Below are 112,133 nucleotides of genomic sequence, written 5' to 3' on the forward strand. Positions count from 1 at the left end.
CCAGTGATGGCACATCGTTACCCGAATTGAAGGCGATGGAGTAGAGGGTATCCCCTTTTTTCACCGTGTAGCTGTTGCCCTGAATAGCAGGTTGGGCCGCCCCATGACGAGCCGGTATGGTGGAGACAAGGCGATCATTGCCCAATCCCTGTACCGGAGCAGCAGTCTTGCTGGAAGAGCAAGCGAGCAGCAGCCATGACAACACGACGATACTGCTTCCTTGCCAGACACGCGAACGCATAGTGGATCCTTAACGACTAAACCAGAAATAGGCCGCAACGGCCAAACCAATACAGAGCCAACCCAGCACATCCACATAGTGCATCAGCTTGCGCTCCATTTTCTCACCGCCCCAGCGCATCAGGCCTGCCACCAGGAAGAAGCGCATGCCACGGCCGATCAACGAGGTCACAATGAAGGGCAACAGTGCCATATGCAGCAAGCCCGCCGTGACGGTAAACACCTTGTAGGGGATTGGCGTGAAGCTGGCAATAAAAATCACCCAGATGCCCCACTGCTCGAACCACTGCTGTGCCAGGGCAATCTTGCCTTCATACCCCACAGAGACCACCAACGGCTGCACCAGCGGCTCCCACAGGGCATAGCCGAGCGCATAGCCGAACACTGCCCCCAATACGGAGAAGATCGTCGCCAGGGTAGCGTAGTGCCACGCCTTGTGCGGCTTGGCCAGCGCCATGGGTGCCAGCATGACGTCAACCGGAATAGGCCAGAACACCGACTCGATGAAAGCAGTGATCGCCAGATAATAAGGGGCATACCTGTGACGAGCCCACTGCATCACCAGTACATACAGACGAGAAAACAGCTTCACTCAACATCTCCATCAATTAGGGGAACAAAGCGCACAGGCTCCAGGATCCGGCTGGTCAGCTGGGAACCAGCCCGTTCGATCAGTTGCAAGGTCTGATGACTATCACCCACCGGCAGTACCAGACGGCCACCATCGGCCAGTTGATCGGTGAGAGCAGTAGGCACTTCACTGGCCGCGGCCGTCACCAGGATTGCATCGAACGGCCCTTTATTGGGCCACCCCAGCCAGCCGTTGCCGTGCTTGGCCGAGACGTTGTGCAGATCAAGCTGGCGCAGTCGGCGCCGAGCCTGGAACTGCAGCGACTTGATCCGCTCCACCGTATAGACGTGCTCCACCAGATGTGCCAGCACGGCGGTCTGGTAACCGGAACCAGTACCAATCTCCAGCACGTGGGCCGGATCATTCTGGATCAGCAGCTCGGTCATCCGCGCCACCATGTAAGGCTGGGAGATGGTCTGACCATTGCCGATGGGCAACGCCGTGTTATCCCATGCCTTGTGGGCCATGGCTTCATCCACAAACAGCTGGCGCGGCACTTTCGCAATCGCCGCGAGTACGCGGAAATCACGAATGTCCTGTGCGATCAGCTGGTTCAACAGGCGCTGTACTATCACACCTTCATCCCTGCAGGTCTAACCAAGCCCCCAGACCCGCCAGACTGCTGTATGCAGTCATATCGATGGTCAGGGGGGTGATCGAGACATAGCCCTGCTCGATGGCGGCGAAATCCGTGCCTTCTCCCGCATCTTGCTGGTTGCCGGGGGGACCAATCCAGTAGATCGGCTGACCACGGGGATCCTCAGTACAGATCACCGACTCCGCCCGATGTCGATTGCCAAGGCGTGTCACCTTGATCCCCTTTACCTGATCAAGGGGCAGGTCGGGCACGTTCACATTGAGGATCTGATCGGCAGGCAGCGGATGCACCATCACCCCCCTCACCAGTTGGGCTGCATAATGGGCCGCCGTGGCGAAGTGGGTCCGTCCTACCAGTGAGATAGCAAGGGAGGGGAAACCGAGATGGCGTCCTTCGGTCGCCGCCGCGACCGTGCCTGAGTAGATGACATCATCTCCCAGGTTGGCGCCATGATTGATGCCTGCAACGACCATGTCCGGCTCGGGGCGCACCAGTTCGTTGACCGCCAGATGCACACAGTCGGTCGGGGTGCCCTTCACCGCATAGTAACCGTTTTCGCTGATACGGGAGACCCGCAGCGGTACTTCCAGCGTCAGGGAGTGACTCGCGCCGCTGCGATTGCGATCCGGCGCCACCACAGTAACCTCGCCACACGCCCTCAGTGCATCGCTGAGCGCGCGAATACCCTCGGCATGCACACCATCGTCATTACTGACCAGAATTCGCATCGGACTGATTCCTGAAACCATGATCGGCCTCTTCGGCCTGCATTAATTCGCGTACCACGCTGGTCGCAAAGGCGCCGGCCGGCAGGAAGAAGGACAAGGTCAACACCTCGCCGTCCAGCTGCCAGCTCATCTGCTCCGGCTTGAGCAGCAGCGGGCGGCGATCCTGATCCAGTCCGGCTTTTTCCAGCCCGTCACACCACTCGGCATAAGGAGCCAGCACCGCCTGCTCAAACTCGGCGGCTGCCCCCTGGCTTGCCAGACGGCCGCGTCCCCACTGGGGGGCGGTCAGCTGCACGTCACCGGAAGCCAGCCGAGCAGCCAGCTCAGGGGTCAGCACCTCTTCACTGAAGATGGAGTGGCTGCCTTTGAGCATCACGCAGTCGCCGGCCAGCAGCTGATGGGCCAACCCCTGCTCGATACGGGCACTGACGATGGCATTGAACAGCATGCTGCGGGCGGCGGAGAGATAGAGGGAGCGCTTGTTGCGATCCTTGATCCGCTTGCCGGCAAACATCGTCTTGGCCGCTTCCAGGTTGTTGCCCCCCCGGCCGAAACGCTGCTCGCCATAGTAATTGGGCACCCCTTGAGTGGCGATGGCTTGCAGGCGGGCCTCCAGCCCGTCGGCCTGCGCCAGACCGGTGAGGCGCAGGGTGAAATGGTTGCCCTTGAGGTAGCCGATCCGCAATTTGCGGTTGTGGCGCCTGGCTTGCAGGATCTGGATGCTGTCGCTCTCGACCACCGACAAGTCCGGCTCGGCTTTGCCCGGCAAGTGGATGCCGAACCACTGCTCGGTCACAGCGTGGCGATCTTTGAGGCCAGCCCACGTCACCGCATTGCGGTTAACCCCGGCTGCATCGGCCAGCAGGCCCGCAACCCAGGCAGTGTTCTCGCCGGTTTTGCGAACCCGGACGAAGATGTGCTCACCTTCACCACAAGGCTCGAAGCCCAGATCTTCAACCACCACAAAATCGCGGGCCTCGGCCTTGAGAATGCCCTTGGCGGCAGGCACACCATGCAAATAACTGAGCTGTTCCAACATTATTGTTTCACCAGTAGGACGACGGCTTCGGTGGCGATCCCTTCCTTGCGCCCCGTAAAGCCGAGTTGTTCTGTGGTAGTCGCCTTGACATTCACCCGGTTCAAATCACATTGCAGGTCGGCGGCCAGCACGGCGCACATGGCGTCGATATGGGGCGCCATCTTGGGGGCCTGGGCTATGATGGTCACATCCAGATTGCCGATGGCATAACCCGCGGTTTTTACCCGGGCAAAAACGTCCCGCAGCAGGATCCGACTGTCGATCCCCTTGAATTGCGCAGCGGTATCTGGAAAGTGGCGGCCTATGTCACCGGCGCCGATGGCGCCCAGCAAGGCATCGCTCACAGCGTGCAGCACCACGTCACCGTCGGAGTGAGCAAGCAGTCCTTGCTCGTACGGCACAGCAACCCCGCCCAGCATGCAAGGCCCCACGCCACCAAACTTGTGTACATCAAAACCATGACCAATTCGCATCATGCTTGGCGTCCTCTCAACATACAGGGACCTACCTCGTCAATTTTGTGCACGTCAAAACCACGTCCAATCCGGATCATGCCTGCTCCTTTAAGTCACTTTCATCGCCAGTGGACACATCCGTCGCAAAAACGGCTTATGTCTGCTGGCTTAAAAACAGCCCAGCCAGAGAGAGATCCTCAGGCCGGGTTACCTTGATATTGTCAGCGCGCCCTTCCACCATACGCACCGTGAAACCGGCACGCTCCATGGCAGAGGCCTCGTCGGTGATGGTGGCCCCCAGAGCCAGTCCCTCCTCCAGCGCTCGCTTCAGGGTGCGAGCGGGGAACATCTGCGGCGTCAGCGCATGCCAGAGCTGCTCGCGATCGACGGTACCAATGATGTTGCCTGCAGCATCAGAGCGCTTCATGGTATCGCGCACCCGGCTGCCGAGAATGGCGCCCCCACACTGGATGGCGGCGGCGATCAGGGCATCGAGATCGCCATGGGTCAGACAGGGACGGGCTGCATCGTGAACCAGCACCCACTCACCCCCGGCCACATGTAACGCATTGAGAACGGAAAAGGCGCGCTCGGCGCCCCCCTCTACCCGCAGGATACGCGAGTCGGCCGCCACGGGCAGGGTTTCGAACCAGCGATCATGAGGCGCCAGCGCCACTATCACCTGCGCTATCGCCGGGTGAGAGAGCAGCCGCTCCAGGGTATGTTCGAGAATGGTCTTGCCCGCCAGGTGCAGGTACTGCTTGGGACAATCGGCCCCCATCCGGCTGCCGATGCCAGCGGCCGGGACGATAGCGATCAAGCCAGTGACTTTCGCATCAGTCATCGTAGGGCTCATCGTCCGGCGCCGTCTCCTGATCTTTATCCTTGGGGATAATCCGGTAGAAGGTCTCGCCCTGCTTGATGTAGCCAAGATCGTTGCGCGACAACTCCTCGATGGCCTCAAGGCCCGAGGTTAAATCATCAATCTCGCGATAAATCAGGTTATTACGATCCTTGAGTACCAGATTATCCTGCTGCTGCCGGGAGATGGCATCAGACAATTCGTGATAATCGGACAGGCCATTCTTCCCCAGCCAGAGGTCGTATTGAAGCCCTCCCAACAGGAAGAGCAGGATAAGAGTGAGTAGCCGCATGCACTGAGTCTCCTTCAAGCGGCCTAGTTTCCCATATTCGCAGGCAAGACAAAAGGAAGCCTGTGCCCCGTATGGGTTGGGCCGGAATAAAAAATGCAGAAACCGCAAGCGGCTGAGCCAGATACGAAAAAGCCCCGCCAGATTGGCGGGGCTTTGAGCAGATTAAGGGCAGGCTGGAATTAAGCCTGGCCTTTCACTTCTTTCAGACCGTTGAAAGGAGCTTTGGCACCCAGAGCTTCTTCGATACGGATCAGCTGGTTGTACTTGGCAACACGGTCAGAACGGCTCATGGAACCGGTCTTGATCTGGCCAGCAGCGGTACCCACAGCCAGGTCGGCGATGGTCGCGTCTTCGGTCTCACCGGAACGGTGGGAGATGACGGCAGTGTAACCAGCGTCTTTGGCCATCTTGATGGCAGCCAGAGTTTCGGTCAGGGAACCGATCTGGTTGAACTTGATCAGGATGGAGTTGGCGATGCCGTTGTCGATGCCGCGCTTCAGGATCTTGGTGTTGGTTACGAACAGGTCGTCACCCACGATCTGGATCTTTTTGCCCAGCTCTTTGGTCTGGTAAGCGAAACCGTCCCAGTCAGATTCGTCCAGGCCATCTTCGATGGAGACGATCGGGAACTTGGTGGTCAGGTCAGCCAGGTAGTCAGAGAACTCGTTGGAGGTGAAGATACGACCTTCGCCTTTCAGGTTGTACTCTTTCTTCTCGGCGTCGTAGAACTCGGAAGCAGCGCAGTCCATGGCCAGGGTGATGTCTTTACCCAGTACATAGCCAGCAGCAGCAACGGCTTCTGCGATCACTTCCAGCGCTTCGGCGTTGGATTTCAGGTTGGGAGCGAAACCACCTTCGTCACCAACAGCAGTGTTGTAGCCCTTGGACTTCAGCACTTTGGCCAGGTTATGGAACACTTCAGCACCCATGCGAACGGCTTCTTTCAGGGTCTTGGCGCCAACCGGCTGGATCATGAACTCCTGGATGTCGACGTTGTTGTCGGCGTGCTCACCACCATTGATGATGTTCATCATCGGCAGCGGCATGGAGTAAACACCCGCAGTGCCGTTCAGCTCGGCGATGTGAGCATACAGCGGCATGCCTTTGGCAGCAGCAGCGGCCTTGGCGTTGGCCAGGGAAACAGCAAGGATGGCGTTAGCGCCAAACTTGGATTTGTTCTCGGTGCCGTCGAGGTCGATCATGATCTGGTCGATAGCAGCCTGGTCCTTGGCATCTTTACCCAGCAGAGCTTGAGCGATCGGGCCGTTTACGGCTTCGAGGGCTTTCAGCACGCCTTTACCCAGGAAACGGCTCTTGTCGCCGTCACGCAGTTCCAGCGCTTCGCGGGAACCGGTAGACGCGCCAGACGGAGCAGCTGCCATACCAACAAAACCACCTTCCAGGTGAACTTCGGCCTCAACGGTCGGGTTACCACGGGAGTCGATGATTTCACGACCGATCACTTTAACGATCTTGGACATGTGTATTTCCTCAGGTTTCGTAAAAAAACAACAAAAATATGCCAAAAAAAGCGGCTGTGGCACAGAGCCTCAACCGCATTTATTTTCAATTACTTCAGATTACGCTTCTGATACTCGCCTGCCGCCTTCACAAAACCGGCAAACAGGGCGTGGCCATCACGGGGAGTTGAGGTGAACTCCGGGTGGAACTGCGCCGCCACAAACCAGGGGTGATCCGGGATCTCGATAATTTCCACCAGTTTCTTGTCGGCGGACAGACCGGTCACTTTCAGACCTGCCGCTTCAATCTGCGGCAGCAGCTTGTTGTTCACTTCGTAACGGTGACGGTGGCGCTCGTAAATGGTCGTGCTGCCGTACATCTGACGCACCTTGGAATCCTCGACCAGGTGGCAGAGCTGGGAGCCCAGACGCATGGTGCCACCCAGATCGGACTTCTCGGTACGGGTCTCGACGTTGCCTTCGTCATCCACCCACTCAGTGATGAGACCGACAACCGGATAGGCGCAATCTTTCTTGAATTCAGAGGAGTGAGCACCTGTCATGCCCGCGACGTTGCGCGCGAATTCGATCATAGCAACCTGCATGCCGAGGCAGATACCTAGATAAGGGATCTTGTTCTCACGAGCATACTGGGCAGCCAGGATCTTGCCTTCCACACCACGCTCACCGAAACCACCCGGTACCAGGATCGCATCCAGGCCTTCCAGCAGCTCGAAGCCACGGGTCTCGATGTCTTGAGAGTCGATGTACTTGATGGTGACGGAGAGACGAGTCTTCAGGCCACCGTGCTTGAGCGCCTCGTTGACGGACTTGTAGGCATCCGGCAGAGAAACATACTTGCCGACCATGCCGATGGTCACTTCCGCAGTCGAGTTGGCCTCTTCGAAGACAACCTGTTCCCACTCGGACAAGTCGGCCTCCTTGCACTCCAGACCGAAACGCTCGGTGAAGTAGGAGTCCAGATTCTGGGACTTGAGCAGTGCCGGGATCTTGTAGATGGAGTCGACGTCTTTCATGGAGATGACGGCGCGCTCTGGCACGTTGCAGAACAGACCGATCTTGGCACGCTCGTTGGCCGGAATGGTGCGATCGGAACGGCAGATCAGCACATCCGGCTGAATACCGATGGAGAGCAACTCTTTCACGGAGTGCTGGGTCGGCTTGGTCTTCAGTTCACCGGCAGCAGCCAGGTAAGGAACCAGGGTCAGGTGCATGAACATGGCGCTGTTGCGGCCCACTTCAGCCGCAAGCTGACGAATGGCTTCGAGGAACGGCAGGGACTCGATGTCACCCACGGTACCGCCCACTTCGACGATGGCAACCTGATGGCCTTCGGCACCGGCAATCACCCGCTCCTTGATGGCGTTGGTGATGTGCGGGATGACCTGAATAGTGGCGCCCAGATAGTCGCCACGGCGCTCTTTACGCAGCACGTCGGCGTAGATGCGGCCAGTGGTAAAGTTGTTGCGGCGAGTCATCTTGGTGCGGATGAAACGCTCGTAGTGGCCCAGATCCAGATCAGTCTCGGCCCCGTCCTCGGTTACGAACACTTCACCGTGCTGGGTCGGGCTCATTGTGCCCGGATCCACGTTGATATAGGGGTCCAGTTTCATGATGGTCACATCCAGACCACGGGCTTCCAGAATGGCTGCCAGAGAAGCTGCGGCAATGCCTTTGCCGAGGGATGAAACAACGCCACCAGTTACAAAAATATATTTTGTCGTCATGCTGAACCTGAAAGAAGTTTAGGGAATTTTAAGGGGTGCTTCGGGGATGAAGCAGGACGGGGAAACAGTATACCAAAACCCCCACTCCCAAACAATGAACAAAAATCTATCAGGCTCACAGCGCCATCGTCTTGCGCCAAATCAACTTTGTTCGGTTTCCTTGGCCTTGTCCCAGGCGGAGTCCAGCTTTTCGAGCGAACAATCGGTCATTTTCAAGCCTTCCGCAGCGATAAATTGCTCAACCTGCCGAAAGCGACGCTCGAACTTGGCGTTGGCGCCCCGCAGCACCTGCTCCGGATCCTTGCCCAAGTGACGCACCAGATTGACGGTGGCAAACAGGAGATCGCCAAGCTCATCGCTCACCCGCCCCTCGTCCACGTCGGCCATCAGCGCCTCTTCCATCACTTCGTCTATCTCTTCGTGGATCTTGTCCACCACAGGCCCCAGGGTTTTCCAGTCAAAGCCAACGGTGGCGCAGCGCTTCTGGATCTTGGCGGCGCGAGTCAGGGCCGGCAGCGAGAGCGGTATGTCATCCAGCACGCTCTCTTTATCGAGTGCCGCCCGCTCTTTGGCTTTTTCCGCCTCCCAGTTCACCTTGACCGCCTGCTCATCGCCAAGATCCGCATTGGAAAACACATGGGGATGACGGCGAATGAGCTTCTCACTCACCGCATCGACGATATCGGCGAAATCGAACAGCCCCTGCTCCTTGCCAAGCTGGGCATAGAAGACCACCTGAAACAGCAGATCGCCGAGTTCCCCCTTCAACCCCTGCCAATCCTGCGTTGCGATGGCATCGGCTACCTCATAGGCCTCTTCCAGGGTGTGGGGCACTATGCTCTGGAAGCTCTGCTTGAGATCCCAGGGGCAACCCCCTTGCGGGTCACGCAGACGAGACATGATATCGAGCAGTTGGGGCAGATCGTAACGTTGGGACATGGGATGTTAGCTTTCCATTCGTGGTTGCAGGGGGCGTGATCAGGAGGAAAACAGTGACCGACCTTGAGGTCGGTCACTGCTGCGGGCGGGTCACCATCAGAGGCGCTTGGCGCTGATCACGTCATTGAGCTGGCTCAACTTGGCCAAGGCCCGGTTGAAGGCGTTGATGTTGTAGATCTCCAGCTCCATGTCGATCTCGGCAGTCTGCTCGCGCACGTTGGAGCGCGAACGCACCCCCATCACGTTGATCTTCTCGTTGGCCAGCACTGTGGTGATGTCCCGCAGCAGACCCGAGCGATCATTGGAGAGGATACGGATGGTAAGACCATAGCCACCTGAGTAGTTCTCTCCCCACACCGCATCGATCAACCGCTCCGGGTTGCGGCGGGAGAGCTCCTTGAGCTGCTCGCAATCATCCCGGTGGATGGACACCCCCCGCCCCATGGTGATGAACCCCTGTATGGTGTCGCCCGGAATGGGCTGGCAGCAACGGGCTATGTGGGTCATCAGATTGCCGACCCCTTCCACCACTATGTGATCCTTGGGCTTGGGCCTGAACGGGGTATTGGCCTTCTGCTCCAGTTTTTCCAGCACCCGGCGATCTTCTTCCTCCGCCGTCGGCTTGTTGTAACGAGTGTCCAGGTAGTTGAGCAGTTGGTTGATGCGAATGTCACCGCTGCCAATGCCGGCCAACAGGTCTTCCAGCTCTTCGGCGTGGAAACGCTCCAGCACCACCTTGTCGACCTTGGAGAGGGTCAGGTTGTGTCTGTCCAGCTCTTTTTCCAGCAGTTCCTTGCCGGCGGCTATGTTCTTGTCCTTGTCCAGTTTCCTGAACCAGGTGGCCACCTTGGCCCGTGCCCGGCTGGAGCGCAGGAAGCCGGAGTTGGGGTTCATCCAGTCGCGGCTCGGGTTCGGCTCCTTCTGGGTGATCACCTCCACCTGATCGCCTGTCTGCAGCGCGTAGGTGAACGGCACTATGCGGCCGTCAATCTTGGCACCGATGCAGCGGTGGCCGATCATGCTGTGGACGTGATAGGCAAAATCGAGCGGGGTGGCGCCCGCCGGCAGGTCGATGACATCCCCTTTCGGGGTGAACACATAGACCCTGTCCTCGAATACCTGACTGCGCAGATCTTCGAGCAGGGATCCGCTCTCGGAGAGATCCTCCTGCCAGGCGAGCAGCTTGCGCAGCCACTCGATCTTGTCTTCAAAGTTGTTGGCTTTGTTGGCAGCCTGAGCCCCTTCCTTGTAACGCCAATGCGCGGCAACGCCGAGCTCGGCATCCTGATGCATCTGGTCGGTACGGATCTGGATCTCCACCGTCTTGCCCTCTGGCCCCACCACGACAGTGTGGATGGACTGGTAACCATTGGGTTTGGGGTTGGCGACATAGTCGTCAAACTCGCGGGGAATATGGTGGAAATGGGTATGAACGATACCGAGTGCCGCATAGCAATCCTGCAGCCGCTTGGTCACCACCCGCACGGCACGCACGTCAAACAGCTCATTGAACTCGAGGTGCTTCTTCTGCATCTTGCGCCAGATGCTGTAGATGTGTTTCGGGCGGCCATAGACTTCTGCCTCCACACCGGCCTCTTTGAGCCCGTCGCGCAGGGACTGCACAAACTCGCGGATGTAGCGCTCACGGTCGAGCCGCTTCTCGTCGAGCTGCTTGGCGATCTGCTTGTAAGTGTCCGGGTGCAGGTAACGGAAGGCGAGATCTTCCAGCTCCCATTTGAGCTGACCAATGCCAAGCCGGTTGGCAAGCGGGGCATAGATGTTGGTGATCTCCTGGGCCATCAGCACCCGGGTCTCTTCATCTGCCTTCTTCGCTTCCCGCAGACAGGCGATCCGCTCCGCCAGCTTGATGACAACGGCGCGCACATCCTCGACCATGGCAAGCAACATGCGGCGCACATTGTCGACCTGCTCCGGTGAGGTTTCGCTGCGGTGCAGAGTCTGCAGGGAGCGGATGGCCTCCATCTCCAGCACCCCTTCCACCAGCTTGGCGATCTTGGGGCCGAAGTCTTCGTCCATCCGCTCCTGGCTGATGAGGCCGGCTTCGACGAAGGGGTAGATGATGGCGGCCTTGAGAGTGCCGAGATCCATGCTGAGCATCAGCAGAATGCCCGCCATCTCGACACCACGCACCAGCAGACGGTTGGTGATCGCCTCGTCACCGAGCGTCAGACAGTACTGATAGACGGTTCGCAGTTGATCCTTGTCACTGTCACTCAGGTTGAGCGAGCTGACCCACTCTTCCAGGGTGAAGTTGTCTTTCAAATGAATATCGCGAACCGCAACCATGGTATCAATCCTTTAAATTATTGGGCCGAAAGCTGCCGCTTCCTCCCCCTCACCTTATGAGACTGCCTCAAATGGAGATATCTGGAGAACTTTTCAAGGCATATTGTCAATAAAGACAATAGAGTTCTCCAACAGGCCCTGCCGATTTACGAGGGTCTAGATTACCTCAATCATTACTGCTCAAACAGCGCAATGGCGTCCAGATGGCCGCAGCGACGGAACATCCGGACATCCTCTGCTTAGCCCCGCTCAAACAGCGCCATTGACTCGAGATGCCCCGTGTGCGGGAACATGTCGAGCATCCCCAGGCGCACCAGTCGGTAGCCCCCTTTCACCAGCACCTGACTGTCACGGGCCAGGGTGACCGGGTTACAGGAAACGTAGACCACTCGCTTGGGTGAAAGTTTCACGACGTGACCCATCACCTCCAGCGCACCGGGGCGGGCCGGATCCAGCAGCACCAGATCGAATCCTTCCCGCGCCCAGGACATGCCGACTATGTCACCGCTCAAGTCCGCCTTGTAGAAACGGGCGTTGTCGATGCCGTTGCGACGGGCGTTCTCCTCGGCGCGGGCCACCATGGCCAGATCCCCTTCCACTCCCACCACTTCACGGGCCTGACGGGCCAGTGGCAGAGTGAAGTTGCCGATGCCGCAGAACAGATCCAGTACCTTGTCATCCTTGCTCGCCCCAAGCCACGCGAGCGCCTGGGCCACCATGCTCTGGTTGATGGGGCCATTGACCTGAATGAAGTCACCGGGAGCGAATGCAAGAGACAGGCCATCCAGTGAGTAGGATGGCTGGAATACTTGGTGCAGTGGCTCGATGCGTTCATCAGCGGCCTGCAGATAGAGGTCTATCCCCTGCGACTTCGCAAACGCCACCAGCAGGGCGCGATCCGCCTCGTTGGGACGACCGGTGTGACGCAGCAGCATCATGATCCCCTGCTCTGCCTGGATAAGCTCCGCATGGCCCAGTTCACGCTGGCTCTTGAGGCGATTGAGGCACTCGCGCAGCGGTGCTATGAGGGCAGAGAGCGGCTCGGCCAGCACGGGGCAACCCTCAATCTCCACCAGATCGTTGGACTGACGGCGACGAAAACCGACCCGGGTACAGCGGCCATTCTTGTCAAACTTGATGGCCAGCCGGCAGACCCGGCGGTAGGCGCGAGACTCCCCTGTCAGCACGGGCTCCAGCACTGGCGCCTTGATCTGCCCCAGTCGTTCGAACAGGCTGACCAGCCCGGCCTCTTTGGCAGCCTGCTGATCCGCTTCACCGAGGTGCTGGGCATTGCAGCCGCCGCACTCGCGGTAGTGGTTGCAGAAGGGGGCGATGCGATTGGCCGCCGGGGTCACTACCTGTTGCAAGGCGGCGTGAGCATACTGCTTCTTGTCGTCGAGGATGCGGGCCTTGACCTGCTCGCCGGGCAGAGCCCCTTCGATGAAGATCGCCTTGCCCTGATGACGGCCGATACCGACGCAGTGGTGATCCAGACTGTCTACCGTAAATTCAATACGTTGGGGCTGGGTGGATTTCTTTTGGGGCTTGAAAAACTGGGCCATAAAACTTGGTGCCTATAGGTGGCTATGTCATGATTGTGGAATCTGCAGCAGGCTATTGTCCCACAAGAATAATAGTATGACCAAATCCGGCCTGCGGGCCCGCCCACTGTCGTTGACCCTATTGCCAACCCGGATGATCGGGGGACTATCCGCATGACCAAGTACGGCCTTCGAGCCCGTGTACTGGCCTTTACCATATTGCCGACCCTGATCATTGGCGGCCTGATGGCAGGTTATTTTACTTTCCACCGCTACCAGCAGCTGGAAAACAACCTGATCGATCAGGGCATCAACATCATAGAGCCCCTGGCCATCGCCAGTGAGTACGGCATGACCCAGCACAGTCGCGAGTCGCTCAAGCGGCTGATTGGCCTGACCCACCGCAAAAACTCGCCGCTCATCAAGTCCATCGCCGTCTTCACCCAGGACAACCAGCTGTTCGTGACGTCCAACTATCACAGGGACTTCACCCGACTGCGGCTGCCCGATGGCAGCCAGATCCCTGAGCTGACCAGCGTCACCCTGTACGGTGACGACATCATATTGCGCACCCCGATCCAGGCCGAAACCAGCATGGATGGCTTCCCGCTGCCCAGCGATGTGGAGCCGCCGATGATCGGCTACATCTCCATGCAGATGACCACGGACAGGGCCATGATACTGCAGTATCGCGACACCTTCTTCGCGGTGATCATGGTGCTCATCGGCATCGCCTTCAGTACCCTGTTTGGCTTCAGGCTGGTCAAAAGCGTGACCCAGCCCATCACCGATATGGTACAGGCGGTGCACAAGATCAGGGAGGGGCGGCTCGACACCCGGGTCAGCGGTCAGCTCACCGGCGAGCTGGACATGCTGAAAAACGGCATCAACGCCATGGCCAAGGCGCTCTCGGAATATCACGAGGAGATGCAGCAGAATATCGATCAGGCCACCTCGGATCTGCGGGAAACACTTGAACAGATAGAGATCCAGAACGTCGAACTCGACATGGCCAAGAAGCGGGCGCAGGAGGCTGCGCGGGTCAAATCCGAGTTCCTGGCCAACATGTCCCACGAGCTGCGCACCCCGCTCAATGGCGTCATCGGCTTCACCCGCCAGCTGCTCAAGACGGCGCTGACTCCGAGCCAGACCGACTATATGCAGACCATAGAGAAGTCGGCCCGCAACCTGCTAGGCATCATCAACGACATCCTCGACTTCTCCAAGCTGGAGGCAGGCAAGCTTCAGCTGGAGCATATCCCGTTCAGCCTGCGCGACACCCTCAACGAGACCATGCATCTGCTCGGCCCCAGTGCTCACGACAAGCAGCTCGAACTCTCCCTGCAGGTAGATGCCGAGGTGCCGGACTATCTCACTGGCGATCCCATGCGCCTGCAGCAGGTGCTGACCAACCTCGCCGGCAACGCCATCAAGTTCACCGAGCGTGGCAACGTGGATGTCCACATAGAGCAGACCGGCGGCAGCAACGGCAACAAGGTGCGGCTCAACGTGCTGATCCGCGATACCGGTATCGGCATCTCGGAAGAGCAGCAGCGCCAGTTGTTCCAGGCCTTCAATCAGGCCGACTCCTCCATCTCGCGCCGTTATGGCGGCACGGGCCTGGGTCTGGTCATCACCCAGAAGCTGGTACAGCAGATGGGAGGCCAGATCCGTTTTGAATCCGAGCTGGGCAAGGGGTCCATCTTCTCCTTCAGCCTGGATATGGACGTATCTCCCCTGCCCCAGACCGAGAAGCTGCCGCTGGATCGCATTCAGGGCAAGCGGGTCTGGCTGCTGGAGCCGGATCCCTTCAGCCACTCTTCCCTGTGTGCCCTGCTGGCCGAATGGCAGCTGGATGTGCAATCTCTCGCCATCGACACCATCTGGCCCGAGATGAGCAATCAGGACATGGTGATCATCGGCAGCAGCACACTGCATACACCGCAACAGGTGATCGCCCGCCTCGATGCGCTGGACGGCCAGCAGAACACCATAGTGTTGCTCAGCAGCCACGAGCCATCGCTCTATGAGGCCATGCTGGCCCACGGTGCCCAGCACTGTCTCTCCAAGCCCACCAACCACCGCAAGCTGCTGCACGCCCTGCTCTCCCCCGAGGCGACCAAGAGCGCGCCGCTGCCCACCCCCTCCCCACGCAGCGTGCAGGCGATCAAGGTGCTGGCGGTGGACGACAATGCGGCCAATCTCAAGCTGATCGCCGCCATGCTCAAGGAGATGGTGAGCCAGGTGGTGGTATGCAAGAACGGCAAGGAGGCGGTCAGACTGGCCCAGAGTCAACCGTTCGACATCATTTTCATGGATATACAGATGCCGATCATGGATGGCATCAGTGCTACCCAGGCGATCCGCAGCCAGTCCCTCAACACTGAGACGCCCATAGTGGCGGTCACTGCCCACGCCATTCCCGGCGAGCGGGAACGCCTGATCCGCCAGGGGATGGATGACTATCTGGCCAAGCCCATCGACGAGAGCATGCTGGCCCAACTGATCACCGACTTTGCCCACCGTCGCCACCAGAACCACGGAGATCAGCAGATCGACTGGTCCCTGGCGGTGCGTCAGGCCGCCGGCAAGCTGGATCTCGCCAAAGAGATGCTGACCATGCTGATGGCCAGTTTCGACGAGGTGGACCCGGTTCTGGAGGCAGCGTTCGCCGGTCAGGTGGAGGATACCGAGGTGCTGGCACAGCTGCATCGCCTCAATGGCGGCTGTGCCTATTCCGGGGTGCCCGGCCTGCAACGATTGCTCTCCCAGCTGGAGCAACAGCTGCGCGACGGGGTACCGGTCAGCGAGCTGGAGCCCGAGTTGCTGGAGTTGCAGGATGCGATGGAACAGGTGCGTCGGGAGGCGCCCCTTTACCTCGCCTGAATGCCGAGGATGCAGCGTGGCGCCGGTTGGCAGCCGCTATCAGCCTCCGTTAATGAACAGAGTTGGCCCTGCTTTTTCTGACGCGGGGCGCGCCAGATGATAAAGTTGCGCCGTTTCTACAGGAGTCAACATGACCAACAACGATATTCTGCGCCGTCTGCGCTACGCCCTCACCATCAGCAACGACCAGATGGTCGAGATGTTTGCCAAAGGCAATCTGACGGTCACTCACGCCCAGTTGCACAGCTGGCTGATGAAAGAGGCGGCTGAAGGGGAAGAGCAGGAAGCGGGCTATGTCGCCTGTCCCGATGCAGCCCTTAGCCAGTTCCTCGACGGCTTCATCATAGCGCGCCGAGGTGTGCGGGAAGATGCCCCGGCCCAGGTGATCCCAAACCGGATCAACAACAACATGATACTGCGCAAGCTGCGCATCGGCCTGAACTACAAAGAAGAGGATATGCTCGGTACCCTCAAGCTCGCCGACTTCAACCTCTCCAAGTCCGAACTGAGTGCCCTGTTCCGCTCCAAGGATCACAAGCACTATCAGGATTGCGGGGATCAGATCCTGCGCAACTTCCTCATCGGCCTCACCGCCAAGTACCGCGCCTGAGTCATGGGCCAGCGTATCTGCTCACTGTCAGCCCGTGTCCCGCTGGCCAGTGGGCTGCGCTGGCCGTCGCGCCTTACCGATCCGGGCTCGAACAGGGCCATATGGGTGCGGTTATGGTCACTCTGCCTCATACTGCTGCTGAGCGCCTGCCAGCCTGCCCCCTATCAGCTCTCTTCCCGTTACCCCAGTGCCAGCCAGAATGAACGCATCGCTTTCCTGATCCTGCACTACACGGACGAGGACGACGCCCACTCACTGCGCCTGCTGACCGAACCGGCCCATCAGGTGAGCGCTCACTACCTGATCCCCCGCGACACCGACCAGACACCGCTGCCCGTCTACCAACTGGTGCCCGACAGCCAGCGCGCCTGGCATGCGGGCCGCAGTCGCTGGCACCAGTATGCGGGGCTCAACGCCAGCTCTCTTGGCATCGAAATCGTCAACCTGGGCTATCCGCCGGAAGATGCGCTGCTACCCGCCCACCAGCGGCGCTGGCAGCCCTACACCCAGGCACAGATCGCCGCCATCGGCGCCCTTACCCAGAAGCTGGTGCAACGCTACCGGATTCCGCCAACCCAGGTGCTGGCGCACAGCGATGTCGCCCCCGAACGCAAGCAGGATCCCGGCCCCCACTTCCCCTGGCGCGAGCTCGCCCTGCACTACGGGGTCGGCGCCTGGCCTGATGAAGCCAGGGTCACAGCACTGCGCCAGCAGCCAGCAGCCGCCTGGAATGCCCTCACCTGGCAACAGCAACTCGCCCGTTACGGTTATGGGATCGCCCCCAGCGGTACCTGGGATGAGCAGAGCCGCGCCGCCCTGCGCGCCTTCCAGCTCCATTTCCGCCCGGCCCTGGTCAGCGGCGAGCCCGACGAGCAGAGCCAGGCCATCCTCACCGCCCTGCTGGAACGTTACTTCCCCGAGCCTGGCTGAGCCTGTCTCCTGACAACGAAAGAGGGATGCCATGGCATCCCTCTTTCTCACTCCCTTTTCACTGCCTAGATCAGGCTGGCACCAGCAACACCTCTATCCCCGTCTGACGCAACCCCGCCAGCGTCTCGGCCGCAATGGCATCATCGGTGATCAGGGTGTGGATGCGCTGGGTATCGATGATCTTGTGCAGGCTCAACCGACCAAACTTGCTGGAATCGGTCACCACTATGATCCGCTCGGCTACCTTGCACATACAGCGGTTGAGACGTGCCTCATCTTCATGATGGGTACTGACGCCACGCTCCAGATCGATGCCATCGACCCCGAGAAACAGCAGGTCAAAGTGGTAGTTCTGCAAGGATTGATCCGCCTGGGCACCATAGAAGGAGAGGGACTTGCGACGCAGGTGCCCCCCCGTCATCAGCAGCTCTACCCCTTCCGCCTCCAGCAGTGCATCCGCCACGTTCATGCCGTTGGTCATCACCACTATCTCCTGGTGCTCGCGCAGGTGACGCGCCACCTCCAGCGTGGTGGTTCCCGAGTCAAGAATGAGACGACTTCCCGCCTGTACCAGACTCGCCGCCATGGCGCCAATACGCTGCTTGACCGGTGTGTTGAGCACGCTCTTGTCGGCGATAGTGCGCTCGGGCACTGCCTGATTCGGCTCACACAAGAGGGCCCCACCATAGGCGCGTACCGCTATCCCCTGTTTCTCCAGAAACGCCAGATCATTACGGATCGTGACGGTGGATACCTGATAGTGACTGGCCAGCTCGTTGACCTGAACACTGCCATTGCTGCGCAGTTGCTGAATGATGCGTTCCCGCCGCTCGCTGGTGCCAAGCACACTTTTTTCGGTTGTTTGCATAATCTCTCTGCCGGAGTGCTGTGGTGAAATCAGGACTTTCACTTCGTTACGTTTAGCTATTAACGCCCAGCCTTTATGCCAAATCAAGCTTTCATTGGTTTAAAAGTCCTCATTTAGACTCTTCCGAAACATCAAAAACATTTCGATTCATTTCTTTTTGTGATCTTGCTCAAGGTGTGAGCACGCTTTTGTTTCGTTTAAGGGGCTGCACGCCTAGGGTAAAGAAAGACATCGAAAGATTCATTCTGTATTCAGCCATGAGGGAGAGGGAAATGAAATCAATGCTGGCACTGATCGCGCAACACAAGCAGGGGGTACCGGTCGGGATTTACGCCGTCTGCTCCGCCCACCCGCTGGTGCTGGAGGCCGCCCTGAGGCTGGCGGCACAGGGAGAGGATCTGCTGCTGGTCGAGGCCACCTCCAATCAGGTGGATCAATTCGGCGGCTATACCGGCATGACGCCGGTGGATTTTCGCGACCGACTGCACCGGCTCGCCGCCGAGTGCAATTTTCCCCTGCAGCGACTGGTATTGGGAGGCGATCACCTGGGCCCCAACCGCTGGCAGGGGGAGCCGGCCGAGCAGGCCATGGAACACGCCGAGGTGCTGATCGCCAGCTATGTCGCCGCCGGCTTCAAGAAGATCCACCTCGATTGCAGCATGTCCTGCCTGGGGGATCCGGTTCCCCTTCCCGATGAGCTGGTCGCCGAGCGGGCCGCCCGACTGGCCCTGATCGCCGAGCAGACCTGCCAGGCCGAATTTGGCTGCTGCGATCTGGTCTATGTGATAGGCACGGAGGTGCCTGTGCCTGGCGGCGCCCATGAGACGCTGGCCGAGCTGGCCGTGACCACACCGGAAGCCGCCCGCCATACCTTGAGTACCCACCAGCAGGCCTTTGCCAGGGTCGGACTCGAGGCCATCTGGCCCAGGGTGATCGGCCTGGTGGTGCAACCCGGTGTGGAGTTCGACCACACCCATGTCATCGATTATCAATCCGACAAGGCCGCCCCCCTCAGCCGGATGATCGAAGCCTACCCCCATCTGGTGTTCGAGGCACACTCCACCGACTACCAGACCCCGCAAGCCTACTGCCAGCTGGTGCGCGACCACTTCGCCATCCTCAAGGTCGGCCCGGCCCTCACCTTCGCCCTGCGGGAGGCGCTGTTCTCCCTTGCCGCCATCGAGGAGGAGCTGGTGGTCGCCCGCGCCTGCTCGGGCCTGCGCCAGGTACTGGAAGAGACAATGCTGGATCGCCCCGACTTCTGGCGCAGCCACTATCAGGGTAATGCCAACGAGTGCCGGCTGGCCCGCGGTTACAGCTATTCCGACCGCATTCGCTACTACTGGCCCGACAGCCGGGTCGACGACTGCTACGCCCGGCTGCTTGCCAACCTGGCCGCCGAGCCCATTCCCCTGCCCCTGCTCAGCCAGCACCTGCCGCTGCAATACCGCAAGGTACGCCAGGGTACGCTGTCGGCCAGAGCCCACGACCTCATTCTCGATCAGGTGCAGGAGGTGCTGCGCCAATACGCCCAGGCCTGTGGCACCACCCCCGCCAGTCATTCCCGGCTCACCCCGGTTGCATAAGGAGTTGTAGAGATGATCCTTGGTTATCCAGAAGAGACACTGCGCTCGGCCAACGGCCTGGCCACCGCCCGCGAAATCCGGCAACAACCCGCCGCCTGGCGGGAGACACTCACCATGGTGGAGGAGTGCCGCGCCACCATAGAGCGCTTCCTGCTGCCCCTGCTGTCCCGGAGCAACCTGCGGGTGATCCTGACCGGCGCCGGCACCTCCGCCTTTGCCGGCCGGGCCCTGGCGCCCTACCTCTGCGGCAGGCTCAACGGCCGCTTCGAGGCGATCGCCACCACAGATATCGTCACCAACCCGGACGTATACCTGGCGCAGGATTGCCCGACTCTGCTCATCTCCTTCGCCCGCTCCGGCAACAGCCCGGAGAGCGTGGCAGCCGTCGAGCTGGCCAGCCAGCTGCTGAGCGAGTGCCACCACCTGGTACTCACCTGCAACGGCGAAGGGGAGCTCTACCGGCGCTGCCAGAAGGATGCCCGCTCCCTGGCGCTGCTGATGCCGCCCCAGACCCACGACCGCAGCTTCGCCATGACCAGCAGCCTGACCAGCATGATGCTGAGCTGCCTGGCTGTGTTCCTGCCGCGCCAGTTCAATCCCGCCGTCAGCCAGCCGCTCATCGCCCTGGGGGAAGCCATTCTGCTCCAGGCCGAACTGAGCGTGCCCGAGTGGAATCAACCGCTGCCAGAGCGGGTCATCTATCTTGGCAGCGGCAGCCTGCAGGGGGTGGCCCAGGAGGCCGCGCTCAAGCTGCTCGAGCTCACCTCGGGTCAGCTGATGGCCATGTATGACTCCCCCACCGGCTTTCGCCACGGGCCGAAATCCGCCATCAACGGCCAGACCCTGATAGTGCTGATGATCTCCAACGATCCCTACACTCGCCAGTACGACCTGGATCTGCTCACCGAGCTTCGCCAGGACGGCCACGCCGCCCGGGTTGTCGCCCTGGCCGATCGGCCCGATCCGCTCATTGCAGCCGGCGAGCACATCTATCTGCCCACCCCCCTCAACGGCGACGATGCCGAACTGGCGTTCTGCTACCTGCTCTACGCCCAGTACTACGCCTTCCACACAGCGCTGGCGCTGGGCATCACCCCGGACAACCCCTGCCCGAGCGGCCGGGTCAACCGGGTCGTGCAGGGCGTCAACATCTATCCGTTCAACCAGCAAGGAGGCGTCTGATGCCAAACATAGTGCTGAGCCGTATCGACGAGCGGCTGATCCACGGTCAGGTCGGGGTGCAATGGGTCGGGTTTGCCGGCGCCAACCTGGTGCTGGTGGCCAATGACGAGGTGGCGGAAGACCCCATACAGCAGAACCTGATGGAGATGGTGCTGGCGGAGGGGATAGCGGTGCGCTTCTGGCCGCTGCAGAAGGTGATCGACAACATAGGCAAGGCCGCCGATCGCCAGAAGATATTGCTGGTGTGCAAGAACCCGACGGATTTTCGCACCCTGGTCGCGGGGGGCGTGCCCATCCCCCGCATCAACGTCGGCAACATGCACTACGCCGACGGCAAACGTCAGATCCACAAGACGGTATCCGTGGATGAGACGGACATAGCGGCGTTTCGCGCCCTGCAGGACGCCCACGTCGAGTGCTTTGTCCAGGGCGTGCCGACCGAACCGGCACAGGACATTTTCAACCTGATCTGATTAAGGACAATTGTGATGGAAATCAGTTTATTGCAAGGACTCTTGCTGGGCATTCTGGCGTTCTTCGCCGGACTTGACCTGTTCAACGGCCTGACTCACTTCCACAGGCCCGTGGTACTGGGTCCGCTGGTGGGCCTGATCCTCGGCGACCTACCCACCGGCATACTGGTGGGCGGCACCCTGGAGCTGGTCTGGATGGGGCTGGCGCCGCTGGCGGGGGCGCAACCGCCCAACGTCATCATAGGCACCATAGTCGGTGCCACCTTCGCCATCACCACAGGGGTCAAGCCGGATGTGGCGGTCGGGGTCGCAGTCCCCTTCGCGGTCGCGGTCCAGATGGGGATCACCTTCCTCTTCTCAGTGATGTCCGGGGTCATGTCCCGCTGTGACCGTATGGCGGAGGCAGGCGATACCCGTGGCATAGAACGGGTCAACTACCTTGCCCTGCTGGCGCTCGGCACCTTCTACTTCCTGTGCGCCTTCCTGCCCACCTACTTCGGGGCAGAACACGCCAAGACCGCCATCGACGTGCTGCCCGCCCGCCTCATCGACGGCCTCGGGGTCGCTGGCGGCATCATGCCCGCCATCGGCTTCGCCGTGCTGCTCAAGATCATGATGAAGAATGTCTACATCCCCTACTTCATCCTCGGCTTCGTCGCTGCCGCCTGGCTCAAGCTGCCGGTGCTGGCCATAGCCGCGGCCGCTCTGGCCATGGCCCTGATCGACTTCATGCGCAAGGACCCGGCGCCGCAAGCCCGCCCCACCCAGGAGGAAACTGAAGATGGTATCTAACAACACAGCCCGGCAGATCGCCCCGGCGGCCGAGCAACAACCGACCCGCGCCATCTCCGACGACGTCTACGAAGATCAGCAACTGGGGGCCGAGCTGACCCACCAGGACATCAATCGCTTTGCCTGGCGCTCCCTGCTGTTGCAGGCCTCCTTCAACTACGAGCGGATGCAGGCTTCCGGCTGGCTCTACGGCCTGCTGCCGGCGCTGCAGAAGATCCACTCCAACCCGAAGGATCTCTCCCGGGCCATGAAGGGACACATGGGCTTCTTCAACACCCACCCTTTCCTGGTCACTTTCGTGATGGGCATAGTGCTGGCGATGGAGCGCTCCAAGCAGAACGTCAACAGCATACAGAGCACCAAGATAGCGGTCGGCGCACCGCTGGGCGGGATCGGGGATGCCATGTTCTGGCTCACCCTGCTGCCCATCTGCGGCGGGATCGGTGCCGATCTGGCGCTGCAGGGCTCCATCATGGGCGCCGTGTTCTTCTTCCTGCTGTTCAATGTGGTGCACTTCGGCCTGCGCTTCGGGCTGGCGCACTACGCCTACCGCATGGGGGTCGCCGCCATTCCGCTCATCAAGGCCAACACCCGCAAGGTGGGGCATGCCGCCTCCATCGTCGGCATGACGGTGATCGGCGCCCTGGTCGCCACCTATGTGCGGCTCGGCACCACCCTGGAGATCACCGCCGGTGATGCGGTGGTAAAACTGCAGGCGGACGTGCTCGACAAGCTGATGCCGGCCTTCCTGCCGCTGCTCTACACCCTGGCCATGTATGCGCTGATCCGCCGCGGCTGGAGTCCGCTGCGCCTCATCGTCATCACGGTCGTGCTCGGTATCGTCGGCAAGTTTGCAGGCTTCCTCTAATCCGGTGCCGGCGACAGGCCGGCACCCTTTGCAGTAAAGGAACACCTTATGTTGGGCATCATCATTTGCGGTCATGGCGGCTTTGCCAGCGGCATGGAGCAGGCCATGGTCCAGATCCTCGGTGAGCAGGAGGCGGTCGTCGCCATCGACTTTCCCGAGTCCTCCACCACGGCCCTGCTGCAGAGCCAGTGCGAGGCAGCGCTGGCCCGGGTCGACCGTGGCGACGGCGTGGTCTTTCTGACCGATCTGCTGGGCGGCACCCCGTTTCGGGTCGCCTCTACCCTGGCGCTGCGCCAGCCAGACCGGGAAGTCGTGACCGGCACCAATCTGCAGCTGCTGCTGGAGATGACGATGGATCGCGGCGAGCTGACCCCGTCCCAGTTTCGCGAGCAGGCCCTGTGCTGCGGCCATCGCGGCCTCACCAGCCTGGTGGATGAACTGGCGCGCGAGCGGGCCGAATCACGGGTCGAGGAGGGTATCTAGATGGCAACACGGATCCGGGCCCGTCGCCTGCTGACCGAGCAGGGTTGGTTGGAGCATCAAGCGCTTACCCATGAAGGTGGCATCATCACCGCCATCGCCCCTATCCCGGCAGACGATCCGGTGCGGGAGGTCGAGTTGCTGGTGCCCGCCTTCATCGATGGCCACGTTCACGGCGGGGCCGGCGTCGATGTGATGGACGAGGAGGCCAGCGTGCTGGCCCGGCTTTCTCTCGCCAAGGCGGCGGAAGGGGTCGGTGCCTTCCTCGCCACCACGGTGACCGCACCGCTACCCGCCATAGCACGCGCCCTGAATCGGGTCGCCGATGCCATGGAGATCGGTATGCCGGGCGCCCAGCTGCTCGGCAGCTACCTGGAGGGGCCCTACTTCACCCCCGACAACAAGGGCGCCCACGATCCGGCCCTGTTCCGGGAACTCGACCTGGCGGAGCTGGCACAGTTGCAGCGTCAGGCGCGTGGCACCCTGAAGGTTGTCGCCCTCGCCCCCGAGAAGGCCAACGCCCTGGCGGCCATCTGCCACCTCAAGGCGGCCGGCATCCGGGTCATGCTGGGTCACTCCGCCGCCGACCACGACACAACACAGGCGGCACTGACGGCCGGTGCGACCGGCCTGGTGCACTGTTTCAACGGCATGCGCGGACTGCACCACAGGGAACCCGGCATGGTGGGGGCCGGTCTGGTGCATCCCACCGCCTGGCTGGAGCTCATCGCCGACGGCCATCATGTGCATCCTACCGTACTAAAGCTGTGCCACCGCTGCGCCGGGGATCGCCTGCTGCTCATCACGGATGCCATGCGCGCCGCCGGCATGCCCGACGGCCACTACCTGCTCGGTGACTACCGGGTGGAGATGAAGGACGGAGTGGTGCGTACCGCCACCGGCAGCCTGGCGGGCAGTACCCTCACCCTGCTCGGGGCCGTGCGCAACATGGTGCATCTGGCCGGGGTGCCCCTTGCAGAAGCGATCCAGATGGCATCGCTGGCTCCCGCTCGCATGCTCGGCATTGACGACCAGCTCGGCTCGCTGGCCGTCGGCAAGCGGGCCAACCTGCTCGCCCTCACACCGGCCCTCTACCAGCAACATATCTGGGTCGCCGGCAGGGAGATAACTCCCGCCAGCGCCCCCGCCTCTTTCTCTGAACCCGACGCCACTCAAGGCGCCAAGGAGTCCTCATGTATCTGATCTCGTCCCACGAAATGCTCAAGGATGCCCAGCGCCGCGGCTACGCGGTACCGGCCTTCAACATCCACAACCTGGAAACCGTCGAGGTGGTGGCCCGCACCGCCGCCCAGCTGAGATCCCCCGTCATCCTGGCCGCCACCCCGGGCACCTATCGCCATGCGGGGGTCGAATATCTGGTCTCCATCTGCGCCTCGGCAGCCCACCAGTACCGCATACCGCTGGTGCTGCACCTGGACCACCACGAGGATGAACAGGATATCCACTTCAAGGTCGAATCCGGCATTCACTCAGCCATGATCGACGCCTCCCACCTGCCGTTCGAGGAGAACGTCGCCAAGGTGCAGCGGGTCGTCACCTTCTGCCACCGCATGGGGGCGAGCGTGGAGGCCGAGCTGGGCCAGCTCGGCGGGCAGGAGGATGACCTGATAGTGGACTCCGCCAACGCCCATCTGACCGATCCGGACAAGGCGGCCGAGTTCGTGGCGCGCACCAGCATCGACTCCCTCGCCGTGGCCATCGGCACGGCCCACGGCCTCTACAAGGAAGAGCCACGTCTCGACTTTGATCGCCTCGCCGCCATCCGGGACAGGGTCTCCATTCCGCTGGTGCTGCACGGTGCCTCCGGCATTCCCGACCGGGACGTTCGCCGCTGCATCGCGCTCGGGGTATGCAAGGTCAACGTGGCCACCGAACTGAAGATCGCCTTCGCCGACGCCATGAAGGCCTTCCTCGCCGCCCACCCGGATGCCAGCGATCCCCGCCAATATCTGGTGCCCGCCATGGCCGCCATGGAGGAGGTGGTCGCAGCTAAGATCCGCATGTGCATGAGCGACGGCAAGCTGTAACCGGTCAGCGGGCTCGCCAGCCAGGTGAGCCCGCACCACATCCCGCAAATCCGCCAGCATCAGGAGGACGCCAAGCCCCATCACCCCAGTCACACCGCCATTCATCATCTATACGGAGATAAATATGAACGCACGTACCGCCATGACGCTGCTGGTCCTGCTGACCCTGCCCGCCCTCACCCGGGCCGAGGTGATGTCGCTGCAGGGCAACCAGTACCAGATCAGCGTCAAAACGGATGCCGGCAAATTCCAGGAGATCATCTTCACTAACACGGCGAACGGGGATGTCATCCGCTCGAATACCCTGTTCGATATCAAGGGGCTGGATGACAGGCTGACCTCGTCGGCCGACTTCACTGTAGATGCGTTTGCCAAAGAGCAGGACCACATTGACATAGCGCTGAGCAACGCCGACTTCCTGATCAAGAGCGAGATCCGGCTGGCCAAAGACAAGCGCTACGCCAGCATCGACTTCGCCCTCGACACCCTCAAGAATGGCAAGCGGATCAACGGCTTCTCCATGCTGCCGTTCCACTCCCAGGCGCCCTTTGTCTACGGCGCCATCAACAGCTCCCCCATCGTCAGCGACAGTTTCTTCATCACGCCGCAGAATCCGCTGGTCAACACCCGCGCCTACGAGGGGGGCGTCAGCCAGATGATCCCGCTCGCGCTGCCGCTGGAGCAGGGCAAGCCCCTCACCTATCGCACCTATGTCGGCACCTTCGGCGAGGGCCAGCTCAGACGTGACTTCAACCAGTTCATCAACGACGCCCGTGACAGACCCTACGCCCCCTATCTGCACTACAACTCCTGGCTCGATATCGGCTTCTTCAACCCCTACACGGAAGACGACGCCCTCACCCGCATCACGCAGTTTGGCGAGGCGCTGGTCACCAAACGCGGTGTGCCCATGAGCGGCTTCCTGTTTGACGATGGCTGGGATGACCGCAAGGGCAACTGGGGATTCAGCAAGGACTTTCCTCATGGTTTCAGCAAGCTGAAAAAGGCGGCAGAAAAATATCACGCCCAGCTCGGCATCTGGTTCTCCCCCTGGGGTGGCTACAACAAGCCGAGGGATGAGCGGGTCTCCCATGCCGCCGAGTTTGGCTACGAGCTGAGCGATGGCAAGTTCGCCCTCTCGGGCCCCGTCTACTACAAAAACTTCCACCAGAAAGTGATGTCACTCATTCAGGAGCAAGGGGTCACCCACTTCAAGTTCGATGGTACCGGCAACGCCAACAAGCAGATCAAGGGCAGCCGGTTCACCAGCGACTTCGATGCCGCCATCCACCTGGTCTCGGATGCCCGCGCCGCCAATAAAGAGGTCTTCATCAATCTGACCACTGGCACCACGGCCTCTCCCTCCTGGCTCTTCTTCGCCGATTCCATCTGGCGCGGTGGTGATGACATCAACTTCTATGGCCCCGGCTCAAGGGTTCAGCAGTGGATCACCTACCGGGATGCGGAGACCTACCGCTCCATCGTCAAGCAAGGTCCTCTGTTTCCGATCAACTCCCTTATGCTGCACGGGCTTGTCTATGCCAAGCAGGCCAAACATCTGGATCAGCAGTCGCCACAAGATTTTGCCGATCAGGCCTGGAGCTACTTTGCCACCGGCACCCAGTTGCAGGAGCTCTACATTACTCCCGAGCTGCTGACTGGCGAGAACTGGGATCTGCTGGCCAAGGCGGCGCTCTGGTCGCAGCAGAACCAGGCCGTGCTGTTTGACAGCCACTGGATTGGCGGCGACCCAACCAAACTGGAGATTTACGGCTGGGGGGCGTGGAGCCCGGCAAAGTCTTTCATTACCCTGCGCAATCCTTCGAGCCAGCCTCAACAGTTCTTTCTGGAACCTATTCGCCAGCTTGAAGTACCCACCACAGAGGTGAAAGACTTTAATATCAAGCCACTATATGGCGACAACAAAACCGTGCCGACTTCAATCAACGATGGAATGGTCATCAAGCTGGCGCCACTGGAGCTCATCACCCTGGAGCTGACGCCCATCAAATAGGCATAAATCCAATCAGCCGGTGGCTGATGCCATACAAAAGGGACGCCGCGGCGTCCCTTTTTCATCTCTCATCAACCCAGGTCGGTCAGATCCCCTGACGGGCTTCCTGCATCAGCAGGCGCATGTCGCTGACCGCCTTGCTCAGGCCGTCGAAGGCGGCGCGGCCTATGATGGCGTGGCCTATGTTGAGCTCATAGAGCTCGGGGATGGCGGCGATGGCCTTGACGTTGTGATAGTGCAGGCCGTGGCCGGCATTGACCTTGAGCCCCTTGCCGGCGGCATAGGAGGCACCGGCGGCGATGCGCTTGAACTCGGCGTTGCGCTCGGCATCCGTGGTGGCGTCGGCGTAGCGGCCTGTGTGGATCTCGATGAAGGGAGCACCACTGTCGGCGGCCGCGTCGATCTGCAGCGGGTCGGCATCGATAAACAGCGACACCTTGGCGCCGATGGCCGACAGGCGAGTCACCGCATCCGTGATTTTGTCGAGCTGACCAGCCACGTCCAGACCACCCTCTGTGGTCACCTCGGTACGCTTCTCCGGCACCAGGCAGACGAAGTGGGGCTTGATACGACAGGCGATGCCGATCATCTCCTCGGTCACCGCCATCTCCAGGTTCATTCTGGTTTGTATGGTCTGGCGCAGTATCTCCACATCGCGGTCCGTGATGTGGCGACGGTCTTCCCGCAGGTGGACGGTAATGCCGTCGGCCCCGGCCTGCTCGGCCACGAAGGCAGCTTGTACCGGATCCGGATACTGGGTGCCACGGGCATTGCGCAGGGTGGCGATATGGTCGATGTTCACACCCAGATAGATTTCGCTCATTGATGACTCCTTGAAACACTTCATCTGTTAACTGTGCGGCTGCCGCCTTGGCGTCAGCGCGGATATCCATATGTCACTGTGTGCTGGCTTTGCGCTTCAAGAACAGCTCCCGGCTCTTCAACTGCCGTCTGCCCAGATAGGGTTGCAGCGCCAGTCGGCTGAAACGCTTGGCCGCCTGCAGCAAGGGAGGCGTATCGAATCGCCCCTCGGCGAAAGCCAGCAGGTGGGCACCGAGAAACAGGGTACGGGGATCCGGCGCCCGCTCGCAAGCGACAAAGCCCAATTCGCGCTCGAAGCCATAGAGCAGCTCGGGCTGGATCGCGGACTCGTCGTCGGCGGCGTATTCGAAGTCCACCGCATAGCCGAGCGCCTGCAACAGCAGGAACTCGAAGCGGCGCAACGGCAGCTCGGGCGTCTCGCCATCCGCCAGCGCCATCAGGGCACGGGCATAGGCGTCAAACACCTCTGGAAAAGGGGTATGGGCTTCCAGCAGGTAGTAGACCAGCTCGTTGAGGTAGAGGCCGTAGAAGAGGCGGTCGCCACCGAGTCGCAAGGAGTGATCCGGACATTCGACCTGAGCGAGATTCTTGAGATCCCCCTTGCCACGCCAGCTGATGGTGAGCAGGGAAAAAGGTTGAAGCAGCCCCTTCAGAGGGGAGCGTGGCCCGCGAGAACCGCGAGCCACCAGAGTAAATCGGCCACTATCCTGGGTAAACACCTCGACCAGCTGACTGGTCTCCCGATAGGGCCGACTGTGGATGACGAAGGCTGGACTCAGCAATCAGTCATCGCCATAGCCGAGACTGCGCAGAGCGCGCTCGTCATCGGCCCAGCCTGCCTTGACCTTGACCCACAGCTCAAGGAACACCTTGTTCTGGAACAGGCGTTCCATGTCGATGCGTGCCTCTGTGCCTATGGTCTTGATCTTCTCACCCTTGTTGCCGATGACCATCTTCTTCTGGCCATCGCGCTCCACCAGGATCAGGGCATTGATGTGATAGATGCCGCTCTCTTCCACCTTGAAGCGCTCGATCTCCACGGTCACAGAGTAAGGCAGCTCCTCACCGGTGAAACGCATCAGCTTCTCGCGGATGATCTCGGAGGCCATGAAGCGGGAAGAGCGGTCGGTCACGTAATCTTCCGGGAAGAAGAAGTTGTTCTCTGGCAGCAGATCCTTGGACCACTCGCGGATCTTCTCCACGTTGGTGCCCTTCTCGGCACTGATGGGCAGGATATGGGAGAACTTCATCTGCTGACCCAGCCACTCCAGGTGGGGCAGCAGGTCTTCCTTGTCCTTGACGTTGTCGATCTTGTTGACCGCCAGCACAACGGGACAGGGCAGATGGCGCAACTTGCCGAGCACCATCTCGTCATCCTTGGTCCAGTGGGTACCGTCAACCACGAACACCACCATGGCCACATCCCCCAGCGAACTGGTGGCGGCGCGGTTCATCAGGCGGTTGATGGCCCGCTTCTCTTCAATGTGCAGACCCGGGGTATCCACATAGATGGTCTGATAGTTGTCCTCGGTGTCGATCCCCAAAATCCGGTGACGGGTAGTCTGGGGTTTCTTCGAGGTGATGCTGACCTTCTGGCCAAGCAGCTTGTTGAGCAGGGTGGACTTGCCCACGTTGGGGCGGCCCACGATGGCGACAAAGCCGCAGTAAGTCGTATCTGTCATGACAGTTTTTCCAATGCCTGTTGTGTTGAAAGACCGCGGCCTCTTGCATCAATAGCAGTCATGACAGTCTTTCCAATGCTTGCTGCGCCGCAGCCTGTTCGGCCTTGCGACGGCTGGTGCCGACCCCGACCAGCGGACCATCCAGCCCTTCCACGTCGCACTGGACGGTGAACTCCTGGTTGTGGGCCTCGCCCTTGACGTTGGTCACTGTGTAGGTCGGCAGGGATTTGCGGCTTCCCTGCAATATTTCCTGCAGGCGGGTCTTGGGATCCTTCTGCTCTATGCCCGGTTTGATCTCATCCAGACGGCTGGCATACCAGCTCAGCAGCAGCACCCGCACCGTCTCAAGATCAGTATCCAGATAGACAGCGCCGATCACCGCCTCGACCGTGTCGGCCAGAATGGATTCGCGGCGAAAACCGCCACTCTTGAGTTCGCCGGGCCCGAGGATCAGGTCATCCCCAAGGTCAAACTCCCGGCCCAGTTCGGCCAGGGTCTTCTCGCGCACCAGAGTGGCGCGCATCCGGCTGAGATCTCCTTCCGCCGCTTGCGGGAAGCGGTGGAACAGAGCATCGGCAATCACCAGACTCAGGATGGAGTCACCCAGAAATTCCAGTCGCTCGTTGTGACGGGAACCGGCGCTGCGGTGAGTCAGCGCCCGGGTCAACAGCTCTTTATCGTGAAAGACATGCCCGAGACGGGACTGCAGTCTGTTCATTTTGATATTCATTTACTTGATTCCGCCAATGCGGTTGAAGCGCACACCTGTCGGTACCCAGCTTGGCAGCAGGGAGCCTTCTTCACGCTCAAATTCAAAACTTATCCAGATAGCGACCGCCTTGCCCACCAGATTCTGCTCGGGCACAAAGCCCCAGAAACGGCTATCGGTACTGTTGTCACGGTTGTCACCCATCACGAAGTACTGACCTTCCGGTACCACCCACTCATCGGGGTAAGTACCGGGCTGGCGATAATAGCGGCCGACCATATCGGGCATCAGCGGGTTACGCAGGGTCTCGTGAGACACCTCACCCAGCTGCTCGGTATAGCGATCAAGCGGGATCCCCATCTGGGTAAATTCACCCCTTTGTTCAAACTTGACGTCGAGCTTCTTGAAGCCCGGGCACGTTTTCCCTTCCTGCTCCTCGCACTTGGGCCGGATCATCAGCTCCTTGTTGCGATAGATGACCCTGTCCCCCGGCATGCCGACCACCCGCTTGATGTAGTCCACCCGGGTATCCAGCGGATACTTGAACACCACCACATCGCCGCGTTTGGGTTCGCCAGTCTCGAGGAATCGGGTGTTGGTCACCGGATCCTTGAGGCCATAGGCAAACTTCTGCACCAGGATGAAGTCACCCACCAGCAGGGTCGGCATCATGGAACCTGACGGGATCTGGAACGGCTCAAACAGGAAGGAGCGCAGTATCAGCACCAGGGTAATGACCGGAAACACACCTGCGGTCTGTTCAATCCAGACCGGCATGGGGGCAACCTTGGCCAGGGTTTTCTCATCCAGATGAGCACCGCCGTGGGCACGGGCCACGGCAATCTTGGCGGCCCGCTGCTTGGACCAGATCATCTTGTCCAGACACCAGATAATACCGGTGATCACGCAGACCACCACCAGGATCAGGGAAAACGTGCTTGCCATCGATTAATCCTTTCCTACATGGAGAATTGCGAGGAAGGCTTCCTGCGGCACGTCGACACGGCCCAGGGACTTCATCCGCTTCTTGCCTTCTTTCTGCTTGTTCAGCAGCTTTTTCTTCCGGCTCACGTCACCGCCATAACACTTGGCGGTCACGTCTTTACGCAGGGCCTTGACCGTGCTGCGCGCGATGATCTGGTTGCCAATGGATGCCTGAATGGCGATATCAAACATCTGGCGCGGGATCAGCTCACGCATCTTCTCCACCACCTGGCGACCGCGATACTGGGCGTTCTCCTTGTGGGTGATGATGGCCAGCGCATCGACACGCTCACCGTTGATCATGATATCCAGACGGACCATCTCGGAGGTTTCAAAGCGCTTGAAGCCGTAATCCAGCGAGGCGTAACCACGGCTGGTAGATTTCAGACGGTCGAAGAAATCGAGCACCACTTCTGCCATCGGGATTTCGTAGGTCAGTGCAACCTGATTGCCGTGATAGACCATGTTGGTCTGAACGCCACGCTTCTCGATACAGAGAGTGATGACGTTGCCCATGTACTCCTGCGGCAGCAATATGTTGCACTCGGCGATCGGCTCACGCATCTCTTTGATGTTGTTGACCGGGGGCATGGCAGACGGGCTGTCGATGTGGATGGTTGAGCCATCATTGAGCTCAATCTCGTAGACCACGGTCGGGGCCGTGGTGATGAGATCCAGATCGTATTCCCGCTCCAGACGCTCCTGGATGATCTCCATGTGCAGCATACCGAGGAAGCCACAACGGAAACCGAAGCCCAGCGCGGTGGAACTCTCGGGTTCGAAGAACAGGGAGGCATCGTTCAGGGACAGTTTGTCGAGGGCATCACGGAATGACTCATAGTCATCGCTGGAGATGGGGAACAGGCCCGCATACACCTGCGGCTTCACCTTCTTGAAACCCGCCAGCGCTTTTTCGGCACCGTTCTTGGCCTGAGTCAGGGTATCGCCCACAGGGGCACCGTGGATGTCCTTGATGCCGCAGACGACCCAACCTACCTCGCCACAGCCCAGCCCCTGGGTATCCACCTGCTTGGGCGTGAAGATACCGATACGATCGACACCCCACACCTGACCGGTGCTCATCACCTTGATCTTGTCGTTTTTCTTGAGGGAGCCGTTTTTGATCCGCACCAGAGAGACGACGCCCAGATAGGAGTCAAACCAGGAGTCGATGATCAGCGCTTGCAGCGGTGCATCGGGATCACCGACCGGCGCCGGGATGCGAGCTACTATCTCTTCCAGCACAAGGTCAACGCCCAGGCCGGTCTTGGCGGAGCAACGGACAGCATCGATGGCGTCGATGCCGACTATGTCTTCGATCTCCTCGGCAACCCGCTCGGGCTCTGCGGCCGGCAGGTCAATCTTGTTCAGCACCGGCACCACTTCCAGCTCCATTTCCATGGCGGTGTAGCAGTTGGCCAGAGTCTGTGCCTCAACCCCCTGGCCGGCATCTACCACCAGCAGCGCCCCTTCACAGGCCGCCAATGAGCGGGAGACTTCGTAGGAAAAATCTACGTGGCCCGGGGTGTCGATAAAGTTCAGCTGGTAGGTGTTACCGTCTTGTGCCTGGTAGTTCAGGGTCACACTCTGTGCTTTGATGGTAATGCCGCGCTCGCGCTCCAGGTCCATGGAGTCAAGCACCTGAGCCTGCATCTCGCGGGAGGACAGGCCGCCGCAAGTCTGGATCAGACGGTCCGACAGGGTCGATTTACCGTGGTCGATGTGCGCAATAATCGAAAAGTTACGAATGTGTTTCATCGAGCAAGAATCACTCAAAATTAGGTTAGGGCCGGATATGGAGGCAGGATTTTACTGGATAACCCGGTCGACGGCCAATCTTTAGTCGACGGAGCACCAGAAATACAGGCCTGCACGCTCAGGAGAGGTTGCGGGTATGGAGTACCACACCCAGCATGCGGGGGCCGTATGCCCCCTGTTCGAGTCGAGTGGAAAAGTAACGAACCAGTGAAAATCCGATGACGCCACCCAGCAGGCAACTGAGGATGGTGATCCCCTCCCCGCCCGCCAGCAAGGGTACCAACCAGAGCTGACCGAGCAGAGCGCCCGCCAGCAGACAGAACAGCGGCACTACATACACCAGTGCTGCACCCCGCAGGATACTCGCCTGGGGAATACCGAGCCTCACTTGCTGACCAACGCTCACCTCGGCGGTGAGGGCAATCCGCAGTCGTTGCTGCTTCATCACAAACGCCTTGGCAACAGTGCCGGTACCGCAGTTGGATTGTTGATGGCAACTGCTGCAGGCGGAGCGCCGTTCGCACTCCACCCAGGCATGTTGTCCATCAATGGCCACCACGGTTGCCAGCTCTTCGCTCATTTCACTCACAAGACGGTTCCACAATAACGAGGGAAAGATTGATCCCATCTGAACATGACTGACCCGCTCGGGCAAGCGAGCATGTGCAGACGACTACTGTACAGTCTCATTGCGAGCCAACGGTTGCACCGACTCGGCGATACGTTTCGCTGTGTCGGCCGGTACTTCACCGACGACAGTGATCTCGACCCCCACATCGTTGACGTAGCTCACCAGCGAAGTAGCGCCCTGGCGGATCAGCTGCTGACGCACCGCCTGCTTGGGATCAACCCTGGCCACATAGACGGAGAGATCCACCAGCCCATCGGAGAGCATCATGTAATCGACCGGCAAACTGGTGGTCACCAGTTGATGCCTGTCCTGAGACAATACCTTGAACCCATCCGGCAACCAGGTCAGGTGCCAGTTAAGCGTCTGCTGCGGCGCCGGATAGGCATCCTCCAGCGCCAGCGCCTGGGGCAGCTTGCTGCCGGCCAGCTTCACCAGCCAGGGCGCAGGCGCGCTCAGCCTGTCCAGATCCACCCCCAGCACCTGCTCGACCAGATTGCCTTCCCGATCCACCATGTCCACCCGCAGCAAGAGGCTGCTCTGTTCATCGATCCAGAGCATGAAGCCATACTTGTCTGCCTCTTTGGGGACCAGCCTGACCACTTGCGCCACCAGACCGGCTACCCGACTGCGGCCGGCCAGCACTGGATCATAACTTTCCAGCACACGGGGCAGCGGCATATTCACCAGCGTCGCCCAGACACCGGGGAAGCGGGCGCCTTTGAGGGTGTAGGGTTCGTGGGTATTTTCGAAGAAGGTGAACTCATCCTGGCGCTGCAGGTACTCTATGGTCTTGCCGTCGAGATAGCTCAGATGAGCCACCTCCTTGCCATCGATCACCCCATGACTGAAACGTATGGGTTCGAGGCGTCCCTGACGGGCCTTGACCATGGATAACTCGAAGTTTTGTTGCGAAACGGCACTCTGCATCTGCTGCAACAAGGCCTCGGCCGACTTATCGTCGGCCGAGGCCTTGGCACAAATCAGCAGGAGAGAGGCCAGCAAAATACGGCTGGACTGGCGCACGGTCTGATCCCTAAAAATGCGTTATTCCTGAATCTGCTTGTCTTGCAGCAGACGCTGTTGCAACTGATGGTCACGCAGGAAGGCATTGATACGCTCACGCTGCTCCTGCATCTGTTGCTCGCTCAACCCTTGCTGGCGGGTGGAAGCCCGGTTGCCATCTTGCGGGTAGTGCACACTCACTGGCGAGGCACTGCCACCGACAGGAATGGTGTTGAGCACAGGATTGGTCGGTATGCCGTCCTGACCCTGATACTGCTGCACCCCGAAGATGACGGCAGCGGCGACCGACGCGGCGATGGCGTATTGCCCCACCTGTTGACCGACCCGGCGAAACAGCGGAACCACCTTGGCTGCAGTGTGAACCTGCGGTGCAGTTGGCTTGCTCTCCACCGGCTTGGGCGCCAGTATGGTGGGCTCGTCTTCCAGTGCAGCCATGATGCTGTCACTGAGATCCAGTTGCAGATTGACCGGCAGGTCGCCCCGCATGGCATCACCGATCAAGTGGTAACGAGACCAGGTATCTTGCAGCGCCGGATCCATTCCCAGCTCGCCAAGAACCTCAACATCGTTCAAGTCACCATCCATCAGGGCCGAGAGTTGCTCTTTAGTTGCCATAGTTAACCTGTCTTTCCCCAGTTAATTCTCGATCAGAGGTTTCAGCTTTTTATCGATTGCTTCCCTCGCCCGGAAGATGCGGGATCTCACCGTACCCACCGGACAATCCATGATTTCGGCAATCTCTTCGTAGCTCAGCCCTTCCATTTCGCGAAGGGTGATGGCTGTCCTCAAGTCTTCAGGCAAAGCTTCTATGGCGGAAAACACGGTACGCTTGATCTCGTCGGTCAGCGCCAGGTTTTCCGGTGTGGCAACCTCTTGCAAGGCTTCGCCACCACCATAGTATTCTGCCTCGTCCGCCTCTACATCACTGCTGGGCGGCCTGCGCCCCTGAGAGGTCAGATAATTTTTGGCCGTATTCACGGCGATTCGGTACAACCAGGTGTAAAACGCGCTCTCGCCACGGAATGTCGGCAACGCTCGGTAGGCTTTGATAAACGCCTCCTGCGCCACATCCGGCACATCGCCCGGATTGTTGACATACCTGGCAACCAGGTTGACCACTTTATGCTGGTATTTTTTTACCAACAGGTTGAATGCATTTTTATCGCCACGCTGGACCCGTTCAACCAGCTGTTCGTCCAGTAGATTCTGGTCGCTCATCAGAGCCGTAAAACCCCCATCAGGTTATCGTTTTTCTTTTCCGGCCCTTCCTAAGCGCACAAGTTCAGACAGGAGGAATCAGGGAAAGTTCGGTTGCATTGAAAAAAATGTGACGCAGGCTGCATCACCGCCCTCGCTTGGGCTACCATGGTGCCAGTTCTTAATCCAGGCCAATGATACTTATGAAAGCAAGTGTTGAATACCTTTGCGATGTACTGATCATTGGCAGCGGTGCCGCTGGTCTGTCCCTCGCGTTGCGGTTGGCAGACCAGGCCAAAGTCCTGGTTCTGAGCAAGGGGCCCATCAGTGAGGGGGCCACTCTCTATGCGCAAGGAGGCATCGCTGCCGTTTTCGACGAAACCGACAGCATCGAATCCCACGTGAGCGACACGCTCAACGCCGGGGCAGGGTTGTGTGACCCTGCCGTGGTGGAGTTCACCGCCCGCAACGCCCGCGAATCCATCCAGTGGCTGATCAAGCAGGGGGTTCCTTTCGATCAGGAGGAGGACGCCGAGGGTGAGTCCCATTATCACCTGACCCGTGAAGGGGGCCACAGCCATCGCCGTATCTTCCACGCGGCCGATGCCACCGGCAAGGCGGTGCAGCTCACCCTGATCGATCAGGTGCGCTCCCACCCCAACATCCAGCTGATGGAGCGCTTCAACGCGGTCGACCTCATCACCACCCGCAAGCTGAACCTGCCGGGCAACAAGGTGCTGGGTGCCTACGTCTGGAACCGCAACGCCGAGCAAGTCGAGGTGATCCGCGCCCGCTTCGTGGCGCTGGCTACCGGCGGTGCCTCCAAGGTGTATCAGTACACCTCCAACCCGGACGTGAGTTCGGGTGACGGTATTGCCATGGCGTGGCGCGCCGGCTGCCGGGTGGCGAACCTGGAGTTCAACCAGTTCCACCCCACCAGCCTGTTCCACCCCGATGACCCCAACTTCCTGCTGACCGAAGCCCTGCGCGGGGAAGGTGCCTATCTGCGCCGTCCCGACGGCAGCCGCTTCATGCTGGAGTTCGATGAGCGAGCCGAGCTGGCCCCGCGGGACATAGTCGCCCGCGCCATCGACCACGAGATGAAACGCCTCGGTGCCGACTGCATGTATCTGGACATCAGCCACAAGCCGGCGGATTTCATCATCAAGCACTTCCCGACCATCTTTGAGCGCTGCATGGCGGTCGGCATCGACATCACCAGGGAGCCGATGCCCATAGTCCCGGCGGCCCACTACACCTGTGGTGGCGTGATGATCGACAACAATGGCCAGACCGACATTCCCGGTCTCTATGCCATTGGCGAAGTGACCTACACGGGTCTGCACGGTGCCAACCGCATGGCCTCCAACTCCTTGCTCGAGTGCGTGGTCTATGCCCATCAGGCGGGAGCCGACATCATGGCCAAGTTGCCCATGAGCGTGGAACCGCCCCATCTGCCCGCCTGGGATGAGAGCAAGGTGGACGACTCGGACGAACAGGTCGTTATCCAGCACAACTGGCATGAGCTGCGGCTGATGATGTGGGACTATGTGGGGATAGTGCGTACCAACAAACGCCTGGCCCGTGCCAAGCGCCGTATCGACATGCTCAAGCAGGAAGTGCAGGAGTACTACGCCAACTTCCGCGTTTCCAACAACCTGCTGGAACTGCGCAACCTGCTGCAGGTGGCCGAGCTCATCGTCAACTGCGCGCTGCAGCGCAAGGAGTCACGCGGCCTGCACTACAACCTGGATTATCCGGACATGCAGCCAGACTCCAAACCCACTGTGCTGACCCCGGAGCGGGACTGATCCTGCACCCCACATCCCGGACTACCCGGACATGCAGCCTAACTCCAGGCCCACAGTACTGACGCAGGATCGGGAGTAATGACCCGCTAGCAGTCACCCAAATGACCTCGCCCCGGCGGGGTCATTTGCTATGAGGGAGAAGGGTTGAAACAGGCAGGATGATTAACGGGCGGGTGGCGTTAGCCTGATGGCGCGGGCCAGCGCCCTGTAATGTTCCGGTGCGAGTGCGTCGGAGAAGAACCAGAGACGGGCATCAGGCCTGTCGCTTGCCACCAGTTGCAGCCAGAGTACACCGGGCAGGACGCGACTGCGCGCCCCCAGCTGGTAGCGATAACCCTGCCACACCAGCCACTGCCCATCCCACTCCAGCAAACCGGCCATACGGCCGGCACCCTGCCAGGCAAGCCAGAGCCCCGCCAACCAGCAGGGGATCAGAAGTGCCCACTGCCAACCATGGATCAGGCTGGCCACAGGCCACAACAGCAGCAGAAACAGGATCAGCAGCAGGACACGCTGCTGCCGGGAGGGAATGACGGGCATGTAAACCCGCATACGGGATCAGCTCAGGCTATCGTGGCGAGCCTGATTGCGTTCCAGGATCAGGGCGATCATGGCGGCAAACGCGGGATCGGCAGGAGCGCCGTGGCCCATGCACCACTTGAACAGGTCAGGGTCATCGCTCTCCAGCAAGCGGATGAAGGTCTGCTGCTGCTCGTCACTCAAGCTGTCGAACTCGTGTTCAAAGAACGGCATAAAGATCACATCCAGCTCGAGCATGCCACGACGGCAGGCCCACTTCAGGCGGGATTTTTCAATTGGGCTCAACATGGAACTCTCCTTACAAAGACCCGAGGATGGTAACAGCTGGATTTTCCGGCTGACAAACATTCCTTACGTCTTTACCATGCAGGTCACATACTTTCTGTCTCTGGAATACCATCGTGAGCCTGCAAACGCCTGTTTTTCCTGCCGAGCCAACCCTTTTCCCCCTGACCGATCTCGCCATCACCAGCCTGACCGGTGCAGATCGCGTCAAGTATCTGCAAGGCCAGGTCACCTGCGACGTCAATGCACTGCAACCGGGCCAAAGCACGCTGGGCGGCCACTGCGATGCCAAGGGCAAGCTGTGGAGCGACTTTCGTCTGCTCTGTCTGAGCGATCGCCTGCTGATGCTGACCAAGCCCTCTGTGCTGGCGCGTCAGTTGCCCGAACTCAAGAAGTTTGCGGTGTTTGCCAAGGTCGAGATCGCCGAAAACCATGGTCAGGCAGTTGGCGTGGCTGGCCAGGGCACGGATGAGTGGGTGGCGGCCCGATTTGCCGTGTCACAAACCGGCCTGATAGACGATGGCATGGCAGTGCAAATCGAAGCGGATCGCTGGCTGCTGGTGAGCGAGCAACCACTGACCATAGACTTGCCTGCCGGTAGCGAATCACTCTGGTGGGGACTGGATATCAAGGCCGGCATCCCCCATCTGGAAGCCGTGCATCAGGGGGAGTACATACCCCAGATGTTGAACCTGCAGGCACTGGAGGGCATCAGCTTCACCAAGGGCTGCTACATGGGACAGGAGACTGTCGCCCGCGCCAAGTATCGCGGGGCCAACAATCGCGCCCTGTTCGTGCTGGCCGGGACTGCCAGCGAACCCGTCGCCTGTGGCGATGCCCTGGAGATCCAGCTCGGTGACAACTGGCGACGCAGCGGCATGGTGCTCAACGTCTGGCAACAGGCAGATCAGGTGTGGATCACGGCCGTGCTGCCCAAGGATACAGAGGCCGATGCCCGTTTTCGTTTCAAGCAGGAGGAGGCCTCCAGCCTTGCTCTGCAAGCCCTGCCCTACTCGCTGACCGAGTAAGGTCGGCTAACGAGGCACTCGCGCCAGCAGTGCCTCCTTGAGCCAGCGCCCCGCCTGCCCCAGCGGGCGGGCGCGATACCATTGCAGCTCCAGAGCCAGCTCAGCCAGCGCAATAAAGTCCGGATTGAGCACCACTACCTCCCCTCGCGCCAGCGGCCGGTGCAACAGAAAGTCCGGCACTGATGCCCAACCCAACCCCAGCTTGACCAGCTCCAAAATGCCCAGATCCCCCTCCACCCACCACACCTGCGCCGAGAGGCGGAAGCGGTGACGCTCCGTGCCTTCCCGTCGTCCCGTCACCATCAGCTGACGGGCCCCTTGCAAGTCGCTCTCTCGCAGTGGCGTCTTGCGGGCCAGCGGATGATCGGGGGAGACCACCAGCGGCATCTTGACGGAGCCCAGTGAACAGGAGGCGAGCTCCCGCTCAGGCCGCTCCTTCTGATAGCTGATGCCAAGCTGGGCCCGGCCGCTTTTGAGCAGTTCGGTCACATCCTCCATCAGCGGAAACAGCAACTCCAGCTCGACGCCGGGGTAACGGGTGGCGAACTCCTCCAACAGGGAGCCAAGCCAGGGCAGATGGGAGTCATCATCGATGGCCAGGGTGAGCCGCGACTCTACGCCTGCGGCCAGCTCACCGGCGATCGCCTGCAAGCGCTCGCTTTGGGCCAGCAAGATAGTGGCCTCCTGATGGATGCGGGTGCCCGCCTCCGTCAGCACGGGATAGCGGGCAGAGCGATCAAATAGTTCCAGCCCGAGATCTATCTCCAGGTTGGAGATGGCCGTACTGACCACAGACTGCGCCTTGCCCAGCTTGCGGGCCGCCGCCGAGAAGGAGCCCGTCTCTGCTGCCGCCAGCAGCGCCTTGAGTTGTTCCAGCGAGGGGTTCATCCGGTTGCTCCTGTCATGACCTGGTTGTGCGCCAACCTATCTATTTTAGCGATAGATACCAACGTGAACCTATCACAAATTCGCGATAAATTGGCCACCATAGACACTCAGACACAGATAGATAGAGAGACAGATCATGCGTAATACCCGTGACCGCTTGCGCCATGCCATTGGCTTCGAAGTGATTGGCCTGCTGATCGCCGCCCCCCTGGCAAGCTGGATCACTGGCGTAGGACTCAACCATATGGGGCCGCTGGCGTTGTTCTTCTCGGTGCTCGCCACCGTCTGGAACTACGTCTACAACATCGGCGTGGACAAACTGCTGCTCAAGTATCAGGGTCACACCCACAAGACGCTCTGGCAGCGGGTATGGCATGCCATGGGCTTTGAAGGGGGCCTGCTGTTTGTCGCCTTGCCAGTGATGGCCTGGTGGCTCGAAATCAGCATGATGGAGGCGCTGGTGCTGGATCTGGGCTTCGTGCTGTTCTACCTGGTCTATGCCTTCATCTACAACTGGAGCTATGACAAGGTCTTCCCGATACCGGGCCAGGTACAGCAGAACGCACTGGGCTAAACGGCAGAAAAATAAAGCGGGGAACACTAGGCACCATCATGCAACTGGCATGATGGTGCTGGAGGAAGACAAGCCCGCAAGGCCTGCCGCAGCGTTCAGGCTTGCGCCTTCAGCTCTTCGGTCGGGGCATCCACCTCGGCCGACTCCTGGGCCAGCATGGCCTCGAGGTCGCTCTGGTACTGGTTCAGCAGGCGCTGGGCCGCCACCATGTCACCCTTGTGCAGACGCTCGAACAGATGGTGTTGCACCACGCCGTTGAGATACTCCACCGTGACGGGTTGCTCCAGGGTAGCCAGCAGCTCCTCTTTTTCCAGCTCGGCATTGATTTCATCGGCACTGGTACGCAGCAGACCGGCCAGTTGCACCAACATACGGCGCTCACCTTCGCGCAACAGGCTCAACATGCGGTTTCTCTGCTGCTCATTCTGTTGGGTCATACATTTCCTTACGTCGAATGGGAACAAGCCCGCTCATTCTGCCTTGTCCCTTTGACAGCGTCTATCTCATGCCCCCCACTTATTTTCATGTCGAGCCGATAAAGCCCGTCAGATGCTATTTACCCCGTCGCTAGGTATAGTAGCCGCTGGTTTAAAGGCGCCCTGCCGCCTCGAACGGACGAGAAATTTCACCATGACAGATGCCATTCTGGTGCTTTGCACCTGCCCGGATGAGGCGAGCGCCGACCTCATCAGCGAACAACTGCTGAACCAGCGGCTGGCGGCCTGCATCAATCAGCTGCCCGGCCTCACCTCCGTCTATCGCTGGCAGGGGCAGATCGAACGGGCACGGGAGATCCAGCTCATCATCAAGTCGCGGGCCTCCCTGTTCGAACTCTTGCGCCTATGCATCCTCAGCCATCACCCCTATGAGGTGCCGGAGATCCTGGCACTCCCGACAAGCCAGGGCCATCAGCCCTATCTCGACTGGTTAACACAGGAAACCTCATGACACTGTCTCGCCTGCTCTCCCCCCTGCTTGTGCTCTTCGCCCTGCTGCTGTCCACCCTGAATGTGACGCCGGTTCAGGCCAGCAGTGACAGTCTGCTGAGCGCTCTTGGCATCGAGGCCAACGCCCAGCCCAAGTTTCTGAAAGTCGACGACGCCTTCGTGTTCGAGAGTGAACAGCAAGGCAACCAGCTGTTGCTGACCCTGCGCATCGCCGATAACTACTATCTCTACCGCCATAGCTTACGCTTCAAGGGCGAGAATCTCACCTTCAACGAACCCGTCTTGCCTGCCGGGGCAGAGCATGAGGATGACTTCTTCGGCAAGACCCGGGTCTACTACCGGGAGGTGCAGATCCCCGTCACCCTGACAGAGGCGGGGCAGCAGGCCAGCCTCACCGTCAGCTATCAGGGCTGTACCGACGGCCTCTGCTACCCGCCCACAGACAAGCAGATTGCGGTGCAGCCTGTCGTCGCTAACGATACAGATCCGGCCGCCACCGATGACATGACCCGCGCCCAAGCCAGCAGTCAGCAGGATCAGCTGGCCGCCGCCCTTGGCAGCCAGGGATTCTGGCTCAGCATAGCCGCCTTCTTTGCGCTGGGGCTCGGCCTCGCCTTCACTCCCTGCGTCTTCCCCATGTACCCCATTTTGACCGGCATCATAGCCGGGGCGGGTCATAGGCTCTCCACCCGCCGCGCCTTCCTGCTCTCCTTCGTCTATGTGCAGGGAATGGCGGTGACCTATACCCTGCTCGGGCTGGTGGTAGCGTCGGCAGGCTTGAAATTCCAGGCGGCGCTGCAGCACCCCTATGTGCTGATCGGGCTCTCCGTCATGTTCGTGCTGCTGGCGTTCTCCATGTTCGGGCTCTACACCCTGCAACTGCCGAGCAGCCTGCAAACCCGCTTGAGCGGCCTCTCCAACCGCCAGCAGGGAGGCTCTGTACTCGGGGTCGGCATCATGGGGATGATCTCGGGCCTGGTTTGTTCCCCCTGCACCACGGCACCGCTCTCCGGCGCCCTGATTTACGTGGCTCAAAGCGGCGATCTCTGGCTCGGCGGTGCGGCCCTCTGTGCCCTGTCGCTCGGGATGGGACTGCCGTTGCTGCTGCTCGGCACCTCGGGGGGCAAGTTGCTGCCCAGAGCGGGCGCCTGGATGGACGTGATCAAGCAGCTGTTTGGTTTTGCCCTGCTGGCGGTGCCAATCCTGCTGCTGTCGCGACTCTGGAGCGACCAGGTCGCCACCCTCGCCTGGCTCGGCTGGGGGCTGCTGCTGTGCGGCTACCTCTATCACCACAATCAGCATCGTGCCCACTCGGTCGGCAAGAGTCTCGGCGGCTTCGTGCTGTTACTGGCGATGATGAGCCTGGTGGTGGCAGGCAAGGATCTGCTGCTGCCCATGCCCGGCGTCAAGGCCAGCGCCGAGACCCAGGCGCCCCAATTTATCCGCATCAAGACCCTGGACGATCTCAAGACGCAACTCGCCGCCGCCCGCGGCAAACCTGTGCTGCTGGACCTCTACGCCGACTGGTGCGTGGCCTGCAAGGAGTTCGAGCACAAGACCTTCAGCGATCCCGCCGTGCGTGAGCGCTTCGGCCAGATGGTGCTGTTGCAGGCGGACGTCACCGCCAACGACGATGCCGATGTGGAGCTGCTCAACGGCCTGAACGTGCTGGGGCTGCCGACCCTGATCTTCTTCGACAGTGCCGGCCAGGAAGTGAGTGGCCAGCGGGTGACCGGCTTTATGGGGCCGGAAGCATTTGCCGGACACCTCGATAGGGTGCGCGATGCAAACTGAGTTGCGTCGGCTGCTGGCAACCGATGGTCCAGCCTTGCAGCGTCTGTTCGAACTTGCCCCTGCCTATCAGGCGGCCGTGAGTCATGAGCCCCTCTCCGCGCGAGCTGCGGAGGAAGCGCTAGTGGCATGTCCGCCCGACCTCTCGCTCTCTGACAAATATCTCATCGGCCACTGGGAGCAGGGAGAACTCACCGCCGTCATTGATCTGCTGCGCGGCTACCCCAATCCAGACACCGCCTATCTGGGACTGTTACTGGTGGGGGAACCCTGGCAAGGGAGTGGCCGTGGTCAGTCACTCTATCTTCACGCCTGCACGCTGGCACGCTCATGGGGGGCTACCCGGCTTCGCCTGTCAGTGATTGCCAGCAATGAGAGTGCTCTATCCTTCTGGCTGCGCAGAGGGTTCATCGAGTGCTATCGCCGCGAGCTGGCTGTCTATAGGGCAGAGGCCATAGTGCTGGAACGCACTCTGGAACCATGAGCCGAGGTTTGCCACCGCACGTTCGCGTGGCACAATCTGCCCTCCCGTTTTGCACTTGTCCGGAGTTTTGATGAAAAAGTGGTTCATCCCCCTGCTGGCCCTCTGGCTATATGGTTGTTACGCAGGACCCGGTGAAGAGGCAATCCAGCATCAGGTCACCGCCAAACTCCAGTCTGACACAGACGACAATCTGTTCGAGATCAGTGACTTTGCCATTCTCGGTAAAGAAGAGCGGATGGAGGGCGTCTATCTGATCAAGGTGAGCTACCAGCTCCATTTCAAGCTGGGGCTGGATCAGTTGCAGGTACTGCACGACGAGGACCTGGTCTATGACAGGGTTGGTCCCTTCCAGCAAGAGATGGGACTGATGGAGCTGGAGCGCAAATATGGCGAATTCGAGGCCGGTCAGGTGCTGCAGCAAGAGACCGACGTCTGGATGATGAAAACCGAACAGGGCTGGCGTCTGGCCGAACCTGCTCAATAACGCTTCCCCACCCTCCCCCTTCGGGCTGCTTGCGCTTGCCCTTTACAACAGATCCTTCATCCGGTGCCACAGCATGCCGAGCGCCAGCAGGGGGGAGCGCAACGCCGGGCCACCGGGGAAGGTCATGTGGGGCACGCTACTGAACAGATCGAAGCCCCGGCTCTCGCCGCGGATCGCCTCTGCCACCAGCTTGGCCGCCATATGCGTGGCGTTGAGGCCATGACCGGAATAGGCCTGGGCATAGAAGACGTTGGGATGATCCTGCAAGCGGCCGATCTGCGGCAAGCGATTGGCCCCTATCCCTATCATGCCGCCCCACTGAAACTCGATGGCGGTGCCCGCCAGCTCAGGGAAGACTCTCAGCAGCTTGGGCAACATGAAAGCCTTGATGTCTCGCGGGTCCCTTCCCGAGTAGTTGCAGGCACCACCAAACAACAGGCGACCATCGGCGGAGAGGCGATAGTAGTCGAGCGCCACGTTCTGATCGCACACCGCCATATTCTGCGGCAACAAGCGCTGGCGCAGCCGCTTCTCCAGCACCTCAGTGGCGAGAATGTAAGAGCCCGCCGGTAGCACCCTGCCCCCCAATTCGGGATTGAGATCATTGAGGTAGGCGTTGCAACCTATCACCAGATAATCGGCACTCACCCGGCCACGGGCCGTGGTGATCTGCACCCGCTTGCCATAGTCGATATGGGCCACTCGGGAGTGCTCGAACAGAGCGACACCCAGGCTGGCGGCGGCGCGCGCTTCACCCAGTGCCAGATTGAGGGGATGCAGGTGACCCGAGCCCATGTCGATCATGCCGCCGATATAGCGATCCGACCCCACCACTGAGTGGATCTCCTCCCGTGGCACCAGCTTGATCTCGTGCTGATAACCCAGGCTGGCCAGATGTGCAGCTTCTTCCTCAAATCCGGCAAGATGGCGCTGACGGGTAGCGAGGTCGCAGTAACCCCAGGTGAGATCGCAGTCGATGTTGAAGTGCTCGATGCGCTCTCGCACCAGCTGCACCGCCTCCAACCCCATCAGATCCAGCTCCCGTACTCCCTGCTCGCCGATACAGCGGGCGAACTGGCTGGTATCGTGGCCTATGCCACGAATGAGCTGGCCGCCGTTGCGACCGGACGCCCCCCAGCCGACGCGGTTTGCCTCCAGCAGGGCCACCTTGTAGCCCGCCTGTGCCAGGTTGATGGCGGTATTGAGGCCGGTAAAGCCGCCACCAATGATGCAGACATCGACATTCAGCTCACCGCCCAGTTCTGGCCACTGCTGATTGTCGTTGCGGGTGGCCGCATAATAGGAGGCCACATGTTCCTGATATCCGTTGAACTTTCCTGCCTGCATACTCAGCATCCCGCCTTGGTGACCATGTGTTTACTAAAATAAACGACCTGTCATCGATAATACCCAGCCCCCCGCTACCAATCCAGTCCATGAGGATCACAGAAATGCAAAAGGCATCCCGGGGGATACCTTTTGCTTCGGTCACACCGTGGGGCTGATGACCGCAACCCACAAATACAAAAGGCGCCCCGAGGGGCGCCTTTGCAGCAATCAAGATACGGTAACGAATTACAGTACGTTGATGGCGTTCAGGTCGGAGAAGGCTTTCTCCAGACGGGCGATCATGGAAGTCTGACCGGCACGCAGCCATACGCGCGGATCGTAGAACTTCTTGTTCGGCTTGTCAGCGCCTTCCGGGTTGCCCAGCTGACCTTGCAGGTAAGCTTCGTTGGTCTTGTAGAAGTGCAGCAGACCTTCCCAAGTAGCCCACTGAGTGTCGGTGTCGATGTTCATCTTCACTACGCCGTAGGAGATGGACTCACGGATCTCTTCCAGAGTGGAACCTGAACCACCGTGGAATACGAAGTCCAGAGACTTGGCAGGCAGACCAAACTTCTCGGAAACGAATTTCTGGGAAGCGTCCAGGATGGACGGGGTCAGCTTGACGTTACCCGGCTTGTATACACCGTGTACGTTGCCGAAGGAGGCAGCGATGGTGAAACGCGGGCTGATCTTGGACAGACGCTCGTAGGCGTAAGCCACGTCTTCCGGCTGGGTGTACAGGGCGGATTGATCCATGTGGCTGTTGTCCACACCGTCTTCTTCGCCACCGGTGCAACCCAGTTCCAGCTCCAGAGTCATGTTCATCTTGGCCATGCGGGTCAGGTACTCGCAGCAGATGTCGATGTTCTCTTCCAGAGACTCTTCGGACAGATCCAGCATGTGGGAGGAGAACAGCGGCTTGCCGGTTTCAGCAAAGTGCTTCTCGCCCGCTTCCAGCAGACCGTCGATCCACGGCAGCAGCTTCTTGGCAGCGTGGTCGGTGTGCAGGATAACCGGGATGCCATAGGCTTCGGCAACGGCGTGAACATGCTTGGCACCAGAGATGGCACCGATGATGGCGGCTTGCTGGCCTTCCAGCTTCAGACCCTTGCCGGCGGTGAACACGGCACCACCGTTGGAGAACTGAACGATAACCGGCGCTTTGACCTTGGCAGCAGCTTCCAGTACGGCGTTGACGGAGTCGGTACCAACGCAGTTTACAGCTGGCAGAGCGAAGCCGTTCTCTTTGGCGATGGCGAACACTTTCTGAACGTCATCACCAGTGATCACGCCGGGTTTTACGAAGTCGAAAATTTTCTTAGACATGTTTAATCGTCCTGTTCTCGTATGCCGTTAATAAAAAATGGGGGGTTCATCATGAACCGGCACAGCGGCCACATGATAAACGAAACGGGAGGCTTTTGCCCCCCGTCCCGGGTCAATTAGGCTTTGGCGCGCTGTTCCAGCATCGCAACAGCCGGCAGTACCTTGCCTTCTACAAACTCCAGGAAGGCGCCGCCGCCAGTGGAGATGTAGGAGACTTTGTCGGCGATGCCGAACTTGTCGATGGCGGCCAGGGTGTCACCACCGCCAGCGATGGAGAAGGCCGGAGAAGCAGCGATGGCTTCGGCAATCACCTTGGTGCCTGCGGAGAACTGGTCGAACTCGAACACGCCGACCGGGCCGTTCCACAGAATGGTCTTGGCATTCATGATGATGTCGGCCAGGGCCTTGGCAGAGTCAGGGCCGATGTCGAAGATCATGTCGCCATCGGTCACGTCGGAGACGGACTTGATGGTGGCCGGAGTGCTTTCTGAGAACTCGGTGCCCACGACCACGTCTGTGGTGACAGGAATGTTGGTCTCGGCAGCCAGTTTCTTGGCGGTGTCGAGCAAGTCGTGTTCACACAGGGACTTGCCGACGTTGTGACCGGCAGCCGCGATGAAGGTGTTGGCGATGCCACCACCGACCACCAGCTGGTCAGCGATCTTGGAGAGGGATTCCAGCACGGTCAGCTTGGTAGAGACCTTGGAGCCGCCAACGATGGCAACCATGGGGCGCTCGGGTTTCAGCATGGCTTTGCCCAGTGCTTCCAGTTCACCGGCCAGCAGCGGGCCTGCACAGGCGATCGGGGCAAATTGAGCCACACCGTAGGTAGAACCTTCGGCGCGGTGAGCAGTACCGAACGCATCCATTACAAAGACGTCACACAGGGCGGCGTATTTTTTGGCCAGCTCTTCGGTGTTCTTTTTCTCGCCTTTGTTGAAACGGCAGTTTTCCAGCACGACCAACTCACCGGCAGCGACTTCTACGCCATCCAGGTAATCCTTGGCCAGGCGGACCGGGCAGGACAGAGCGTCTTTCAGATAGTTGACAACCGGAGCCAGGGAGAACTCTTCGTTGTATTCACCCTCGGTCGGGCGACCCAGGTGGGAGGTGATCATCAGCTTGGCGCCCTTTTCCAGAGCCAGCTTGATGGTCGGCAGTGTCGCCACGATACGTGCGTCGGAAGTGACCTTGCCGTCTTTTACCGGTACGTTCAGGTCAGCACGGATCAGAACGCGTTTACCCGCCAGATCCAGGTCGGTCATCTTGATAACAGACATATTCAGTCCTCTATATTTTCAGGTAATGTTAAAAACAGTAACCTTGCGCCCGTTCAGGCTCTCAGCCTGCGGCCATCATGGCCCGGGTGGTATCCAGCATACGGTTGGCGAAGCCCCATTCGTTATCGCACCACATCAACATCTTGACGAGGTTGGCATCGCTTACCCGTGTCTGGGTACCATCGATGATGCAGGAGTGTGCATCATGATTGAAGTCTACGGAGACCAATGGCTCCTCCGTGTAATCCAGAATACCGCTTAATGTACCTCTGGATGCCCGTTGCAGGGCTTGATTTACGTCAGTAACCGTCACTTTTTTACGAACAGTAATACTGAGATCCATTGCGGTTACGTTGATGGTCGGCACCCGTACCGCGATCGCCTCGAACTTGCCGGCGAAGTGGGGGAGGATTCGCTCCAACCCCTTTGCCAGCTTGGTATCCACCGGAATGATGGACTGGCTGGCAGCACGGGTTCGACGCAAGTCGCTGTGGTAGGCATCGATGACTTGCTGATCATGCATGGCCGAATGAATTGTCGTAATAGTACCACAATTTATCTCGAATTCTCGATGCAATGTTTCGATGACGGGCACCACGCAATTGGTGGTACAGGAAGCGTTGGAGACGATCCGCTCCCTTCCCGTCAGCACCTGATGGTTCACTCCGTAGACGATGGTGGCATCCACATCCGCATCCGCCGGATGGGAGAAGAGCACCTTGCCCGCCCCCGCGCCCAGATGACGCTCGGCGTCGGCCCGCGAGCCGAATACACCGGTGCAATCGAGCACCACGTCCACCCCCAGCGCCCGCCAGGGTAGATTGGCGGGGTCCTGCTCGGCAAACAGGGAGATGAGATCCTCCCCCACCAGCATGCTGTGACCAGCCAGTTGTACCGGATAGCGAAAACGACCGTGGCTGGTGTCAAAACGCGTGAGGTGCACCATGGCTTCAGGCGCCGCCAGCTCGTTGATGGCAACTATCTTGATGTTCTTGTCGCGCCCGCTTTCATAAAGAGCACGTAGCACGTTGCGGCCGATCCGCCCGTACCCATTGATGGCAATCTTGATCATGAAAAAAGTGTGTCCTTACCTGCGACAAAGGGACGAACGGATGGATGATTCACGACAGCAGGGCGTCCTGGAATACGCCACGGGCCAGCAGTGCGGCCCCGAACACACCGGCGCTGTCTCCCAGAGCTGGAGCAATAATGGGGGTAGCGAAGCGGGGATTAAAGAGGAATGGCAAAATTGTCTGGCGCCCTGCGCTGTAGAGGCTCTGCACATTGCCGACGCCACCACCGATGACGATGACATCCGGATCGAGAATATTGACCACATTGGCCAGCGCCTGACCGAACAGCAAGTGCAAGCGATCGATAGTGAGCTTGGCCACATGATCATAAGCCGTCGCCGCCGCGATCTGGGCCAGCGACAGATGACGCTTGGTCTTGACCTGATACCAGGCCTCCAGCGCCGGGCCGCTGATGAGGGTCTCGACGCAGCCACGCTTGCCACAGTAGCACTCGGGACCATCGGGGGAGAGCACATTGTGGCCCCACTCACCGGCGATGCCGTGGTGGCCATTCAAGATACGGCCATTGATGACGATGCCGGAGCCAACACCGGTGCCCATTATGATGCCGAACACCACCTTCGCATCGGGATGGTGCTGGCGTACCGCACCGAGATGGGTTTCCGCCAGCGCGAAGCAGTTGGCGTCGTTGGCGATGAGCACGGGAACGCCGAGCCTGCGTTCCAGATCTTCCTTGAACGGCTTGCCGTTGAGCTCGGTGGTATTGCAGTTCTTCATTACCCCTGTCTGGGGATCACGTGCGCCGGGCGTGCCCATGCCTATAATGGTTGGGCGCTGACCCAGTTTGACCGCGCACTCCTCTACCAGTTTCGCGATCTGGCCGATCATATGCTGATAACCGCCCTGACGTTCAGTGGGGATGCGATGACGCAGCAGCACCTCGTCGCCATCCAGCACCACACACTCGCACTTGGTACCACCGAGATCGATACCCCAATCCAACGATTTCTTGCTCATCCTGTCTCCTGCCATGGCCAAGGATACTGCCGTGAGGACGCCATTTGTCCGGCCTCCTCACGGTCGCTCATCTTGCTTTTTCTGCGCCCAACGATGGCACAGTGTAACCCGAGCCAGAGCCATGATGCAGCCCCAAACAAGGGCGTATCCAATCCCCCCAAAAGAGGTCTGGCGCCAAAGCGCCAATAGCGCCTTTGCTTCATTATTTATGTGTTCAACAAGAGGTGGAAATGGTTGAGGTGATATCCCTTGGCCGGGAGATAGCAACACGAGCATTGAAGAGGTATGACGGCACCGCCATCAATGCCTTGATGCCGTTCAGATAAAGCAGAATATCGCTCAGTCTTGACTGAACGGCACTGGCCTCAGGGCGCCTTCTTCATTGGATGCGACGGAGGCTGACCCGGCGTCACACCGGCTGGATCGCCCTGGATGTAAATCTCCCGTCCATCCTGCTGATAGGGTCGGTAATGGTTGCTGCCACAGCGATAACCACCGCCCGGCTGACTCATCAGCTCACAGTTGACCGGCAATACCTCCAGCCACTTGATGGCCTGCTGGAAACGCAGCCACTCCTGCCATTCATGCTCCCGCGCCAGCTTGTCTCGCAGCGCGAAGGTGTCCTCAATGGACATGCCCTGGTTGACGATCACCTGGCCCGCCGCCGCAGGCAAGGCGGCCAACAGCAGCAAGAGTATCGGAATTCGCTTCATGGCAGTTTCCTGTATGACTTATTTCGAGAATTAAATTTAAAGCCTTATCAGACTGTTACCCAGATCACAAAAACTAAACCAATCCAAATCCGGTCGGCTCACCTAGTTGTTTAGTATCACCCCGAGCAGGATGCACCATCATGAAACTGGCACAAGGTCTGTTGTTAAGTCTAGTGGTCGCATCGACGGTCGGGGCAAGCGAGGTCAACCTGAGCTGGCAGTGGCAATCTGCCGACGGGCAACAGAAGCGACTGCAACTGAATACCAATGAACGCATCATGTCGGTCAGCCGCCACGAAATGACCCTGCTCGATGCCGCCCTCAACTATCCGCTGGAGACACTCTACTCCTACATAAGCCCGCGCCTTTACAACAGTATCAACCTCATCAATCAGAACAGTCCCGAGACCGCTACCAAGTTTCGCAATCTGGAGCAGGCTTTCACCCTGCGCGACGACAGCATGGAGTCGACCCTGTTCTGGCAGGCTTACCAGCAATATCAGGACGACGCCTTCTACCAGATGCGGGTCGTGCCCTGCGTTCATCCATCCAACCGCAAGCTGCCCTGCGTGCGCCCCAATTACTCCCAGTTGTTCTACCAGTTCAAGGGGGATCTCAAACCCCTAGCAAAACAGTTTTCCGCCAAGGATCTGGCCACCAGCGTCGGCCTGTTGCAGGAGTGGCTGAGCGGGATACCCACGCCACCGGAACAGATGGATCACTTCGCCCCGCCCCTGCAGGCATTGCAGAACAACAAGGCAGACAGCGATGAGAAGGCACTGCTGATGGCAAGCCTGCTGGCAGAGCTGGCACCGCAATACATGCTCAGCATCATCTACCCGAATATCAGCATCGGCAGCGTCTCGCCAGCCTGGCTGGCCATCACGGCCGACAGTGGATTGAAAGGGGATACGGTAGTGATCGGCAATCAGCGCCACGTCTTGCTGACAGGTTCGCCCCTGCTGGCCGAGCAGATGACCATGGCCAAGATCCCGCTGGTCAGCGAACCCTTGTACTAGGTTCAACACTCATCAAACCAGTTGATAACCAATTGATTTTTATCGACTGCGTGCCATCCTTGCCGCCTTTGTCCGCCGAGCTCAGCGCTGACGGGCGGCATCGTCGACGCTCTTGCGAGTTTATTTAACACTTTTTAAACAGATCCGATCAGTTTAGGATGAGTTCTGCCCCATTCCCTCAAGTGAAAAATCGTTATAACATAACAAAAGGAGTGTCATCAGGATGAAACATCTCGTACTTACTCTGGCGCTGCTGCCGACCCTGGCCATGGCTCACAACATCAAGGAGTCTGCCCAGGTGCCGCTGGTCAATATCAGCGACAAGGGTGAACTGGTGCTGAAAGAGAAAGAGGTCAGCTACCAACCCTGGCAAAGCAAGGTACTGACTGGCAAAGTTTTCCTGATCCAGCACATAGCGGGTCGCTCCAGTGCCAAGGAACTGAACGCCCCCATGATCGAGGCGATCAAAGCGGCCAAGCTACCCCACGACAAGTACCAGACCGTCACCATCATCAACAGCAATGACGCCATCTGGGGTACTTCCGGCTTTGTGAAGAGCAGTGCCGAAGACAGCAAGAAAGAGTTCCCCTGGTCCGCCATGGTACTGGATGCCAAAGGCATGGCTCGCAACGCCTGGGATCTCGCGCCGGAAAGTTCGGCCATCATACTGCTGGATAAAGAGGGCAAGGTGCTGTTTGCCAAAGACGGCCAGCTCGATGCCACCAATATTGCTACCGTGATGGGGCTCATCCAGTCCCATCTCTGAATCAGAGAGAAGGGGCGCTGACGGCGCCTTTTCATAAGGGTCTATGGGTCGTTCCAAGCTGAAAATCGGGTTGTTGCTGCTGGGCTGGTTGTGGATACAACCGGCGCTGGCACAACACCCGCTGGAAGCAGACCTGCCGGACCACAATCACAGCTGCCTCCTCTGCGCCCTCCATCTGGATGGCAAGCTTGCTCTGACGCCGACACTGCCAGTCCCACAGCCACTCTTTGTCGCAGGTCATCTCGCCCCCATCGCTTTCCCTACCCCGCAGTACAGAACCACAGGTCATTGCCGCATCCGCGCGCCTCCTCCCCTCATCGCCTTTCCCTCTGAACATTCCTCTTATTAATTGTTTCGCAAGGATTAACGATGAAAGCAGTCACCTTATTACTGGCAGCCGCCGCCTTTGGCGTGCAAGCAAACCACGACGAGCATGAAAGCCACGGCCACGGTGCCCACGAGCATGGTCACGCTCACCTCAATCTGGTGCTCGATGGCAAGCAGCTGATGATAGAGTTCCAGGCACCCGGCGCCGATCTGGTCGGATTCGAGCACGCAGCCAAGAGCGATGCAGACAAGGCGCAATACGCCAAGGCCATGGCTCAGCTCAAGCAGCCGGATGCTCTGTTCCGTTTAGACCCGGCGGCTGGCTGCACCTTGACTCACCAGGAGCTGCGGGCGGCCAAAGAAGATCACGACCATGACCATGACCATGAAAAGGCTGGCAGCGATCACGATGAACACCACCATGATGAGGCGGGTCACGCCGATCTGGGGGCCATGTACACCTACACCTGCCAGACACCTGCCAAGCTGACCGGCCTGGAAGCCACCCTGTTCAGCGTCTATCCGAGCCTTGAGAAGCTGAGCGTGCAGGGCATTCTGCCTACCGGCCAGACCGCTGGCGAGCTGACCCCGTCCGCCAACAAGCTGAGCTGGTAACGCCATGAAAAAAGCCGTGGTTGAGATCCGCGATCTGGCCTTTTCCTGGCCAAGTGGCGACGCTGTACTCGATCTGCCCGCCCTCACCATATCCCAAGGTGAGCGGGTCTTTATCAAGGGCCCGTCGGGCTCTGGCAAGTCGACCCTGCTCGGGTTGCTGGCCGGGATCCAGACCGCCAACCACGGCACCCTGGAGGTGCTGGGCCAACCATTGGCCCGGCTCTCTGGCCGTGCCCGTGACCACTTCCGGGCGGCCAATCTGGGTTATATCTTCCAGCAGTTCAATCTGCTGCCCTTTCTCTCGGTGCAGGACAACGTGACCGCAGCCCTCACCTTTTCGCCCGCCAAACGGGCCCGCTTGCAAGGGAGTCCGGAGCAGGAGGCGCGCCGTCTGCTGGCGGAGCTGCAACTGCCGGATGACGCACTGCATCGCCCCGTCCATGCCCTCAGCATCGGCCAGCAGCAGCGGGTTGCTGCCGCACGGGCGCTGATCGGCTCGCCGCCACTGGTGATCGCCGACGAGCCCACCTCGGCACTCGACACCGACAACCGGGCCGCCTTTATCAAGCTGTTGTTCGAGGAGTGCGACAAGCAGGGCTCGACTCTGATCTTCGTCAGTCACGACCCTTATCTCGAACCCCTGTTCCCGCGGGTCGAAAACCTGCAACAGCTCAACCGGAGGGCATCATGCTAAAGCTCGCCCTGCAAAGTCTCTGGGCCCGCCGCCTTACCGCCGGGCTCACCCTGCTGGCCGTCGCCATCAGCGTCACCCTGCTGCTCGGGGTGGAGCGAGTGCGCACCCAGGCCCGCGAAAGCTTCTCCAACACCGTCTCGGGGACCGATCTCATCGTCGGCGCCCGCTCCGGTCAGGTGAATCTGCTGCTCTACTCGGTGTTTCGCATCGGCAACCCCACCAACAACGTGGGGTGGGACTCCTATCAGGCCATCAAGCAGAAACCCGGCGTCGCCTGGACCATCCCGCTCTCCCTCGGTGACTCCCACAAGGGATTTCGGGTGCTCGGCACCAATGGCGACTACTTCACTCACCTGAAGTACGGTCAGCAGCAGCCGCTGCAATTGCGGGAAGGGCGACCGTTCGACACGCCGTTTGAAGCGGTGCTCGGCGCCCAGGTGGCCGAGAAGCTCGGCTATCACCTTGAGCAATCCATCGTCATCGCCCACGGCGCTGGCAACACCTCGTTCAGCCAGCACGACAATCTGCCGTTCAAGGTGGTGGGTATTCTGGCGCCGACCGGTACGCCCATCGATCGCACCATCCATGTGCCGCTGGCGGGGATCGAGGCGATCCATCTGGGCTGGGATACCGGCCGCCACAGCAAGAACGTGACGCCGGAGCAGGCGCTGGCGCAGGATCTCACCCCGAAAACCATCACCGCCTTTATGGTGGGGCTGAGCAACCGGATCCTGGCGTTCCAGCTGCAACGCAGCGTCAACACCTATCCCAAAGAGCCGCTGATGGCGATCCTGCCGGGGGCCGCCCTGCAGGAGCTGTGGAGCCTGATGAGCGTGGCGGAAACCGCCCTCTCGGTGATCGCCGGTTTCGTGGTGGTGGCGGGCCTTATCGGCATGCTGACCACATTGCTGGCGGGGCTTAACGAGCGGCGCCGGGAGCTCGCCATATTGCGATCCCTCGGTGCGGGCCCTGCCCACCTGTTCCTGCTGCTGGCGCTGGAAGCGATGGCGCTGACCACTGTCGGCATCGCTCTCGGGGTCGCAGTGCTCTATCTGGGGCAGGGGCTTGCCTCGCCCTGGCTGCTCAGCCACTATGGCCTGCAACTGAGTCTGGGGCTGCCGAGCACCTACGAGTGGCAATTGCTGGGGGTAGTCTGGCTGGCAGGTATGGTGATTGGCCTGCTTCCTGCTGCCCGCGCTTACCGCTACAGCCTGAGCGATGGCATGAGCATTCGCGTCTAGCGAGACGCACAAAAATAGAAACAGAAGGACAGATGATGAAGTGGAAAATTGTGGCGCTGCTCGCCAGCCTGCTGGTGCTGCCCGCCCTGGCCGCCGATTACAAGACCATCGACTGGGATGTGCTCATCCCGGAAGGGGAAAAACTGCTGCCACCGCCCCAGGTCAATCACGAAGATCCCATGTCGGTGCCGCAACCGGTGGGCGGAGTAAACAAGAAGCTGGACAACCAGGATGTGCGCATTCCGGGCTTCGTGGTGCCATTGGAGGGGGATGCCAAGAAGATCACCGCCTTCCTGCTGGTGCCCTACTTCGGCGCCTGCATCCATGTGCCGCCGCCCCCCACCAATCAGGTGATCTATGTGAGCTACCCCAAGGGTGCGCCGGTGGATGATCTGTGGGACGCCATCTGGGTGAAGGGCAAGATGCGCACTGTCAGCTCCAGCCACGAGATGGCCACCGCCTCCTATTCGATGGAAGCGGTCGAGGTGAGCGTCTACGAGGAGTAATCCTTCCGTTGCAAAAAAAGCGGCCTCCACGGAGGCCGCTTTGTTATCTTGGCATCCCGGTTGGAGTAACATTCAGCTCCAGAACCTGTGCGAATGGAGTCAGCATGGCAGACCTCCCCCCCCCGAAAAAAGAGAGTTCGATCCTGAGCAGCCAGGAGCAGACCCTGCGTCTGGCCCGCAGCCGCGGCATCGACGGCATGCTCACCCGCAACACCGACAGCACCTTCGAACAGCGCGCCACCTTTCGCCATCTGGCGGATCAGGCCGCCCGCCAGCGCAATCTGGAAGCCATCATGGTGATGGCCTCCCGCCACTGCGAAGAGACGGCCGCCGGCGGCGAGATGGACAGCGACTGGCTGACCCGCTTCCTGCAACTGGCGGAAGATATCAGCATGGTGCCGATGCAGCAGCTGTGGGGACGGATCTTCGCGCTGGAAGTCGCCACGCCGGGCCGCTTCTCCATCCGGGCGCTCGCCACCCTCAAAGAGATGACCCAGCGCGAGGCCCAGCTGTTTCAGCGCATCTGTTCACTGACTTGCCACTACACCGGCAGCGACGAGCAGCGACTGCTGCTGGGGCTGCACAAGGGGGCCACCCTGCTGAGTCGTGCCAAGGCAACGCGCCTTGGCCTTGGCAAATACCGACTGCCCTACAACGCCCTGCTGCAATTGTTTGAGCTCGGGCTGCTGCATCGCGCGGAGCTGGAGTCCGGCCCGCTGCCCGCCGATGGGGTCGAGCTGGAGTTCGGCAACCAGCGCTGGCGGCTGCAGTGCAAGCAGAACAACATCACCCTGCTCTACTACCGGCTCACCCCGGTGGGCAACGAGCTCGCCCAGCTGCTGCAAGAGTCGCCGCTGGAGGAGTACCTGCAGGATCTGAAAACCGTGCTGGTGCAGGGTATCCAGATTGAAGTGATGCAGCTCGTCAGCGCCCCCTCCTCACCCGCTCCCGACCCTCTCCCCTGATCTCTGGCGGGGCAGCGGATGCCCCGTCGGTTCGTGGCTCCTTCGCATCCAGCTGCTGTCTCCAAGCTTATGGACTTGTCCAGAATTGGTTGCAAATTGCAGATGCCGCAGAGGTACACCCCGTCAGATCCGTTGCATATTGCAAACAGCAACGATCTTTTCCTGCCAAAACGGCACTAATAACATATCAATCATTAGCTTTTGCCAGCTGGCCCGCCCTTTGCACATGTCTTGATGTAGATCAAAATTCAACCATCACAGCTCGGGAGCAAGGCCATGAGAATCAATCAACCGGTTACCCAAAGAGAACGTCTCTATCCAGACCACCAGAGCCTGATCTCCACCACGGATCTGGAGAGCCGCATCACCTACGCCAACGATGAGTTCTGCGAGATTGCAGGCTTCTCGCTCGACGAGCTGGTGGGGGAACACCACAATCTGGTGCGCCATCCTGACATGCCGAAACAGGCCTTTGCCGATCTGTGGAACCATATTCGCGAAGGCAAGAGCTGGATGGGGCCGGTGAAAAATCGCTGCAAGAGTGGCGATCACTACTGGGTCAGCGCCTTTGTCACCCCCATCAAGGATGCCAGTGGCCGGGTGGTGGAGTATCAGTCGGTGCGCACCGCCCCGAGCGAGGAGATCAAACAGCGGGCCGAGAAGGTCTATGCCGACCTTCGCAACAACAAGCTGCCGCTGGCGCTCAAGTTACCCACCTTCTCCCATACCCTGGCCATCAACCTCTGCCTGCTGCTGAGCCTGCTCGCCATGTTTGCGCTGGGCTACAACCACGACATGAACTGGCAACTGGCGCTGGCGATAGCGGCCATCACCCTGAATGCCCTCTCCCGCCGCCTCGGCAAGCTCAACAAGATGGCCCGCAGCCGCTTTGACAACCCGCTGATGCAGCTGCTCTACACCAACAAGGTGGACAATATCGCCGCCATCGAGCTCGCCATGCTGATGAATCAGGCCGAGTTCAATGCCGTACTGGCCCGTACCCAGCAAACCTGCACTCAAATACTGCAGGCCGCAGAGGGGGATCTGCGCAACGCCGAATCCATCACCGACAACCTGCAACAGCAGCAGGCCGAAACCAATCAGGTAGCGACCGCCGTGACCGAGATGTCGGAATCCATTCGCGAGGTGTCACAAAGTTCGACTGACTCCTCCAGCCTGCTGGATGAAACGGCCGTGCTGTTCAAGAGCGGCAACAGTAGCGTGGCCGAAACCGTGGCCGCCGTGGCGGGCATGAACAGCGAGCTGACCACCTCCAAGAGCGTGATCAGTGCGCTGGTCGGCCACTGCCGCGATATCGACGGCATCCTCGATGTGATCAACAACATCGCCAACCAGACCAACCTGCTGGCCCTCAATGCCGCCATCGAAGCGGCCCGGGCTGGCGAAGCGGGTCGCGGCTTCTCGGTAGTGGCCGACGAGATCCGCACGCTCGCCATCAAGACCCAATCCTCGACCAGCGAAATCCAGAAGATGATCACCGAGCTGCAAACCAGCGCCGGGGATGCAGAACAGGCGATGGAGAAGGGCTGCCAACTCTCCGAAAGCTGCCAGCAAAAAGCCTCGGCGACCGGCACCATACTCCAGCAGATCAACGATATGCTGCAGCAGGTGGCCTCCGGCAGCGGCCAGATTGCCCAAGCGGTGCAGGAGCAGTTCCACGTTACCGCCGAGATCAACCGCAACGTGCTCAGCATCAAGACCCTGGCCGATGACTCGAGCGTCGGCAGCCAGCACGCCGTGCACGGCATCACCCAGCTGGTCAACCAGTTGAGCGATCTCGACCGGCTGGTACGCCAGTTCCAGAAGGGCGCTCCGGCAAGCCAAAGCCGCTACGAAGTGGCCACTACCCGCGCCGTGCCGGTTCGCCAAGCCAGATAACCACTACCCAAACAATCACCGCAGCAAAACCCTATGGGCCCGCAGGCCCATAGGGTTTTTTAGTGTCCGCCAACAAGAGGGCGGCACTCTCGCTTTCACCGTCCGATTTTCCCCAGCTCTGATGGACGCATCTGTTGAAAATTCATATCGCCCCCGTAACTGAGTAGTTTGTTGATCTTGCTCAGGAAATTTTCCACATCTACTTTCTTCCGCAGCCCCATTCGGTAACATAGCCGCTTGGCAACCTCTCGCAGGAGTCAGCCATGAGCCAAGCCATTGCCAAAACGCAGGTAACAAGCAGCAGACTGGAGGCTGGAATTCAGGGGCGGTAGCGTGGTTTTTGTAAGTTGGCACAGCGCGTAGCGAAGACCAACAGACAAGTTCTTCAGCGTTAAAGGGAAAAATATGGATGTCATTAAGGCTTTAGAAATCATCTCAGCATTGTCAGAAGGTGTTAATCCTGAAACCGGTGAAGAGTTATCTGAAGAAAGCTGCTTCAATCAGCCGAAAGTCATTCGAGCTTTATTTATCGCAAAACAGAGCCTCGAAGCATCAATCATTTCTGAAAAGCGTAAATCTGATTTACCAGAAAATGCTGGGAAGCCGTGGAAGCCAGACGAAGATGAGCTATTGGCAAATAGCTTTGATTCAGGCTTAGGTGTTGATGAATTATCAAGAATCCATAAAAGAACAAAAGGTTCCATTGCCTCCAGGTTAGTTCGTCTAGGTAAAATAAATGAGCGTTCCGATATTTATACTCGGTAGCCCTGCTTTTGTCGGTTGGTACTGAGCACAGCGAAGCCCAATAGATGAGCATTATCACGCCAACCAAATCGTAATAAATATTTATTGAACGGTAAAATTTTCAGGTACGTTGCGCGGCAAACTACGATTTTTAGCCCAACATACGAGATAATCACTATTAGTTGCAACAAGGCGCATATGAGAAAAACTGGCAGAAATGAACCGTGTTGGTGTGGGTCTGGTCAGAAATATAAAAAGTGCCATTTAAATAGATCTACTGAAGAAACGCTCTCAATCAACCGACTAATTGCAGAGCTAAAATCAAAGACATTTCATAAAGAGTGCATGCATCCTGATTCATCTAATGGTTCTTGCAGCAAGAACATCATTGACGCCCATACAATTCAAAAGAAAGGTCCGTTGAAGTCGATAGCTGATGAATCAAATCATGTTTATTGCTTCCGCACTGACCGGAATGGAAAAGATGTTGTGTTGAAATTAGGTTGGCAAAAGGCGTCTACTTTCAAAGGATTTTGTGCGAAACACGATAAGGCAATGTTTAGCCCCATTGAAGATGATTTATATAACGGTTCAAAAAGTCAAAGTTTTATCGCAGGCTATAGAGCTGTAGCCTTAGAGTACTTCAAAAAAATTAGCGTAGCGAAAGGGTTACCTTTCATGAGTCAACATATTGATCGAGGCATGCCAGTGGAAGATCAAGTTGAACTTCAGAGATACCTAAACTCAATGAAGCAAGGTTTTTTTAAAGGAATTGATGATTTTAAAGAAACGTTAAATATTTATGGAAATATCCACAAGTCTCAAGCTTACGATGATTTTGAGAGTCTAACTTTTTACTTTAAAGGCGACTTAGATATTGCAGTTTCAGGTTGTTTTTCACCTGACTTTACTATCAGTGGTCGGCGTATCCAAACCTTGGCACCAGGTATCAAATTTGTAGAAAATATTGCAGTTAATACTTTGAATACAAAAGATGGTTATGCCTTAGTTTTTTCATGGCCTAAAAGTTTTACGAAATGCGCTGAATTCGCCGATTCTTTAACCAGCATTAATCATAATGCTCTTCCTAGTAAATTAGTCGAATTAATTTTTAGCTATATAGAGAATACTTACTTTTCCATGGGTTGGTTTGACGGACTTGATAACAATAAAAAAACATTAATCGAGTCTATGGCAAGAAGGTCGATTCAATATGGCAAACCCGTAGAGTTTAGTAATTATGAGTATACAAACTGGAAGATTCATCGTGTTGTTCGACACTAGCAAAGCAGCAGAGGGCAAGCCACTTAACATGGCGCTAACTATTTTACATAGGAGTAAATATTATGTTTGAAAGTCAAGAAATCATTACTTTAAAACAAGGTACTACAGAGTTTGTATCAGAATACTCTTTGACATTACATTATAAAAAATCAGATTCAGGCTGGTACGTTTCTGCTGGTCGACCTGGCTATCAAAATGATGGTTCTGAGCTAAGTGCAAATGATGCGTTTACTTGTCTTTTTGGTGACCTATTCGAAGTTAGGCTTCTCGATGCCGGCTACACTAGTGCTCGAATCTTATTGACGAAATTACCTTTATCAAAAGAAGCGGAAAGCATTTTTAATCAATCTCAATTTTTCAAAGGCAATAACACAAACTTTACTGAACAAGAAACTTTAATACTGGGAGAACAAATGGACCTGATGAAAAAACGTATAGAAGAGCTTGTTCAACTAACTGAGATTCAGCAGGATTACCTAGAAAAGTCATTTGAGATGTTAAAGGAAAAATTAGAACAAGGAAGTAAAGAGGGATGGAGGCAAGCAGCTTATGGCGTTGTTACGAGTGTCGCATGCACATTTGCGTCTGATATTTATTCAGCAAAAAACTTATTTGATGTTTTTGGGACTTATATTACTTCAGCATCAAACTTCTTACTAACAAAAATCTAACAAGCGTCTCGAGTGGGACTTTCAATACGTGACATTTCCAGTCTCATGGAGATACGGTGGTTACGGCTGTTTTAGTTAAGTTTAGCGTTGATAAGTTACCAGCCTCTTAGGCTGGTATTAGTCTGAGACAATTCCACCGTTGATAGTCATATAACACGCTCTATTGGGCATTAACTACTGAAAAAAGGGGCGTCATTGACAAGAAATAAATATGCCCCCTTATTTATCAATATTCGACGCAGATAAGCTACCTTAGTCGATTAAGCCCTCCTGCCGCAGAGAGGTCAGCAACTCATCCACCAAGGCATCTACCGGTTTACCGGCGTTAAGCAGATGGATCTCCGGCTGCTCCGGTGCCTCATAGGCGGAGTCGATACCGGTAAAATTCGTAATTTCCCCTGCCCGCGCCTTTTTATAGAGCCCCTTGGGATCGCGCTCTTCGCAGATGGCGAGCGGCGCATCGACAAAGACCTCGACAAACTCATCGGCGCCCAAGAGATTGCGCACCAGCTCCCGCTCGGCACGAAACGGCGAGATAAAGGCGGTGAGCACGATAAGGCCCGCATCCACCATGAGTTTTGCCACCTCGCCGACCCGGCGGATATTCTCCTGACGGGCCGCATCATCGAAACCGAGATCCCCGCACAGACCGTGGCGCACATTGTCCCCGTCCAGCAGATAGGTGTGCTTGCCCTCGACCGCCAGCGCCTGTTCCAGCGCCCCCGCCAGGGTGGATTTACCCGCCCCGGAGAGCCCGGTAAACCAGATCACCAGCGGCTTTTGCCCCTTCAATTCGGCCCGGCTCTGTTTGTCGACGGCATGCTTGTGCCACACGATATTGCTCATCTAAAACTCCTTGTTTGGCATTGACGCTGCCACGCTGAAACTGTCTCTGACTCCCTGCCCATCAATAGATGGCTTGCCGGTGCCATGGCGATGATTGCTCATCTCAACCCCTTGGATCGCGATGAATGACCCGGCCTTTATCACTAGCCATCACGCCTCAGAACGGAAACAGCAGGGGCACCATGATAATCACCCCCAAGCTGTAGGCCAGGGAGACCGGCAGCGCCAGCTTGAGGTAATCCGGCATCTTGTAGTTGCCCGCCGCATAGACCATCAGGTTGGTCTGATAGCCGTAGGGCAGGATAAAGCTGGAGCTGGCCCCGAACAGCACCGCCAGAATAAACGGCATGGTCGAGACGTCCATGCTGAGGGCCAGCTGGTAGCCCATGGGGAAGGCAAGCGCAGCGGCAGCGTTGTTGCTCATCAGCTCGGTCAGTACCAGGGTAAACAGGTAGATGCCGATAAAGGCGATGATGGGGCTGGAACCGTTGAACTCCCCCATCAGCCAGTCGGCAATCAGTTTGGCCAGACCGCTCTTCTCCAGCTGATCGGCGATGGCGAGCGCCCCGCCCACCACCAGCCAGATATCCAGCGGAAAGCGGCGGCGGATCTCGTCCAGCGTCAGAATGCGGGTAAGCAGCAGCGCCACCAGCATCAGCAGCAAGCCCTTGAACAGCGGCACCAGCTCGAACACCGAGAGCGCCAGCACCCCGAGAAACCCCAGCACCACGGCGGCGCTGCGCTTGCCATCGAGGCGGGTGGAGGCTTCCAGCCCGCTCACCACCACAAACTCACGCACCAGCGACTTGTTGCGGGCAAACTGGGGGCCGGGGGCCAGCAGCAGGGTATCACCGGCGTGCAGTTCAATCTGGCCAAGGCCGCCGGTAAGCTGGGTTTCGCCGCGGCGCACCGCCAGCACCACCGCATCGAAGTGGGTGCGAAATTCGGCATCCTTGATGGTCTGACCCACCAGCCGCGAGCTGTGGCTGACGATCACCTCCACCAGATGCTGGCCGTTGAGGCGGTGCTGGCCGTAGAGATCCAGCCCCTTCATCTCCTGCAACACGCCGACGCTCTCCACATCGCCGCAAAAGAGCAGCACGTCCCCTTCGTGCAGCTCGTGTTCCGGCTGCACCGGGCAGATCACCTGCTCGCCGCGAATGATTTCCGCCAGATAGAGGCTTTTCAGGCTGCGCAGGCCGTTCTCCTTGACGCTGCGCCCCGCCAGCGGTGAACCGGCGCCCACCTTGGCCTCGAGAAAGTAGCCGGATTCGCGGCTCATCTCGGTATCCTGCTCCGGCAGATAGCGGGCAAACAGCAGCACGGCCGCCAGACCGGTCAGCAGGGTCCCGGCTCCCACCATAAAGAAGTCGAACATGCCGAGCGGCTGGGCCCCCATCTTGATGAGGAAGCTGTTGACGATGAGATTGGTGGAGGTGCCGATCAGGGTCAGCACGCCGCCAAAGGTGGCGGCGAAGCACATGGGCAGCAGCAGCCGGGAGGGCGCATGATTGGGATTGCGTTTGATCGCCCCCAGCATGGACGCCACAACGGCCGTGTTGTTGACGAAGGCCGACAGGAAAGCAGTGGAAAACCACAGCTTGATCAATACCTTGTTGAATGAGCCCGAACCCACCAGATTGGCGAACCAGCTCATGATGCGGGTTTTTTCCACTGCCAGCGATACCAGCAGCAACAGCACCAGGGTCAGCAGGGCACTGTTGGTGTAACCCGCCGCCACGGCGTTGATGTCCGCCAGTCCACTCAAATAGGTGATGAGCACGGCGCCCGAGAAGAGCAGCGCCGGGCGGAGTTTGCCCTGGATCAGCAGGGCGACGAGGGCAGCCAGCAGACCCAGCACCAGGGATTGTTGCCAGGTCATGGGGTTACTCCTTGCCGATGGCGAGTGCTTGCCAGTGCGGGAAGTGCTTGCGTACCAGGGCGTTGAGCTCGATTTCAAACTCGCTGTATTGCTCCGCTTTGCCACCAAGAGTCACTGCTTTCGCAGCCAGGCCTTCCACTATCATGCCCGCCCCGACGGTGACGTTGGTCAGCCGGTCGATCAGGATGAAGCTGCCGGTGTCGCGGATATCCGTGTATGGATCAAATGCCACAGGGTCGGTCAGGCTCACTTCGCACAGACCGATTTCGTTAAGATGCAGTTCGCTCGCCTCCAGCTCGTCCAGCTTGTTGATTTCGATGCGATGACGGATGACCTCCACCTGACCACGGGTCTTCTTGGTGGCCAGCTTGACGTCATAGACCCGGCCCGGTTGCAGGGACTCTTCCCCCATCCAGACGATGTGAGCCAGCACGTTCTGGGTCACCTGGGGCTTTTTCGCCGCATCCACCAGCAAATCGCCGCGGCTGATGTCGATTTCATCGGCAAAAGTCACAGTGATGGCCTGACCAGGCAGGGCGTACTCCAGATCCCCGTCGAAAGTCACGATGCGGGTCACAGTGCTCTCTTTGCCGGACGGCAGCACCGCCAGCGTGTCGCCGACCCGCAAAATACCGGCCGCGAGCGTACCCGCAAAGCCGCGAAAATCCAGGTTGGGGCGGTTCACGTACTGCACCGGCAGACGCACCGGATGACGCTCCAGCTCACGCTCAACGTCGGCGGACTCAAGCAGTGAGAGCAGGGTCTCCCCCTGATACCAGGCCAGCTTGTCGCTCGGGTTGACCACGTTGTCGCCGTCCAGCGCCGAGACAGGCACTATCTGTATGGTGTCGACGTTGAGTTTTTTGGCGAATTCGCGGTAATCGGCACTGATGCGCTCGAACACCTCCTGGCTGAACTCCACCAGATCCATCTTGTTGACCGCGACCACGAACTGCTTGATGCCGAGCAGGCTGGCGATAAAGCTGTGGCGACGGGTCTGATCCAGCACGCCCTTGCGTGCATCGATCAGGATGATGGCCAGATCGCAGGTGGAGGCGCCGGTCGCCATGTTGCGGGTGTACTGCTCGTGGCCCGGGGTATCCGAGATGATAAATTTGCGTTTCGCCGTCGAAAAATAGCGGTAGGCCACATCTATGGTGATGCCCTGCTCGCGCTCGGCCTGCAGGCCGTCCACCAGCAGCGCCAGATCCAGCTTCTCGCCTGTGGTACCAAGCTTCTGACTGTCGGACTCCAGCGCTTTAAGCTGATCTTCATAGATCTGCTGGGAGTCATGCAGCAGGCGACCGATCAAGGTGCTCTTGCCGTCGTCCACGCTGCCGCAGGTTAGAAAACGCAGCAGGCTCTTGTGCTGCTGGGCGTGCAGGTAGGCTTCAATGCCCTGTTCGCTGATGGCGGTCTGAATATGGTTGTTCATGATGCGATTCCTTAGAAATATCCCTGACGCTTCTTCTGCTCCATGGAGCCAGCCTGATCGTGGTCAATCAGCCGTCCCTGCCGCTCGCTCGAAGTGGTGAGCAGCATCTCTTCGATGATCTCCGGCAGCGTGGTGGCATCGGATTCGATGGCCCCGGTCAGCGGGTAGCAGCCGAGGGTACGGAAGCGCACCAGCTCCTGCTTCACTTCATCTTCAGGGCCGATGGGCATGCGCTCGTCATCCACCATGATCTTGATGCCATTGCGCTCAACGACCGGGCGCACGGCCGCGAAGTAGAGCGGCACTATGTCGATGTTCTCGAGATAGATGTATTGCCAGATATCCAGCTCGGTCCAGTTGGAGAGCGGGAACACCCGAATGCTCTCCCCCTTGTTGACCTGGCTGTTGTAGACGCGCCACAGCTCGGGACGCTGGTTTTTCGGGTCCCAGCGGTGAGACTTGTCACGGAAGGAGTAGACCCGCTCCTTGGCACGGGACTTCTCCTCGTCACGACGGGCACCACCGAAGGCGGCATCGAAGCCGTGCTGGTTGAGCGCCTGCTTGAGCCCTTCTGTCTTCATGATGTCGGTGTGCTTGCCGCTGCCGTGCACGAAGGGGTTGATCCCCATGGCGAGGCCATCCGGGTTCTTGTGGACGATGAGATCCAGCCCGTACTTTTTGGCGGTCTCGTCGCGGAAGGTGATCATCTCCTTGAACTTCCAGTCGGTGTCGACGTGCAGCAAGGGGAAAGGGATCTTGCCCGGATAAAAAGCCTTGCGGGCCAGGTGCAGCATGACGGAGGAGTCCTTGCCGATGGAGTACATCATCACCGGGTTTTCAAATTCGGCAGCCACCTCGCGGATGATATGGATGCTCTCGGCCTCCAGTTGTTGTAGATGAGTCAATCTTTCACGGTCCATGTTGGTCCTCTGGTCATTACTAACGCACATGGTCAGGGCGCGGGGTGGTTCAGTGCGCGGCCACACCGGCAGCCGCATCAAATATGTTTTTCTGGGTCAGGCCAACTGCACCAGCTTGAGGTCGCAGCCATCGAGATCTGGGTTAGCACGCAGCTGCTCGCCACTCTTTTCCCCAAACCAGGCCAGCTGTTTGCGCAGGGAGACCACTTCACCGATGACGATGAGGGAGGGGCCCACTGCCTGCTGTGCCAGTACAGCCAACTCAGCCAGGGTGCCGGTCAGAACGCGCTGACGGGCCGTGGTGCCCCGCTCTATGATGGCGATGGGGGTTTGGCTGCTGCGGCCGTGGCTCACCAGTTGCTGCTGGATATGTTCGGAGCGCATCAGCCCCATGTAGATTACCAGAGTTTGCTGGGTCACGGCGAGCTGCTGCCAGTCGGGCTCCTTGCCCTCTTTCTGGCAGTGGCCCGTGATGAAGACGGCACTCTGGGCGTGGTCGCGGTGGGTAAGCGGGATACCGGCATAAGCGGTGGCGCCAGCGGCGGCCGTGATGCCGGGCACCACGGAGAAAGGGATCCCCTCTGCCGCCAGCACCTCCAGCTCCTCGCCGCCACGGCCAAACATGAAGGGATCACCGCCCTTGAGACGCACCACACGGTTACCGGCCCTGGCGTACTCTACCAAGAGACGGTTGGTCTCTTCCTGGGGCACGCTGTGGGCACCGGCCTTCTTGCCGACCGAGACCTGGGTGGCATCACGGCGCACCAGATCCAGGATCTCCGGAGAGACCAGCTGGTCATAGAGCACCACTTCCGCCTGCTGAATTTGTTGCAGCGCCTTGAGGGTCAACAGGCCCGGATCGCCGGGGCCCGCACCGACCAGCACCACCTCGCCCACCTCGCTTTGGGCCTTGTCGAGCCCGTCATTGAGCCAGGTTTCGGCACCCTGCCAATCCTGCTTTTCGATAAGCCCGGCCAGGGTGTTGGAGGCAAACGCCCGCTCCCAGAAGCGGCGACGATCAGAAATGGATGAGAGCACCTGCTTGGCCTTGTCACGCACCCGACCTGAGAGCTCGGTGAGCCCCCCCAGGTGGCGGGGCAGCAGACTCTCGAGTCGCTCGCGCAACAGGCGCACCAGGACGGGGGCCTTGCCACCGCTGGAAACGGCGACCATCAGGGGCGAGCGATCTATGATGGAGGGAAAGATGAAACTGGAGCGTTTGGGGTCATCCACCACATTGACGAACAGACCCAGCTGGTTGGCACTCTGATAGACAAGCGCGTTGACTTCGAGATTGTCGGTGGCGGCCACCACCAGCAGCTGACCGGCCAGATGCGCCGGGGTGAAGCGCTCGACCAGATGGGTAAAACGGCCGGTAAATTCGGCGAATTCGGGTTCAATCTCGGGAGAGACCAGGGTCAGCCTTGCGCCTGCTGCCAGCAGCAGACGAGCCTTGCGCAGGGCCACCTCGCCCCCGCCTACCAGCAAGACGGGGCGGCCTTCCAACCTGGCAAACATAGGTAAATAATCCATTTCGGCCCATCCCTCGGAACACGACTAATATGGGGCGACTATAGGCAGGGCTGCTTATCCCTCAAAATAATAAAAAATGCTTTTTAATGCATTTTAGTAATTAGCAAAGCCATATGATGACAAAGGCGGACGATCATCCTTGTGGTGCTCGGCGCAAGGCCATAGGCTAGTGAATGTGTTTCATAAGGAGCTAGATAATGAATGAGTCATTGATTGTGCTAGGGATCTTCGTGTTCCTGGTGATCGTCACCCTGGGTGCCGGCATCAAGATAGTGCCGCAAGGCTACAACTGGACAGTGGAGCGCTTCGGCCGCTACACCCGCACTCTCTCCCCCGGCCTCAACCTGCTTATCCCCTATGTGGATAGAGTCGGTCACAAGATCATCATGATGGAGCAGGTGCTGGACATACCGGCGCAAGAGGTGATCTCCCGCGACAACGCCAACGTCACCATAGACGCCATCAGCTTCGTGCAGGTGGTGGATGCCCGCAAAGCCGCCTACGAGGTCAACGATCTCACCAGCGCCATTCGCAATCTCACCATGACCAATATGCGGACAGTGCTGGGCGCCATGGAGCTGGACGAGATGCTCTCCCAGCGCGACACCATCAACGAGAAGCTGCTGCGCACCATGGATGCCGCCACCGCCCCCTGGGGCATCAAGGTGACCCGGATCGAGATCAAGGATGTCCGTCCGCCGCTGGCACTGGTGGAAGCGATGAACGCCCAGATGAAGGCCGAGCGCCAGAAACGGGCCGAAGTACTGGAAGCCGAAGGGGTGCGTCAATCCAAAATCCTCAAAGCCGAGGGGGAGAAGCAGTCCCAGATCCTCAAGGCCGAGGGTGAGCGTCAGGCCGCCTTCCTCGCCGCCGAAGCGCGGGAGCGGGCTGCCGAGGCGGAAGCCAAGGCGACCCATATGGTCTCAAAAGCTATAGCGGAAGGGGATATGCAGGCCATCAACTACTTCGTGGCCCAGAAGTACACGGAAGCACTGGCCCGTATCGGCGAAGGCCCCAACAGCAAGATCATCATGATGCCGCTGGAAGCGGGCAGCCTGATCGGCTCGATAGCCGGCATGGCCGAGATGTTCAACAAAGATGGCAAGGGTAACAAGTCATGACAGCCCTGCTCGAGGGGCTGACCCACTGGCACTGGCTGGGGCTGGGTTTCATCCTCTTGGCCATAGAAGTGCTGGGGTCGGTGGGCTTTCTGCTCTGGACCGGCATAGCCGCGCTGGAAGTGGGGCTGCTGCTGTTGCTATGGCCCTTCGGCTGGCAGGCGCAGCTGCTGTTGTTTGCGGTGCAATCCCTGCTCACTACCTGGGCCTGGTGGCGCTGGCAGCACAAGCGCGACCGCTCGGGCCGTGATGCGGCCGCCCCCATCAATGAACGGATGCAGGGTTATGTGGGCCGGGAGCTGGTGTTGCTGGATGACGTGGTGCAGGGGCTGAGCCGGGTCCATCTGGATGACACCGTCTGGACGGTGCGCAGCCAGATGCCGCTCACCGCCGGCAGCCGGGTCAAGGTGGTCGGGACGGATTCCCATATCCTGCTGGTGGAACCCTTGCCCTGACCCGGGCGAGCGAACACCGGCTTCATCACACCAAAAAGGGCTCCACAGAGCCCTTTTTCATGAAGTGACACAGCGGGTTAGAAGCCATCATCCTCGAGGGCAGCGCGCAGCAGATCCTTCCAGCTGATGATGCCGACCAAGGCGCCATTTTCCAGCACCGGCAGGCAGGAGACCCCCTTCTTCAGCATCAGCTTGACGCCGTCACGAACCGGCAGGTGGGAAGCAATGGTGACGGGCTGGCGACTCATGATCTGGTGAGCCCGCCGGTTGAGGGTCTCGGTGTCGCGGCTCATCTCGGCCTCGGAGTCGAGGTAGGGGCTAATGGCGCGGAACAGATCCCTGTCCGAGATGACTCCCACCAGTTGATCCTCTTCCAGCACCAGCAGGTGGCGAAAGCGGGCCTGCTCGAAGATATCCTTGATGACACTGAGCCGATCGTCCATGGAAACAGTGGCGACCCGGGTCGTCATGATGTCCTTGATAAGCATGCTAACCTCCCGTAACCCGACTGGTTTCTCTGTTATGGCATCTTTTTACCACGCCAGCCAGTCGCCCGTCCTTAGCCCAAGTGCAAATCTGCGCCATTTCACGTAAGATCCGCGCCAGATTTTCTCCTCCATTTTGAGCAAGCAGACCCCACCCATGATAGTTGCCAGTCAAATCGAACTGATCCGCGGCGGCCGCAAGCTGCTGGACAACGCTTCCGCCACCATTCACCCGGGCCACAAGGTGGGCCTGGTGGGTAAAAATGGCAGTGGCAAGTCCACCTTTTTTGCACTGGTACGGGGCGAGCTGGCCATCGACAGCGGCAGCTTCAGCCTGCCCGCCGGCTGGCAGATTGCCGGTGTGGCCCAGGAGACACCGGCGCTGGACTGCTCTGCGCTGGACTACGTGATCGACGGTGACAAGGAGTTCCGCTCACTGGAAGCCCAGCTGGCCCAGGCCGAGCTGGATGACAACGGCATTCTGGTGGCCGAGCTGCACGGCAAGCTCGATACCATAGGCGCCTACAGCATTCGGGCCCGCGCCGCCGAGCTGCTGCACGGTCTGGGTTTTGGCGACGAGCAACTCGGCTCGCCGGTACGCAGCTTCTCCGGTGGCTGGCGCATGCGCCTGAACCTGGCCCAGGCCCTGCTCTGCCGCTCCGACCTGTTGCTGCTCGATGAACCGACCAACCACCTGGATCTCGATGCCGTCATCTGGCTGGAGAAGTGGCTCAAGGGCTATCAGGGCACACTCGTGTTGATTTCGCACGACCGCGACTTCCTCGATTCTGTCATCAGCCGCATCATCCATATCGAGAACGGCAAGCTCAACGAATACACCGGCGGCTACTCCGACTTCGAACTGCAGCGTGCCGAGCAGCTGGCCCAGCAGCAGTCCATGTACGAGAAGCAGCAGCGGGAGGTGTCTCACATGCAGGCCTATGTGGACCGCTTCCGCTACAAGGCCTCCAAGGCCCGTCAGGCCCAGAGTCGCCTCAAAGCCATGGAGCGGATGGAGAAACTTCTTCCCGCCCACGCCGATTCCGAGTTCAGCTTCGAGTTTCGCGAGCCATCGGCTCTGCCGACCCCGCTCATCGCCATGGAGAACCTCAGCGCCGGTTACGGCGACAAGGTGATCCTGGAGAAGATAAAGATGAACCTGGTGCCGGGTTCACGCATCGGCCTGCTCGGTCGCAACGGCGCCGGCAAGTCCACCTTCATCAAGATGCTGTCGGGCACCAATCCGCACCTGTCGGGCAAGCTGGAAGTTAGCGCCGGCGTCAGCATCGGCTACTTCGCCCAGCATCAGCTGGAGACACTGCGGCTCGACGATACCCCCCTCGATCACCTGGCCCGCCTCGCGCCGGACAAGTCCGAGCAGGAGCTGCGCAACTATCTGGGCAGTTTTGGTTTTCACGGTGACAAGGCGCTCGACAAGGTGGCTCCCTTCTCCGGCGGCGAAAAGGCACGGCTGGTACTGGCACTCGTCACCTGGCAAAAACCGAACCTCTTGCTGCTGGATGAACCGACCAACCACCTGGATCTGGAGATGCGCCACGCCCTGACCATGGCGCTGCAAGGCTTCGAGGGCGCCATGGTGGTGGTCTCGCACGACCGGCACCTGCTGCGCACCACCACGGATGACTTCTATCTGGTCCACGGTGGCCGGGTCGAAGCCTTCGACGGCGATCTGGACGACTACCACAAGTGGCTCGGCGAGCAGGAGAAAGAGGCCAACGCCAAGCCCAGCGACGGCATCATCTCCGCCAACTCGGCGTTGGCGCGCAAAGATCAGAAGCGGCGCGAGGCGGAATTCCGTCAGCAGACACGCCCCCTGCGCCAGAAGCTGGAGAAGCTGGAAGCCAGCATGGCGAAATTGCAGACCCGGTTGGCGGCAGTGGAAGAGCAACTGGCCGACCCCGCCATCTATGAAGAGGCGGCCAAGAACAAGCTCTCTGAGCTGCTCAAATCCCAGGGGCCCATCAAGGAAGAGCTGCATGGTGTCGAGCTGGAGTGGATGAGCCTCTCTGAAGAGCTGGAAACCATGGAGCAGACCTTCCTTGCATGATGACCCGCTGATAGCGACCGAGCGTGTCGCCGTACACGAATTGCCGACGCCCATCGGCTTCTGGCACTGGAGCGGCAAGGTCTATGGCGAGCGCAGCCAGGACTGGCTCACGGTGCAGGCACAAGGGGGCAACGTCAACCTGGCCCTGCTGCTGCATCGACTGGATCAGACAGGCATAGCCGTCGACTTGACCGATCTGCAGCCGGCACTGGTACAGACAGAAGCGGTACTGGCCCCCTGGCGCGCCCTGCGCCAGAACGCCAAATCGCGACTCGATGAGCAGGAGTACCAGGCCATGCTGGCCCATGAGCTGGAGCTGGAACGCTTGCAACAAGGGGTCCTGCTGCAGACACTGCGCGGCCTCACCCTGTTTCGCGGCAAGGGCCGCAATCTGTTGAACTATTTATCGTTACTGGGTGCCCAGCAGGGCCCCCTCAGAGATCTGACATGCTGAGTTATCGCCACGCCTTTCACGCCGGCAACCATGCCGACGTCCTGAAACATGCCGTTCAGGCCCTGATCATCGAGTCCCTCAAGAAGAAGGATAAGCCCTTCATTGTGCTGGACACCCATGCCGGCGGCGGTCTCTATGACCTGCGCGGCGACTGGTCCCAGAAGAAGGCCGAGTATGCCGATGGCATAGGCCGGTTGTGGGATGAGCGGGCCCAATGGCCCGCCATGGCACCCTATCTTGGCGTCATCGACGAGATGAATCAGGGCGGGGAACTGCACTACTACCCGGGCTCCCCCGAACTGTCACGCCGTCTTGCCCGAGAGCAGGACAAGCTGGCCCTGATGGAGCTGCACAACAACGAGGTGGAAGACCTGCGCGCCAATATGGGCTATGACCCCAGAGTCGTCGTGCACCACCGTGACGGCTTCGAAGGGCTGGTAGCCCTGCTGCCGCCGACCCCGCGCCGCGGGCTTGTGCTGATCGACCCACCCTATGAGCTCAAAGAAGATTACTTCGCCGTGGTCGATACCCTGAAAAAGGCACAGAAGCGCTGGGCGACCGGCATCTACGCCCTCTGGTATCCGATCCTGGGGCAGGAAGCGGACAAATCCCGCGACATGCTGCGCGCCATCAAGCGGGAAAACTTCGGTAACGTCTTGGTGGCCGAGCTGGAAGTGGCCGAACAGACCGCAGACTGGGGCATGAATGGCTCCGGCATGCTCATTATCAGCCCCCCCTGGATGCTGGACGAGCAGATAGAAGCCTTTCTCAACCCCCTGTGCGCCAAGCTGGCCCAAGGGGCTGGCGCCAAGTACAAGGTAGAATGGTTAAGCAAAACGGAAGCATGAGGCCAGCCCTGAGATTTGAAACAAAAAGCCCCTTTTGGGGCTTTTTGTCATTCCGGGCCGGGATATTCATGACTGGGCGACTGGCAGAGCCATCACCCTTGATAGGTTCTCCCTATCCAACCATTAGATGAGAATAGTTTTCATTTAATGTGATTCTGGCGGATACTGCTGTCATCACCAGAGGGAGTCACCATCATGAAAAAGACCATCAGCTTTGCCATCTTGCACTTCGGTGTCGCTTTTACCGTGGCTTACCTGCTGACCGGTGAGCTGCTGACCGCCAGCCTGATCGCCCTGATAGAGCCAGCAGTCAACACGGTCGCCTTCTACTTTCATGATCTGGGCTGGCACAAGTTCAAGCCCAGTCACAGCCTGCAGGCCAAGACCAGCAGCTTCGCACTGGTACACTTCAGCGTGGCGTTTACCGTCGCCTTCCTGCTGAGCGGCGAACTGCTCACCGGCGGTGTGATGGCCATCATAGAGCCCGCCATCAACACAGTTGTCTTCTTCTTCCACGAGCGGCTGTGGCGCGCCCGCCAGCAACTGGCGCTGGCCTGAAGCCCTTGCCTCGTTCGGGGCCGCCCGGCGCAAAAAGCGCTCGGCGGCCCTGCTGCATTGTGCTGTAGAGTGTGCTGTAGTAGCCGGGTATCCCACTCTTTTTGCTGGAGTCTTCCCGATGAACAAGCTGCTGCTTGGCCCTCTTCTCTTTGCCCCTCTGCTGGCCTGTGCCGCTACCCCTTCCTTTGATTGTGCCAAGGCAGCCGGCGCGGCCGAAACCCTGATCTGCAAGGATGCCGCGCTGGCGGCGCTGGATAACGAGCTGGCCGCCCTCTATCCCAAAGCGCTCGCAAACCTCTCCCCCGAACAGCTCAAAACGGAGAAAGCCATGCAGCGCGGCTGGATCAAAGGTCGCAACGACTGCTGGAAGGCCAAGGATCTGCGCCAATGCGTGGAAGATAACTACCAGCAGCGGATCACTGAGTTGCAGATAAAAGGCGGCCAGCTGATGGTCACGACACCGGTCGACTACCAGTGCGGCAACAAGGTCACCCTCTCCACCTACTTCTATAACGATGCCAAGCTGCCCGCCGCCGTGATCAACCTGAGCGAAGGGGATAGCCAGCAACAAGTGCTCGCCTATGAAGTGCCCAGCGCCAGTGGCGCCCGTTATGAAGGCCAGAACCTCAGCCTCTTCACCAAAGGGAACGAGGCCAGCCTGAAGCGTTACGGCCAGCCGGCGCTCAACTGCACAGTGATCCCAGCCAAGGGCTAATCCCGTCCCGGGGCCCGTCAGATTGCCGGCCCCGTTATTGATTAGATGGCGATATCCAGTGCCTTGCCTTCCCTGATAACCCGCATCTTGAGCGATCCCGGCTTGCTGATATTGAGCAGTTCGCGCACCTTGTCGATCTCGAGGGGGCGATACGCCACCCCGTTGACCCGCTCTATGAGATCACCGTTCTTCAGGCCGTAGGGGGTCAGCGCCTGCTCATCGTTGTAATAGATCTGCAGATGCTGGCCATCGAAGCGCACCGCTATATTGCGCAGGAAGGGGGGTAATTGCCGCGCCAGGCTGCCTGCGTCGTAGCAGATCATCATGCGCCCCGGAATGATCGCAAAACGCTTGAAGCGGTTCACAAAGTCCAGGCCAAGGGCATACTTGTCGTTGCCATTTTCCGACACCCGCAACTGGCCGAGCGGGCGTTCGTCAAAGTGAAGATCCGTGAGGATATGTTCACTTGCCGCCTGCATACCGCTCGCATCAGCCCCTTTTCGCGGGCTCGCACCTGCACCAAGCAGCGCCTGCTTGTCGGCCATAAAGTCGATAAAAGCCCGATCGACATAGCTCTGATCGGCCCCGGTATCGAGGTACATTCGCACGCTGCTCTCGCCGTGAGTCAGGTAGATAGCCGGTGAGCGGTTGTAGCTGTCTTCATATCCGATACAACGCTCGAACCCGGCTGCCGACGGCGCCCTCAGTGAGGCGCTGATCTGATGCTGCTCGTTATCAAACACCCAGTTGAAGCGCCGTATGGTATCAATCCCGAGTACACCATCGATGCGGGTACCGATGGACTGGGAGAAGAGCTCAAAATCCATGGTTCCCCACAGATCGCTGTCATCTATGGTGACCGACCCCACCGAGAAGGGTACAGGCTGCACGAATCCAAGCTGATCACTGCTCACTTGACCCGATACGCTGGCCACATTGGCAAAGTCGGCCTGATAGGCCCGGGGCAGTTCGCTTAAGCTGAGCGCCTTGAATCGACTGGCAAGGCGACGATCAATCACAGTGATGCTGGCGCCGGTATCGAGCAGAAACTGGTACTGCTCACCGGCTATGGTGACGGGTATCAGGGGAGCACTTTCGTAATGCACCGCCAATACGGGCGCGGATGGGGTTGCCGTGGCGGACGAATCAGGGACGCTGCAGCCCTGGACGGCGGAGAGGATCAATATGGCCAGTGCCATTGCGTTGAACTGCAATGTCATAACACTCCTTTACGATAGCGAATGCGCTGCCCCCACCACGGCATCACAGAACACTATCTTGTTGATTTATAGATAAATAAACTACCTTTACCGGTGATGGTGACAATAACAAAGAGTTTTATGCTGACTCAAGCTTATTATGACCACGAATCCTCTACGGCTATCCGTCAGGAGAGGTCATCCGCCGCCTCCCGGCTAGCCACAATTCACCTTGGCCTATCGATTAATTTATTGATCTTGCACAGAAATCCGACATCTTGCCCTTCCCCTCTGCACTACCGCCGCTAATATATTCGATTGGCAACATTCGCCTCGTCGGAGTCTCCCCCATGAGCCCTTCCAGCCAGGTCCCTTTGGTCAATCGCAGCAAGCTGGAAGCTGAAATCCAGTGCGGTAGCCATGCCGGCGTTTGCCATGACCAAGGTCACACTGATTTTCTATACAGTCGTAATGGTTGTGCAAAAAGAAGAGGTCAAGCGAATACACTCAGCTTCAGAAGTAGGCAGGTAAACCATTGATTTAAAATGTTATTTATAAAACCCTGAATCAAGGTGAAGTGGAGTTAGATAGATAGAAGGCGGTATTAATGTGTTAGTACCGCCCTCCATCTAATCACGGTTATGCATCATGGAGAGACTGTTGAGATATACCCGCCCTTACTGTGGCTATAAGACTTTGGATGAACCTGCTATAGGTACGTTCGATATTTGTGAGCTTTGTGACTGGGAAGATGACTTGGTGCAAAACTCAGACCCTGATTATGAAGGCGGGCTAATGGTATCTGCTTACGTGAAGCACAACATTATTTTATAAATAAAGCTATAGATCCCCAAGGATTTATTAAAGATTCTGCTTGGCAGATATTAGAACCACTATCAAAAGAATCACACTCAAAAATCTGCAAAACAAATCTTACCGTTAATAGTAACGGCGAAGTAAAAAATGCATAAACAGAAACTAACGATTCATCTGTTCATAAAGACTGGTTTTATGCGTTTTTTATACGGCTAAATATTACATTGACCCAGAGCGCAAGAGGCATAACAAATGGTTAAAATCGCTCGCTGGGACGGGATAAAGCCCACGCCTTAACCAAACGTTATTTGCAACCAGAGGAAAAGGCATGGATGTACAGCTTAAAGTATGTCGCGACCCCTTATTTGCAGAGTCTTTAACCAAGACAAATATGGAAAGTTATTACCAAACTCGTGGGATTATCTGGGATCACAATCAGTTTCTAAACAGTTGGGAAGAACTAGATAACTACGAAGTTTACCTAGATAAAACCCGTGTTGGCGTGCTGCGTTTTAGCTATAGTGGTGGTACTACTTTCCTTAGAGACTTGCAAATTTCGCCTGAGTTTCAAGGCCGAGGAATTGGATCTAAGAGTCTTGATTTAGTTGTTGAGCATGCTCTCAACTGCCAATCCCATAAGCTAGTTCTGCGTGTGTTTAGTGAAAATCCAGCGATCAATCTGTATGAGTTCAAAGGATTCGTGAGAACATCTGAAGTAAAAGGGTTGGTTGAAATGGAGATCCCTTTAAATTTAAGCACATAACAAAGCGTTCAAGAGGGATTCGTGCCGCGTGGCATTTTTGGTATGCGGCGAGTTTTGTGGTGAAAGTGGTCTGCGGAAAGTAGGTTTGTGCTGCACTCACCCCTTAAAGCGGCGTTATACGATTAGGAGTAAAAGTTGAACCAAATACCCGCTTCAACTAAGTGGACGTTAGATGCCAAAAATTGGGACACCCACCATCTCGATAGCAGACTTACCTGACAAGGTGGGTGTCCTCTGTCAGTCACCGCTAATATATTCGATTGGCAACACTCGCCTCGTCGGAGTCTCCCCCATGAGCCCTGCCAGCGATCATCCCTTGGTTAAAAGCAGCAATCTGGAAGCTGTCATTCAGGGGCGGTAGCCATGCCAAACGGGAGTAACCGGCAAATAGACCGGTTACTAATCCAACGTCTTATCCAACTATGTCGAGTAGAGTTGGTGTATGGAAACACAAACACTGCATCGGGGTCGTCTTATCGACCATATCCAGCTGGTGGTGCAGGATCTTGCCGCCAGCCAGCGCTTTTACACGGCCACTCTGGCCTCTCTTGATATTCCGCTGGGTGGCACGGGTGAGGGTTACTTCTGGGCTGACGAACTGTTTGTCACTTCAGTCGACAGCCCCGCAGCACTCGGCGTACTAACCGGCCGCCATCACCTCGCCTTTCAGGCACAGGACAGGGCTATGGTGGATCGTTTCTATCAGGCCGCGCTGGCCCACGGCGGCCAGGACAATGGCGCCCCCGGCGAGCGGGTCTATCACCCCGGCTACTACGCCGCCTTTGTGCTCGATCCGGACGGCAATAATATCGAAGCGGTATATCACGGCGAGGCAAAGCGCAGTGCGAGTTCGGTGGTGATCCGGTTTTAGATAAAGAACGGAACGCCAGTGATATGGGCCTCGCCATGGCGCAACGAGGTGGCTACGCCTTGCTCAATATAGGGATATCCTGATTTTCTTATTACTGTGTTTCTGCAGTGATAAGGTAAAACCAAAAGAGGAAATCAGGCGAGTGTATTCCTCTGTTTGTAAGCGAGGGGGTTTCTAGTCAGAAAGTTCGCTCAATCCAAAACAGTCATTACCTCAACACTGTATATAGAGAAGTGATTCCAGATACAGGGCGCAGTTGGGTTATATATGGGTGGGGGCTTGGAGAGCATGATGCTCATATTATCGAGCGCATAAGAGCATCGAATGTTAGGCGAATAGCTGTGTCGAAATTTGGAGACAATCAAACATACTGCCGTAGAGTAGCCGAAATTATTTACGATAGTTTTGGCCGTGATTTTATAGTCGATTTCTTTGACAGTCAAAGTCCAGGGTGCTGGAACAATGATGCTTAACAAGCGTTTTAAGACGGATTCGCAACGCTTGGCATTTGTAGTTTGCGGTAAATTTATTGATTTAGGTGGTGTGTGGAAACATCGTATTTCCTTGCTCACCGCTTAAGCGGGCGTTATGTGCTAATACTTAAGGAATAAGGATCTTTACTTGTCTCTATATAATAATGCAAATTTGGTTTATGACTTTTTACGTAATCAAAGTTCAATTGGGCGAGTCGTTACGTACGGTACTGTAAGCAAAAATACGAATGTGCCTTTGGGAGAAGGAGGTGGAGCGGTAAGAGATGCCTTAGCCGAGATTTTCAAAAAGTGTGATGCGGCAAACTTACCGCCGATTACTTCTATTGTTGTACAAGAAGCTAATTTGCATGATCGAAATATGAGGTATGGAATGCCAGGTGGTGGGTATTTATCAGCCGAAGCTCAAAGTGCTAATTTAGCAAATCGCCCTCGTCAATCTGGAATTGAAAGATGGGCTGAAAAGCCTAGGCCGAAAGATACTGAAGTATGGCTTTTTAAAGCCATGATAGAGCAGCATCAAGATCTTGTATGGAATTACCAAGGTTCTTGGCCTTTATCTTTATAGAGAAGAAATTAGGACACCCATCATTCATGAGTCTTGGCTCGCGCCCCCTTCCAAGGAGATTTATGAAGTCTGACTTAACCGGCACACAGGTTGTGTTGCGCACCATTGGCCCGCAGGATGCTGCCGATCTGTTCGAGATTTATGGCAATCCACTAACCATGGTGTTTGCCTCTGATCCCTGCTTTACCTCTCCCGCCATGGTGGCGCAGATGATAGCGAGCGTGGTGCGGCTGGAGCAAACGGGTGAGTCGCTTGAGTGGGCGATTGTCGAGCGGGAGAGCGACAAGGTGATCGGCACCTGCAGCCTGCACAGTTTCAGTGAGGCGGGCCACTGCTGCGAAGTGGGTTGCCTGCTCAATGCGGCTTATTGGCGCAAGGGGTTTATGTCGGAGGCGCTGCGATTGCTGTTCGCCCACGCCAGCACGCTGGGAGTCACCTGTCTCACCGCAGATATCGATGCAGATAACGTCCGCTCTATCGCCCTGTTTGGAAAGCTGGGCTTCAAGGCGTATGCGGGTCGCTATCAGCGCATGCTCCCCTTTATCTGACCTGAGACAAGAGGCACAACGCCCTCGCCTCTCATGCCGCAGTGGCAAGGATCAGCCATAAAAAACCGGACCCCAAGGGTTCCGGTTTTTTTCATCAAGGCATCAGCCGCGGTAATCGCCCCGGGTGCTGCTTGATAACCGACCAGGGCAGTATGCTCCACTCGGTCAGCTCGCAGTTACGCTCGACACGGGGAAAAGAAGGATCCAGCACTATCCCCTTCTCTGTCATATACCAAGAGGCATACTCCCAGACTGACGGATCCGCGTAATTGCACTCTTCCGGATCGGGAACCATCTCATTGGGATAGAGCCGCTGAAACTCGTTTACGATCCAGGGAACCAGATACTTCTCCCTGTACTCAGATGCTGCAGGGTCATATGACTGATTGTCGAACTTTACTGGCGCTCCGCTACCAACCCAGAGCAGATCTTCGAGTGTCAGCATCTCTCCGGTGGCAAGATCAATGTTCAATGGCAAATCACTAAAATCAGGGTGTGCACCACCGCAGAAATAACCGGTAAAGATACTGACGCTGAGCAGGTGAGGACTGATGAAACGGGGCGTAACCGTCTGGTCGAACTCCCCGCCCATCGGGGTACTCATACACTGAAAATAACCTTCGACCTCGCTCCACTGACGCTCTGCCAGCACATGATTGAGCCTACCAAGCTGCTCGGTAGGTAGACCTGACGTAATGCGAAAATGCGTAATATTGCTTTGCGGCTCTTGTAGCCATTGCAAGCCATAACCTTGGAATGACTCGCGCTTGCCCGGTTTTAGTGAGAGTCCTTCAAGCCGCATGAGTTCATAAAGATCACGCTGACGCCAGCTGACAAGAACCGGATCCTGTATATCAATGGCGCTGCTATCGACCACCTTGAATACCACAGAAATAGGCTTTTTCCCGACCCATGTTCCCTGAAGACCATTACCGGAGCGCTCGAGGAGCATGGCGATCTTTTCGGGTTCGCTGTTATCCCACAATTCTGAGAGCTGCAGGGTCTTACCCTCCCACTTGCCCGACAGGGGAATATCCTTTCGGTACTTGCGGTAGAAATAACGCCCGCTGACCGTACCATCTGATGACGTATCAAGGGTCATCACTACCGGCATACGTCCTACCTTGCCCTGATACACCTCACCGGCCTGCGTAACCATAGCTAGCAACAAACAACCCAACCCCAGCCAAAACCTTGCTATCACCCTTCTCTCCTGTGTTGTGGCGATGACGTCCATCCTCACGCTGCCCACTCATCAGAGTGGGTATATTTAATTTTCTCTCGCAGAAATGGGCAATCAACAGATGAAAAAGGAACCATACGGTTCCGGCTTTCATCATGCCAACCCAGACACTAGCAAGACAAGCAGTTAAGCCCGGTTTTTAACTTCTTTCAGACCGCGGAAAGGAGCTTTGGCACCCAGCGCTTCTTCGATACGGATCTGCTGGTTGTACTTGGCAACACGGTCAGCCCGTAGGTTCGAATAGCGAAGCGTATTCCGACTATCGCGTATAACCCAGCCAAGATATAAGCAAGGATCGGAAGATCGCCTTGCGAGCCGCTGCAGCTGATCCATTGCGCGCTGGCCAATCATACCTCTGGCTCGAATATATCGAGCAACTCTCACCCGACTACGCCATCTATGCCCCCACCCTGCGCCACTTTGGCGAGGCGGGCACAAAAAAATCTGGGACACCCTCTCACATCCTATGGGGGCAAAGCCGCATCCAGACACTTGCCGCCACAGTGCAATGCGCTGATTCCACAGCCCTATCCCCCATGGGGATTCATTTCCCCCCTACCACTGGCCTATAGTAAGCCCCAACTCGAACAACCTTTGCGAGCAGTAAGATGTATATCGGCGAATTTGCCCGGCTGGCGGGCACCACACCCAAGGCGATCCGCCTCTACGAACAGATGGGGCTGCTGCCCGAACCCAGGCGGCGCGGCAAGTATCGCGTCTACCGGGCGGAAGACTTGGAGTGGGTCGGGTTTATTCGCCAGGCCCAGCAGCTGGGTTGCAAACTGAGTGAGCTCACCCCTCTGCTGGCCGGCATGACCGACATGGCGCAGTTTCCCTGGCAGAAGGTGGAACGCCTTATCGCCGACAAGCTGGCGCAGATCGGCGCGGAGCAGGCCCGTTTACAGCGCCAGTATCAAGCCCTGACCCAGTGCGCTGCGCTACTGCAACAGCATCCCTGCCGCACGCCACTCCTCCAGCCAGACTAAGCCCGGGCAAGCGCCCTTCGATGGCAAGCCAGTCGCCCTGACCATCGACCTCATCAAAGAGGGCCGCTGCGCCCCTTGACTCTGTCCCATGGGACAGAGGGTCTAATACGGGCTCACCCCATTAGGAGCCCTGACCATGCCACCCCGTCTGCTTGTCATCAACGGCAATCCCAAACCCGACAGCTTTTGCCATGCCCTGGCCAGCGAGTATGCTCGCAGCGCCGAGGAGGCTGGCGCAGAGGTCACACTGCTGCACGTGGGGGAGCTCGCCTTCGAGCCGGACTTGCGCCATGGCTATGACCTTATGCCGCCGCTGGAGCCGGATCTGCTGACGTTGCAGCAGAGCCTGAGTGCCGCCCATCATCTGGTGATCGTCTCCCCCCTCTGGTGGGGTGGCATGCCGGCCCGTCTCAAGGGCCTGCTGGATCGCACCCTGCTCTCCGGCTTCGCCTTTCAATATGTCAAGGGCCAGGCCCAGCCCCTGCGCCTGCTCGCGGGCAAGACGGCGCGCCTGCTGCTCACCATGGACAGCCCTGTCTGGTACTACCGCTGGTGGCTGGGGGATCCCACCTCGCGCATCCTCGACAAGCAGGTACTGGGGCTGTGCGGTATCCGGCTCACCCACCGCCAGCACCTGGGGCCCATGCACACAGCCCGCGATCAGGACAGGGCCCGCTGGCTGACAGAGACCGGCGCAGCGGCCCGCGCCGATGTGCGCCGGCTAAGTCGCCGCACATGAAAAAGCCCCGCATCGCGGGGCTTTTTGTTATTGGCGGTGGCCGACTCAGTTGACGGCGACCGGCTCGCTCATGCTGGCGGGCGGCGGGGTTTGAAACTCGCGCTCGGCCTCGTTGAAGCGATCCACCATGGCCTTGGAGGGCGCCTTGTCCAGCAGGCTGAACACCACAATCGCCAGGGCGGAGAAGAGGAAGCCCGGGATGATTTCATACAGCCCCAGCCAGCCGAACTGCTTCCAGACGATGACGGTGATGGCACCCACCAGCATGCCCGCGAGGGCGCCGTTGCGGGTCATGCGCGACCAGAGCACGGAGAGCAGCACAACGGGACCAAAGGCGGCACCAAAACCGGCCCAGGCGTAGCTCACCAGCCCCAGTACCCGATTCTCCGGATTCATGGCAACACCGATGGCAACCACGGCGATCAACAGCACCATCATGCGACCCACCCACACCAGCTCCTGCTGGGAGGCGTTCTTGCGCAGGAAGGGCTTGTAGAGATCTTCGGTAATGGCGCTGGAACAGACCAGCAGCTGACAGCTTAGCGTGCTCATCACGGCCGCCAGAATGGCGGAGAGCAGCACGCCGGCAATCCAGGGGTTAAAGAGCAGCTTGGAGAGCTCGATAAAGACCCGCTCCGGGTTGCCGGTGACACCGGCGGCCTGCTCGGTGAAGGTGGAGAAGTAGGAGAGGCCGAAGAAGCCGATGGCCACGGCGCCGCCGAGGCAGAACACCATCCAGGTCATGCTGATGCGGCGGGCATTGACCATGGAGTGGTGAGAATCCGCCGCCATGAAGCGCGCCAGTATGTGGGGCTGGCCGAAGTAGCCCAGGCCCCAGGCCATCAGCGAGACGATGGCGATGAAGTTCAGGTTCTTGAACATGTCGAGGTTGCTGCCGTTCTGCGCCGCCACCTGCACCATGGCGGTGTCGATGCCGCCAACGGCGATGATGACGAATACCGGCGTCAGGATCAGGGCGAAGATCATCAGGGTCGCCTGCACCGTATCGGTCCAGCTCACCGCGAGGAAGCCGCCGAAGAAGGTGTAGGTGATGGTGGCCGCGGCACCGACCCAGAGGGCGGTGTCATAGCTCATGCCGAAGGTGCTCTCGAACAGGCGGGCACCGGCCACCACGCCGGAGGCGCAGTAGATGGTGAAGAACAGCAGTATCACCAGGGCGGAGAGGATGCGCAGCACCCGGCTCTTGTCCTCGAAGCGGTAGGTAAAGTAGTCCGGCAGGGTCAGGGCGTTGCGGTTCTTCTCGGTGTGAACCCGCAAGCGACCGGCGACCCAGCGCCAGTTGAGATAGGCCCCTATGGTGAGGCCTATGGCGATCCAGCTCTCTGAAATACCGCCGATGAAAACGGCGCCCGGCAAGCCCATCAGGAGCCAGCCGCTCATGTCGGAGGCCCCGGCGGAGAGGGCGGTGACCCAGCTCCCCATACGGCGGCCGCCGAGAATGTAGTCGTCAAAGTTGCGGGTGGCGCGATAGGCTATAAAACCGATCAAGACCATCCCGAGGATATACACCAGAAAGGTGATAAGCATGGGGGTGCTGGCTGTCATTCAAAACTCCATTAGGTGACGTGTGTACCCGTTCTGACGACGGGCTCTTCCTTAAAAAACCGCCCTAGCTTAATCAGCAGATCCCATGACCTCAACCACTTTTAACAAATAAAAAACACAATATAAACGTTTCATCTCTAACTAACGAACCACTCAAGGAGAGATAGGCCGGATTTTATCCTGAGACAGCAAGGGCTTGTCTGCTCCCCCCGCCCCCTGGCGCCAGGTGGTATGAGCGTAAAAAAAAGCCCCGGCCAGAGGCCGGGGCTTGAGACGATGAACGACAGGATCAGCGATTGATGGCGATCGGCATGCCGCTGCGCTGCTCCAGCGCCTGCTTGACAAGCTGGGAGTCGCTGTCGGCATGGGCGATAAAGCGGGTCGCGGCCTGGGTCATGGGCAGCGGAGCAGGCAAGCTGGAGTTGAACTCGGCTTCGCTGCGGGACAGGGGCTGGTGCACTTCCAGATAACGGCGGCCATCGGGCTCGACGGTGGCCTTGATCGGCTGGTTGACGAACTGCACCCGCGTGCCGACCGGGATCTGCTTGAACAGGTACTCTATGTCTTCGTTACGCAGCCGCACGCAACCGTGGCTCACCCGCAGACCTATGCCGAACTGGGCATTGGTGCCGTGGATGGCGTACATCTTGCCGATGTAGAGCGCAAACAGCCCCATGGGGTTGTCCGGGCCGGCGGGCCAGACAGCCGGCAGGCTCTCGCCACGGGCGGCATACTCGGCATGCATCTTAGCGGTAGGGGTCCAGGTCGGGCCGGCCTTCTTGCGCTGCACGCTGGTCACCCAGTTTTCCGGGGTGTCGGTGCCGAGCTGGCCGATGCCGATGGGCAGCACTTCCACCACCTTCTTGCCTTTCGGGTAGTAGTAGAGGCGCATCTCGGCCACGTTCAGCACTATACCTTCGCGGGGGGCATCCGGCAGTATCAGCTGATGGGGGATGACCAGCTTCTCACCCGCCTGCAGCAGCAGGGGATCCGCCTTGGGGTTGGCTTCGAGCATATTGGTCAGCCCCAGCTGGAATTTGGCGGCCACGGCCTCCAGCGGCTGACCGTTTTCGGCGGCCGACACCACGTATTCCATATTCTCGCCCACCAGACGGCTGTTGGCCCCGGGCAGATCGTATTGAACGGCAAACACAGGCGCGGCGGCCAGAACAAGGCTGCAGCACAGAGCAGCCGCACTATTGCGAAGGAGCTTCATAACTTTCCCATGATGATGACTTGATTGACGTCTCAGGGCTGACAGCTGATTCAAGAGGGATCAGGGGCGCGAAGAGAAGGCCGCCATTTTTCTCCTCTGCACACCAAATTTCAACTGACAACTGGATACGGGTCGATGATTAATATGGCGTTTCCCCTGCCGCCTCGACCCGTGTCCTCACTCCTTTTGTCCCCTCTGCCAGGCACGCATATCGTAACCTGTGGGAGATTGATGCAACCGCAGATGAAATTGCTCAATGATGGCGAAGATATGGTCGAAAATATCGGCCTGGATCCCTTCGTAATCCGCCCAGGCCGTGGTCGCCGTGAAGCAGTAAATCTCCAGCGGCAGACCGTCGGTAGTCGGCGCCAGCTGGCGCACCATCAGCGTCATGTCCTTGCGAATACCGGTATGGGCCCGCAGGTAGGCGTCCAGATAGGCGCGCAGGGTCCCGAGATTGGTAAGGTGGCGCCCGTTGATGGGGCAACTGAGGGCATCGCTGAGCTGCTGGTTATAGGCGCTCAGCTCCTGCTCCTTGCGGCCCAGGTAGGGCGCCAGCAGCTGGGCCTGCTTGAGCTGCATCTGCTCATCCGCGGTCAGGAAGCGCACGCTGGTCATGTCGATATTGACGCTGCGCTTGATGCGGCGGCCGCCGGATTCCGTCATCCCCTGCCAGTTCTTGAAGGAGTCGGAGATGAGCGCATAGGTGGGGATGGTGGTGATGGTCTTGTCCCAGTTCGACACCTTGACGGTGGTGAGGCCGATATCGGTCACCTCGCCGTCGGCACCGTACTTGTCCATCTGCAACCAGTCGCCGACGCTCAGCATGCGGTTGGCGGAGAGCTGGATCCCCGCCACCAGGCCGAGGATGGGGTCCTTGAACACCAACATCAACACGGCTGTCATGGCACCCAGGCCACTGAACAGGAAGAGCGGTGACTTGCCGAGCAGCAGGGCGATCATCAGGATGCCGACCAGTATGCTGGCCACCAGCTTCACCCCCTGGAAGATGCCGCGCAGAGGCAGATCCCGCCCGAGCCGGGTGTATCGGCTCACCGACAAGATGCAGTCGAGCAGGGCAAACAGGGCCAGCAGCAGGAACAGCAGGATCCAGAACTGGGTCACCATCTCGATCAGCTGCAAACTGTCGGAGCTGCTCGGCAGCCAGATCTCCGCCTGACCGAGCATAACGGCTCCCTGCAACACGAAGGCGAGTCGGTAGAACAGGCGCTGTTGCAACTGGGGAGGCAGCCACACCTGTTTGGACTTGGCAAGCACTGTCACCAGTCGCACCAGCAGGACCCGGTGCAACAATACGTGCAATATCAGCGAGGTAAGGACGATAAAGCCCAGGGCGATCACCAGCGCCATCATGCTGCTGACTTCAACCCCCATGCTCGCCAGCCAGTTAAAAAATACCACCTTCATCCCTACCTCCTGCACGTGAAACAGCCGTCAGGGTACGTATCTGCCACCCCATGTCAAATGACAAGTCGCTCAGCCGGAAGCCTGAAACGACAACGCCCGGCGCAGGCCAGGCGTTGTATCGGAGCGAGGGGCGTTAGCCGACCAGACTCAGGGCATCGCGGGCGATGACCAGCTCTTCATTGGTGGGCATCACCAGCGCCAGACGGCTGCCTTCAGCCGTGATGGGGCCTTCTCCACCGAGCACGGCGGCATTGTTTGCCTCTTTATCTACCTTGAAGCCGAACAGGGCCAGACGATCCAGCACCATCTCGCGCACCATGGCGGCGTTTTCACCGATACCGCCGGTGAACACCAGAGCGTCGAGGCGGCCCTCCATGGCAGCAGCGTAAGCGCCAACATACTTGGCAACTCTGTAGGTGAAGACATCCAGCGCACGCTTGGCACCGGCGTCGGTCGCATAGTTGGAGGTGACATAGCGGCAATCGCTGCTCACCTCGGTCAGACCCAGCAGACCGGACTCGCGGGTAAGGGTGTGGTTGATCTCGTCCACGCTGTAACCGAGCTGATCGTGCATGAAGAAGACGACGGCGGGGTCGATGTCACCGCAACGGGTGCCCATCGCCAGCCCTTCCAGCGGGGTCAGGCCCATGGACGTATCGACGGACTCGCCGTTCTTGATGGCGCAGACGGAAGCACCGTTGCCCAGGTGGCAGTTGATGATGTTGAGCTCGGCCAGCGGCCTGCCCAGCGCCTTGGCGGTCTCTTCTGCGATGAAGCGGTGAGAGGTGCCGTGAGCGCCATAACGACGGATACCGTTCTCTTTATAGAGCTTGTAAGGCAGCGCGTAGAGATAGGCTTCCTGCGGCAGCGTCTGGTGGAAGGCGGTGTCGAACACGGCCACGTTCTTCTCGGCAAGCTGCGGGAAGACCTTGAGCGCGGCACGAATACCGATGAGGTGCGCCGGGTTGTGCAGGGGGGCGAACGGAATGGCGGCCTCGATGCCGGCGATCACGCCATCATCGATGCGAACGGAGCGGGAGAACTGCTCGCCACCGTGCACGATGCGATGGCCGATGGCCACCAGCTGCTCGGCCAGAGAGGGATCCTGGGGCAGGATGTGGCCCACGATATGGTCGAGGGCAGCCTGGTGAGCGGCACCCGCTCCCAGCATGGCTTCGCCCTTGACCCCGTGGAGTTTCCATTTGATACGTGCATCATCCAGATTGAAGCATTCGGCCAGGCCGGACAGCATGTCCTCACCTGTTTCGGCGTCCATTACGGCAAATTTCAGGGAAGAGCTACCGCAGTTAAGGATCAATACCAACTTGCTCATGTTCTACATCTTCCTGTGCTTCGGCTTTATGCCGACAGTGTCGTGTCATCCAACAATGGATGGGATTCCCCTGCCGGGGGCTTATGGTCGCAGGAAAGTGCGCCCAATTTTTCAATACGTTAAGTGCGGGTCCCGAAGACGCTGTGCACTCGATTCATCATGGGTCTGTGTGAACCCGGAGGGTGCCGCGCACCCGTTGAGCTGCCGTGCTGACGGCTACAGGCCGGCCAGCAAATCCTTGTGCACCTTGACCACCAGCTTCTTCACGTGAGCCGGCTGGTTGGGGGTACAGAGAGGGCGATGCAGTTCTCCCGGCCAGAAGATGGCAAAATCACCGGGCTGCAACGCCAGATAACTGGTCTGTTCGTCGTCGACGAACCAGAGATCGGGGTGGGGATGATCGGCGCCGTCATTGACGTAGCTGTGAGGCCCGACACCTATCCACTCTTCCCCGCGCAGCAGCAGTTGTATATCCAGATACTGCTGATGGAACTCACCACGGCGATCCGCTGCCGGCTCGGTCAGCTCTTCGCTCACCAGACAGAACAGCGTGAGGCCGTCGATCTCTGTCTTGCCGAGCGGCGCACTCAGCCAATGGTCGACGCTTTTCACCACCTCGACCATGATGCGGGCCAGCGGGGCGGGCAGCGGCGTTCGCTGCAGGGTATTCAGACTGCCGGTGATCATGGCGAGCGGATCCTTAGGTGTATTCAGGCGGCATCTTTGCCGCAAAATGAAAAAGGACCCTGTTCAGGTCCTTGTGTCGCACCATCTGCAATCCATGCAGACAGGAAGCGCCTATTTGCTCGTGCCGAGCGTCTGAGGTCACTGTTACACACTCATCCGCTGCTTGCCAAGAGACGAAAACGCATTCGTCCGGTGATCGTACCAGCTGAAACAATATTATTCACTACTCCATCGTCGTCGACTTTGACCAGACGCAAAAACGGGAGCATCTGCTCCCGTTTTTTTCACACAACCGGTGTCATTCAAGCCTTGCGGGCGTTTTCCACCGGCTTGGCATACATGGCTCGCCAGATGGCCTTGTGCTCTTGTGGCACCTCTGACTGACGAGTCAGGAAGGCCGCCTGCTCTATGGTATTGGCCTTGCCGGACACATCTGCAGCCAGGTAGTTGCCCGGGAAGAGGCGATAATTGCCCCAGATTGCCTTGTCGATCAGCGCCGCCAGCTCGTCCGGATCGCTGAAACCCTCGCTGATGGGGGCGCCGAAGGAGACATGTACCCGCCCCTTCTGGCCGACGATGCCGGCGACTATGCTCTCGATATCCTCAAACTCGCCTTTTTCATAGCTGCCGTTGACCGACTTCTCGTACAGCTCGCGCGCCTTGGCCTTGTCGGTGGGATCCAGCTCATAGCTGATGCTGACCGGCACTATGTTGAGGCTGCGCATGTAGTCGACGAAGTCGATTTTCTGCTTCTTGCCGTCCACATAGAACATCTTGAGGATGGCCGGATCCGTCTTGTCATCGCCATTCTTGGCGCGCCCTTCCTTCTGGGCGATCCAGATGGAGTGGCCTTCGTGCACCGACTGGCCGATATAGGCGGACAGCTCGCCGAGCATCTTCATCATCTCCCGCGGTCCCTTGGCGGAGCGCTTGACGATGAAGCTCTTGTTGAGCTTCATCAGCTCGGTGGCGCAGGGTTTGCGCAGCAGGTTGTCACCGATGGCGATGCGCACCGTATCAAAACCATGGGTATGCAACCCCCAGTTGACGAACGCCGGATCCATGGCGATGTCCCTGTGGTTGGAGACAAACAGGTAACCCTGCTCTTTCTTGAGGTGTTCAAGGCCGGAGAAGGTCACGCCCTTGGTGGAGGTGGCAATCATGCGGGACATGTAACGGGTCACCCCCATCTGCACCTGATGGATGGTGGTCACCTTGGACCACTTGTAGCGCAGGAATTGGCGGATCAGCGGGCGAATGGCCCAGCCAAGCCAGCTCATCAGGGAACCGAAACGATACTTGGCGATGGCGCCGATAAATTCATCATCCTGGATCAGCCGTTCTATGGCTGCCGGCACTTCTTCATCGCGGTAGGGGCGAATGTCCGCGAATCTATCTACTTCAGTCACAATGTCAGCCTTGCGTGTAAGGAGTCGCGGCCAACCGAGTTGGCCGGGAAATTCAGGGCGCAATTTTACACGCTTTTATGGCAAGGGGTATGGAGCGAGTACGAATAGTGAGATCTGACCAGTTAATCAGGCTGCAATGCCAGTGTCACCGCCGCTTTGGCATGAATCGCAGTGGTGTCATAGAGCGGAACGGCTGCTTTTGAGTCACCCACCAGCAAGGCAATCTCGGTACATCCCAGGATCACTGCCTGGGCACCCGCCTCGGCCAGCCCGGCGATGATGGCGAGATACTCGGCGCGCGATGACGCCAGGATCTCGCCAAGACAGAGCTCGTCATAAATGATGCTATGCACCCTTTCGCGCTGCGCCGCTGGCGGCACCAGCACCTCAAGCCCGAACAGGGTTTGCAGGCGGCCCTTGTAAAAATCCTGCTCCATGGTGAAACGAGTGCCAAGCAGCCCGACTCTTTGCACACCGTCCGCCAGCAACTGGCGAGCGGTGGCATCGGCGATATGGAGCAGCGGAATATCGATGGCAGCCTCAATCTCGGGCGCCACCTTGTGCATTGTATTGGTGCCGATCAGCAGAAAATCGGCGCCGCCAGCCTGCAGCTTGCGCGCCTCGGCAGCCAGCAGCTTGGCGGTCGCGGGCCAGTCACCGGCATGCTGCAGCCGCTCTATCTCGGCAAAGTCGACGCTGCTCAGCAGCACCCGCGCCGAGTGCAGGCCGCCGAGCCGTGCCCGCACGTCCCGGTTGAACGCCTGATAGTAACTGACGGTGGATTCCCAGCTCATGCCACCCAGCAGACCGATACATTTCATGGGGACTCCTTTAATGCAGTGCCAGTGTAATACGGCGCTGCCAGCGAGATAAAAAAGGCCCCGAAGGGCCAACAAGACAGAAGGTAAGGCCAAAGGTCCAGGGTCTGTTGACGTCTGTCGCGGCCGAGCCGACACGTCAAGGGATCCTGGACGCCTAAATCCAGATCATCAGCACGCAGGCTGCCGTGGCGAGCCCCATGCCAAGGTTGAAACGACGCCAGCCTGTGGCGGTGCGGATGAGGCGGCGCACCTGGGCACCGAACAGCACCCAAAAGGCGCCGGTATACAGGCCGGTCACAAAAAAGATGCCGAGCACCCAGCTGGCCGAGGGCCAGTAAGCCTCCCCCGCCAGGGTAAAGCCACTGATGGCGGAGAGCGCCATCATCCAGGCCTTGGGGTTGAGCAGTTGCAGCATGGCTCCCTGATGGGCCGGAATGAGCGGTCGGTTGCCCTCGGTCGGGCCACTGGCGGTCGCCACCTTCCAGGCCAGCCAGAGCAGATAGGCCGAGCCAATCAGCTTGAGGCCGTCATGCAGCAGTGGCACCTTTTCAAACATCACCCCGAGCCCCAGCGCCGTGGCCAGGATCATCAGGTTGATCCCCCCCACCACCCCCACCAGCAGGGGAAGAGTGCGGCGAAATCCCTGGGCGGCACCGGCACTGGTGAGCAGCATGTTATTGGGGCCCGGCGTGCCACAGGTAATAAGGGCAAAGCCCGCCAGGGGAAGCAACCAGTTCAGATCCATCTCAACCTCTTGGTGATACACAGCGTCCGATATACGGCAAGCCTTCTAATATGCAGAGCCAGCCCAGTGGCGACAAGTCAGAAATGGCTCTTTCTTGCCTGCCAGCGGCGCGCGCTCAATACCAGAGCATCACCACGCAAAGCGCTGTCAGCACACCAAGGGAGCCGTTGAGGCGCCGCCAGCCCCTATCCGTGCTGATCCAGTTGCTCAGCTGATGGCCGAACAAGACCCAGACAAAACAGACCGGGAAGCCCACCAGCGGAAACACCAGCATGATCCCCCACAGGCTAGGCCAGTAACTGGCACCTGGCAGACTGAACAGACTGATGGCGGAGATGGCCATCATCCAGGCCTTGGGATTGAGAAACTGAAAGCCCAACCCTTCCAGCAGGGTCAACGGACGGGCACGCCGGGCCGGATCACCGGGGGCACCGGCCACGGCGATACGCCACGCCAGCCACAGCAGATAGAGGCTGCCGAAGATCTGCAGCCCCAATCGCAGCAGAGGCCAGCTCTCGAACAGGGGATAGAGCCCCAATGCCATGACCAGTTGCAACACAGGCTGACCCACGGCCACGCCCGTCAGGTGTGGCAGGGTACGGCGCACCCCGAAGTTGGCGCCAGATGCCGTCAGCATCAGATTGTTGGGGCCCGGCGTACCGCAGGTGAGCACGGCAAAGCCGAACAGGGTGACATACCATTCTATCGTCATCTTGTGACTCCTTTATTGCCACATTGTATCGATACAATGTGGTGTATTTGATTGTGAACAGGTTGGCTTTCACGCTATATTGAGGACAATTTTGGATCAATGGATTTATTGTCACCATGACAATCTGGACCCCGGACCTTGCCCCCTTCGATGGCCCCCTCTATCTCAAGCTGGTGAAAGCCATAGAACAGGCCATTCTCAGTGGCGACCTGCCACCCCTGACCCGCCTGCCGACCCACAGAGCCCTGGCGGATCGGCTGGGAGTAACCGTCGGCACCATCACCCGTGCCTATGGCGAGGCGGAGCGGCGCGGCCTGCTGGCTGCCAAAGTGGGACACGGCACCTGGGTCAAAGGGACAGGAACGGATCCGGCCAATGAGTGGGTGATCCGCAAAGAAGAGGGGCATCGCATCGAGCTGTGGCAAAACCTGCCGGTACAACTGGACAGGGCCGCCATCATTCGCCCCATGCTGGGGGAAGTGGCCGACGGGGATCTCAATGCCCTGCTCGGCTACGACAAGGAAGCGGGCCAGCCCGGTCAGCGCCAGCTGTTCATCGACTGGCTGGCCGAGCAGGGGGTGCACGGCAGCGAGGATCGCCTGCTGTTCAGCCACGGCGCCCAGCACGGCATCATGCTCTCTCTGCTGGCCACCGGCTGCGTGGGGGAGACCATTTTATGTGAAGGCCTCAGCTACCCCGGCATGCTGGGCAATGCCCGCCAGCTGAAGAACCAGGTGGTGGGGCTGGCGATGGACGAGGAGGGGTTGATCCCCGCCGCGCTGGAGGCTGCCTGCCGCACGCGGCGGGCCAAGCTGCTCTACCTTACCCCTACTCTGCAAAACCCCACCACCGCCATCATGAGCCAGGCACGGCGCGAGGCCGTCATCGCCATCGCACGCCACCATGACCTGCTGATCATCGAAGATGACGTCAACGGCCTGCTGCCCAGTATCCCGGTAGCCCCCCTGGTCAACCTGGCACCGGAGCGGGTCATCTATCTGGGCAGCCTGGCCAAGATCGCCTGTGGCGGGCTCAGGGTCGGCTTCGTGCTGGCGCCACCCGCCCTGCGCAATGCCTTCGCCCAGGCGATGCGGTTGTCGAGCTGGATGGTGAGCCCCCTCTTGATCGAGCTGGCCTGCAAGCTGGTCAGCCAGCGCCAGATAATGCCATTGGTCGAGCAGCAGCGGCAGATCCTGGCACGTCGCGGCGAGCTGTTGCGCCACCTGTTGCCGGGAGCTCACTGGCAGGCGGGCTCAATGCACGCCTGGCTGCCATTGCCGGAACCGTGGCGCAGCCAGGAATTCGCCGAGGCTGCCAACGCCCTTGACGTCGGGGTGGCGAGCGGAGAACACTTCGCCGCCGGCCAGTTCGCCGCGCCGCAAGGGGTACGGCTGAGCCTGAGCCAACCGGCCACAGATGCCCGTGTCGCCGAAGGACTGGAGCGGCTGGCACAGCTGCTGCGCGCCGCGCCGCCCACCAATCCCCTGCTATAGTCAGCCACCATCAGTCAGCCACTATCCGGCCCGGCGCGCCAAGATCCGGGCGCCCAAAGGAGAGCCCATGCACCCGACCCGCGTCTCGCTTCTGCTTGTCACCCTGCTGCTGGGGGGCTGCGCTGCGCCCGGTCATCAACAGCTGGGCACGGCACTGAGCGGGCTGGAGGGGGAGCTGCAACGGCTGGAAGAGGAGCTGGCCGCCATGAACGGCCTCCATTACCAGAAGGCAATCGATGCCCCCTTGAGCCTGCGCCGCCATCTGGTTGCCGCCTCCCCTCAGGTAGCAGGAGTAAGGCTCGAGCGTCGCCAGTTGCAGGATGGGCCACGGCTCAATTATCACTACCGGCTGCCGGATGGCATGACGGCCCTTCCCCTCGACAATCCCTGCCTGCGTTATGAGTTCGAGCTGCGCCATCTGGGTCGTCTGGGTCAGCTTGCGCTCAGCTGGCAGGGACGCGACGCTCAGGGCTCCCGCCTGATCCACCAGCGCGATTGCCCCTTCTCGGCCAGTGGGCCCGGCCTGCAATAAGCCGCCTTTGCTCAATCCAGGCGCCCCCTATGGTCAGTTGAAAGGCGCCCCCACATCTTGTAGCTTGCCTTCATCCCCTTCTCTTGACTCCCTTGGCCGGAAACCGCCCCATGAAACTGACTCCCCTGTGGCTGGCTCTGTGCAGCCTGCCTGTGCTGGCCTGTGGCCCGGATGGCTGCGAAACACCGCTCACCCTGCAACTGACCGCAGCCCAGTGCCATCTGAACGGACTGCCATTTCTCTCCCCCGATAACGACACCCGTACCAATCTGGCTTTGCTGCTGGCCGATGAGCAGGCTTTCTCCCTGCCCGGTGGAGCTCTGCCTCTGCCATTTCGGGTCGATGAGCTGATAAGCCCGACCGTTGGCGATACCGCACCTGCCGGACCGGATCCCCTGCTGGCGCTGGCCGCGTCGCTGGGCATAGAGGCCGCCACCACTGAAGCGGCCATCACCCGGGCCGGCAGCTGGAGCGAGGGGCGCTGTATCAGCAACAATCCAGTCTCTGCCGAGGCCTTCTTGCAGGCACTGGTGCAAACGCCCGCCCTTACCGCCGGCGATCGCAGTCAGCTGGCAAGCCAGCGGCTCGCCATGCTGGGTCAGTGCGGCCAGGCCCAGGACGCGGCAGAAAGCATGCCCCAGGGCGAAAGCAAGACGGCGCCGCTGTCCGCCGCCGCCAAGGGGTTTGCCGACTACCTGACCGCCAGCCAGCACTTCTATCAGGGGGAGTTTGCGCAAGCCGACGCCCTGTTTTCCGCCCTCGCCGAACAGGACCAGCCCTGGCTCAAGGAGACGGCCGACTACATGAAGATCCGGGTCGCCCTCAACCAGTCCCAGCAAAGCGCCTTCGACGATTGGGGCAGCCTGGACCGCAGCCGGATCGATCAGGCTCAGCTGCAGCGCTGCGAGCAGCTCATCACCGACTACCGCACCCGTTACCCACAGGGGCGCTATCTGGATTCCGCCACCGGCTTGTTGCGTCGACTTGCCTGGTTCAAGGGGGATAACGAGCTGCTGGCCAGTCACTATCTGCAGGCGAGCCAACAGCAGAGCGAGCAGGATCTGGTCAACGAGATCGATCTCAAATTGCTGATGCAACCCGGCTTCACCGGCTCGGCAACCATGCCCATGCTGACCTTGGTGCAGGATCTGCGCCGGCTGCGGATCCATGACAGCTGGGATGAGTGGCAGCCGCTGCTCGCCGCCGAGATCGGCAAGCAGGCCCCCCAGTTTGCCCGGCACGCCCCCTGGCTGGCCTATCTGGAGCAGTCCAGCCGCTACTATCTTGCCAAGGATTATGCCGCCGTGGTCGCTGCCGCCCCTGCGCTGGCCAACGGCCCCCTGAATAATCTGGCCTTCAGCCAGCAGGTATTGAAAGGGATGGCACTGGCAGCCCAGCAGCAGTGGGCCAAAGCCGAACAGCAGTGGCGCGCCCTGCTCGCCAACCAGCCAACCCCCTTGCAGGATCAGCTGTTGCAGCTTGCCCTGGCCATGACCCTGGAACGGGCCGGCCAGCTGGAGCTGGTGTTTGCCAAGGAAAGCCCCATCAAGAGCGATCACTACCGCATCCCGCTGCTGGAATATGTGGCACCGGCGCCCCTGCTGCGCCGCATGGCCCGGGATGAAACCGCCTCCGAGCCCCTGCGTCAGCGTGCCAGTTACACCCTGAGTTACAAGCAGCTGACCCATGGCGACTACCAGGGCTTCCTGCAAGATGTGGCGGGCGCTCCCCCTGCGGCACCGTTCAACTGGCAAGGCAGCCAGGGTTATCAGTGCCCGGCCCTGACCGAGGTGGTCGCCACCCTCGCCAAGGCGCCTGGTACGCCCAGAGCCCTCAACTGCCTGGGCGAGTTTTTCCTGGCACAAGGGCTGGATTGGGATCCCCTGCTCCATCGCCCGGGAGCCGATACCCTGGCGGGGAGCCAGGACCTGTTTGCCGGCAAGCAGCGCAGCCGCCTCGACTGGTATCAGCAGGTCATCGCCAATCCCAAAGCCGGCAAGGACGACAAGGCCTACGCCCTCTATCGCGCCATCAACTGCTACGCCCCGAGCGGCAGCAACGGTTGCGGCAGTCAGGATCTGCCCGTCAGCCAGCGCAAGGCCTGGTTCAACACCCTCAAGCAGCAACACGGGGCAAGCCAGTGGGCAAAACAGCTCAAATATTACTGGTGATGCTGACCCTGATCGGCACCGAGGCCAGGGCAACCGTCGAGGCGAGCCAGTACCGCCAGTTCTGGCTGTGGGCAGGGGTCAGACCCCAACCCGTGTTGCAGCAGGCAGATCGCCTCTATCTGCATCAAGGGGAGATAGGCCCCCTGGACCCGGCCCTGCCCCTGCGCTTTCAGGGGCAGGGCATAGCGCCGAGCAAGCTGCCGGTGGGCGAACTGTGGCTCGCCTATCGGGTGGAGCGGCTCGACTGGGATGACACCCTGTTGCAGAACCTGGAAAACCAGCTGGCGGCCTGGCAGCGAAAGGGCAATGAAGTGCGCGGCGTCCAGATAGATTTCGATGCCCGCACCCACCAGCTGGCCGACTATGGGCACTTCCTGCGTCAGCTGCGACAACAGTTGCCCGCTCGCTACGCCATCAGCATCACAGGCTTGCTGGACTGGACCCGCACCGGTGACATCAGGGAGCTGAACGCCCTGACAGGTGTGGTCGACGAGCTGGTGGTGCAGACCTATCGGGGCCGTCATACCGAACCCGGCTATGCCCGCTATCTGCAGACGCTGTACCGGCTGACACTGCCATTCAAGCTGGGGCTGGCACAGGGGGGAGAGTGGGATCCCGCCTGGGAAGCGAGATTGGCACAGGTCCCCGCCTATGGGGGAGCTGTGGTGTTTCTGATCAATCCGCCACCCCCTTGACCCCGGCGGGGTATTGACCCGAGTACAATTTACAGACAATAGTGAAAGCTCTTTTTGACTCCATCCCATGCCATACTTTTTCATATCGTGAACCAGCAAGGGAGCGCCAAGGATGCAGATCCTTCTGATCGAAGACGATGCCATGCTCAGCTCGGCCCTCTCCCAAGGTCTGAGTGATCATGGCGTCACGCCATCCCAACTGACCTATTGCAAGGAACTCTCCACACTATCCGCCCTGCTGCGTCAGCAGCCGTTCGACGCCATCATCTGCCGCCAGTATCGCCATCAGGCCCATGAGGGGATCCGTCTGCTGCAGGAGGCGCACTATCTGGGCCTGCTCGAACCTGGTTGTGTGCTCTTGCTGCTGGATGGGGACGATGAATTGCTCCAGTACCCCCCTTCCGAGCTCTATTTTCCACTGCACCTGTCCATGCCCTTTACCACGGATCAGCTGACACGCAGTTTGCACGAACTGGTGTTGCTGACCGGGCTGACCCGGCCCCTGCCCCCGTCAATGAAGCTCAGGGAGTGGCGCCTCGCCTGCTCCCTGTGCGAAGACCTGCTCTACCAGCAGCAGAAGAAGAACAAGGCGCTGGGCCCACTGCTGGACAGGGTCAAGGGTTACATGTTGCTGCAGGAGCAGGATCACTTCCAGGCCACCCAGCACTATGCCATGTGTACCACTGAACACGACGCCTGGTGGCCACGCAAGGGGTTGATCCACGCTCTGCTGGGACTGAACAAGCTGGACAGCGCCCGCAAGGACCTGACCCGCAATCAGGAACGGCTGCCGCTGACAATACAGCTGGAACTGATGTTGGCCTGCCTGCTGCACGAGGCGCAGTGGGAATCAGCCTGGGAGGTACTCGGCAAGCTGCTGCAAAAACAGTCCTGGCAGCCGGAATGGCGTCAGGCGGCCATCTTGCTGGCCCTGCTGCTGAAAGATGAAGGGAAGGCACTCGAACAGGCAAACGCGCTCAGCCTGCGATTTTTCAGTGAGCACAGGTTCCGCCTGTCTATCGAGAATTTCGTCCTGAATGCCAGTCTGGCCGTGCTCTGGCACTACCCCACGGCAGCCAGGATCAGTGCCCTGCAACAGGAGTTTGACTATCTCAGCAAGGCCGCCACCCTGCGGGCCCACGAGGCTGCATTGCTGCAGGCCCTTATGCTGGGTCTGGATTATCGCTTCGATGACGCCATAGTGCTGCTGGCCAAACACCCGCCGGAGGCGGCGCGGGACAATCATCTCAACCAGTTGCTCGGCTTTGCCGTCAGCCAGTTTTGCGGCCTGCCCCACCACGCCCAGCGCTATCTGGCAAAGCTCGGCCAGTACCAGGCCAGAGTGGCACCGTCGCCGCTGCTCCAGCGGATGTTCAATCAAGTCGTCACTGAACTCAAACTCCAGCTGGACCGCCGTGAGCAGCGCCTGACCTACCTGCGCCAGGAGCGGCAGCGGGCCAGCGCATCGGGTCAGCATCAGCTCGCAGTGCAATACGCCATGACACTGCAGGAAGAGTTCCCGGCTCTGCCGGGAGATGCCTGGCAACTGCTGGAGTTGCTGCAGCTGTGCTGGCCTGCCGGCATGCCGGCCCCCAAGGTGGCACTGCTGGTTGATCGGCTGGAGCGGCGCCTGACCCACAGCGCCACCTTCATGGAACACCATGCCGATGCGTACCAGAAGACCTTGCTGCAGATCCGATCACACCTGCACCCCAAGTCATCCTCTTCCCCGCCCAACTGAGCCCGGTGATGGCCGGGCTGGCGGACCTCGCAAGAAGCCCTCTTAAAACAGACCCCGCACCAGAATACCGGCGATCAGCAGCGGTGCGACCAGTCGCCAGCACCAGAGCAGGCCGAGCCGCAGCACGGGTGACAAACCGGCGGGCAATATGGTGTCCCCCAGTCGCCAGCCCAGCAGCAGAGTCAGCACCAGGCCGAACAGCGGCATCATCAGGTTGGAGGTGAGGTAGTCGAGCAGATCGAAAATCGTCTTGCCAAACAGGGTCAGCTCGCTCCAGAGGCCGAATGAGAGGCTGACCGGAATACCCGACACCATGATGAGCAGGGTCAGCACCCGACAGGCACCGCGCCGTGACCAACCCCACTCCTCCGTGGTGAAACGCACCAGATGCTCCAGCATGGAGATGGAGGAGGAGAGTGCCGCCACCAGCAGCAGCAGAAAGAAGACCACTCCCAGCCCCTGACCGAACGGCAGATGACTGAACACGGCAGGCATTGTCATGAAGGTGAGGCCGGGACCGGCAGTGGGATCGATACCGGTCGAGGCCAGCGCCGGGAAGATCATCAGACCCGCCAGCACGGAGATAAGGCTCGCCAGCGTCACCACCCAGACACCGGAGCGCAGCACACCTTCGCTGCTCGGCAGGTAGGCACCATAGGTGGTATGCACCCCGAGGCCAATGGAGAGGGAGAAGAAAGCCAGCCCCAGCGCATCCAGCACGCTCTGGCCGGTCAGCATGGAGAAGTCCGGCACCAGCAACTGACGTACCCCGGCCATGGAACCCGGCATGGAGAGACCCACCCCCACCAGCAGCAACATCATGATGAACAGAGCAGGCATCATCCAGCGCAGTGCCCGCTCCACCCCTTTCTGAATGCCACCCTGCACGAACCACCAGGTCAGTCCGGCAAAGACCAGATGAGTCAGCACGGGCCACCAGGGGTCACTGACATAACCGTTGAACAGGGCGGTGAGGGCGCTGCCCTCGCTCAGGTTGAGCTTGCCCGCCACCGCCAGCGCCGCATACCCCACGGTCCAGCCACCCACCACGCTGTAGAAGCTGTAGATGAAGAAGCCGCACAGTATCCCCATGTAACCCATCCAGCGCCAGTTCGGGCCGACCAGCTTGTGGAAGGCACCGAGCACACCACGCTGACTGCGGCTGCCGAGCAATGTCTCCCCCACCAGTACGGCTACCCCCAGGGTGAAGCTGAACAGCAGGAACACCAGCAGGAAGGCACCGCCACCATTGGTGGCCGTCACATAGGGAAACTTCCAGATGGCGCCAAGGCCGATCGCCGTACCGGCCGCCGCCAGCACATGACCGAGACGGGAAGACCACTGAACCTGGCTCATACAACCTCCGGGGAACACAACATCGAATCGATACTCCATGGGTAAACATCAAACGGGTAACCACAAAAAAGGCCGCCTGGCGGCGACCTTTGCAATGAACATTCAGACAAACTGCGCGTGCAAGGTCACCTCTCCTGGGAGCGGCAAAATCGGCCTGACAGCGCGAAAACGGGTGACATGAATAGGATGACCTGAACGCCAAAAAGGAGCCACAGCCTAAACCATGGCAAGAAAAATTGACACAATGAGAAATAAAAATTTTCAACTCCCATTGAAAACCCTATATTTATCAATCAGGGACGCCCTGTTGACCATGATAATGTCACCCCAGCGGCCACTTGATTCAGCATATGCAACAGGACAGTGCATGAAACGAACTCTGCTCATCGGAGCACTCTTCAGCCTCAGCCTGACACTGTCGGCACAACCCTCGCTGACCCTGCTCAGCCATGAACTCGTCCCCTTCACTCATCACCATGATGGCAAGCTCGACGGGATCGCCGTTCGCCTGCTCCAGCAAATTCAAGATGAACTGGGAGAAACGTATCCCATCCGGATTTACCCCTTCAAACGGGCCCTGGCACTGACCAGACTGGAGCCGGGATATGCGCTGTTTGTTACCCAGTGGGCACCCGAGAGAGAACCCTTCTTTAAATGGGTAGGACCACTGTTTCGGAACAAAGTGATCATCTATCAGCCCCCGTCACCCAGACACAAACTGAAGAGCCTCGACGACTTGCGTCATTTGCCAAGGGTCGGGGTTGTGCTCGGTAATGCCGATGACGAACGACTCACCCGCGAGGGATATACCAATCTGGTGCGCTACCAATCGGTTGAGGAAGCCTTGCAACGCTTGGTACTGGGCAAAATTGATGCATTTCCGGTAGGCGAAATGGTGCTGGATGCCACCTTGGCACAGCGAGGGTTATCACATCGCAGCGTGACAAACTCGGGGGTAGTGCTTCATGAGTCATGGCTCTACCTCGCCTTTTCCAGGGATCAGGATGATGCCGTCATAGCCCGTTGGCAGTCCGCGCTCGACAAGGTCAGGTTGAAAAGTGGGAGGGGCATGCTGCCCCCCCATCAAGATCGAACCTCACATCAAGCCGCGCAACAGGATCCCGCCGATCAGTAAGGGGGCCAGCCAGCGCCAGCAACCCATCACCAGGGTCCGCCAGTGCTGAGCCAAGCCCTGGGGCAGCGCTCGCTGACCCAGCTTCCAGCCCAGCAACAGGGTGAGCGCCAGCCCGAACATAGGCATCATCAGGTTGGAGGTGACAAAATCCAGCAGCTCGAAGATGTTCTTGCCAAACAGGGTCACATCCGCCCAGGGGCCGAATGACAGGCTGACGGGAATGCCGTTCACCATCACCAGCAGAGTAATGAGGCTGCAGGCCGCGCGGCGTGACCAGCCCAGGCTCTCGCAGATGAAGCACTGCAGATGCTCCAGCAGCGAGATGGCCGAAGAGAGCGCTGCCACCACCAGCAGGGAGAAGAAGATCACCGCCAGTCCCTGACCAAACGGCAACTGCTGGAACACCGCCGGCATCGTCATGAAGGTGAGGCCCGGGCCGGAGGCGGGATCTATGCCGGTCGCCGCCAGCACGGGGAAAATCATCAAGCCCGCCAGCACGGCGATCAGGCTCGCCAGCAGTACCACCCAGAAGCTGGAACGGCCCACGCCTTCGCTGGAAGGCAAGTAAGCTCCATAAGTGGTGTGAATGCCCAGGCCGATGGAGAGGGAGAAGAAGGCCAGCCCCATGGCATCGAGCACGCCGGACATGCCGAGCTTGCTGAAGTCCGGCATCAGGAAGTGGCGTACCCCGGCCATGGCATTGGGCAGGGTAAGACCGAAGGCCACCAGCAGCAGTATCATGATGAACAGGGCCGGCATCATCCAGCGCAAGGTACGCTCCACCCCCTGCTGCACGCCCCCCTGCACGAACCACCAGGTGAGGGCGGCAAACAGCAGGTGGGTCAACACGGGCCAGAGCGGATCGCCGACGTAGTCGTTGAAGCGGGCAGTCAGGGCGGCGCCATCCCCATGCTGCAGGCTACCGGCCAGCGCCATGCCGGTGTAGCCCAGGGTCCAGCCGCCCACCACGCTGTAGAAGCTGAAGATAAGCAGGCTGCAGAGCAGGCCCATGGCCCCGACCCAGCGCCAGCGCTTGCCCATCAGGGCACTAAACGCCCCCACCACACCACGGCGGCTCATGCTGCCGAGCAGTGTCTCTCCCATCAGCACTGCCACCCCCAGGGTGAAACTGAACAGCAAAAAGACCAGCAGGAAGGCACCGCCACCATTGGCGGCGGTCACGTAGGGAAACTTCCAGATAGCGCCGAGACCGACGGCGGAGCCTGCGGCGGCCAGAATATAACCAAGCCGGGATGACCATTGGGACTGCTTCATAAGAACTCCAATACAGGTGCCCACGAGCTGGGCCCAAAACGGCGCTCAGAGTACGGTCAAGGCCACGCAATCACAACGACGCTTATCGGGCTAAAAAACGATTTATTGGCATCATTACCTAATAATATTCAGTTTTACGCGTTATCGTGCCGAAAAATAAAAACCGGAGCATTTTTGCTCCGGTTTTGACTGTCATGGACTCGCATTGAGCGCCTAGATAACCCCCAGTTCCCGCAGTCGCTCCATCAGGTAGCTGTGGGCGGTGTGACGCTCGGAGAGCACCACATCCGGCCGCGGGTGAAGGAACAGCGGCAGGGAGATGCGGGACTTGCTGGCGCTGCCGCCGGTCGGATTGATGACGCGGTGGGTGGTGGAGGGGTAGTAGCCGCGAGAGGCCTCCTGCAGCATGTCGCCGATGTTGATGATGAGGGTGCCAAAATCGCAGGGCACATCCATCCACTCCCCATCGGCTCCCTTCACCTGCAGGCCCGGCTCGTTGGCGGCAGGCAGAATGGTCAGCAGGTTGATGTCCTCGTGGGCGGCGGCGCGGATGGCACCCGGCGCTTCGGTGCCGTCGAACGGCGGATAGTGCAGCACCCGCAGCAGTGTCTTCTGGCTCTCTTCAATCATGGAAGAGAGCGGGCAACTGTAGTGAGCGGCGATGTCGCTCGGGGTGTATTGCTCCACCCAGCCCAGCAGCTCGGCGGCCAGATCGTTGGCGAGGCGATAGTACTCCATCGCCTGCTCCCTGAGCGCTTCCGGCATCTGGCCCCAGGGATAGAGGTGGAAGTACTCCTTGATGTCCTTCTGGCTGTGACCCTTGGCCACCTCGGACACAGACGGCGGGAAGTAGCCGTCCTGGGTCTCGCGGTTGAACAGGAAATCCTGCTTCTGTTCGCTCATGAAGAAGCGATACCAGTTGTCATAGATGGACTGCACCAGCTCTTTCGGGATGGGGTGGTGGGTCAATACCCCGAAGCCTGTAGTACGCAGGGATTCGGTGAAGCGCTGCGCCGCATCGGGCGAGCGGTAATCGACGGTCAGGACTTTCATTATTTTTGTTACGCGCCAGTTAAAAGATGGCGCAGTTTACCTCGCCCATGACCACAAGGAAAGTGAGCCGCCCCTCCCGCCCCGGCCTGTCGCAAATAGTGACAAAAACGTCAAAAAACGGCGCCAGCCAAGACCCGAGATCCTCCCTTGTCCTGACCCGGCATCCTCACTAGAATGCCTCCATCATCCATGCTGGAGCCCGTTTATGTCCCCCAAGATCCTGTTGCTGACCCTGCCTTTTCTGCTCGCCGGTTGCAGCTCGCTGTCGGAAGAGGAGTGCCGTGCCATGAGCTGGTACAACCTGGGCTATCAGGATGGGGAGCAGGGCAAGACCCGTCAGGCAACCCGTGACTATGTATCGACCTGTGGCGAATACGGCCTCAAGGTGGATGAAGCCGAGTGGAAACGAGGCTATGCCAAGGGGCTGGAGCTCTACTGCATTCCTGAACTGGCCTACAGCAAGGCCAAGTCAGGTCATGAGTATCTGGGTGTCTGTCCCAACGATGCCAGCTTCCTCACCCAGTACGATCGCGGTCGCAAGGAGTACCTGCTGGAGAAGCAGCTCAGCGAGATCAAGAGCGACTTGCAGCAGACAGAACGGGATATCGAACAGCTGGAGCGCCAGATCCGCAACGAGAACGACAGCAAGCAGCGCGACTACTACCGCGCCCAGCGCGAGCGGGCCATCCGTCATTACGAGGGACTACGCCGAGACTACAACCGGATCCGCTTCCCTGATCGGGTAATCCAGTTCTCTTTCGGCAATTAAGACTCGGGCTGCACCGAGTACAGCCGGCACCTCCTCCCGGCCCGGGTGATCCCCTTCTCTTTCGGGCATGAATGCGAAAAGAACAGGCCATCCGGGCTATTTCCCGGCCTGGATGGCCCCTTTCCTCTGGCCGCGGATCCTTACGAGGGCAGCACCCAGCGCTGCAACGCCAGCGCGATCCCGTCTTCGTTGTGATCGGCGGTCACCAGGTCGGCATGGGCCTGCACATGGGCGGCGGCATTGCCCATGGCAACCGCCAGCCCCACCTGCTCGAACATGCTGATGTCGTTGTTGTTGTCACCAAACGCCACCACGTTTTCCATCGCAATCCCCTCGCTCTCGGCCCACAGGGCCAGCCGGTTGCCCTTGCTGCACCCCGGTTGCACCAGCTCCACCGCATAAGGCGCCGCCCAGTCACGGGTAAAGGGCATGGCCTCGACCACCTCCCCCATGAACTGATGCAGCAGGGCAGGATCCTGGTTGAACAGCTCCAGCTTCCAGATCGGATTTTTCAGCCAGCTCACCAGATCGTCCGCAGGCAGCAGGGAGATCTTGAGATGATCCGGCTGGTTTGCCGACCAGTGGCGCATCCGGGTGATGTGATCCTCGCAGCCGATATAGCCGATCCCTTCGCTAAGGTGGAACAGGGCCCCCATCTGCTGCGCCTCGACCTGAACCAACAGATCGGTGAGCGGGGCCACCGCCAGCGGGTCCCCCGCCAGGATCCTCTCCTGCGCCGGATCATAGAGGTAGGCACCGTTGCTGCAGATGATGGGGGTATCGAGGGCCAGCTCGTGATGGAAGGGGCGCGCCGTCATGAAGTGGCGGCCCGTTACCAGCAACACCTTGATGCCGTGGGCCCGTGCCTGGGCCAGCGCCGCTCGGGTCGCGGACGAGATCTTGTGATCCCGGGTCAGCAGGGTGCCATCCATATCCAGCGCGATGGCCTTGTACTCACTCATAGCTCCTCCAGCCTCAAACAAATCAGCAAAGAGCCTTACCGTCCCAGAGCCGGCGCCCCGATGCAAGCCCTGTCAGGGACCGGGCCCCCAATCTGTGATCTGACCGGGGCACACGGCAGGTCCCTCGCGTCTACGGCTCCTCAACCCGGCTCGGCACAGCTCGCCAGACGCTGGCGTCGATCGGCCCGTTTGCGCAGACCGTAGAAACCGATGGCACAAACCACACCTGAGAGCGCAGCCAGATAGAAGGGCCACTCTGTGCCCGCCAGCAATGCCAGACTGCCCACTACGACCGCCAGGATTGAGCCGGCCACATTCAGCCCACGGTAGAGCCCCATCGCCTGCCCCTGCTGCTCAGCATGGCTGCGATTGGAGATGGCCACTGAAATGGCCAGCACCCCCAGGCTCATGCCGATGCCAGCCGGGATAAAGGTGAGCGTCAATCCCCACCAGTGGCTGGGCAGGATAAAGAGCAACATGCCCGCCGCCATCAACAGATGACCGACGACCCCCAGGCTGCTGCCGCGCCAGTGGTGAGCGAACCTAGCACCTAGCCAGGAGCCCGCCATCATCGGAAGGCTCACCAGTACCGAGGCCTGCGCCAACTGGGCCGGATCCCAGGCCAGCCGTTCCACCAGCCAGACGTTGAAATAGGTGAAATAGAGCTGCACAGCGCCGTAGCTGAGCAGGGTCAGCACGAAATAGGGCAACAGAGCCGGTTGCAGCAAGAGCTGACGAGAAGAGAGCGACGGCGCCTGCTGGCTGGGGGCAACCGGGGCCTTGTTGGGCAACAACCAGAGCACCAGCAACAGGTTGACCAGGGTCATGGCCACCGCCAGCCAGGCGGCCAGACTGTAATCCCCCGATACCACGGCCGCATAACCTCCTATCATCGGCCCTACTACCCAGCCCAGGTTCATGCCTATGTTGATCCAGGCGAAGTTGCGGGTCTTGGTCTTGGTGGTGCTCATGTCAGCCGCCATGGCCTGCACGATGGCGATGTTGCCATTGAAGAATCCCTCCACCACCCGACTCAGCAACAACAGTGGCAAGGATCGCCAGACGATCCCCAACGCCATCAGGGCATACCCTGCCAGCACGCCGATCAGACAGAGCATCAGGATCGGTTTACGGCCGTGGCGGTCCGAGAGTCTGCCCAGCCTGGGGGATCCCACCAGCTGAAACAGCGGGTAGAGCCCCATGATGACCCCCAGCCACACCTTGCGACTCCAGTCAGACGCCTGTGGCGTCAACATGCCCTGCGCCGGATCCAGCATCAGTGGCGCCAGCACGGGCGAGGGCAGGCTGAAGCCCGCTATAGCCAGTATCACCGTCATCACCAATACCCAGAGGGTCGCCTGCCCCTTGATCCCTTCCATGTCAGCCTCATTAAATAAAGTTATTGGTTTATTTATACTGAGCAAGGCGCATTATTAAGTAAAGTGAATTGTTGATTTAAAAACGGCCGCTATCCATAATGACCCCATGAACATCCGTACTGACAAGATCCTCTTCCGATACCCTGGATCCTTGGCTCACCTGCCGATAACGGGAAGCCCTCAATGAACGCCAGCACCGACAAGATACTGTTTCTGCTCAAGAGCCACGGCCCCCAGAGCGCAGCCGCGCTGGGGGAGCAGTTGCAGATGACCTCCATGGGCGCTCGCCAACATCTGATCGCGCTGGAATCCGACGGCTGGGTGGGGTTTAGCGATGAAGCCCGCGGCCGTGGCCGTCCCGTGCGCCTGTGGCATCTGACCGAACAGGCCTGGCAGCGCTTCCCCGATACTCACAGCGAACTGACCTTGCAGCTTATCGACAATATCCAGCAGCTGTTTGGCGAGGTGGGCATGGAGCGACTGATCCAGCAGCGTGAACAGCAACAGCTGGGCCGTTATCAGGCACAGCTGACCCAGCCTGCGCTGGCAGACAGGCTGGCCACGCTGAAAGAGCAGCGCACGCGAGAGGGCTATATGGCAGATATGCGCCAGGAGGAGGACGGCAGCTGGTTGCTATGGGAGAGCCACTGCCCCATCTGCGCCGCAGCGCGGGCCTGTCGGGGGTTTTGTCGCAGCGAGCTGGAGATGTTTCGCCAGTTGCTGGCACCGGCCAGGGTGGAGCGGGAACAATACCTGCTGGACGGGGATCACCGCTGCCTCTACCGCATCACGCCGCCGAATCCTTGATCGCCGAATGCCAGAAACAACAAAGCAGGCGCCGGGATGCCTGCTTTGTTGCCTTCGGGGAGGAGGTGCTCTCGTTCCAGCCCGTCGTTTCCCGATAAGGTCGGACGGCTGATGGGGTGTGTGACCCGGTAAGGTCCTTCACCACAGAGACCGGGTTGGGTATCTGTCTTGCCACCGGAAGATGCAACCATAGTATCCCTCCCGGTGCGGTGAGTGGTTGCGAAGTAGCATGTATTTTCAGTTGTTTTTGCAATAGTTCACCCTTAATCTAGGAAAAGTGAATTAATAATTGCAACGAGGAACGGAGAATGCTGAAACTTGATCGCATAGACAGGCATATTCTGGAGTTGATGCAGGAGAATGGCCGCATCAGCAACCTGGAGCTGGCCGAGCTGGTCGGGCTCTCCCCCTCCCCCTGCTCCCGCCGGGTCAAGGCGCTGGAGGATGCCGGTCTCATCGATACCCACGTCACCCTGCTCAACGCCCGTCAGCTGGGGCTCACCCTCACCGCTTATATCCATATCTCCATGGACAGACACACACCGGAACGGTTCGAGAACTTCGACAAGGCCATCAAGGAGCTGCCCGAAGTGCTGGAGTGCGACCTCATCACGGGCAACGATGCCGACTATCAGCTCAAGGTAGTGGTGAGGGACATGGAGCACTACCAGCACTTCCTGCTGGACAAGCTGACCCACATACCGGGCGTGACCGGCGTCCGTTCCAGCTTTGTGCTGCGCCGCATCAAGCACAAGACGGCACTGCCGCTGAACCATCTGGGGTAAGGGATCAGCATGCCGCCATGTGTCCACCTCGACACGCGAGGTGAGGCGGATTGGAGCATGAGAGACCCCTGACGAAGAGAGGAGGCCCCGGGGCCTCCTCTCTTTATTGATTGCTATCTATTGGCACTCGCTCATGTCGCGACTCAATGCCCTGATACTGAGTCTGATCAGACCGCGACCTGGCTGACATCCTGCACCTGCAGCAGCCAACCAGCCTGCTCCTGCTGGGGCTCACCGCTCACCCGCAATCGCTCACCGGTCGGTATCCACTGCCCCTCGGGCAGGGAGACCAGCAGACTCTCGCTGCCATTGTCGAACAGCCAGCGATCTTCCCCCAGCGACTCTATCAGATAACCTTCCATCTCCACTCTGGACTCGGCTTGCCAGGAAGGCGCAACGGAATCACGGCTCTCGATGAAATCCCCCTGAACACCAAAACTGGCTAGCCCCCACAGAATGGAGAGCCCGACCAAAGATGTTTGCATCTTGTCTCTCCTCTTTTGGAACTGTGGAGCCAGTATGGGAAGAGAAGCTTGAGCACACCATGAACAAGGTGGCAAAGTGCAGGCGAGATCGCGAAAAAAACCGGCCAATGGGCCGGTTGTGTCATTTTATGGCGCTGAGATCACACTATTTGGCGGCTTCCTCTGCCATCCGGGCCGCTCTTGGCTTATTCGTCCACATGGCAACGCCTCTATGATCTGCGCAGATCCCCTCTTCGATCACGGCACGTACCCGGGTGCCATCCCTGCAGATGGCCTGCCAGGCATCGGCATCATCGATCGCCATCGAAGGAGAGCGAGAACCTGTGCTGCAGGCGGTCAGCAGCAGGGCAAACAGGGGCAACAGGATTTTCATGGGGTGGATCCTCAGCTGTATGGGTCGGCCGAACTCAGCGCCCCAGCTGCGCCGAAATGCGATCGCAGAGCAGCTTGAGCTGGGCCAGTTCAGCATCGGCCAGATCCACCTGATTGCGCAAGTTGTCTGCCAGGCAACACGCTTTGACCTCCCGTTGCAGCTGGCGCCCCGCTTCGGTCAGGCAGATGCATTTTTGCCGCTCGTCCTCGCTGGAGACGGTGCGGGTCAGCCAACCCTTGCTCTCCAGCCGCTTGACGATGGGGGTCAGAGTGCCCGCATCCAGCCCAGTCTCCTGACCAATCTCCTTGAGGCTGACCTCATCCCGCGCCCACAGCGACAACATCACCAGATACTGGGTATAGGTCAGGTCCAATTTGTCCAGCAGCGGCCGATAGGCGCGCATCACGGCGTTGGAGGCGCTGTAGAGGGCAAAACAGACCTGCTTTTTCAATTCACTCATGGGGGCACCTCATTGGCAAGTGGGGCCAGTATACCCCAGCAAGGTGGAGGGAAAAATGATTTGCACACAAAACAGTTGCCAACCTTCGCTTTCAGGACTAGTCTGATTTTACTTTGCACACAAAACAAATCAGAGCACCCGACATGAAGACACTCTATCGCACCCAGGCCATCGCCCAGGCAGGCCGCAACGGCGAAGTTCACACTCTGGACAACAGCCTGCAACTGGCACTGGCACTGCCAACCGCCCTCGGCGGCAACGGCAAGGGCAACAATCCGGAACAACTGCTGGCCGCTGGCTACGCCGCCTGTTTCTCCAACGCCCTGATCCACGTGGCCCAGAAACTCGGCGCGCCCATCACCAGCGCACCGGTCACGGCCAGCGTCGAGTTGCTGGCACTGGCCGATGGCCGCTTCAACTTCGCCATCACGCTGGACGTGGCGCTCGCCGCAGCGCAGCCTGAACAGACGGCACAGGCCGAGCAGCTAGTGCGGCTGGCCCACCAGACCTGCCCCTTCTCAAATGCCATGCGGGGCAATGTCGTCACCCGCCTGCGGCT

Annotated in this window: 113 protein-coding genes (2 of these 113 cut by a window edge); 54 read left to right on the forward strand and 59 right to left on the reverse strand. The window is 59.2% G+C overall.

The window, feature by feature from the left end:
* From GWQ27_RS09180 to rlmD, 13 genes are all read right to left on the reverse strand, one after another.
* Window positions 1–241, reverse strand: partial view of a LysM peptidoglycan-binding domain-containing protein gene (locus GWQ27_RS09180; protein ID WP_058395211.1) — the start only. Its footprint begins 806 nt before the window's first position; 241 of the gene's 1,047 nt are visible here — the first part of the coding sequence; the start codon lies at window positions 239–241; the stop codon falls past the left edge of the window.
* Window positions 242–250: 9 nt separating this feature from the next.
* The gene (locus GWQ27_RS09185) at window positions 251–832 is read right to left on the reverse strand and encodes a YqaA family protein (RefSeq protein WP_021139210.1); all 582 of its coding nucleotides are present in this window, start codon (window positions 830–832) and stop codon (window positions 251–253) included.
* Entirely contained in the window at window positions 829–1,446 is a 618-nt protein-coding gene (locus tag GWQ27_RS09190; RefSeq protein ID WP_005318888.1) for a protein-L-isoaspartate(D-aspartate) O-methyltransferase, read from the reverse strand. Before GWQ27_RS09190 ends, GWQ27_RS09185 begins: the two co-directional genes overlap by 4 nt.
* A gap of 4 nt (window positions 1,447–1,450) precedes the next feature.
* Entirely contained in the window at window positions 1,451–2,197 is a 747-nt protein-coding gene (surE, locus tag GWQ27_RS09195) for a 5'/3'-nucleotidase SurE (protein WP_021139209.1), read from the reverse strand.
* Window positions 2,178–3,236, reverse strand: coding sequence for a tRNA pseudouridine(13) synthase TruD (gene truD, locus GWQ27_RS09200; protein ID WP_275907189.1), 1,059 nt, complete (start codon window positions 3,234–3,236; stop codon window positions 2,178–2,180). Before truD ends, surE begins: the two co-directional genes overlap by 20 nt.
* Window positions 3,236–3,712: a 2-C-methyl-D-erythritol 2,4-cyclodiphosphate synthase gene (gene ispF / locus GWQ27_RS09205; protein ID WP_005318882.1), complete on the reverse strand. Its 477-nt coding sequence runs from the start codon at window positions 3,710–3,712 to the stop codon at window positions 3,236–3,238. Before ispF ends, truD begins: the two co-directional genes overlap by 1 nt.
* Window positions 3,713–3,845: 133 nt before the next feature.
* The gene (ispD, locus tag GWQ27_RS09210; RefSeq protein ID WP_275907190.1) at window positions 3,846–4,535 is read right to left on the reverse strand and encodes a 2-C-methyl-D-erythritol 4-phosphate cytidylyltransferase; all 690 of its coding nucleotides are present in this window, start codon (window positions 4,533–4,535) and stop codon (window positions 3,846–3,848) included.
* Window positions 4,528–4,845 (reverse strand): cell division protein FtsB, encoded by a 318-nt coding sequence (gene ftsB / locus GWQ27_RS09215; protein WP_005318876.1) that lies wholly within the window; start codon window positions 4,843–4,845, stop codon window positions 4,528–4,530. The genes ispD and ftsB overlap by 8 nt, the downstream gene beginning before the upstream one ends.
* 179 nt (window positions 4,846–5,024) lie before the next feature.
* Window positions 5,025–6,326: a phosphopyruvate hydratase gene (gene eno, locus GWQ27_RS09220; RefSeq protein ID WP_005318874.1), complete on the reverse strand. Its 1,302-nt coding sequence runs from the start codon at window positions 6,324–6,326 to the stop codon at window positions 5,025–5,027.
* A gap of 89 nt (window positions 6,327–6,415) precedes the next feature.
* On the reverse strand, window positions 6,416–8,053 hold the full coding sequence (gene pyrG / locus GWQ27_RS09225) for a CTP synthase (glutamine hydrolyzing) (protein WP_275907191.1): 1,638 nt from the start codon (window positions 8,051–8,053) through the stop codon (window positions 6,416–6,418).
* Window positions 8,054–8,194: 141 nt separating this feature from the next.
* Complete coding sequence (gene mazG, locus GWQ27_RS09230; protein WP_275907192.1) at window positions 8,195–8,992, reverse strand: nucleoside triphosphate pyrophosphohydrolase; 798 nt, start codon at window positions 8,990–8,992, stop codon at window positions 8,195–8,197.
* Window positions 8,993–9,088: 96 nt separating this feature from the next.
* Window positions 9,089–11,299 carry a GTP diphosphokinase gene (gene relA, locus GWQ27_RS09235; RefSeq protein ID WP_021139204.1) on the reverse strand — a complete coding sequence of 737 codons (2,211 nt, stop codon included), beginning with the start codon at window positions 11,297–11,299 and terminating at the stop codon, window positions 9,089–9,091.
* Between the two features lie 239 nt (window positions 11,300–11,538).
* Entirely contained in the window at window positions 11,539–12,861 is a 1,323-nt protein-coding gene (rlmD, locus tag GWQ27_RS09240) for a 23S rRNA (uracil(1939)-C(5))-methyltransferase RlmD (protein WP_058406572.1), read from the reverse strand.
* 153 nt (window positions 12,862–13,014) lie between these two features.
* Here rlmD and barA point away from each other — a divergent pair, with 153 nt between their 5' ends.
* The 3 genes from barA to GWQ27_RS09255 all read left to right on the forward strand — a co-directional run bounded on the left by barA (window position 13,015) and on the right by GWQ27_RS09255 (window position 17,266).
* Window positions 13,015–15,726 (forward strand): two-component sensor histidine kinase BarA, encoded by a 2,712-nt coding sequence (barA, locus tag GWQ27_RS09245; RefSeq protein WP_111589064.1) that lies wholly within the window; start codon window positions 13,015–13,017, stop codon window positions 15,724–15,726.
* Between the two features lie 130 nt (window positions 15,727–15,856).
* Window positions 15,857–16,336, forward strand: a complete 480-nt coding sequence (locus GWQ27_RS09250; protein WP_005318863.1) for a DUF1456 family protein — start codon at window positions 15,857–15,859, stop codon at window positions 16,334–16,336.
* A 3-nt stretch (window positions 16,337–16,339) separates the two neighbouring features.
* The gene (locus tag GWQ27_RS09255; protein ID WP_111589063.1) at window positions 16,340–17,266 is read left to right on the forward strand and encodes an N-acetylmuramoyl-L-alanine amidase; all 927 of its coding nucleotides are present in this window, start codon (window positions 16,340–16,342) and stop codon (window positions 17,264–17,266) included.
* Between the two features lie 70 nt (window positions 17,267–17,336).
* Here the strand turns inward: GWQ27_RS09255 and GWQ27_RS09260 are convergent, their stop codons facing one another.
* Entirely contained in the window at window positions 17,337–18,134 is a 798-nt protein-coding gene (locus GWQ27_RS09260; RefSeq protein ID WP_058395219.1) for a DeoR family transcriptional regulator, read from the reverse strand.
* Window positions 18,135–18,406: 272 nt separating this feature from the next.
* Here GWQ27_RS09260 and kbaZ point away from each other — a divergent pair, with 272 nt between their 5' ends.
* The 9 genes from kbaZ to GWQ27_RS09305 all read left to right on the forward strand — a co-directional run bounded on the left by kbaZ (window position 18,407) and on the right by GWQ27_RS09305 (window position 27,577).
* On the forward strand, window positions 18,407–19,720 hold the full coding sequence (gene kbaZ / locus GWQ27_RS09265; RefSeq protein WP_111589061.1) for a tagatose-bisphosphate aldolase subunit KbaZ: 1,314 nt from the start codon (window positions 18,407–18,409) through the stop codon (window positions 19,718–19,720).
* A gap of 12 nt (window positions 19,721–19,732) precedes the next feature.
* Window positions 19,733–20,902, forward strand: coding sequence for an SIS domain-containing protein (locus tag GWQ27_RS09270; RefSeq protein WP_275907193.1), 1,170 nt, complete (start codon window positions 19,733–19,735; stop codon window positions 20,900–20,902).
* Window positions 20,902–21,375 carry a PTS N-acetylgalactosamine transporter subunit IIB gene (gene agaV, locus GWQ27_RS09275; RefSeq protein WP_042872688.1) on the forward strand — a complete coding sequence of 158 codons (474 nt, stop codon included), beginning with the start codon at window positions 20,902–20,904 and terminating at the stop codon, window positions 21,373–21,375. The genes GWQ27_RS09270 and agaV overlap by 1 nt, the downstream gene beginning before the upstream one ends.
* 15 nt (window positions 21,376–21,390) lie before the next feature.
* Entirely contained in the window at window positions 21,391–22,167 is a 777-nt protein-coding gene (agaW, locus tag GWQ27_RS09280) for a PTS N-acetylgalactosamine transporter subunit IIC (protein ID WP_043142155.1), read from the forward strand.
* Window positions 22,157–23,035 (forward strand): PTS N-acetylgalactosamine transporter subunit IID, encoded by an 879-nt coding sequence (agaE, locus tag GWQ27_RS09285; RefSeq protein ID WP_111589059.1) that lies wholly within the window; start codon window positions 22,157–22,159, stop codon window positions 23,033–23,035. Before agaW ends, agaE begins: the two co-directional genes overlap by 11 nt.
* Window positions 23,036–23,083: 48 nt before the next feature.
* Window positions 23,084–23,518: a PTS galactosamine/N-acetylgalactosamine transporter subunit IIA gene (gene agaF, locus GWQ27_RS09290; RefSeq protein WP_275907194.1), complete on the forward strand. Its 435-nt coding sequence runs from the start codon at window positions 23,084–23,086 to the stop codon at window positions 23,516–23,518.
* Window positions 23,519–24,718: an N-acetylglucosamine-6-phosphate deacetylase gene (gene nagA, locus GWQ27_RS09295; RefSeq protein ID WP_275907195.1), complete on the forward strand. Its 1,200-nt coding sequence runs from the start codon at window positions 23,519–23,521 to the stop codon at window positions 24,716–24,718.
* Complete coding sequence (locus GWQ27_RS09300) at window positions 24,709–25,563, forward strand: tagatose bisphosphate family class II aldolase (RefSeq protein WP_111589056.1); 855 nt, start codon at window positions 24,709–24,711, stop codon at window positions 25,561–25,563. Before nagA ends, GWQ27_RS09300 begins: the two co-directional genes overlap by 10 nt.
* Before the next feature lie 124 nt (window positions 25,564–25,687).
* Window positions 25,688–27,577 carry an enterotoxin gene (locus GWQ27_RS09305; protein WP_275907196.1) on the forward strand — a complete coding sequence of 630 codons (1,890 nt, stop codon included), beginning with the start codon at window positions 25,688–25,690 and terminating at the stop codon, window positions 27,575–27,577.
* Window positions 27,578–27,662: 85 nt separating this feature from the next.
* Here the strand turns inward: GWQ27_RS09305 and pdxJ are convergent, their stop codons facing one another.
* The 10 genes from pdxJ to rpoE all read right to left on the reverse strand — a co-directional run bounded on the left by pdxJ (window position 27,663) and on the right by rpoE (window position 36,404).
* Window positions 27,663–28,400: a pyridoxine 5'-phosphate synthase gene (gene pdxJ, locus GWQ27_RS09310; RefSeq protein WP_275907197.1), complete on the reverse strand. Its 738-nt coding sequence runs from the start codon at window positions 28,398–28,400 to the stop codon at window positions 27,663–27,665.
* A gap of 73 nt (window positions 28,401–28,473) precedes the next feature.
* On the reverse strand, window positions 28,474–29,181 hold the full coding sequence (recO, locus tag GWQ27_RS09315; RefSeq protein WP_005318856.1) for a DNA repair protein RecO: 708 nt from the start codon (window positions 29,179–29,181) through the stop codon (window positions 28,474–28,476).
* Entirely contained in the window at window positions 29,182–30,081 is a 900-nt protein-coding gene (gene era / locus GWQ27_RS09320; RefSeq protein WP_021139199.1) for a GTPase Era, read from the reverse strand.
* A gap of 58 nt (window positions 30,082–30,139) precedes the next feature.
* Window positions 30,140–30,811 (reverse strand): ribonuclease III, encoded by a 672-nt coding sequence (gene rnc / locus GWQ27_RS09325; protein WP_111589052.1) that lies wholly within the window; start codon window positions 30,809–30,811, stop codon window positions 30,140–30,142.
* Window positions 30,812–31,735, reverse strand: a complete 924-nt coding sequence (gene lepB, locus GWQ27_RS09330; protein WP_005318850.1) for a signal peptidase I — start codon at window positions 31,733–31,735, stop codon at window positions 30,812–30,814.
* A 3-nt stretch (window positions 31,736–31,738) separates the two neighbouring features.
* Complete coding sequence (gene lepA / locus GWQ27_RS09335; RefSeq protein WP_005318848.1) at window positions 31,739–33,532, reverse strand: translation elongation factor 4; 1,794 nt, start codon at window positions 33,530–33,532, stop codon at window positions 31,739–31,741.
* A gap of 118 nt (window positions 33,533–33,650) precedes the next feature.
* On the reverse strand, window positions 33,651–34,112 hold the full coding sequence (locus GWQ27_RS09340; RefSeq protein ID WP_275907249.1) for a SoxR reducing system RseC family protein: 462 nt from the start codon (window positions 34,110–34,112) through the stop codon (window positions 33,651–33,653).
* Window positions 34,113–34,205: 93 nt separating this feature from the next.
* Window positions 34,206–35,186 (reverse strand): MucB/RseB C-terminal domain-containing protein, encoded by a 981-nt coding sequence (locus tag GWQ27_RS09345; RefSeq protein ID WP_021139198.1) that lies wholly within the window; start codon window positions 35,184–35,186, stop codon window positions 34,206–34,208.
* A gap of 21 nt (window positions 35,187–35,207) precedes the next feature.
* The gene (locus tag GWQ27_RS09350) at window positions 35,208–35,801 is read right to left on the reverse strand and encodes an RseA family anti-sigma factor (protein WP_034523729.1); all 594 of its coding nucleotides are present in this window, start codon (window positions 35,799–35,801) and stop codon (window positions 35,208–35,210) included.
* A gap of 21 nt (window positions 35,802–35,822) precedes the next feature.
* A complete protein-coding gene (gene rpoE, locus GWQ27_RS09355) occupies window positions 35,823–36,404 on the reverse strand; it encodes an RNA polymerase sigma factor RpoE (RefSeq protein ID WP_021139196.1) in 582 nt (193 codons plus the stop codon).
* A gap of 182 nt (window positions 36,405–36,586) precedes the next feature.
* Between rpoE and nadB the strand changes: the two genes are divergently transcribed.
* Window positions 36,587–38,194 (forward strand): L-aspartate oxidase, encoded by a 1,608-nt coding sequence (gene nadB / locus GWQ27_RS09360; protein WP_275907198.1) that lies wholly within the window; start codon window positions 36,587–36,589, stop codon window positions 38,192–38,194.
* 162 nt (window positions 38,195–38,356) lie between these two features.
* Here the strand turns inward: nadB and GWQ27_RS09365 are convergent, their stop codons facing one another.
* Together GWQ27_RS09365 and sdhE are read right to left on the reverse strand one after the other, a co-directional pair.
* Complete coding sequence (locus GWQ27_RS09365) at window positions 38,357–38,734, reverse strand: protein YgfX (RefSeq protein WP_275907199.1); 378 nt, start codon at window positions 38,732–38,734, stop codon at window positions 38,357–38,359.
* Window positions 38,735–38,752: 18 nt separating this feature from the next.
* Window positions 38,753–39,022, reverse strand: a complete 270-nt coding sequence (sdhE, locus tag GWQ27_RS09370) for an FAD assembly factor SdhE (RefSeq protein ID WP_155603074.1) — start codon at window positions 39,020–39,022, stop codon at window positions 38,753–38,755.
* Window positions 39,023–39,135: 113 nt separating this feature from the next.
* Between sdhE and ygfZ the strand changes: the two genes are divergently transcribed.
* Window positions 39,136–40,047, forward strand: a complete 912-nt coding sequence (gene ygfZ, locus GWQ27_RS09375) for a tRNA-modifying protein YgfZ (RefSeq protein WP_275907200.1) — start codon at window positions 39,136–39,138, stop codon at window positions 40,045–40,047.
* A gap of 6 nt (window positions 40,048–40,053) precedes the next feature.
* Here ygfZ and GWQ27_RS09380 read toward each other — a convergent pair whose 3' ends face one another.
* Complete coding sequence (locus tag GWQ27_RS09380; protein ID WP_021139192.1) at window positions 40,054–40,935, reverse strand: LysR family transcriptional regulator; 882 nt, start codon at window positions 40,933–40,935, stop codon at window positions 40,054–40,056.
* A 136-nt stretch (window positions 40,936–41,071) separates the two neighbouring features.
* Between GWQ27_RS09380 and GWQ27_RS09385 the strand changes: the two genes are divergently transcribed.
* Window positions 41,072–41,509 (forward strand): PACE efflux transporter, encoded by a 438-nt coding sequence (locus GWQ27_RS09385; RefSeq protein WP_275907201.1) that lies wholly within the window; start codon window positions 41,072–41,074, stop codon window positions 41,507–41,509.
* 95 nt (window positions 41,510–41,604) lie between these two features.
* On the opposite strand, the gene GWQ27_RS09390 is transcribed toward GWQ27_RS09385, so the two are convergent.
* Window positions 41,605–41,946 carry a hypothetical protein gene (locus GWQ27_RS09390; RefSeq protein ID WP_265430601.1) on the reverse strand — a complete coding sequence of 114 codons (342 nt, stop codon included), beginning with the start codon at window positions 41,944–41,946 and terminating at the stop codon, window positions 41,605–41,607.
* Window positions 41,947–42,139: 193 nt separating this feature from the next.
* On the opposite strand from GWQ27_RS09390, the gene cutA reads away from it, so the two are divergent.
* The 4 genes from cutA (at window position 42,140) to GWQ27_RS09410 (ending at window position 45,215) form a co-directional block, all read left to right on the forward strand.
* Window positions 42,140–42,457, forward strand: a complete 318-nt coding sequence (cutA, locus tag GWQ27_RS09395) for a divalent-cation tolerance protein CutA (protein ID WP_059168287.1) — start codon at window positions 42,140–42,142, stop codon at window positions 42,455–42,457.
* Complete coding sequence (locus GWQ27_RS09400) at window positions 42,454–44,250, forward strand: protein-disulfide reductase DsbD (protein WP_275907202.1); 1,797 nt, start codon at window positions 42,454–42,456, stop codon at window positions 44,248–44,250. The genes cutA and GWQ27_RS09400 overlap by 4 nt, the downstream gene beginning before the upstream one ends.
* Window positions 44,240–44,731 (forward strand): GNAT family N-acetyltransferase, encoded by a 492-nt coding sequence (locus GWQ27_RS09405; protein ID WP_059112840.1) that lies wholly within the window; start codon window positions 44,240–44,242, stop codon window positions 44,729–44,731. Before GWQ27_RS09400 ends, GWQ27_RS09405 begins: the two co-directional genes overlap by 11 nt.
* Before the next feature lie 70 nt (window positions 44,732–44,801).
* Window positions 44,802–45,215 carry a hypothetical protein gene (locus tag GWQ27_RS09410; protein ID WP_059112841.1) on the forward strand — a complete coding sequence of 138 codons (414 nt, stop codon included), beginning with the start codon at window positions 44,802–44,804 and terminating at the stop codon, window positions 45,213–45,215.
* Between the two features lie 42 nt (window positions 45,216–45,257).
* On the opposite strand, the gene GWQ27_RS09415 is transcribed toward GWQ27_RS09410, so the two are convergent.
* From GWQ27_RS09415 to GWQ27_RS09440, 6 genes are all read right to left on the reverse strand, one after another.
* Window positions 45,258–46,562: an FAD-binding oxidoreductase gene (locus tag GWQ27_RS09415; RefSeq protein WP_211183078.1), complete on the reverse strand. Its 1,305-nt coding sequence runs from the start codon at window positions 46,560–46,562 to the stop codon at window positions 45,258–45,260.
* 228 nt (window positions 46,563–46,790) lie between these two features.
* Window positions 46,791–47,870 carry a class II fructose-bisphosphate aldolase gene (fbaA, locus tag GWQ27_RS09420; RefSeq protein WP_275907203.1) on the reverse strand — a complete coding sequence of 360 codons (1,080 nt, stop codon included), beginning with the start codon at window positions 47,868–47,870 and terminating at the stop codon, window positions 46,791–46,793.
* A 116-nt stretch (window positions 47,871–47,986) separates the two neighbouring features.
* Entirely contained in the window at window positions 47,987–49,150 is a 1,164-nt protein-coding gene (locus GWQ27_RS09425) for a phosphoglycerate kinase (RefSeq protein WP_021139186.1), read from the reverse strand.
* Window positions 49,151–49,211: 61 nt separating this feature from the next.
* On the reverse strand, window positions 49,212–50,222 hold the full coding sequence (gene epd, locus GWQ27_RS09430; protein WP_059168290.1) for an erythrose-4-phosphate dehydrogenase: 1,011 nt from the start codon (window positions 50,220–50,222) through the stop codon (window positions 49,212–49,214).
* A 49-nt stretch (window positions 50,223–50,271) separates the two neighbouring features.
* The gene (locus GWQ27_RS09435) at window positions 50,272–51,201 is read right to left on the reverse strand and encodes an ROK family protein (protein WP_275907204.1); all 930 of its coding nucleotides are present in this window, start codon (window positions 51,199–51,201) and stop codon (window positions 50,272–50,274) included.
* A gap of 365 nt (window positions 51,202–51,566) precedes the next feature.
* On the reverse strand, window positions 51,567–51,914 hold the full coding sequence (locus GWQ27_RS09440) for a hypothetical protein (protein ID WP_021139183.1): 348 nt from the start codon (window positions 51,912–51,914) through the stop codon (window positions 51,567–51,569).
* A gap of 140 nt (window positions 51,915–52,054) precedes the next feature.
* Here GWQ27_RS09440 and GWQ27_RS09445 point away from each other — a divergent pair, with 140 nt between their 5' ends.
* The 12 genes from GWQ27_RS09445 (at window position 52,055) to GWQ27_RS09500 (ending at window position 62,645) form a co-directional block, all read left to right on the forward strand.
* Window positions 52,055–52,933 (forward strand): hypothetical protein, encoded by an 879-nt coding sequence (locus GWQ27_RS09445; protein ID WP_021139182.1) that lies wholly within the window; start codon window positions 52,055–52,057, stop codon window positions 52,931–52,933.
* A gap of 223 nt (window positions 52,934–53,156) precedes the next feature.
* Window positions 53,157–53,699 (forward strand): YtfJ family protein, encoded by a 543-nt coding sequence (locus tag GWQ27_RS09450; RefSeq protein WP_005318797.1) that lies wholly within the window; start codon window positions 53,157–53,159, stop codon window positions 53,697–53,699.
* A gap of 43 nt (window positions 53,700–53,742) precedes the next feature.
* Complete coding sequence (locus GWQ27_RS09455; protein WP_125608714.1) at window positions 53,743–54,048, forward strand: hypothetical protein; 306 nt, start codon at window positions 53,743–53,745, stop codon at window positions 54,046–54,048.
* A gap of 20 nt (window positions 54,049–54,068) precedes the next feature.
* Entirely contained in the window at window positions 54,069–54,641 is a 573-nt protein-coding gene (locus GWQ27_RS09460) for a DUF2796 domain-containing protein (protein ID WP_275907205.1), read from the forward strand.
* A 4-nt stretch (window positions 54,642–54,645) separates the two neighbouring features.
* Window positions 54,646–55,335 carry an ABC transporter ATP-binding protein gene (locus GWQ27_RS09465; RefSeq protein ID WP_275907206.1) on the forward strand — a complete coding sequence of 230 codons (690 nt, stop codon included), beginning with the start codon at window positions 54,646–54,648 and terminating at the stop codon, window positions 55,333–55,335.
* Window positions 55,329–56,576, forward strand: a complete 1,248-nt coding sequence (locus GWQ27_RS09470) for an ABC transporter permease (protein ID WP_201907603.1) — start codon at window positions 55,329–55,331, stop codon at window positions 56,574–56,576. The genes GWQ27_RS09465 and GWQ27_RS09470 overlap by 7 nt, the downstream gene beginning before the upstream one ends.
* 32 nt (window positions 56,577–56,608) lie before the next feature.
* Complete coding sequence (locus tag GWQ27_RS09475) at window positions 56,609–57,082, forward strand: DUF3299 domain-containing protein (protein WP_026034852.1); 474 nt, start codon at window positions 56,609–56,611, stop codon at window positions 57,080–57,082.
* Between the two features lie 104 nt (window positions 57,083–57,186).
* Complete coding sequence (locus GWQ27_RS09480; RefSeq protein WP_047439578.1) at window positions 57,187–58,047, forward strand: TIGR03899 family protein; 861 nt, start codon at window positions 57,187–57,189, stop codon at window positions 58,045–58,047.
* Window positions 58,048–58,323: 276 nt separating this feature from the next.
* Window positions 58,324–59,946 (forward strand): PAS domain-containing methyl-accepting chemotaxis protein, encoded by a 1,623-nt coding sequence (locus GWQ27_RS09485; RefSeq protein WP_275907207.1) that lies wholly within the window; start codon window positions 58,324–58,326, stop codon window positions 59,944–59,946.
* Window positions 59,947–60,351: 405 nt separating this feature from the next.
* A complete protein-coding gene (locus GWQ27_RS09490) occupies window positions 60,352–60,711 on the forward strand; it encodes a hypothetical protein (protein WP_216956337.1) in 360 nt (119 codons plus the stop codon).
* Between the two features lie 177 nt (window positions 60,712–60,888).
* Window positions 60,889–61,974, forward strand: coding sequence for an SEC-C domain-containing protein (locus GWQ27_RS09495; protein WP_275907208.1), 1,086 nt, complete (start codon window positions 60,889–60,891; stop codon window positions 61,972–61,974).
* A 62-nt stretch (window positions 61,975–62,036) separates the two neighbouring features.
* The gene (locus tag GWQ27_RS09500; RefSeq protein WP_139428592.1) at window positions 62,037–62,645 is read left to right on the forward strand and encodes a hypothetical protein; all 609 of its coding nucleotides are present in this window, start codon (window positions 62,037–62,039) and stop codon (window positions 62,643–62,645) included.
* 252 nt (window positions 62,646–62,897) lie between these two features.
* Here GWQ27_RS09500 and cysC read toward each other — a convergent pair whose 3' ends face one another.
* The 5 genes from cysC to cysG all read right to left on the reverse strand — a co-directional run bounded on the left by cysC (window position 62,898) and on the right by cysG (window position 69,261).
* Entirely contained in the window at window positions 62,898–63,491 is a 594-nt protein-coding gene (gene cysC / locus GWQ27_RS09505; RefSeq protein WP_275907209.1) for an adenylyl-sulfate kinase, read from the reverse strand.
* A 157-nt stretch (window positions 63,492–63,648) separates the two neighbouring features.
* Window positions 63,649–65,373, reverse strand: a complete 1,725-nt coding sequence (locus GWQ27_RS09510; RefSeq protein ID WP_275907210.1) for an SLC13 family permease — start codon at window positions 65,371–65,373, stop codon at window positions 63,649–63,651.
* 4 nt (window positions 65,374–65,377) lie between these two features.
* Window positions 65,378–66,808 carry a sulfate adenylyltransferase subunit CysN gene (gene cysN, locus GWQ27_RS09515; RefSeq protein WP_275907211.1) on the reverse strand — a complete coding sequence of 477 codons (1,431 nt, stop codon included), beginning with the start codon at window positions 66,806–66,808 and terminating at the stop codon, window positions 65,378–65,380.
* A gap of 11 nt (window positions 66,809–66,819) precedes the next feature.
* On the reverse strand, window positions 66,820–67,758 hold the full coding sequence (cysD, locus tag GWQ27_RS09520) for a sulfate adenylyltransferase subunit CysD (protein WP_275907212.1): 939 nt from the start codon (window positions 67,756–67,758) through the stop codon (window positions 66,820–66,822).
* Window positions 67,759–67,824: 66 nt separating this feature from the next.
* On the reverse strand, window positions 67,825–69,261 hold the full coding sequence (cysG, locus tag GWQ27_RS09525) for a siroheme synthase CysG (RefSeq protein WP_275907213.1): 1,437 nt from the start codon (window positions 69,259–69,261) through the stop codon (window positions 67,825–67,827).
* Window positions 69,262–69,458: 197 nt separating this feature from the next.
* Between cysG and GWQ27_RS09530 the strand changes: the two genes are divergently transcribed.
* Both GWQ27_RS09530 and GWQ27_RS09535 read left to right on the forward strand, forming a co-directional pair.
* Window positions 69,459–70,382, forward strand: coding sequence for an SPFH domain-containing protein (locus GWQ27_RS09530; protein WP_005318765.1), 924 nt, complete (start codon window positions 69,459–69,461; stop codon window positions 70,380–70,382).
* On the forward strand, window positions 70,379–70,834 hold the full coding sequence (locus GWQ27_RS09535; protein WP_005318764.1) for an NfeD family protein: 456 nt from the start codon (window positions 70,379–70,381) through the stop codon (window positions 70,832–70,834). Before GWQ27_RS09530 ends, GWQ27_RS09535 begins: the two co-directional genes overlap by 4 nt.
* Window positions 70,835–70,911: 77 nt before the next feature.
* Here the strand turns inward: GWQ27_RS09535 and GWQ27_RS09540 are convergent, their stop codons facing one another.
* Window positions 70,912–71,322 (reverse strand): CBS domain-containing protein, encoded by a 411-nt coding sequence (locus GWQ27_RS09540; protein ID WP_021140960.1) that lies wholly within the window; start codon window positions 71,320–71,322, stop codon window positions 70,912–70,914.
* A 154-nt stretch (window positions 71,323–71,476) separates the two neighbouring features.
* On the opposite strand from GWQ27_RS09540, the gene GWQ27_RS09545 reads away from it, so the two are divergent.
* The 5 genes from GWQ27_RS09545 (at window position 71,477) to GWQ27_RS09565 (ending at window position 75,962) form a co-directional block, all read left to right on the forward strand.
* Entirely contained in the window at window positions 71,477–73,387 is a 1,911-nt protein-coding gene (locus GWQ27_RS09545) for an ABC transporter ATP-binding protein (protein WP_275907214.1), read from the forward strand.
* Window positions 73,380–73,841 carry a DUF2390 domain-containing protein gene (locus GWQ27_RS09550; protein WP_059168304.1) on the forward strand — a complete coding sequence of 154 codons (462 nt, stop codon included), beginning with the start codon at window positions 73,380–73,382 and terminating at the stop codon, window positions 73,839–73,841. Before GWQ27_RS09545 ends, GWQ27_RS09550 begins: the two co-directional genes overlap by 8 nt.
* Window positions 73,835–74,689, forward strand: a complete 855-nt coding sequence (gene rlmJ / locus GWQ27_RS09555; protein ID WP_271786891.1) for a 23S rRNA (adenine(2030)-N(6))-methyltransferase RlmJ — start codon at window positions 73,835–73,837, stop codon at window positions 74,687–74,689. The genes GWQ27_RS09550 and rlmJ overlap by 7 nt, the downstream gene beginning before the upstream one ends.
* A 195-nt stretch (window positions 74,690–74,884) precedes the next feature.
* Window positions 74,885–75,247 carry a DUF2061 domain-containing protein gene (locus GWQ27_RS09560; RefSeq protein ID WP_005318745.1) on the forward strand — a complete coding sequence of 121 codons (363 nt, stop codon included), beginning with the start codon at window positions 74,885–74,887 and terminating at the stop codon, window positions 75,245–75,247.
* Between the two features lie 118 nt (window positions 75,248–75,365).
* Window positions 75,366–75,962, forward strand: a complete 597-nt coding sequence (locus GWQ27_RS09565; RefSeq protein WP_275907215.1) for an MliC family protein — start codon at window positions 75,366–75,368, stop codon at window positions 75,960–75,962.
* A gap of 41 nt (window positions 75,963–76,003) precedes the next feature.
* Here GWQ27_RS09565 and GWQ27_RS09570 read toward each other — a convergent pair whose 3' ends face one another.
* Window positions 76,004–77,182: an aspartyl protease family protein gene (locus GWQ27_RS09570; protein ID WP_275907216.1), complete on the reverse strand. Its 1,179-nt coding sequence runs from the start codon at window positions 77,180–77,182 to the stop codon at window positions 76,004–76,006.
* Window positions 77,183–78,305: 1,123 nt separating this feature from the next.
* Between GWQ27_RS09570 and GWQ27_RS09575 the strand changes: the two genes are divergently transcribed.
* The 4 genes from GWQ27_RS09575 (at window position 78,306) to GWQ27_RS09595 (ending at window position 81,218) form a co-directional block, all read left to right on the forward strand.
* Window positions 78,306–78,740 carry a GNAT family N-acetyltransferase gene (locus GWQ27_RS09575; RefSeq protein WP_275907217.1) on the forward strand — a complete coding sequence of 145 codons (435 nt, stop codon included), beginning with the start codon at window positions 78,306–78,308 and terminating at the stop codon, window positions 78,738–78,740.
* 442 nt (window positions 78,741–79,182) lie between these two features.
* Window positions 79,183–79,611: a VOC family protein gene (locus GWQ27_RS09585; RefSeq protein WP_275907218.1), complete on the forward strand. Its 429-nt coding sequence runs from the start codon at window positions 79,183–79,185 to the stop codon at window positions 79,609–79,611.
* 621 nt (window positions 79,612–80,232) lie between these two features.
* A complete protein-coding gene (locus GWQ27_RS09590) occupies window positions 80,233–80,670 on the forward strand; it encodes a hypothetical protein (RefSeq protein WP_275907219.1) in 438 nt (145 codons plus the stop codon).
* A gap of 62 nt (window positions 80,671–80,732) precedes the next feature.
* The gene (locus tag GWQ27_RS09595; RefSeq protein WP_275907220.1) at window positions 80,733–81,218 is read left to right on the forward strand and encodes a GNAT family N-acetyltransferase; all 486 of its coding nucleotides are present in this window, start codon (window positions 80,733–80,735) and stop codon (window positions 81,216–81,218) included.
* Between the two features lie 94 nt (window positions 81,219–81,312).
* Here GWQ27_RS09595 and GWQ27_RS09600 read toward each other — a convergent pair whose 3' ends face one another.
* Entirely contained in the window at window positions 81,313–82,455 is a 1,143-nt protein-coding gene (locus GWQ27_RS09600; RefSeq protein WP_275907221.1) for a hypothetical protein, read from the reverse strand.
* Window positions 82,456–83,069: 614 nt separating this feature from the next.
* Here GWQ27_RS09600 and GWQ27_RS09605 point away from each other — a divergent pair.
* Both GWQ27_RS09605 and GWQ27_RS09610 read left to right on the forward strand, forming a co-directional pair.
* On the forward strand, window positions 83,070–83,447 hold the full coding sequence (locus GWQ27_RS09605; protein ID WP_058395257.1) for a MerR family transcriptional regulator: 378 nt from the start codon (window positions 83,070–83,072) through the stop codon (window positions 83,445–83,447).
* Between the two features lie 136 nt (window positions 83,448–83,583).
* Window positions 83,584–84,186 carry an NAD(P)H-dependent oxidoreductase gene (locus GWQ27_RS09610; protein ID WP_275907222.1) on the forward strand — a complete coding sequence of 201 codons (603 nt, stop codon included), beginning with the start codon at window positions 83,584–83,586 and terminating at the stop codon, window positions 84,184–84,186.
* Window positions 84,187–84,231: 45 nt separating this feature from the next.
* Here GWQ27_RS09610 and putP read toward each other — a convergent pair whose 3' ends face one another.
* From putP to GWQ27_RS09655, 9 genes are all read right to left on the reverse strand, one after another.
* Window positions 84,232–85,752, reverse strand: coding sequence for a sodium/proline symporter PutP (gene putP, locus GWQ27_RS09615; protein ID WP_275907223.1), 1,521 nt, complete (start codon window positions 85,750–85,752; stop codon window positions 84,232–84,234).
* 289 nt (window positions 85,753–86,041) lie between these two features.
* Window positions 86,042–86,968 carry a L,D-transpeptidase family protein gene (locus GWQ27_RS09620; protein WP_275907224.1) on the reverse strand — a complete coding sequence of 309 codons (927 nt, stop codon included), beginning with the start codon at window positions 86,966–86,968 and terminating at the stop codon, window positions 86,042–86,044.
* Window positions 86,969–87,145: 177 nt separating this feature from the next.
* On the reverse strand, window positions 87,146–88,396 hold the full coding sequence (locus tag GWQ27_RS09625; RefSeq protein ID WP_275907225.1) for a mechanosensitive ion channel domain-containing protein: 1,251 nt from the start codon (window positions 88,394–88,396) through the stop codon (window positions 87,146–87,148).
* 133 nt (window positions 88,397–88,529) lie between these two features.
* Window positions 88,530–89,729: an acetate kinase gene (locus GWQ27_RS09630; RefSeq protein ID WP_275907226.1), complete on the reverse strand. Its 1,200-nt coding sequence runs from the start codon at window positions 89,727–89,729 to the stop codon at window positions 88,530–88,532.
* Window positions 89,730–89,945: 216 nt separating this feature from the next.
* Window positions 89,946–90,416 carry a YhcH/YjgK/YiaL family protein gene (locus GWQ27_RS09635; RefSeq protein WP_059168318.1) on the reverse strand — a complete coding sequence of 157 codons (471 nt, stop codon included), beginning with the start codon at window positions 90,414–90,416 and terminating at the stop codon, window positions 89,946–89,948.
* Between the two features lie 302 nt (window positions 90,417–90,718).
* Window positions 90,719–91,825 carry a 1-acyl-sn-glycerol-3-phosphate acyltransferase gene (locus GWQ27_RS09640; RefSeq protein WP_021139500.1) on the reverse strand — a complete coding sequence of 369 codons (1,107 nt, stop codon included), beginning with the start codon at window positions 91,823–91,825 and terminating at the stop codon, window positions 90,719–90,721.
* 122 nt (window positions 91,826–91,947) lie between these two features.
* Window positions 91,948–92,646: an aspartate/glutamate racemase family protein gene (locus GWQ27_RS09645; protein ID WP_275907227.1), complete on the reverse strand. Its 699-nt coding sequence runs from the start codon at window positions 92,644–92,646 to the stop codon at window positions 91,948–91,950.
* Window positions 92,647–92,800: 154 nt separating this feature from the next.
* Window positions 92,801–93,391: a LysE family translocator gene (locus tag GWQ27_RS09650; protein ID WP_155603048.1), complete on the reverse strand. Its 591-nt coding sequence runs from the start codon at window positions 93,389–93,391 to the stop codon at window positions 92,801–92,803.
* 115 nt (window positions 93,392–93,506) lie between these two features.
* The gene (locus GWQ27_RS09655) at window positions 93,507–94,103 is read right to left on the reverse strand and encodes a LysE family translocator (protein ID WP_275907228.1); all 597 of its coding nucleotides are present in this window, start codon (window positions 94,101–94,103) and stop codon (window positions 93,507–93,509) included.
* Window positions 94,104–94,219: 116 nt separating this feature from the next.
* On the opposite strand from GWQ27_RS09655, the gene GWQ27_RS09660 reads away from it, so the two are divergent.
* From GWQ27_RS09660 to GWQ27_RS09680, 5 genes are all read left to right on the forward strand, one after another.
* The gene (locus GWQ27_RS09660) at window positions 94,220–95,596 is read left to right on the forward strand and encodes a PLP-dependent aminotransferase family protein (RefSeq protein WP_275907229.1); all 1,377 of its coding nucleotides are present in this window, start codon (window positions 94,220–94,222) and stop codon (window positions 95,594–95,596) included.
* A gap of 67 nt (window positions 95,597–95,663) precedes the next feature.
* The gene (locus tag GWQ27_RS09665) at window positions 95,664–96,128 is read left to right on the forward strand and encodes a hypothetical protein (protein ID WP_275907230.1); all 465 of its coding nucleotides are present in this window, start codon (window positions 95,664–95,666) and stop codon (window positions 96,126–96,128) included.
* Window positions 96,129–96,238: 110 nt separating this feature from the next.
* The gene (locus GWQ27_RS09670) at window positions 96,239–98,299 is read left to right on the forward strand and encodes a hypothetical protein (RefSeq protein WP_275907231.1); all 2,061 of its coding nucleotides are present in this window, start codon (window positions 96,239–96,241) and stop codon (window positions 98,297–98,299) included.
* Window positions 98,269–98,994: a DUF3142 domain-containing protein gene (locus GWQ27_RS09675; protein ID WP_275907232.1), complete on the forward strand. Its 726-nt coding sequence runs from the start codon at window positions 98,269–98,271 to the stop codon at window positions 98,992–98,994. Before GWQ27_RS09670 ends, GWQ27_RS09675 begins: the two co-directional genes overlap by 31 nt.
* Window positions 98,995–99,106: 112 nt before the next feature.
* A complete protein-coding gene (locus GWQ27_RS09680; protein ID WP_096119034.1) occupies window positions 99,107–100,735 on the forward strand; it encodes a hypothetical protein in 1,629 nt (542 codons plus the stop codon).
* 42 nt (window positions 100,736–100,777) lie between these two features.
* On the opposite strand, the gene GWQ27_RS09685 is transcribed toward GWQ27_RS09680, so the two are convergent.
* Window positions 100,778–102,091, reverse strand: a complete 1,314-nt coding sequence (locus GWQ27_RS09685) for a sodium-dependent transporter (protein ID WP_096119033.1) — start codon at window positions 102,089–102,091, stop codon at window positions 100,778–100,780.
* A gap of 367 nt (window positions 102,092–102,458) precedes the next feature.
* Here GWQ27_RS09685 and GWQ27_RS09690 point away from each other — a divergent pair, with 367 nt between their 5' ends.
* The gene (locus tag GWQ27_RS09690; RefSeq protein WP_275907233.1) at window positions 102,459–103,226 is read left to right on the forward strand and encodes an ABC transporter substrate-binding protein; all 768 of its coding nucleotides are present in this window, start codon (window positions 102,459–102,461) and stop codon (window positions 103,224–103,226) included.
* Here GWQ27_RS09690 and GWQ27_RS09695 read toward each other — a convergent pair.
* Both GWQ27_RS09695 and GWQ27_RS09700 read right to left on the reverse strand, forming a co-directional pair.
* The gene (locus GWQ27_RS09695) at window positions 103,188–104,501 is read right to left on the reverse strand and encodes a sodium-dependent transporter (protein ID WP_275907234.1); all 1,314 of its coding nucleotides are present in this window, start codon (window positions 104,499–104,501) and stop codon (window positions 103,188–103,190) included. The two genes, GWQ27_RS09690 and GWQ27_RS09695, sit on opposite strands and share 39 nt — an antisense overlap.
* Window positions 104,502–104,714: 213 nt before the next feature.
* Window positions 104,715–105,554: a 2OG-Fe(II) oxygenase family protein gene (locus GWQ27_RS09700; protein WP_155603040.1), complete on the reverse strand. Its 840-nt coding sequence runs from the start codon at window positions 105,552–105,554 to the stop codon at window positions 104,715–104,717.
* 205 nt (window positions 105,555–105,759) lie between these two features.
* On the opposite strand from GWQ27_RS09700, the gene GWQ27_RS09705 reads away from it, so the two are divergent.
* Window positions 105,760–106,323: a DUF2799 domain-containing protein gene (locus GWQ27_RS09705; RefSeq protein WP_005318675.1), complete on the forward strand. Its 564-nt coding sequence runs from the start codon at window positions 105,760–105,762 to the stop codon at window positions 106,321–106,323.
* A gap of 140 nt (window positions 106,324–106,463) precedes the next feature.
* Here the strand turns inward: GWQ27_RS09705 and GWQ27_RS09710 are convergent, their stop codons facing one another.
* Together GWQ27_RS09710 and GWQ27_RS09715 are read right to left on the reverse strand one after the other, a co-directional pair.
* Window positions 106,464–107,285 (reverse strand): Cof-type HAD-IIB family hydrolase, encoded by an 822-nt coding sequence (locus GWQ27_RS09710; RefSeq protein WP_275907235.1) that lies wholly within the window; start codon window positions 107,283–107,285, stop codon window positions 106,464–106,466.
* A gap of 140 nt (window positions 107,286–107,425) precedes the next feature.
* Complete coding sequence (locus GWQ27_RS09715; RefSeq protein WP_275907236.1) at window positions 107,426–108,664, reverse strand: MFS transporter; 1,239 nt, start codon at window positions 108,662–108,664, stop codon at window positions 107,426–107,428.
* Window positions 108,665–108,847: 183 nt separating this feature from the next.
* Between GWQ27_RS09715 and GWQ27_RS09720 the strand changes: the two genes are divergently transcribed.
* On the forward strand, window positions 108,848–109,471 hold the full coding sequence (locus GWQ27_RS09720; protein WP_271772747.1) for a metalloregulator ArsR/SmtB family transcription factor: 624 nt from the start codon (window positions 108,848–108,850) through the stop codon (window positions 109,469–109,471).
* A gap of 308 nt (window positions 109,472–109,779) precedes the next feature.
* Window positions 109,780–110,256, forward strand: a complete 477-nt coding sequence (locus GWQ27_RS09725; protein WP_005318665.1) for an Lrp/AsnC family transcriptional regulator — start codon at window positions 109,780–109,782, stop codon at window positions 110,254–110,256.
* Between the two features lie 167 nt (window positions 110,257–110,423).
* On the opposite strand, the gene GWQ27_RS09730 is transcribed toward GWQ27_RS09725, so the two are convergent.
* The 3 genes from GWQ27_RS09730 to GWQ27_RS09740 all read right to left on the reverse strand — a co-directional run bounded on the left by GWQ27_RS09730 (window position 110,424) and on the right by GWQ27_RS09740 (window position 111,574).
* Window positions 110,424–110,741 (reverse strand): hypothetical protein, encoded by a 318-nt coding sequence (locus GWQ27_RS09730; RefSeq protein WP_005318663.1) that lies wholly within the window; start codon window positions 110,739–110,741, stop codon window positions 110,424–110,426.
* 145 nt (window positions 110,742–110,886) lie between these two features.
* Window positions 110,887–111,114, reverse strand: coding sequence for a hypothetical protein (locus tag GWQ27_RS09735; RefSeq protein ID WP_275907237.1), 228 nt, complete (start codon window positions 111,112–111,114; stop codon window positions 110,887–110,889).
* A 34-nt stretch (window positions 111,115–111,148) separates the two neighbouring features.
* Window positions 111,149–111,574, reverse strand: coding sequence for a MarR family transcriptional regulator (locus GWQ27_RS09740; protein WP_234593073.1), 426 nt, complete (start codon window positions 111,572–111,574; stop codon window positions 111,149–111,151).
* Window positions 111,575–111,717: 143 nt separating this feature from the next.
* Here GWQ27_RS09740 and GWQ27_RS09745 point away from each other — a divergent pair, with 143 nt between their 5' ends.
* Window positions 111,718–112,133, forward strand: partial view of an organic hydroperoxide resistance protein gene (locus GWQ27_RS09745; RefSeq protein ID WP_170946570.1) — the 5' portion only. 31 nt of this gene lie beyond the right edge of the window; the window shows 416 of its 447 coding nt (coding positions 1–416); it begins with the start codon at window positions 111,718–111,720; the stop codon falls past the right edge of the window.

Origin of the sequence: Aeromonas sp. 5HA1 (assembly GCF_029237245.1) — a bacterium.
Lineage (GTDB): Bacteria > Pseudomonadota > Gammaproteobacteria > Enterobacterales > Aeromonadaceae > Aeromonas > Aeromonas salmonicida.

Excerpts from the sequence above, each read along its gene's own strand:
- surE (WP_021139209.1), bottom strand. The coding sequence starts at position 2,197 with ATGCGAATTCTGGTCAGTAATGACGATGGTGTGCATGCCGAGGGTATT.
- truD (WP_275907189.1), bottom strand. The coding sequence starts at position 3,236 with ATGTTGGAACAGCTCAGTTATTTGCATGGTGTGCCTGCCGCCAAGGGC.
- ispF (WP_005318882.1), bottom strand. The coding sequence starts at position 3,712 with ATGATGCGAATTGGTCATGGTTTTGATGTACACAAGTTTGGTGGCGTG.
- ispD (WP_275907190.1), bottom strand. The coding sequence starts at position 4,535 with ATGACTGATGCGAAAGTCACTGGCTTGATCGCTATCGTCCCGGCCGCT.
- ftsB (WP_005318876.1), bottom strand. The coding sequence starts at position 4,845 with ATGCGGCTACTCACTCTTATCCTGCTCTTCCTGTTGGGAGGGCTTCAA.
- eno (WP_005318874.1), bottom strand. The coding sequence starts at position 6,326 with ATGTCCAAGATCGTTAAAGTGATCGGTCGTGAAATCATCGACTCCCGT.
- pyrG (WP_275907191.1), bottom strand. The coding sequence starts at position 8,053 with ATGACGACAAAATATATTTTTGTAACTGGTGGCGTTGTTTCATCCCTC.
- mazG (WP_275907192.1), bottom strand. The coding sequence starts at position 8,992 with ATGTCCCAACGTTACGATCTGCCCCAACTGCTCGATATCATGTCTCGT.
- relA (WP_021139204.1), bottom strand. The coding sequence starts at position 11,299 with ATGGTTGCGGTTCGCGATATTCATTTGAAAGACAACTTCACCCTGGAA.
- rlmD (WP_058406572.1), bottom strand. The coding sequence starts at position 12,861 with ATGGCCCAGTTTTTCAAGCCCCAAAAGAAATCCACCCAGCCCCAACGT.
- barA (WP_111589064.1), top strand. The coding sequence starts at position 13,015 with ATGACCAAGTACGGCCTTCGAGCCCGTGTACTGGCCTTTACCATATTG.
- GWQ27_RS09250 (WP_005318863.1), top strand. The coding sequence starts at position 15,857 with ATGACCAACAACGATATTCTGCGCCGTCTGCGCTACGCCCTCACCATC.
- GWQ27_RS09255 (WP_111589063.1), top strand. The coding sequence starts at position 16,340 with ATGGGCCAGCGTATCTGCTCACTGTCAGCCCGTGTCCCGCTGGCCAGT.
- GWQ27_RS09260 (WP_058395219.1), bottom strand. The coding sequence starts at position 18,134 with ATGCAAACAACCGAAAAAAGTGTGCTTGGCACCAGCGAGCGGCGGGAA.
- kbaZ (WP_111589061.1), top strand. The coding sequence starts at position 18,407 with ATGAAATCAATGCTGGCACTGATCGCGCAACACAAGCAGGGGGTACCG.
- GWQ27_RS09270 (WP_275907193.1), top strand. The coding sequence starts at position 19,733 with ATGATCCTTGGTTATCCAGAAGAGACACTGCGCTCGGCCAACGGCCTG.
- agaV (WP_042872688.1), top strand. The coding sequence starts at position 20,902 with ATGCCAAACATAGTGCTGAGCCGTATCGACGAGCGGCTGATCCACGGT.
- agaW (WP_043142155.1), top strand. The coding sequence starts at position 21,391 with ATGGAAATCAGTTTATTGCAAGGACTCTTGCTGGGCATTCTGGCGTTC.
- agaE (WP_111589059.1), top strand. The coding sequence starts at position 22,157 with ATGGTATCTAACAACACAGCCCGGCAGATCGCCCCGGCGGCCGAGCAA.
- agaF (WP_275907194.1), top strand. The coding sequence starts at position 23,084 with ATGTTGGGCATCATCATTTGCGGTCATGGCGGCTTTGCCAGCGGCATG.
- nagA (WP_275907195.1), top strand. The coding sequence starts at position 23,519 with ATGGCAACACGGATCCGGGCCCGTCGCCTGCTGACCGAGCAGGGTTGG.
- GWQ27_RS09300 (WP_111589056.1), top strand. The coding sequence starts at position 24,709 with ATGTATCTGATCTCGTCCCACGAAATGCTCAAGGATGCCCAGCGCCGC.
- GWQ27_RS09305 (WP_275907196.1), top strand. The coding sequence starts at position 25,688 with ATGAACGCACGTACCGCCATGACGCTGCTGGTCCTGCTGACCCTGCCC.
- pdxJ (WP_275907197.1), bottom strand. The coding sequence starts at position 28,400 with ATGAGCGAAATCTATCTGGGTGTGAACATCGACCATATCGCCACCCTG.
- era (WP_021139199.1), bottom strand. The coding sequence starts at position 30,081 with ATGACAGATACGACTTACTGCGGCTTTGTCGCCATCGTGGGCCGCCCC.
- rnc (WP_111589052.1), bottom strand. The coding sequence starts at position 30,811 with ATGAATATCAAAATGAACAGACTGCAGTCCCGTCTCGGGCATGTCTTT.
- lepB (WP_005318850.1), bottom strand. The coding sequence starts at position 31,735 with ATGGCAAGCACGTTTTCCCTGATCCTGGTGGTGGTCTGCGTGATCACC.
- lepA (WP_005318848.1), bottom strand. The coding sequence starts at position 33,532 with ATGAAACACATTCGTAACTTTTCGATTATTGCGCACATCGACCACGGT.
- GWQ27_RS09340 (WP_275907249.1), bottom strand. The coding sequence starts at position 34,112 with ATGAGCGAAGAGCTGGCAACCGTGGTGGCCATTGATGGACAACATGCC.
- GWQ27_RS09350 (WP_034523729.1), bottom strand. The coding sequence starts at position 35,801 with ATGGCAACTAAAGAGCAACTCTCGGCCCTGATGGATGGTGACTTGAAC.
- rpoE (WP_021139196.1), bottom strand. The coding sequence starts at position 36,404 with ATGAGCGACCAGAATCTACTGGACGAACAGCTGGTTGAACGGGTCCAG.
- nadB (WP_275907198.1), top strand. The coding sequence starts at position 36,587 with ATGAAAGCAAGTGTTGAATACCTTTGCGATGTACTGATCATTGGCAGC.
- GWQ27_RS09365 (WP_275907199.1), bottom strand. The coding sequence starts at position 38,734 with ATGCCCGTCATTCCCTCCCGGCAGCAGCGTGTCCTGCTGCTGATCCTG.
- sdhE (WP_155603074.1), bottom strand. The coding sequence starts at position 39,022 with ATGTTGAGCCCAATTGAAAAATCCCGCCTGAAGTGGGCCTGCCGTCGT.
- GWQ27_RS09380 (WP_021139192.1), bottom strand. The coding sequence starts at position 40,935 with ATGAACCCCTCGCTGGAACAACTCAAGGCGCTGCTGGCGGCAGCAGAG.
- GWQ27_RS09385 (WP_275907201.1), top strand. The coding sequence starts at position 41,072 with ATGCGTAATACCCGTGACCGCTTGCGCCATGCCATTGGCTTCGAAGTG.
- GWQ27_RS09390 (WP_265430601.1), bottom strand. The coding sequence starts at position 41,946 with ATGACCCAACAGAATGAGCAGCAGAGAAACCGCATGTTGAGCCTGTTG.
- cutA (WP_059168287.1), top strand. The coding sequence starts at position 42,140 with ATGACAGATGCCATTCTGGTGCTTTGCACCTGCCCGGATGAGGCGAGC.
- GWQ27_RS09400 (WP_275907202.1), top strand. The coding sequence starts at position 42,454 with ATGACACTGTCTCGCCTGCTCTCCCCCCTGCTTGTGCTCTTCGCCCTG.
- GWQ27_RS09405 (WP_059112840.1), top strand. The coding sequence starts at position 44,240 with ATGCAAACTGAGTTGCGTCGGCTGCTGGCAACCGATGGTCCAGCCTTG.
- GWQ27_RS09410 (WP_059112841.1), top strand. The coding sequence starts at position 44,802 with ATGAAAAAGTGGTTCATCCCCCTGCTGGCCCTCTGGCTATATGGTTGT.
- GWQ27_RS09415 (WP_211183078.1), bottom strand. The coding sequence starts at position 46,562 with ATGCAGGCAGGAAAGTTCAACGGATATCAGGAACATGTGGCCTCCTAT.
- fbaA (WP_275907203.1), bottom strand. The coding sequence starts at position 47,870 with ATGTCTAAGAAAATTTTCGACTTCGTAAAACCCGGCGTGATCACTGGT.
- GWQ27_RS09425 (WP_021139186.1), bottom strand. The coding sequence starts at position 49,150 with ATGTCTGTTATCAAGATGACCGACCTGGATCTGGCGGGTAAACGCGTT.
- epd (WP_059168290.1), bottom strand. The coding sequence starts at position 50,222 with ATGATCAAGATTGCCATCAATGGGTACGGGCGGATCGGCCGCAACGTG.
- GWQ27_RS09435 (WP_275907204.1), bottom strand. The coding sequence starts at position 51,201 with ATGAGCAAGAAATCGTTGGATTGGGGTATCGATCTCGGTGGTACCAAG.
- GWQ27_RS09440 (WP_021139183.1), bottom strand. The coding sequence starts at position 51,914 with ATGAAGCGAATTCCGATACTCTTGCTGCTGTTGGCCGCCTTGCCTGCG.
- GWQ27_RS09445 (WP_021139182.1), top strand. The coding sequence starts at position 52,055 with ATGAAACTGGCACAAGGTCTGTTGTTAAGTCTAGTGGTCGCATCGACG.
- GWQ27_RS09450 (WP_005318797.1), top strand. The coding sequence starts at position 53,157 with ATGAAACATCTCGTACTTACTCTGGCGCTGCTGCCGACCCTGGCCATG.
- GWQ27_RS09455 (WP_125608714.1), top strand. The coding sequence starts at position 53,743 with ATGGGTCGTTCCAAGCTGAAAATCGGGTTGTTGCTGCTGGGCTGGTTG.
- GWQ27_RS09460 (WP_275907205.1), top strand. The coding sequence starts at position 54,069 with ATGAAAGCAGTCACCTTATTACTGGCAGCCGCCGCCTTTGGCGTGCAA.
- GWQ27_RS09465 (WP_275907206.1), top strand. The coding sequence starts at position 54,646 with ATGAAAAAAGCCGTGGTTGAGATCCGCGATCTGGCCTTTTCCTGGCCA.
- GWQ27_RS09470 (WP_201907603.1), top strand. The coding sequence starts at position 55,329 with ATGCTAAAGCTCGCCCTGCAAAGTCTCTGGGCCCGCCGCCTTACCGCC.
- GWQ27_RS09475 (WP_026034852.1), top strand. The coding sequence starts at position 56,609 with ATGATGAAGTGGAAAATTGTGGCGCTGCTCGCCAGCCTGCTGGTGCTG.
- GWQ27_RS09480 (WP_047439578.1), top strand. The coding sequence starts at position 57,187 with ATGGCAGACCTCCCCCCCCCGAAAAAAGAGAGTTCGATCCTGAGCAGC.
- GWQ27_RS09485 (WP_275907207.1), top strand. The coding sequence starts at position 58,324 with ATGAGAATCAATCAACCGGTTACCCAAAGAGAACGTCTCTATCCAGAC.
- GWQ27_RS09490 (WP_216956337.1), top strand. The coding sequence starts at position 60,352 with ATGGATGTCATTAAGGCTTTAGAAATCATCTCAGCATTGTCAGAAGGT.
- GWQ27_RS09495 (WP_275907208.1), top strand. The coding sequence starts at position 60,889 with ATGAGAAAAACTGGCAGAAATGAACCGTGTTGGTGTGGGTCTGGTCAG.
- GWQ27_RS09500 (WP_139428592.1), top strand. The coding sequence starts at position 62,037 with ATGTTTGAAAGTCAAGAAATCATTACTTTAAAACAAGGTACTACAGAG.
- cysC (WP_275907209.1), bottom strand. The coding sequence starts at position 63,491 with ATGAGCAATATCGTGTGGCACAAGCATGCCGTCGACAAACAGAGCCGG.
- GWQ27_RS09510 (WP_275907210.1), bottom strand. The coding sequence starts at position 65,373 with ATGACCTGGCAACAATCCCTGGTGCTGGGTCTGCTGGCTGCCCTCGTC.
- cysN (WP_275907211.1), bottom strand. The coding sequence starts at position 66,808 with ATGAACAACCATATTCAGACCGCCATCAGCGAACAGGGCATTGAAGCC.
- cysD (WP_275907212.1), bottom strand. The coding sequence starts at position 67,758 with ATGTGCGTTAGTAATGACCAGAGGACCAACATGGACCGTGAAAGATTG.
- cysG (WP_275907213.1), bottom strand. The coding sequence starts at position 69,261 with ATGGATTATTTACCTATGTTTGCCAGGTTGGAAGGCCGCCCCGTCTTG.
- GWQ27_RS09530 (WP_005318765.1), top strand. The coding sequence starts at position 69,459 with ATGAATGAGTCATTGATTGTGCTAGGGATCTTCGTGTTCCTGGTGATC.
- GWQ27_RS09535 (WP_005318764.1), top strand. The coding sequence starts at position 70,379 with ATGACAGCCCTGCTCGAGGGGCTGACCCACTGGCACTGGCTGGGGCTG.
- GWQ27_RS09540 (WP_021140960.1), bottom strand. The coding sequence starts at position 71,322 with ATGCTTATCAAGGACATCATGACGACCCGGGTCGCCACTGTTTCCATG.
- GWQ27_RS09545 (WP_275907214.1), top strand. The coding sequence starts at position 71,477 with ATGATAGTTGCCAGTCAAATCGAACTGATCCGCGGCGGCCGCAAGCTG.
- rlmJ (WP_271786891.1), top strand. The coding sequence starts at position 73,835 with ATGCTGAGTTATCGCCACGCCTTTCACGCCGGCAACCATGCCGACGTC.
- GWQ27_RS09560 (WP_005318745.1), top strand. The coding sequence starts at position 74,885 with ATGAAAAAGACCATCAGCTTTGCCATCTTGCACTTCGGTGTCGCTTTT.
- GWQ27_RS09565 (WP_275907215.1), top strand. The coding sequence starts at position 75,366 with ATGAACAAGCTGCTGCTTGGCCCTCTTCTCTTTGCCCCTCTGCTGGCC.
- GWQ27_RS09570 (WP_275907216.1), bottom strand. The coding sequence starts at position 77,182 with ATGACATTGCAGTTCAACGCAATGGCACTGGCCATATTGATCCTCTCC.
- GWQ27_RS09575 (WP_275907217.1), top strand. The coding sequence starts at position 78,306 with ATGGATGTACAGCTTAAAGTATGTCGCGACCCCTTATTTGCAGAGTCT.
- GWQ27_RS09585 (WP_275907218.1), top strand. The coding sequence starts at position 79,183 with ATGGAAACACAAACACTGCATCGGGGTCGTCTTATCGACCATATCCAG.
- GWQ27_RS09595 (WP_275907220.1), top strand. The coding sequence starts at position 80,733 with ATGAAGTCTGACTTAACCGGCACACAGGTTGTGTTGCGCACCATTGGC.
- GWQ27_RS09600 (WP_275907221.1), bottom strand. The coding sequence starts at position 82,455 with ATGGACGTCATCGCCACAACACAGGAGAGAAGGGTGATAGCAAGGTTT.
- GWQ27_RS09605 (WP_058395257.1), top strand. The coding sequence starts at position 83,070 with ATGTATATCGGCGAATTTGCCCGGCTGGCGGGCACCACACCCAAGGCG.
- GWQ27_RS09610 (WP_275907222.1), top strand. The coding sequence starts at position 83,584 with ATGCCACCCCGTCTGCTTGTCATCAACGGCAATCCCAAACCCGACAGC.
- putP (WP_275907223.1), bottom strand. The coding sequence starts at position 85,752 with ATGACAGCCAGCACCCCCATGCTTATCACCTTTCTGGTGTATATCCTC.
- GWQ27_RS09620 (WP_275907224.1), bottom strand. The coding sequence starts at position 86,968 with ATGAAGCTCCTTCGCAATAGTGCGGCTGCTCTGTGCTGCAGCCTTGTT.
- GWQ27_RS09625 (WP_275907225.1), bottom strand. The coding sequence starts at position 88,396 with ATGAAGGTGGTATTTTTTAACTGGCTGGCGAGCATGGGGGTTGAAGTC.
- GWQ27_RS09630 (WP_275907226.1), bottom strand. The coding sequence starts at position 89,729 with ATGAGCAAGTTGGTATTGATCCTTAACTGCGGTAGCTCTTCCCTGAAA.
- GWQ27_RS09635 (WP_059168318.1), bottom strand. The coding sequence starts at position 90,416 with ATGATCACCGGCAGTCTGAATACCCTGCAGCGAACGCCGCTGCCCGCC.
- GWQ27_RS09645 (WP_275907227.1), bottom strand. The coding sequence starts at position 92,646 with ATGAAATGTATCGGTCTGCTGGGTGGCATGAGCTGGGAATCCACCGTC.
- GWQ27_RS09650 (WP_155603048.1), bottom strand. The coding sequence starts at position 93,391 with ATGGATCTGAACTGGTTGCTTCCCCTGGCGGGCTTTGCCCTTATTACC.
- GWQ27_RS09655 (WP_275907228.1), bottom strand. The coding sequence starts at position 94,103 with ATGACGATAGAATGGTATGTCACCCTGTTCGGCTTTGCCGTGCTCACC.
- GWQ27_RS09660 (WP_275907229.1), top strand. The coding sequence starts at position 94,220 with ATGACAATCTGGACCCCGGACCTTGCCCCCTTCGATGGCCCCCTCTAT.
- GWQ27_RS09665 (WP_275907230.1), top strand. The coding sequence starts at position 95,664 with ATGCACCCGACCCGCGTCTCGCTTCTGCTTGTCACCCTGCTGCTGGGG.
- GWQ27_RS09670 (WP_275907231.1), top strand. The coding sequence starts at position 96,239 with ATGAAACTGACTCCCCTGTGGCTGGCTCTGTGCAGCCTGCCTGTGCTG.
- GWQ27_RS09680 (WP_096119034.1), top strand. The coding sequence starts at position 99,107 with ATGCAGATCCTTCTGATCGAAGACGATGCCATGCTCAGCTCGGCCCTC.
- GWQ27_RS09685 (WP_096119033.1), bottom strand. The coding sequence starts at position 102,091 with ATGAGCCAGGTTCAGTGGTCTTCCCGTCTCGGTCATGTGCTGGCGGCG.
- GWQ27_RS09690 (WP_275907233.1), top strand. The coding sequence starts at position 102,459 with ATGAAACGAACTCTGCTCATCGGAGCACTCTTCAGCCTCAGCCTGACA.
- GWQ27_RS09695 (WP_275907234.1), bottom strand. The coding sequence starts at position 104,501 with ATGAAGCAGTCCCAATGGTCATCCCGGCTTGGTTATATTCTGGCCGCC.
- GWQ27_RS09700 (WP_155603040.1), bottom strand. The coding sequence starts at position 105,554 with ATGAAAGTCCTGACCGTCGATTACCGCTCGCCCGATGCGGCGCAGCGC.
- GWQ27_RS09705 (WP_005318675.1), top strand. The coding sequence starts at position 105,760 with ATGTCCCCCAAGATCCTGTTGCTGACCCTGCCTTTTCTGCTCGCCGGT.
- GWQ27_RS09710 (WP_275907235.1), bottom strand. The coding sequence starts at position 107,285 with ATGAGTGAGTACAAGGCCATCGCGCTGGATATGGATGGCACCCTGCTG.
- GWQ27_RS09715 (WP_275907236.1), bottom strand. The coding sequence starts at position 108,664 with ATGGAAGGGATCAAGGGGCAGGCGACCCTCTGGGTATTGGTGATGACG.
- GWQ27_RS09720 (WP_271772747.1), top strand. The coding sequence starts at position 108,848 with ATGAACGCCAGCACCGACAAGATACTGTTTCTGCTCAAGAGCCACGGC.
- GWQ27_RS09725 (WP_005318665.1), top strand. The coding sequence starts at position 109,780 with ATGCTGAAACTTGATCGCATAGACAGGCATATTCTGGAGTTGATGCAG.
- GWQ27_RS09730 (WP_005318663.1), bottom strand. The coding sequence starts at position 110,741 with ATGCAAACATCTTTGGTCGGGCTCTCCATTCTGTGGGGGCTAGCCAGT.
- GWQ27_RS09735 (WP_275907237.1), bottom strand. The coding sequence starts at position 111,114 with ATGAAAATCCTGTTGCCCCTGTTTGCCCTGCTGCTGACCGCCTGCAGC.
- GWQ27_RS09740 (WP_234593073.1), bottom strand. The coding sequence starts at position 111,574 with ATGAGTGAATTGAAAAAGCAGGTCTGTTTTGCCCTCTACAGCGCCTCC.